Annotated in this window: 80 protein-coding genes, 1 tRNA gene and 2 pseudogenes (1 of these 83 running past the window's edge); 37 read left to right on the top strand and 46 right to left on the bottom strand. The window is 72.4% G+C overall.

Features of this window, described 5'->3' with window-relative positions; all coding sequences use genetic code 11:
- A protein-coding gene (locus ABTY15_RS16810) for an oleate hydratase (RefSeq protein ID WP_350588727.1) crosses the window boundary here: on the top strand, positions 1 to 1265 show its 3' portion. 325 nt of this gene lie to the left of the window's left edge; only the last 1265 of its 1590 coding nucleotides appear in the window; its start codon lies beyond the left edge, outside the window; it ends in the stop codon at positions 1263 to 1265.
- Between the two features lie 83 nt (positions 1266 to 1348).
- A complete protein-coding gene (locus tag ABTY15_RS16805) occupies positions 1349 to 2233 on the top strand; it encodes a universal stress protein (protein ID WP_350588708.1) in 885 nt (294 codons plus the stop codon).
- Positions 2234 to 2406: 173 nt separating this feature from the next.
- On the opposite strand, the gene ABTY15_RS16800 is transcribed toward ABTY15_RS16805, so the two are convergent.
- The 4 genes from ABTY15_RS16800 to ABTY15_RS16785 form a co-directional block, all read right to left on the bottom strand.
- The gene (locus tag ABTY15_RS16800) at positions 2407 to 3195 is read right to left on the bottom strand and encodes a ribosome hibernation promotion factor (protein ID WP_350588703.1); all 789 of its coding nucleotides are present in this window, start codon (positions 3193 to 3195) and stop codon (positions 2407 to 2409) included.
- A gap of 61 nt (positions 3196 to 3256) precedes the next feature.
- Positions 3257 to 4261, bottom strand: a complete 1005-nt coding sequence (argF, locus tag ABTY15_RS16795) for an ornithine carbamoyltransferase (protein WP_350588702.1) — start codon at positions 4259 to 4261, stop codon at positions 3257 to 3259.
- Positions 4262 to 4286: 25 nt separating this feature from the next.
- A complete protein-coding gene (locus tag ABTY15_RS16790) occupies positions 4287 to 5510 on the bottom strand; it encodes an arginine deiminase (protein ID WP_350588701.1) in 1224 nt (407 codons plus the stop codon).
- A gap of 25 nt (positions 5511 to 5535) precedes the next feature.
- On the bottom strand, positions 5536 to 7059 hold the full coding sequence (locus tag ABTY15_RS16785) for an amino acid permease (protein WP_350588700.1): 1524 nt from the start codon (positions 7057 to 7059) through the stop codon (positions 5536 to 5538).
- 334 nt (positions 7060 to 7393) lie between these two features.
- Between ABTY15_RS16785 and ABTY15_RS16780 the strand changes: the two genes are divergently transcribed.
- On the top strand, positions 7394 to 8272 hold the full coding sequence (locus ABTY15_RS16780; protein WP_350588699.1) for a universal stress protein: 879 nt from the start codon (positions 7394 to 7396) through the stop codon (positions 8270 to 8272).
- A 125-nt stretch (positions 8273 to 8397) separates the two neighbouring features.
- Here ABTY15_RS16780 and ABTY15_RS16775 read toward each other — a convergent pair whose 3' ends face one another.
- From ABTY15_RS16775 to ABTY15_RS16760, 4 genes are all read right to left on the bottom strand, one after another.
- Complete coding sequence (locus tag ABTY15_RS16775) at positions 8398 to 9099, bottom strand: YoaK family protein (RefSeq protein ID WP_502893520.1); 702 nt, start codon at positions 9097 to 9099, stop codon at positions 8398 to 8400.
- A 105-nt stretch (positions 9100 to 9204) separates the two neighbouring features.
- Positions 9205 to 11085, bottom strand: a complete 1881-nt coding sequence (locus ABTY15_RS16770; RefSeq protein WP_350588741.1) for an amidohydrolase — start codon at positions 11083 to 11085, stop codon at positions 9205 to 9207.
- A 65-nt stretch (positions 11086 to 11150) separates the two neighbouring features.
- Positions 11151 to 11774, bottom strand: a complete 624-nt coding sequence (locus ABTY15_RS16765) for an FMN reductase (protein WP_350588698.1) — start codon at positions 11772 to 11774, stop codon at positions 11151 to 11153.
- A gap of 17 nt (positions 11775 to 11791) precedes the next feature.
- Entirely contained in the window at positions 11792 to 12874 is a 1083-nt protein-coding gene (locus ABTY15_RS16760; RefSeq protein ID WP_350588696.1) for an LLM class flavin-dependent oxidoreductase, read from the bottom strand.
- 298 nt (positions 12875 to 13172) lie between these two features.
- Here ABTY15_RS16760 and ABTY15_RS16755 point away from each other — a divergent pair, with 298 nt between their 5' ends.
- Positions 13173 to 13835, top strand: coding sequence for a hydrolase (locus ABTY15_RS16755; protein ID WP_350588695.1), 663 nt, complete (start codon positions 13173 to 13175; stop codon positions 13833 to 13835).
- Between the two features lie 123 nt (positions 13836 to 13958).
- On the opposite strand, the pseudogene ABTY15_RS16750 reads toward ABTY15_RS16755, so the two are convergent.
- Positions 13959 to 14626: pseudogene (locus ABTY15_RS16750) on the bottom strand (RNA-guided endonuclease InsQ/TnpB family protein); the annotation flags it as partial.
- 172 nt (positions 14627 to 14798) lie between these two features.
- On the opposite strand from ABTY15_RS16750, the gene ABTY15_RS16745 reads away from it, so the two are divergent.
- From ABTY15_RS16745 to ABTY15_RS16735, 3 genes are all read left to right on the top strand, one after another.
- The gene (locus ABTY15_RS16745; RefSeq protein WP_350588694.1) at positions 14799 to 15281 is read left to right on the top strand and encodes a DoxX family protein; all 483 of its coding nucleotides are present in this window, start codon (positions 14799 to 14801) and stop codon (positions 15279 to 15281) included.
- 147 nt (positions 15282 to 15428) lie between these two features.
- Positions 15429 to 16853 carry a dihydrolipoyl dehydrogenase family protein gene (locus ABTY15_RS16740; protein WP_350588693.1) on the top strand — a complete coding sequence of 475 codons (1425 nt, stop codon included), beginning with the start codon at positions 15429 to 15431 and terminating at the stop codon, positions 16851 to 16853.
- A 177-nt stretch (positions 16854 to 17030) separates the two neighbouring features.
- Positions 17031 to 17672 (top strand): GPR1/FUN34/YaaH family transporter, encoded by a 642-nt coding sequence (locus ABTY15_RS16735; RefSeq protein WP_350588692.1) that lies wholly within the window; start codon positions 17031 to 17033, stop codon positions 17670 to 17672.
- Between the two features lie 220 nt (positions 17673 to 17892).
- Here ABTY15_RS16735 and ABTY15_RS16730 read toward each other — a convergent pair whose 3' ends face one another.
- The gene (locus tag ABTY15_RS16730; RefSeq protein WP_350588691.1) at positions 17893 to 18447 is read right to left on the bottom strand and encodes a Dps family protein; all 555 of its coding nucleotides are present in this window, start codon (positions 18445 to 18447) and stop codon (positions 17893 to 17895) included.
- A gap of 249 nt (positions 18448 to 18696) precedes the next feature.
- Here ABTY15_RS16730 and ABTY15_RS16725 point away from each other — a divergent pair, with 249 nt between their 5' ends.
- Positions 18697 to 19533 (top strand): alpha/beta fold hydrolase, encoded by an 837-nt coding sequence (locus ABTY15_RS16725; RefSeq protein WP_350588690.1) that lies wholly within the window; start codon positions 18697 to 18699, stop codon positions 19531 to 19533.
- Positions 19534 to 19768: 235 nt separating this feature from the next.
- On the opposite strand, the gene ABTY15_RS16720 is transcribed toward ABTY15_RS16725, so the two are convergent.
- Positions 19769 to 20656 (bottom strand): helix-turn-helix domain-containing protein, encoded by an 888-nt coding sequence (locus ABTY15_RS16720; RefSeq protein ID WP_350588689.1) that lies wholly within the window; start codon positions 20654 to 20656, stop codon positions 19769 to 19771.
- A gap of 608 nt (positions 20657 to 21264) precedes the next feature.
- Here ABTY15_RS16720 and ABTY15_RS16715 point away from each other — a divergent pair.
- The 8 genes from ABTY15_RS16715 (at position 21265) to ABTY15_RS16680 (ending at position 32355) form a co-directional block, all read left to right on the top strand.
- Positions 21265 to 21723 carry an SsgA family sporulation/cell division regulator gene (locus ABTY15_RS16715; RefSeq protein WP_350588688.1) on the top strand — a complete coding sequence of 153 codons (459 nt, stop codon included), beginning with the start codon at positions 21265 to 21267 and terminating at the stop codon, positions 21721 to 21723.
- 137 nt (positions 21724 to 21860) lie between these two features.
- Positions 21861 to 24608, top strand: a complete 2748-nt coding sequence (locus ABTY15_RS16710; RefSeq protein WP_350588687.1) for a helix-turn-helix transcriptional regulator — start codon at positions 21861 to 21863, stop codon at positions 24606 to 24608.
- Between the two features lie 99 nt (positions 24609 to 24707).
- Positions 24708 to 25445 carry an alpha/beta fold hydrolase gene (locus ABTY15_RS16705; protein ID WP_350588686.1) on the top strand — a complete coding sequence of 246 codons (738 nt, stop codon included), beginning with the start codon at positions 24708 to 24710 and terminating at the stop codon, positions 25443 to 25445.
- Positions 25446 to 25516: 71 nt separating this feature from the next.
- A complete protein-coding gene (locus tag ABTY15_RS16700) occupies positions 25517 to 26770 on the top strand; it encodes a sugar ABC transporter substrate-binding protein (RefSeq protein WP_350588685.1) in 1254 nt (417 codons plus the stop codon).
- A complete protein-coding gene (locus ABTY15_RS16695) occupies positions 26742 to 27665 on the top strand; it encodes a carbohydrate ABC transporter permease (protein WP_502893519.1) in 924 nt (307 codons plus the stop codon). The genes ABTY15_RS16700 and ABTY15_RS16695 overlap by 29 nt, the downstream gene beginning before the upstream one ends.
- An 11-nt stretch (positions 27666 to 27676) precedes the next feature.
- Positions 27677 to 28495, top strand: a complete 819-nt coding sequence (locus ABTY15_RS16690) for a carbohydrate ABC transporter permease (RefSeq protein ID WP_350588684.1) — start codon at positions 27677 to 27679, stop codon at positions 28493 to 28495.
- 120 nt (positions 28496 to 28615) lie between these two features.
- Positions 28616 to 29572 carry an AraC-like ligand-binding domain-containing protein gene (locus tag ABTY15_RS16685; protein WP_350588683.1) on the top strand — a complete coding sequence of 319 codons (957 nt, stop codon included), beginning with the start codon at positions 28616 to 28618 and terminating at the stop codon, positions 29570 to 29572.
- A gap of 23 nt (positions 29573 to 29595) precedes the next feature.
- Positions 29596 to 32355: a helix-turn-helix transcriptional regulator gene (locus ABTY15_RS16680; RefSeq protein WP_350588682.1), complete on the top strand. Its 2760-nt coding sequence runs from the start codon at positions 29596 to 29598 to the stop codon at positions 32353 to 32355.
- A 59-nt stretch (positions 32356 to 32414) separates the two neighbouring features.
- On the opposite strand, the gene ABTY15_RS16675 is transcribed toward ABTY15_RS16680, so the two are convergent.
- A complete protein-coding gene (locus tag ABTY15_RS16675) occupies positions 32415 to 33194 on the bottom strand; it encodes a helix-turn-helix transcriptional regulator (protein WP_350588678.1) in 780 nt (259 codons plus the stop codon).
- A gap of 615 nt (positions 33195 to 33809) precedes the next feature.
- Between ABTY15_RS16675 and ABTY15_RS16670 the strand changes: the two genes are divergently transcribed.
- The 9 genes and pseudogenes from ABTY15_RS16670 to ABTY15_RS16630 all read left to right on the top strand — a co-directional run bounded on the left by ABTY15_RS16670 (position 33810) and on the right by ABTY15_RS16630 (position 53631).
- Positions 33810 to 34292, top strand: coding sequence for a type 1 periplasmic-binding domain-containing protein (locus tag ABTY15_RS16670; protein ID WP_350588676.1), 483 nt, complete (start codon positions 33810 to 33812; stop codon positions 34290 to 34292).
- Positions 34293 to 34615: 323 nt separating this feature from the next.
- Positions 34616 to 45529, top strand: coding sequence for a LamG-like jellyroll fold domain-containing protein (locus ABTY15_RS16665; protein ID WP_350588674.1), 10914 nt, complete (start codon positions 34616 to 34618; stop codon positions 45527 to 45529).
- Positions 45526 to 46044 carry an Imm1 family immunity protein gene (locus ABTY15_RS16660; protein WP_350588673.1) on the top strand — a complete coding sequence of 173 codons (519 nt, stop codon included), beginning with the start codon at positions 45526 to 45528 and terminating at the stop codon, positions 46042 to 46044. Before ABTY15_RS16665 ends, ABTY15_RS16660 begins: the two co-directional genes overlap by 4 nt.
- A 397-nt stretch (positions 46045 to 46441) precedes the next feature.
- Positions 46442 to 46867, top strand: a complete 426-nt coding sequence (locus tag ABTY15_RS16655) for an Imm1 family immunity protein (protein ID WP_350588670.1) — start codon at positions 46442 to 46444, stop codon at positions 46865 to 46867.
- Between the two features lie 195 nt (positions 46868 to 47062).
- On the top strand, positions 47063 to 47269 hold the full coding sequence (locus tag ABTY15_RS16650) for a hypothetical protein (protein ID WP_350588668.1): 207 nt from the start codon (positions 47063 to 47065) through the stop codon (positions 47267 to 47269).
- 879 nt (positions 47270 to 48148) lie between these two features.
- The gene (locus tag ABTY15_RS16645; RefSeq protein WP_350588666.1) at positions 48149 to 48727 is read left to right on the top strand and encodes a sigma-70 family RNA polymerase sigma factor; all 579 of its coding nucleotides are present in this window, start codon (positions 48149 to 48151) and stop codon (positions 48725 to 48727) included.
- A gap of 112 nt (positions 48728 to 48839) precedes the next feature.
- Complete coding sequence (locus ABTY15_RS16640) at positions 48840 to 51050, top strand: MMPL family transporter (protein ID WP_350588665.1); 2211 nt, start codon at positions 48840 to 48842, stop codon at positions 51048 to 51050.
- Positions 51051 to 51453: 403 nt separating this feature from the next.
- Positions 51454 to 51624: pseudogene (locus ABTY15_RS16635) on the top strand (helix-turn-helix domain-containing protein); the annotation flags it as partial.
- Positions 51625 to 51711: 87 nt separating this feature from the next.
- Entirely contained in the window at positions 51712 to 53631 is a 1920-nt protein-coding gene (locus tag ABTY15_RS16630) for an aminotransferase class V-fold PLP-dependent enzyme (protein WP_350588740.1), read from the top strand.
- Positions 53632 to 53707: 76 nt separating this feature from the next.
- Here ABTY15_RS16630 and ABTY15_RS16625 read toward each other — a convergent pair whose 3' ends face one another.
- Positions 53708 to 56554 carry a helix-turn-helix transcriptional regulator gene (locus ABTY15_RS16625; RefSeq protein ID WP_350588664.1) on the bottom strand — a complete coding sequence of 949 codons (2847 nt, stop codon included), beginning with the start codon at positions 56552 to 56554 and terminating at the stop codon, positions 53708 to 53710.
- 161 nt (positions 56555 to 56715) lie between these two features.
- Here ABTY15_RS16625 and ABTY15_RS16620 point away from each other — a divergent pair, with 161 nt between their 5' ends.
- Together ABTY15_RS16620 and ABTY15_RS16615 are read left to right on the top strand one after the other, a co-directional pair.
- Entirely contained in the window at positions 56716 to 59556 is a 2841-nt protein-coding gene (locus ABTY15_RS16620; protein ID WP_350588662.1) for an ATP-binding protein, read from the top strand.
- A gap of 204 nt (positions 59557 to 59760) precedes the next feature.
- Entirely contained in the window at positions 59761 to 61071 is a 1311-nt protein-coding gene (locus tag ABTY15_RS16615; protein WP_350588661.1) for a threonine/serine exporter family protein, read from the top strand.
- Positions 61072 to 61130: 59 nt separating this feature from the next.
- Here the strand turns inward: ABTY15_RS16615 and ABTY15_RS16610 are convergent, their stop codons facing one another.
- Positions 61131 to 62072 (bottom strand): IS3 family transposase, encoded by a 942-nt coding sequence (locus tag ABTY15_RS16610; protein ID WP_350588660.1) that lies wholly within the window; start codon positions 62070 to 62072, stop codon positions 61131 to 61133.
- Positions 62060 to 62347 (bottom strand): transposase, encoded by a 288-nt coding sequence (locus tag ABTY15_RS16605; protein WP_350588659.1) that lies wholly within the window; start codon positions 62345 to 62347, stop codon positions 62060 to 62062. The genes ABTY15_RS16610 and ABTY15_RS16605 overlap by 13 nt, the downstream gene beginning before the upstream one ends.
- Positions 62348 to 62831: 484 nt before the next feature.
- On the opposite strand from ABTY15_RS16605, the gene ABTY15_RS16600 reads away from it, so the two are divergent.
- Positions 62832 to 66620 (top strand): DEAD/DEAH box helicase, encoded by a 3789-nt coding sequence (locus ABTY15_RS16600; RefSeq protein ID WP_350588658.1) that lies wholly within the window; start codon positions 62832 to 62834, stop codon positions 66618 to 66620.
- Between the two features lie 707 nt (positions 66621 to 67327).
- Here ABTY15_RS16600 and ABTY15_RS16595 read toward each other — a convergent pair.
- The 7 genes from ABTY15_RS16595 to ABTY15_RS16565 all read right to left on the bottom strand — a co-directional run bounded on the left by ABTY15_RS16595 (position 67328) and on the right by ABTY15_RS16565 (position 73332).
- A tRNA-Pro gene (locus ABTY15_RS16595) sits at positions 67328 to 67401 on the bottom strand.
- Positions 67402 to 67539: 138 nt separating this feature from the next.
- Positions 67540 to 68817, bottom strand: a complete 1278-nt coding sequence (locus ABTY15_RS16590; RefSeq protein ID WP_350588739.1) for an MFS transporter — start codon at positions 68815 to 68817, stop codon at positions 67540 to 67542.
- A 128-nt stretch (positions 68818 to 68945) separates the two neighbouring features.
- Complete coding sequence (locus ABTY15_RS16585) at positions 68946 to 69818, bottom strand: DUF1684 domain-containing protein (RefSeq protein ID WP_350588321.1); 873 nt, start codon at positions 69816 to 69818, stop codon at positions 68946 to 68948.
- A gap of 214 nt (positions 69819 to 70032) precedes the next feature.
- Positions 70033 to 70893: an acyl-CoA thioesterase gene (locus ABTY15_RS16580; RefSeq protein ID WP_350588176.1), complete on the bottom strand. Its 861-nt coding sequence runs from the start codon at positions 70891 to 70893 to the stop codon at positions 70033 to 70035.
- 206 nt (positions 70894 to 71099) lie between these two features.
- Positions 71100 to 71792 (bottom strand): alpha-ketoglutarate-dependent dioxygenase AlkB family protein, encoded by a 693-nt coding sequence (locus tag ABTY15_RS16575; protein WP_502893522.1) that lies wholly within the window; start codon positions 71790 to 71792, stop codon positions 71100 to 71102.
- A gap of 90 nt (positions 71793 to 71882) precedes the next feature.
- Entirely contained in the window at positions 71883 to 72251 is a 369-nt protein-coding gene (locus tag ABTY15_RS16570) for a transglycosylase family protein (RefSeq protein WP_350587759.1), read from the bottom strand.
- 286 nt (positions 72252 to 72537) lie between these two features.
- Complete coding sequence (locus tag ABTY15_RS16565) at positions 72538 to 73332, bottom strand: transglycosylase family protein (RefSeq protein WP_350587724.1); 795 nt, start codon at positions 73330 to 73332, stop codon at positions 72538 to 72540.
- Between the two features lie 592 nt (positions 73333 to 73924).
- On the opposite strand from ABTY15_RS16565, the gene ABTY15_RS16560 reads away from it, so the two are divergent.
- Both ABTY15_RS16560 and ABTY15_RS16555 read left to right on the top strand, forming a co-directional pair.
- Positions 73925 to 74884 carry a DUF8842 C-terminal domain-containing protein gene (locus ABTY15_RS16560; protein ID WP_350587719.1) on the top strand — a complete coding sequence of 320 codons (960 nt, stop codon included), beginning with the start codon at positions 73925 to 73927 and terminating at the stop codon, positions 74882 to 74884.
- A 269-nt stretch (positions 74885 to 75153) separates the two neighbouring features.
- Positions 75154 to 75891, top strand: coding sequence for a hypothetical protein (locus ABTY15_RS16555; RefSeq protein WP_350588743.1), 738 nt, complete (start codon positions 75154 to 75156; stop codon positions 75889 to 75891).
- Between the two features lie 136 nt (positions 75892 to 76027).
- Here ABTY15_RS16555 and der read toward each other — a convergent pair whose 3' ends face one another.
- The 4 genes from der to ABTY15_RS16535 form a co-directional block, all read right to left on the bottom strand.
- On the bottom strand, positions 76028 to 77482 hold the full coding sequence (gene der / locus ABTY15_RS16550; protein ID WP_350587718.1) for a ribosome biogenesis GTPase Der: 1455 nt from the start codon (positions 77480 to 77482) through the stop codon (positions 76028 to 76030).
- A 179-nt stretch (positions 77483 to 77661) separates the two neighbouring features.
- Positions 77662 to 78399, bottom strand: coding sequence for a (d)CMP kinase (cmk, locus tag ABTY15_RS16545; RefSeq protein ID WP_502893518.1), 738 nt, complete (start codon positions 78397 to 78399; stop codon positions 77662 to 77664).
- A 176-nt stretch (positions 78400 to 78575) separates the two neighbouring features.
- On the bottom strand, positions 78576 to 79958 hold the full coding sequence (locus ABTY15_RS16540) for a DUF4419 domain-containing protein (RefSeq protein WP_350587707.1): 1383 nt from the start codon (positions 79956 to 79958) through the stop codon (positions 78576 to 78578).
- 83 nt (positions 79959 to 80041) lie between these two features.
- Entirely contained in the window at positions 80042 to 81127 is a 1086-nt protein-coding gene (locus ABTY15_RS16535; protein ID WP_350587701.1) for a prephenate dehydrogenase, read from the bottom strand.
- Between the two features lie 410 nt (positions 81128 to 81537).
- Between ABTY15_RS16535 and ABTY15_RS16530 the strand changes: the two genes are divergently transcribed.
- The 3 genes from ABTY15_RS16530 (at position 81538) to ABTY15_RS16520 (ending at position 85802) form a co-directional block, all read left to right on the top strand.
- Positions 81538 to 83781, top strand: a complete 2244-nt coding sequence (locus tag ABTY15_RS16530; RefSeq protein WP_350587699.1) for a DUF4139 domain-containing protein — start codon at positions 81538 to 81540, stop codon at positions 83779 to 83781.
- A 3-nt stretch (positions 83782 to 83784) separates the two neighbouring features.
- Entirely contained in the window at positions 83785 to 85332 is a 1548-nt protein-coding gene (locus ABTY15_RS16525; RefSeq protein WP_350587697.1) for a mucoidy inhibitor MuiA family protein, read from the top strand.
- A gap of 107 nt (positions 85333 to 85439) precedes the next feature.
- A complete protein-coding gene (locus tag ABTY15_RS16520; protein ID WP_350587683.1) occupies positions 85440 to 85802 on the top strand; it encodes a DUF952 domain-containing protein in 363 nt (120 codons plus the stop codon).
- Positions 85803 to 85852: 50 nt separating this feature from the next.
- Here the strand turns inward: ABTY15_RS16520 and ABTY15_RS16515 are convergent, their stop codons facing one another.
- The 10 genes from ABTY15_RS16515 to pyrG all read right to left on the bottom strand — a co-directional run bounded on the left by ABTY15_RS16515 (position 85853) and on the right by pyrG (position 98904).
- Positions 85853 to 86836, bottom strand: a complete 984-nt coding sequence (locus ABTY15_RS16515; RefSeq protein WP_350587677.1) for a helix-turn-helix domain-containing protein — start codon at positions 86834 to 86836, stop codon at positions 85853 to 85855.
- A gap of 349 nt (positions 86837 to 87185) precedes the next feature.
- Positions 87186 to 88433 carry a pseudouridine synthase gene (locus tag ABTY15_RS16510; RefSeq protein WP_350587670.1) on the bottom strand — a complete coding sequence of 416 codons (1248 nt, stop codon included), beginning with the start codon at positions 88431 to 88433 and terminating at the stop codon, positions 87186 to 87188.
- Positions 88434 to 88495: 62 nt separating this feature from the next.
- Positions 88496 to 89089 (bottom strand): SMC-Scp complex subunit ScpB, encoded by a 594-nt coding sequence (gene scpB, locus ABTY15_RS16505; protein WP_350588738.1) that lies wholly within the window; start codon positions 89087 to 89089, stop codon positions 88496 to 88498.
- 320 nt (positions 89090 to 89409) lie between these two features.
- Positions 89410 to 90390 carry a segregation and condensation protein A gene (locus ABTY15_RS16500; RefSeq protein ID WP_350587669.1) on the bottom strand — a complete coding sequence of 327 codons (981 nt, stop codon included), beginning with the start codon at positions 90388 to 90390 and terminating at the stop codon, positions 89410 to 89412.
- 260 nt (positions 90391 to 90650) lie between these two features.
- Entirely contained in the window at positions 90651 to 91361 is a 711-nt protein-coding gene (locus ABTY15_RS16495) for a hypothetical protein (RefSeq protein WP_350587660.1), read from the bottom strand.
- The gene (locus tag ABTY15_RS16490) at positions 91358 to 92425 is read right to left on the bottom strand and encodes a ParA family protein (RefSeq protein WP_502893521.1); all 1068 of its coding nucleotides are present in this window, start codon (positions 92423 to 92425) and stop codon (positions 91358 to 91360) included. Before ABTY15_RS16490 ends, ABTY15_RS16495 begins: the two co-directional genes overlap by 4 nt.
- 442 nt (positions 92426 to 92867) lie before the next feature.
- The gene (ald, locus tag ABTY15_RS16485; RefSeq protein ID WP_350587636.1) at positions 92868 to 93983 is read right to left on the bottom strand and encodes an alanine dehydrogenase; all 1116 of its coding nucleotides are present in this window, start codon (positions 93981 to 93983) and stop codon (positions 92868 to 92870) included.
- Between the two features lie 261 nt (positions 93984 to 94244).
- On the bottom strand, positions 94245 to 96323 hold the full coding sequence (locus ABTY15_RS16480) for a tetratricopeptide repeat protein (protein ID WP_350587628.1): 2079 nt from the start codon (positions 96321 to 96323) through the stop codon (positions 94245 to 94247).
- 161 nt (positions 96324 to 96484) lie between these two features.
- The gene (locus tag ABTY15_RS16475; protein ID WP_350587623.1) at positions 96485 to 97132 is read right to left on the bottom strand and encodes an NUDIX domain-containing protein; all 648 of its coding nucleotides are present in this window, start codon (positions 97130 to 97132) and stop codon (positions 96485 to 96487) included.
- Positions 97133 to 97224: 92 nt separating this feature from the next.
- Complete coding sequence (gene pyrG, locus ABTY15_RS16470; RefSeq protein ID WP_502893517.1) at positions 97225 to 98904, bottom strand: CTP synthase; 1680 nt, start codon at positions 98902 to 98904, stop codon at positions 97225 to 97227.
- A 724-nt stretch (positions 98905 to 99628) separates the two neighbouring features.
- On the opposite strand from pyrG, the gene ABTY15_RS16465 reads away from it, so the two are divergent.
- Entirely contained in the window at positions 99629 to 101641 is a 2013-nt protein-coding gene (locus tag ABTY15_RS16465; RefSeq protein ID WP_502893516.1) for a glycoside hydrolase family 15 protein, read from the top strand.
- 14 nt (positions 101642 to 101655) lie between these two features.
- On the opposite strand, the gene ABTY15_RS16460 is transcribed toward ABTY15_RS16465, so the two are convergent.
- The 3 genes from ABTY15_RS16460 to yczE all read right to left on the bottom strand — a co-directional run bounded on the left by ABTY15_RS16460 (position 101656) and on the right by yczE (position 105456).
- Positions 101656 to 102834 (bottom strand): glycosyltransferase family 4 protein, encoded by a 1179-nt coding sequence (locus tag ABTY15_RS16460; RefSeq protein WP_350587620.1) that lies wholly within the window; start codon positions 102832 to 102834, stop codon positions 101656 to 101658.
- Positions 102835 to 103001: 167 nt separating this feature from the next.
- Positions 103002 to 104735: a DNA repair protein RecN gene (gene recN, locus ABTY15_RS16455; protein WP_350588736.1), complete on the bottom strand. Its 1734-nt coding sequence runs from the start codon at positions 104733 to 104735 to the stop codon at positions 103002 to 103004.
- Positions 104736 to 104823: 88 nt separating this feature from the next.
- Positions 104824 to 105456, bottom strand: a complete 633-nt coding sequence (yczE, locus tag ABTY15_RS16450) for a membrane protein YczE (RefSeq protein WP_350588735.1) — start codon at positions 105454 to 105456, stop codon at positions 104824 to 104826.
- Positions 105457 to 105645: 189 nt separating this feature from the next.
- Between yczE and yczR the strand changes: the two genes are divergently transcribed.
- Positions 105646 to 107139, top strand: a complete 1494-nt coding sequence (yczR, locus tag ABTY15_RS16445) for a MocR-like transcription factor YczR (RefSeq protein ID WP_350587616.1) — start codon at positions 105646 to 105648, stop codon at positions 107137 to 107139.
- A 44-nt stretch (positions 107140 to 107183) separates the two neighbouring features.
- On the opposite strand, the gene ABTY15_RS16440 is transcribed toward yczR, so the two are convergent.
- From ABTY15_RS16440 to ABTY15_RS16425, 4 genes are all read right to left on the bottom strand, one after another.
- The gene (locus ABTY15_RS16440; protein ID WP_350587613.1) at positions 107184 to 108089 is read right to left on the bottom strand and encodes an NAD kinase; all 906 of its coding nucleotides are present in this window, start codon (positions 108087 to 108089) and stop codon (positions 107184 to 107186) included.
- A 91-nt stretch (positions 108090 to 108180) separates the two neighbouring features.
- Complete coding sequence (locus ABTY15_RS16435; RefSeq protein ID WP_350588734.1) at positions 108181 to 108987, bottom strand: TlyA family RNA methyltransferase; 807 nt, start codon at positions 108985 to 108987, stop codon at positions 108181 to 108183.
- 48 nt (positions 108988 to 109035) lie between these two features.
- Positions 109036 to 109236, bottom strand: a complete 201-nt coding sequence (locus tag ABTY15_RS16430) for a hypothetical protein (protein ID WP_350587610.1) — start codon at positions 109234 to 109236, stop codon at positions 109036 to 109038.
- Positions 109220 to 110065: a hypothetical protein gene (locus ABTY15_RS16425; RefSeq protein ID WP_350587608.1), complete on the bottom strand. Its 846-nt coding sequence runs from the start codon at positions 110063 to 110065 to the stop codon at positions 109220 to 109222. The genes ABTY15_RS16430 and ABTY15_RS16425 overlap by 17 nt, the downstream gene beginning before the upstream one ends.
- Before the next feature lie 176 nt (positions 110066 to 110241).
- On the opposite strand from ABTY15_RS16425, the gene ABTY15_RS16420 reads away from it, so the two are divergent.
- A complete protein-coding gene (locus tag ABTY15_RS16420) occupies positions 110242 to 110589 on the top strand; it encodes an SCP2 sterol-binding domain-containing protein (protein WP_350587607.1) in 348 nt (115 codons plus the stop codon).
- A gap of 49 nt (positions 110590 to 110638) precedes the next feature.
- Here the strand turns inward: ABTY15_RS16420 and ABTY15_RS16415 are convergent, their stop codons facing one another.
- Together ABTY15_RS16415 and ABTY15_RS16410 are read right to left on the bottom strand one after the other, a co-directional pair.
- Entirely contained in the window at positions 110639 to 111679 is a 1041-nt protein-coding gene (locus ABTY15_RS16415) for an HAD-IIA family hydrolase (protein ID WP_350587606.1), read from the bottom strand.
- Positions 111680 to 111749: 70 nt separating this feature from the next.
- The gene (locus ABTY15_RS16410) at positions 111750 to 112346 is read right to left on the bottom strand and encodes a tetratricopeptide repeat protein (protein ID WP_350587603.1); all 597 of its coding nucleotides are present in this window, start codon (positions 112344 to 112346) and stop codon (positions 111750 to 111752) included.
- 92 nt (positions 112347 to 112438) lie between these two features.
- On the opposite strand from ABTY15_RS16410, the gene ABTY15_RS16405 reads away from it, so the two are divergent.
- Complete coding sequence (locus tag ABTY15_RS16405) at positions 112439 to 113809, top strand: DUF1015 family protein (protein ID WP_350587602.1); 1371 nt, start codon at positions 112439 to 112441, stop codon at positions 113807 to 113809.
- A gap of 82 nt (positions 113810 to 113891) precedes the next feature.
- Here the strand turns inward: ABTY15_RS16405 and ABTY15_RS16400 are convergent, their stop codons facing one another.
- Positions 113892 to 114779, bottom strand: coding sequence for a tetratricopeptide repeat protein (locus tag ABTY15_RS16400; protein ID WP_350587600.1), 888 nt, complete (start codon positions 114777 to 114779; stop codon positions 113892 to 113894).
- Between the last annotated feature and the right edge of the window lie 564 nt (positions 114780 to 115343).

The raw sequence follows: 115343 nt of genomic DNA, 5'->3' as shown, positions 1-115343 counted from the left end.
AGGCCCGGCTGATCGACCGGGACCACCGCGTCCTCGACGCCTCCCAGCTCGGCCTGAACACCCATGACCGGATCGAACTGGCCCGGCTGCTGGCGCTGCCGGAGTCCGTGATCGGCGCCCGCCGGATCGACGACTTCTTCTCCGAGCACTTCTTCGCCACGAACTTCTGGGCGATGTGGCGCACCACCTTCGCGTTCCAGAACTGGCACAGCGCGATCGAGCTCAAGCGCTACTTCCTGCGCTTCGTCCAGGAGTTCCCGCGCATCCACACCCTCTCCGGGGTCCGCCGCACGCGGCTCAACCAGTACGACTCGATCGTGCGCCCGCTCACCCGGTGGCTGGTCGAGCGCGGCGTACGGTTCGAGCACGGCGTCCGGGTCACCGACGTCGACTTCACCGAGACCGACGGGATCCGCCGCGCCCGGCGCCTCCACCTGGTCCGCGACGGCCGTCCGGAGAGCGTCGAACTCGCGACGTCCGACCTGGCCCTGATCACGCTCGGCTCGATGACCGCGGACGCCGCCTACGGCGGTGACGACACCGTGCCCGAGCTGGTCCGGGACAAGCGCGACGGCGGCTGGGCCCTGTGGGAGACGCTCTCCCGCAAGGCCCCCGACCTCGGCCGGCCCGCCGTCTTCAACGGCAACATCGCCGAAGCCGCCTGGGAGTCCTTCACCCTGACGATGCGCAGCCCCGCCCTGCTCAAGCGCATCGAGGAGTTCAGCGGCAACGCCCCCGGCACCGGCGCCCTGATGACCTTCAAGGACTCGCCGTGGCTGATGTCGATCGTCGTGCCCCGCCCGCCGCACTTCGACGGCCAGCCCGAGGGCGTGTTCACCCTGTGGGGCTACGGGCTGTTCATCGACACCCCGGGCGAGCACACCGGCAAGGCCATGGCGGAGTCGACCGGCCGGGAGATCCTGGACGAGCTGCTCGGCCAGCTCGGCTTCGACGACATCGCCGACGAGGTCCGCGCGACCACCACCGTGACCACGGTGATGATGCCCTACATCACCAGCCAGTTCGCCCAGCGCGACGTCGGCGACCGTCCGCTGGTGATCCCGCACGGCGCCCGCAACTTCGCCTTCCTCGGGCAGTACGTGGAGATCCCCGAGGACGTGGTGTTCACCGTCGAGTACTCGGTGCGCGGCGCCATGCACGCCGTCTACCGACTGCTCGGCCTCGACGAACCCGTCCCGCCGGTCCACCACGCCCTGCTCGATCCGAAGACGGCCTTCCAGGCGCTGAAGACCGCCTTCGGCTGAGCCCCGTCCCATACCCCGGTGGCGGGGGAGTGCCGGCCCGCCCGGCACTCCCCCGCCGCCGCACGAGAAACCGGAGCATTCCCATGAGCACCTACGTACTGGCCGGCATCGACGGCTCGCCCGAAAGCACCGCCGCGGCCCGCTGGGCTGCCGCCGAGGCCGTCCGACACGGTCTCACCCTGCGCCTGGTCCACGCCCGGACCTGGCTGGACGACATCCACGCCGACCCCGCTCAGCCGGCCGACGTCCGCGCGCTGACCACCCGGATGCTCTCGGACGCCGAGCGGGCGGTCCTGGACGCCCACCCCGGTCTGGAGGTCCGGACGGAGCTGATCGAGGGCGGAGAGCCGGTCGTGGCGCTGGCCGAGGCGCTGAACGAGGCGGCCTCCGGAGCGGAACTGCTGGTCCTCGGTTCGCGGGGACTCGGGGGCTTCGCGGGCCTGCTGGTCGGGTCGGTCGGCCTCGCCGTCGCCGGCCGGTGCGAGGTACCGGCGGTCTTCGTCCGCGCCGGGGAGTCCGAGCGGCCCGGCGGCCCCGACCGGCCCGAGGTGGTCGTCGGCGTCGACACCCGGGCCACCTCCCCGGAGGTCGTCGAGTTCGCCTTCCACCAGGCCGCCCGGCGCGGAGCCGTCCTGCGCGCCGTCCACGGCTGGGAGCCGCCGCCGGTCTGGGGCTACGCCGGCTGGGTGCCCCCGCTGGCCGAGGCGGAGCAGTTCCGGGCGATCGAGGGCGAACTGCTCACCGGGGCGCTGATCGGCTGGCGGGAGAAGTTCCCGGAGGTCGAGGTGGTCGAGGACGTCCGGATCGGCACCGGTGCCTCGGCGCTGGTGGACGCCTCCACCGACGCCTCCGTCGTGGTGGTCGGCCGCCGACGGCGCCCGCACCACGCCGGCCTGCGGCTCGGCCCGGTCGCCCACGCCGTCCTGCACCACGCGCAGGCACCCGTCGCGGTCGTACCGCACGACTGACCGGACACCCGCAGGCGGTGGGCCCCACGAAGACGTGGGGCCCACCGCCTTTTCGCGCTGCCCCGAACGGTCCCGGCAGGGTGCCCGAGGGGGTCCCTGGTCCCGGAACGGCGCGAACCGGGGACGGTGTCACCCGTCCCCGGTTCCGCGTCGCAGCTGTCCCGTACCCCCCGCTACTGCGCGGGCGTGATGAGGCCGTAGTGGCCGTCGTAGCGGTGGTAGAGCACGTTGCCCCGCCCGGTGGCGGTGTCGGTGAAGAAGACGAACGGCAAGCCGGTGAGGTCGAGCCTCGACACCGCCTCGGCCACCGCCAGTTCCGGCACCCCGGCGGTGCTCACGCTGAGCCCCGGTTCCGGCTCGCCGGCCGGCCCGGCGGTGGCCAGGCGGTGCCCGCCGGCGGGCTCGTCGCGGTAGACGACGCTGTCGCGGCCGGTGGTGGCGTCGGTGAACAGGTGGAAGTCGTAGTCCATGGCCTCCATCTCGAACACGGCGGCCCGGGCGCTCTGGCTGGGCAGGCTGTACGCCTTGTGCCGCACGATCCGCCGCTCCTCCGGCGCGAGGCCGCGCCGGTGCGGGCGGTGCTCGTGCCCCTCCTCCTCGTGCCACGCGCCGAGGCCCGCCGTGGCGTGGTGGCGGTGGGAGTCGCGGTGCTGCCGCACCCGGGCGAGCCGGCGGGTCAGCCGGTCCTGGAGCAGGTCGACGGCCTCCTGCATGGTCGCGGCCGCCACGTGGGCCCGGACCGGGCGGCCGTTGAGGTCCACCACGGCCTGGGCGACGGCGGGCTTGACGACGGCGTGGTTCCGCTCCTGGGTGAGCCTCACCCGGGTCGCGAGCACCGGCTCGTGCTGCCGCTCGACGACGGCCAGCAGCTTCGCCTTGGCGTAGTCCGGCGCGGCGAGGGACACCTCACCCCGGGTCTCGACCTGGATGTCGTGGGCCATCGGTGTGTGCAGACGGTTCATCAGGAGTCCTGCCTTTCGGATGTGGTTTCGGACTGCCGGGCGCCGGCGACGACGCGCACGGTCAGTCCCTCCGCAGGGTGGCGACCAGGATCGCCTTGATGGTGTGCATGCGGTTCTCGGCCTGGTCGAACACCAGCGAGGCGGGCGACTCGAAGACCTCGTCGGTGACTTCGAGTCCCTCCAGCCCGTGTCGGGCGGCGAGTTCGGCGCCGAGGTCGGTGCGGGTGTCGTGCAGGGCCGGCAGACAGTGCAGGAAGGCCGTGCCCGGCTTGCCGGTCGCGGCGAGGGTCTTGGCGTTGACCTGGTACGGCAGCAACTGCGCGATGCGGTCGGGCCAGTGGTCGTGGTCCTCGCCCATCGAGACCCACACGTCGGTGTAGAGGTAGTCGGCTCCGCGCACGGCCTCGGTCACGTCCTCGGTGACGGTCAGGCGGGCCCCGCTGTCCAGCGCGAGCGCCCGGCACGCGGCGACCCGCTCCGCCTCGGGCCACAGTGCGCGCGGCGCGGCGATCCGGACATCCATGCCCAGCAGGCTCCCCATCGCCATCAGCGAGTTGGCGGTGTTGTTGCGGGCGTCACCGAGGTAGCAGAAGGAGATCTCCTCCAACGGCCGACCGCTGTGCTCGCGCATCGTGAACACGTCGCACAGGCTCTGGGTGGGGTGGCAGGCGTCGGTGAGGCCGTTGTAGACCGGCACTCCGGCGTGGCGGGCGAGTTCGGTGACGGTGTCCTGGCTGAAGCCGCGGTACTGGATGGCGTCGTACATCCGGCCGAGGACGCGGGCGGTGTCGGCGACGCTCTCCTTGTGGCCGATGTGGGAGCTGTCCGGGCCGAGGTAGGTGGTGGTGGCGCCCTGGTCGGCGGCGGCGACCTCGAAGGCGCAGCGGGTGCGGGTGGAGTTCTTCTCGAAGATCAGCGCGAGGCGGCGGCCGGTGAGCCGGGGCGTCTCGGTGCCGGCCCGCTTCGCGGCCTTCAGCTCGGCGGCGAGGTCGAGCAGGTGGTGGATCTCGGCGGCGGTGAAGTCGAACTCGTCCAGGTAGTGGCGGCCGTGCAGGTCGGTGGTCATGGCGGCTTCTCCTCTGCGGGGGTGGTCAGTTGGCGGGGTCGCGCTGGATCGGGCAGCTCATGCAGCGCGGGCCGCCGCGGCCGCGGCCGAGCTCGGATCCGGCGATGGTGACGATCTCGACGCCCTGCTTGCGCAGGTAGGTGTTGGTGGTGGTGTTGCGCTCGTAGCCGACGACGACGCCGGGTTCGAGCGCGAGGAAGTTGCTGCCGTCGTCCCACTGTTCGCGCTCGGCGGCACGCACGTCCTGCTCGGCCGAGAGGAAGCGCACCTTGTCCAGGCCGAGGGCCTCGGCGAGCGAGGAGGCGAGGTCGGCGTCGGGGCGGACGTCGAACCCGGCCGGCCGTTCCGGGGCGGGCGTCAGGGTCCAGGAGCGCAGCCGGTCGGCGAGGCCCGGGTACACGACGAAGGTGTCCCGGTCGATCATCGTCAGGACGGTGTCCAGGTGCATGAAGGCGCGGCTCTCGGGCAGCCGGACGGCGATCACCCGCCGCGCGGCGCCGTACTGGAACAGCTTCTGGGTGAGCTGCTCGACGGCCTGGGGGGATGTCCGCTCGCCCATGCCGATCATGACGACCCCCTCACCGACGACGTGGACGTCGCCGCCCTCCAGGGTGGTGCCCGGGGTCTGGACGGTGCCGTCCAGCAGCGGGGGCGCGGTTTCGGCGAACAGCGGGTGGAAGCGGTAGATCGCCGCGGTGTGCAGGGTCTCCCGGCGACGGGCCGGCTTCGCCATCGGGTTGAGGCTGTAACGCCCGCCGATCCAGCAGGAGTTGTCGCGGGGGAAGAGGTGGTTGGGCAGCGGCGGCAGGGCGAAGTCCTGCTCCCCCAGCGCGCTCCAGACCAGGCTGTGCGGGCTCTTCAGCGGCAGGTCGTCCTTGAGGACGCCGCCGATCAGGTACTCGGCGAGGGTCGGGCCGTCGAGGTCCTCGCACAGCGCCCGGACCGGGTCGACCAGGGCGGGCCCGACGGTGGCCTCGGTGATGATCTGTCCGAGCAGCCAGGCCCGGGCCGGCGGCAGGGCGAGGGTCTCGCCGAGCAGGTCGGCGTAGTGGTGGACGCGGACGCCGTGGTCGCGCAGCACCTGGGCGAAGGCGTCGTGCTCCTCGCGGGCCCGCTTGGCCCACAGGATGTCGTCGAACAGCAGGTCGTCGACGTTGCGGGGGGTGAGCCGGGCGAGTTCGAGGCCGGGGCGGTGCAGGATGACCTGGCGCAGGCGGCCGGCTTCGGAGTCGACACGCAGGGTGTTCATCGGTGGGTCTCCTCGTTCTCGGTTCTCAGTGCTGGTGCCGCGGGCGCAGCGCGCGGAGGATGATCGTCGGCAGGCCGACGGGGTGGGGGGTGCGGGCCGCGCGGGCCACCGGCACGGGGGCGGCCGGGCGGGCCGGCGGCACGGGGTCGGCCGTACCGGGGCCGGCGGGCGCCGCCGTGGCCGTGGCGTTCCCGCTCCGCTCCCGCTTGAGCCAGATGTAGACCGGGATGCCGAGCAGGATGGTGAACAGGCCGTAGTAGACGGTCTGGTAGCCGCTGCCCTGGATCGACCAGTAGGAGAACACCAGGGCGAGGACGGTGACGGTGACGTCCCGGGCCAGGCGCCGCCGGTCGAGCTCGGCACGGCCGTGCTGCACCAGCCAGAGCAACTGGGCGGCCGCGGACACCAGGTAGGGGATGACGGCGGTCAGGACGCTCAGCAGCACGATCTCGGTGAAGACCTTGGTGAACTGGGTGTAGCTGACCACGGTGAGCAGCGAGGCGAGCAGGGTGGCCGAGACGATGCCGAAGACCGGTACCTGGCCCTGTCCCCGGGCCTTGGCGAAGACGGAGGGGAACAGTCCGTCCCGGGCCGCGGCGAGCGGCATCTCGGCGCAGATCAGCGTCCAGCCGTTGAGTGCGCCGAGGCCGGAGATGATCGCGGCGGCGGCGACCAGGTTCCCGGCCCAGGTGCCGCCGGCGATGGTGTTGAACGCGTCGGTGAACGGTGCCGTGGAGCCCGTGAGTTGGGCGTGCGGGACGGTACCGAAGACGGCCAGGGTGCCGAGCAGGTAGATCGCCGCGCAGGCCAGCGTGCCGTACACGGTCGCCCGGGGCACGTTGCGCTTCGGGTCCCGGACCCGGCCGGCGGCGACCGAGGCGGTCTCCAGGCCGATGTAGCTGAACAGGGCGATGGCGCCCGCCGCCGAGACGGCTCCGAGGGCCGACCCCCCGCTCGCGTTGAAGGCCCCGAAGTTACCGGACTTCACGAACAGCAGGCCCGCCGTCCCCATGAACGCCAGCGGGAGGAACTTCAGCACGGTGGTCACCACCTGGAAGGCCCCGATGCTGCGCACGCCCGCGAGGTTGACGGCCGCGGGCAGCCAGAGCCCGGCCAGCGCGATCGTGATCGACGCCCAGGTGTGGTGGCCCTTGTTGACGAACACCTCGACGTAGCCGACCCAGGCCACCGCGATGGCCGCGTTGCCCGCCCAGGCCGTGATCCAGTAGGACCAGGCGGTCAGGAAGCCGGCGAACTCGCCGAACGCCTCCCGGGCGTAGACGTACGGACCGCCGCTGCCCGGCACCCGCTCGGACAGCCGCCCGAACACCACCGCCAGCGCGAGGGCGCCGACGGTCACGGCGACGAACGCCACCAGGGCGATCGGCCCGTAGGGGGCGAGCGCGGACGGCAGGGCGAACACCCCCGTCCCGATGATGCTGCCGACGACCAGCGCGGTCGCGGCGGGCAGCCCGAAGCGGGTGTCGGTTCTCGGTTGCCCCGGGGCCGCTGCGGCGGCCCGTCGATCCGGTCGGTCGGGTGCGGACATGAGGGTGCTCCTCGGTCAGAGTGGAAGTCCGGGGCGAGGGTCTTGCCCATCGCTCGCCGAGGAAGATCCTCGATCCGCCGAGCCGCTCCGTCCCAGGGGCCGACAGTCCCTGTCCCCCGTGCCTGCGGTCCCGGTCCGCCCGCCGGTGGTCCCGGCCCGGCCCGGGACCACCGCCGTCGTGACCGGGACCACCGCCGTCGCGACCGGGACCACCGGCCCAACGGCCGGTCCCTTCGGTCCCTTCTCCCGCCCGGCCCCCGGGCGGGAGATTCGATGGCATGCCGGGCGGCGGCCGTCCGGGCCCGATGCCCTGATCTCACGAGGGGGAACCACCATGACGCGCTATGTCCTGACCGGAATCGACGGATCGCCACAGAGCGAGGCCGCGGCGCTGTGGGCGGCCGCGGAGGCCCGCCGCCGGGGCTGCGCGCTCCGGCTCCTGCACGCCTGGCCGTGGCTCGACGCCGGGGACGAGAACGTCTCGCGGCCCGGCGACCTGCGGCCGAGAGCGTTGGACGCGCTTCGCGGGATCGGCGACCGGATCCGGCACGACCACCCGGACCTGCCGGTGGAGGTCGCGGTGCTCTCGGACGATCCGGTCGACGGGCTGATCGCCGCGGCGAAGGGGCAGGAGCTGCTGGTGCTCGGCTCCCGCGGGCTCGGCGGGTTCGCCGGCCTCCTGGTCGGCTCGGTCGGGCTCGCGGTGGCGGCGGGCACGCCCATCCCGACGGTGCTGGTCCGCTTCGGCCAGGCACCCACCGAACGGCCCGCGGCCGTCGAGGCCACCCGGGAGGTGCTGGTCGGTCTCGACGGCCGTGAACCCGGCGACGCCGTCGTCGAGTTCGCCGCCGCCGAGGCGGAGCTGCGCGGCTGCCGGCTGCGTGTCGTGCACGGGTGGGACCTGCTACCCGCCTGGGCCTACGGGGGCCTGATGCCACCCCTGGTGGACCCGGTGGAGCAGGAGGCCGTCCAAGCGGCCCTGATCTCCCCGGTCCTCACCGGCCTGCGGGCGAAGCACCCCGGTGTCGACATCGTCGAGGACATCCGCCTCGGCGGCGGAGCCCGGGCCCTGCTGGAGGCCGCCACCCACGCCGACCTGGTCGTCGTCGGCCGGCGGGAACACCACCACCGCCTGGGACCGCGCCTCGGCCCGGTGGCCCACGCCGTCCTGCACCACTGCGCCGCCCCGGTCGCCGTAGTCCCCCACCCGTGAGCCGCGCCCACCCCTCACCACCGCCCACCCGAGCAGCGACAGGGCGCACCACCGTGGCCGGTACCCACCGCCCCGGACGGGTGTTTGCCCTTCGCCGCACCCCTCTGACCTGTCCGTGCAGGACGTCAGTCGCGGTGGACCAGCAGGGTGCCGCCGGCCAGGACGGCGCTGGCGACCAGCGCCCAGGCGGTCTGTCCGTGCAGGACGAGGGCGGCTCCGGGCGCGGCTCCGGCGAGCATGGTGACGACGGAGAGGATCTTCCTGCGCTGGCGGGCGGCGGCGCCCCCGGCGAGGCGGGAGTCGGCAGCCAGACCGGTCAGGGTGAGGGTGAGCACGGTGGTGGTGAGGTCCGGCACGCCGAGGCTGCGGACGGTGCCGTTGCGGATGCCCATCGCCAGGGCGAGCAGGGCGATCACGACGTACTGCGCGGGCCCGTCCGTGCCCTGGACGAAGACGACGGCGGCGGCGACCCCGTACAGCGCGGCCTCCAGGGCGAAGACCGTGCCCAGCCGGGCAGGGCGCCGGGGTCCGGGGTCCCGGGTGGCCAGCCGACCGGCCAGGAGTGCGCCGAGGAGGAAGGCGGCGAGGGAGGTCAGTGAACCGGTCACGGAGAAGCCGGGTGCTCCGGCGAGGGCGAAGGCGATGACGACGACGTTGCCGGTCATGTTCGCCGTGAAGACGTGGCCGAGACCGAGGTAGCTGACCGCGTCGATGAGGCCGCTGACCAGGGTCAGGCCGAACAGGGCCAGGGCGAGCGGGTGGCGGTCGTGGATCTGTGGTCCGGGTGGTGGGGAGGTGGTGCGGGAATCGGCTGCGGGCGTGGTCACGACGGCTCCTCGGTCCGGCGGGGGAGAGAGATGGTGGGCGGGGTACGTGCGCCCGGGGGGCACCGCCGCGCTCCGGCGGTGCCCCCGAGCAGAGTCGGCTCCCGCTCAGAAGAAGCAGGGGTCCAGTGGCACCTGCGCCTGTCCGGGCAGCGCGAGACCACGCGCCGCGCGCCAGGCGTGCTGCTCGCCGGAGGCGGCCACGGCCTCCAGCACGCCTTCGGCCTGGCGGACGCCGGCGGCCAGGCTGGGGGCGGGGGTGGCGTGGTAGCCGCCGAAGCGGGTGACCGGGCTCCAGGGGGGCGTCACCGCAGGCAGGTCCGGGGCCAGGCCCTGGTGTTCCGCGGTGGCGTGGACGATCCGCCCGCCGACGACGGTGAGGACGGACTCGATGTGCGGGATGTCAGCCTCGGGCACGGTGAAGTAGTCGGCGCTGAGCAGCGCGAAGTCGGCGTAACTCCCCACCACCAGACGGCCCTTGACTTCTTCCTCGCCGGTGAGGCGGGCCCCGCCGAGGGTGTAGAGCTCCAGGGCCTGTTCGCGGCTGAGCCGGTTGTGCTCGGCCGCGAGGCGCCGCCCGGAGACGGCCCGGCCGGAGACCAGCCAGTGCAGGGCGACCCAGGGGTTGTAGGAGGAGACCCGGGTGGCGTCGGTGCCCGCGGCGACGGTGAGGCCGCGGTCCAGCATGGCGCGCAGTGGCGGCGCTTCGGCGGCGGCGGGGGCGCCGTAGCGGGAGACGAAGGCCTCGCCCTGGAAGGAGAGGCGGTTCTGCACCGAGATCGCGCCGCCCAGGGCCGCGATCCGGTCGAGGCTGTCCGGGCTGACGGTCTCCGCGTGGTCGAAGAGCCAGCGGCCGCCCTGCGGGAAGAGTCCCTCGGCGGCGAGCTTCTCGAACACCGCGAGGTCGCGGCGGATGGTCTCGTCGTAGGTGGCGTGCAGCCGGAAGCCCCAGCCGTGCTCGGTCAGCAGCCGGACGGCCTTCTCGAACTCCGTCTCGTAGGAGCCGAGTTGTGGCCTCGGCTCGGTGAAGTTCTCGAAGTCGGCGGCGGCCCAGGTGAGGTTCTCCCCCGCACCGTTGAGGCGCAGCCAGGCGTCGCCCTCCCCTGGGCGCACGGTGTTGACCCAGCGGGTGAGGTCGTCCAGTTCCTGCCCGGCGGTCTGCGGGAAGAGGTGGTAGGCGATGCGCAGGGTCAGCTCGCCCCGGCGGGCGAGTTCCATGACGGTGCCGTAGTTCTCGGGGAAGCTCTGGAAGCCGCCGGCGGCGTCGATCGCGGAGGTCAGGCCGAAGCGGTTCAGCTCGCGCAGGAAGTGCCGGGTGGAGCCGATCCGGTCGGCCTCGTCCAGAGTCGGCGCCTTGGCCAGGGTGGAGTAGAGCAGCAGCGCGCCCGGGGCGGCGATCAGCAGACCGGTGGGCTCGCCGTCGTGGCCGCGCACGATCTGGCCGCCCGCCGGGTCGGGGGTGTCCCGGGTGAAACCCGCGGCGCACAGCGCGGCCCGGTTGAGCAGCGCCGACTGGTAGAGGTGCAGCACGAAGACGGGGGTGTCGGGTGCCGCCGCGTTGAGCTCCTCCAGGGTGGGCAGCCGACGCTCGGCGAACTGGTCGGCGGACCAGCCGCCGACCACCCGCACCCACTGGCCGGGCGGGGTGCGCTCGGCCTGGAGCCGGAGCATCGCCAGCGCCTCGCGCAGCGTCGGGACGCCGTCCCAGCGCAGCTCCAGCACGTAGTTGAGGCCGCCGCGGATGACGTGCAGGTGTGCGTCGTTGAGTCCGGGGACGGCCCGGCGGCCGAGCGCGTCGACCACCCGGGTGCCGGGGCCGACCAGCGGAGCGACGTCCGCGTCGTCGCCGACCGCCTGGATCAGCCCGTCCCGGACGGCCACCGCGGTGGCCCGGGGGCGGCGCGGATCATTGGTGTGCACCTTGGCGTTGCGCACGACGAGGTCGGCGGGCTGCTCGGGAGCACCGGGGCGGATTCCGGCGACGGGCATGGTGGACAAGGGAGGTCCCTTCGTTCGGTGGTGTTCGGCGGTGGGGGTCGCGGGTGTGCGCAGGGTCAGTGGAAGCCGAGTGCGGAGGGAGTCACCGCCGGGCCGCCGGCCGGCCGCGGATTCGCCAGGGCCGCGAGGACCAGCGCCGCGAGCTCTCCCCCGGCCCGTTCGATCCGCACCGGCAGGCTGTCGGTGTGCGTGTCGCCCGTGCCGCCCCAGTCCTCGGACGCCGCGAAGACCGCGGTCGGCGCGATGAGCGCACGCTGGTAGGCGAACAGCGGACGCATCGCGTGTTCCAGGGCCAGGGAGTGGCGCGCGGTGCCGCCCGTCGCGCCGATCAGCACCGGCTTGCCCGCCAGGGCGCCGGGTTCGAGCAGGTCGAAGAACGACTTGAACAGGCCGCTGTAGGAGGCCGAGAAGATCGGGGACACGGCGATCAGCGCGTCCGCCGTGCTCACCTCCTCCAGCGCGGCGCCCAGTGCCTGGGTGGGAAAGCCGGAGAGCAGGTGGTGCGAGATGGGGGTGGCCAGTGGGCGCAACTCGTGCAGGCGCACCCGGACTTCACCGCCGGCACGGGCCAGGTGGCCGCTGGTGGCCTCGGTGAGGCGGTCCGCGAGCAGGCGAGTGGACGAGGGCTGGCTGAGCCCGCCCGAGATCACGGCGAGCGTGATCGGCGAGTTCGGTTCCATGGGGGACTCCGTCCTGGTCAGGAGGCGGCGGGGACGTTGTCCCGGCGCGTGGCGTGGGTGGGGGCGTCCGGAACGGTCGCGGGCCGGCCCTTGGCGAACTCCTCGCGGAGGACGGGCACGACCTCCTCGCCGAGGATGTCGAGCTGCTCCAGCACCGTCTTGAGCGGCAGACCGGCGTGGTCCATCAGGAACAGCTGGCGCTGGTAGTCACCGACGGCCTCGCGGAAGCCGAGGGTGCGCTCGATGACCTCCTGCGGGCTGCCGACGGTCAGCGGGGTCTGCTCGGTGAACTCCTCCAGCGAGGGCCCGTGCCCGTACACCGGCGCGTTGTCGAAGTACGGGCGGAACTCGCGCACCGCGTCCTGGGAGTTCTTGCGCATGAACACCTGCCCGCCGAGGCCGACGATCGCCTGCTCGGGCGTGCCGTGGCCGTGGTGGGCGAAACGCCTGCGGTAGAGCGCGACCATCCGCCGGGTGTGCTCCTGGGGCCAGAAGATGTTGTTGTGGAAGAAGCCGTCGCCGTAGTACGCGGCCTGTTCGGCGATCTCGGGGCTGCGGATCGAGCCGTGCCAGACGAACGGCGGCACGCCGTCCAGCGGCCTGGGCGTGGCGGTGAAGGCCTGCAGCGGGGTGCGGAAGCGGCCTTCCCAGTCGACCACGTCCTCGCGCCAGAGCCGGTGCAGCAGCGCGTAGTTCTCCGCCGCGAGCGGGATGCCCTGGCGGATGTCCTGGCCGAACCACGGGTAGACCGGGCCGGTGTTCCCGCGCCCGAGCATCAGGTCGACACGGCCGTCGGCCACGTGCTGCAGCATCGCGTAGTCCTCGGCGATCTTCACCGGGTCGTTGGTGGTGATCAGCGTGGTCGCGGTGGACAGGATGATCCGCTCGGTCCTCGCGGCGATCCAGCCCAGCATGGTCGTCGGCGAGGACGGGACGAACGGCGGGTTGTGGTGCTCGCCCGTGGCGAAGACGTCCAGGCCGACCTCCTCGGCCTTGAGCGCGATGGCCAGGATCGCCTTGATGCGCTCGCGCTCGGTCGGCGCCCGTCCCGTGGTCGGGTCGACGGTCACGTCGCCGACGCTGAATATCCCGAACTGCATGGGTTGCCACCTTTCCGCTGACTGATCGCGGCCCGACGGGGCCGCCCGGCGAAACCTAGGCAGCCGGCGACGCGCGAAGGACGTCCGCAGCGCATGACCAATGGCCCCGCAGCGCACTGAACCGCTCAGCCGGCTCGGCCCCGGCCTGTCGTGCGTTGTCAGGACAATCCCGGGCGCACAGCGAGCAGAACACCCGGGGCGGCCCGCACTAGCGTCGCTGGACGAGGCGCCCCGGCGATCCGGAACGGTCGCCTGATGTCACGCCAATTCACGGCATTCCCAAGGAAAGAGAAGACCAATGGTCGACTTCGCCAACGTCCACGCCGCTCCGAGCCCCGACCTGCTGACCCCCGACAACGCGATGATGCTGTTCGTCGACCACCAGCCGCAGATGTTCTTCGGCACCGGCAGCGGCGACCGCACCGCGATCATCAACGCCACCGTCGGCCTGGCGAAGGCCGCGAAGATCTTCGACGTACCGACCGTGCTGACCACCGTCGCCGCCGAGTCCTTCTCCGGCCCGCTCCTCCCGCAGCTGAGGGCCGTCTTCCCCGACCAGGACGTCATCGACCGCACCACGATGAACGCCTGGGAGGACGAAGCCCTGGTCGAGGCGGTCAAGGCGACCGGCCGCAAGAAGATCATCCTCTCCGGCCTGTGGACCGAGGTCTGCCTCGTCCTGCCGGCCCTCTCCGCGCTGGACCAGGGCTACGAGGTCTACGTCGTCGCCGACGCCTCCGGCGGCGTCAGCCCGCTGGCCCACGAGCACGCCCTGCAGCGGATGACCGCCGCCGGCGCCGTGCCCGTCACCTGGATCCAGGTCCTGCTGGAGCTCCAGCGCGACTGGGCCCGCGCCGAGACCTACGTCCCGGTGACCGAGCTGGTCAAGGAGCACGGCGGCGCCTACGGCCTGGGCCTGGTCTACGCCCACTCCATGATCGACCCGCACGCCGCCGGCTGACGGACCGCACCGAACCGACGGAGTCCGACTTGACATTCTCCCCCTCCTGAAGGAGGGGGATTCCATTCCCCTCAGCCTCGCGGCTGAGACACCCCGCGTGTGCGGGGTGCTGGGACGACTTCCTGCTTCACCGACGACTGCCCGCCCGGAGTGTTCGTGCTTCGGGTTGGTGATCTTCTCTCCGGTGGAGAGCGTCACCAGCGCGGTGACACCCGCGTCGATGCCGACCGCCGAACCGGTGGGGGCATCAGGCATCACGGGCCGGTCGTCGCACAGCATGGAGACGAACCAGCGGCCCGCGCTGTCCTGCGACACCGTCACCGTGGACGGCGACGCGCCTTCCGGAATCGGCCGGGACCACACGCTGTCCAGCGGCTCGGCCATCTTCGCCAAGGTCAGCTTGCCGTCCCGGTACCGGAAACCACTGGTGGTGTACTCGGCGGACTTCCGGGACTTCTTCCGGGACTTGAACGTCGGGTACTTCGCCCGCTTCGCCCAGAAGTTCCCGAACGCCCCTGCAAGTGCCGAAGCGTCTGCTGCAACGGGACGCTGGAGACCTCGGACAGGTAGGCCAGTTCCTCGGTCTTCTTCCACCCGGTCAGCATGGCCGAGGTGGCGTTGTAGTTGACCCGCTCCTGACGCATCGTCCACGCCTCAGTGCGGGCCGCCAACGCCAGGTTGTAGACCTTGCGAACGCATCCGAACGTGCGCGACAGCTCAGCCGCCTGCGCGTCGGTCGGGTAGAAGCGGTACTTGAACGCCCGCTTCACGTAGTTCGTGGTCACGCTCACAAACTGGCGGGTTCTACAGGTTAAGGATCATCTGCGGGTCAGAGCACTGCGGTCCGCCTTGACGGCGAATCGCAGCTCCTTGCCCTGCTCCGCAGGAGTTTCGTTTCTCCCCCGCAAGCGGGAGGTACCCCCACCCCCGGCTGAAGCCGGGGGTATCCACGAAAGGACCCCGATGAACACCGGCCTTCTCCTGCTGCGCCTGGTCGCCGGCCTGCTGATCGCGGGCCACGGCGTCCAGAAGATCAGCTTCCACCTCGGTGGCGGCGGCCTGGAGGGCGGCAGCGCCGAGTTCCGGGGCGACGGCTTCCGCGGCGGCAGGCTCACCGCGCTGGCCGCCGGCGGCACCCAGATCGGCGCCGGACTGATGCTGGCCGCCGGCCTGCTCACCCCACTGGCCGGCGCGGGCCTCATGGGCGTGATGACGGTCGCCCTGACGGTCAAGTGGCCGCACGGGCTGTGGGTGCAGCACGACGGGTACGAGTTCCCGTTCGTCCTGATCGTCATCGGCGCGGCGCTGACCGCCACCGGCCCCGGCCAGTGGTCGGCCGACGGCGCCCTCGGCCTGGCGCACTGGCCGCTGTGGTGGCTGCCCGCGGCCGTGGTCGCCGGGGTGGGCGGCGGCCTGGCCACCCGGCTCGCCCTGCACCGCACCTGAGGCGGCTGCGACCGAACGGTCCCGGGCCCCTGGCAGCGCGCCGTCCAGGGACCCGGGGCCGCCGGAACGCGGGAACGCCGACGGCCGACCCATTCGATTCGTGAACGATCGCCATCCCCAGGGGGGTGACGAGGAGACGGCAGACAGATGAGTGGAACCGAAGAGTTCGACGTCGTGGTGCTCGGCGCCGGTCCGACCGGGGAGAACCTCGCCGATCGCGCGCGAGCAGGCGGGCTGAGTGTGGCGATCGTGGAGCGGGAGCTCGTCGGAGGCGAGTGCTCGTACTGGGCCTGCATGCCGAGCAAGGCGATGCTCCGCCCACCGGCCGCCCTGCGGGACGCCCGGCGGCTGCGCGGCGCCCGGGAGGCCGTCACGGGCGCTCCGGACGCCACGGCGGTACTGCGTCGGCGCGACGGCTTCGCCTCGCACTGGCAGGACCACGGCCAGGTGGCCTGGCTGGACTCCGCCGGGATCACACTGGTCCGCGGGAACGGCCGGCTGGACGGCCCGCGGCGCGTGCTGGTGGACGGCGCCGACGGAGCTCGCCGCGTCCTGACCGCGCGCCACGCCGTGGCGGTCTGCACCGGCACCCGCGCCGCCCTGCCCGACCTTCCGGGCCTCGAGCGCACGGGTGCTTGGACGAGCCGGGAGGCGACCAGTTCCGCCGACGTCCCCGCCCGACTGGCCGTCGTCGGCGGCGGCGTCGTCGCCGCGGAGATGGCCACGGCCTGGAGCGCACTGGGCAGCCGGGTGACCCTGCTCGTCCGCGGGTCCGGGCTGCTGCCCCGGATGGAACCCTTCGCGGGCGACCTCGTCGCCGCCGCCCTTCGGGAGTCCGGTGTTGACGTACGGACCGGGGTGTCGGTCCGCGGCCTGACCCGCGACCGCGAGGTGGTCCTGGACCTCGGGGAACACGGTGAACTGCGGGCCGACGAGGTGCTGTTCGCCACCGGGCGAAGGGCCGCCACCGAAGACCTGGGGCTGGAGACGGTCGGCCTGGAACCCAGCGGGTGGATAGAGGTGGACGACACCGGGCTGGCCGTCGGCGTGGACGGCGGCTGGCTGTACGCCGCCGGCGACGTGAACGGCCGCGCGCTGCTGACCCACCAGGGCAAGTACCAGGCCCGGGTGTTCGGCACGGCGATCGCCGACCGGGCGGTCGGCCGGGAACTGGACGTCGCCCCTTGGGGGCGCAGCGTCGCAACCGCCGACCGGGCCGGCGCGCCCCAGGCGGTCTTCACCGACCCGGAGGCGGCCTCGGTCGGTCTCACCCTCGCCGACGCGACCGCACGGGGCCTGCGGGTGCGGGCCGTCGACTACAACATCGGCGACGTGGCGGGGGCCTCGCTTCACGCCGACGGATACCGAGGCCGGGCACGGGCCGTCATCGACCTGGACCGGGAAACCCTGGTGGGGGCCACCTTCGTCGGTCCCGGGGTCGCGGAGCTGCTGCACTCGGCGACCGTCGCCGTCACCGCCGAGGTGCCGCTCAGCCGGCTCTGGCACGCGGTACCCGCCTACCCGACCATCAGCGAGGTCTGGCTGCGCCTCCTGGAGACCTATCGCGGCTGAAGTCGCAGCCGACGTCGAAGAGCAAGCGAGCGGCCGCCCTGTCGGCGGTCGCCCCGAGGACACGAAGTACCGAGAGCAAGGAGCGAATTGATGGTGGCGGCAACGAGAGAAGACGAGCGGGTACGCGAACCGGACCCGACGGTGGCCGGTACCGGAGCCGAGCCGAACCTGCACGCCATGACACGGATCACCCTGCGGCCCATCGCCTCGCCGATGCCCCTGGGCTTCTTCACGGTGGCCATCTCCTCCGTCGTGACCAGCAGCCTCCAGCTCGGCCTGATCGACGGTGCGAACCGGCAGGCCGTGGCGCTCACGGTCTTCTCCGCCTTCGTGCTCCAACTCCTGGTCAGCATCCTCGCGTTCGGCGCCCGTGACGTCATCGCGGCGACGCTGATGGGCGGATTCGCCGGCGCCTGGCTGGCCAACGGCCTGGTCACGGCGGCGGACGCCCACGGCGGGGCGCAGGTGCTCGGCGTGCTGAACCTGGCGTTCACGGTCTTCGCCGCGCTGATGGCATCGGTGGCCAAGCCGAAGAAGGTGCTGTGGCTGCTCCTGCTGACCGCCGTACCGCGCTACTTCGTGGCCGGCGTCTACGGCCTCTCGGGCGCGGCCTGGCTGGGCCACGCCGCCGGAGCACTCGGCATGCTCCTCGCGGCGGTCGCGATGTACGCCGCCTACGCCCTGATGCTGGAGGAGCTCCGCGGCAGGGAGGCCCTGTGGATCGGACGCAGCGGTCCGGTACGGGACGCCATGCACGCGGGACTGGCCGACCAGCTGCACCGGCTGGAACAGCAGGCGGGTGTGCGCCGGACCCTGTAGTCGGTGGCCCCTCCAACCGCCCGGCTCCGACGGCGGGACGCGATTCGGCTGTGCCCGTACCCGAGGACCGGGTACGAGCACAGCCGAATCGCGTTTCTTCCACGGCCTGCGGAGTCCGCGCCCCGGAGTCGGTGGACGGCACGGAAAGTGCCGGGCCCGCCGACGAACGGACCCGGCACTGAGCGGGCCGGGCCCGCCGACGAACGGTCCCGGCCCGCGGTCACGCCCCGGTCTCGGGGGTGACGACCAGGTGCTCGGCGAGGAACCAGACCTGGGTCTCGCCGGTGCGGATGATCTGGGAGACCAGGAGGTCCTGGGTGCCGTCGTCGCCGAGCTCCGCCGTGCGGGTGGCGGCGTCGCGGACGTCGGCGAGGATGGTCTCGTGGGCGTCGAGCAGGCGCGAGAGCATCGAGTGCACGTCCTCCACGCCGTCCGGCGGGCGCGGCACCCCGGTGATCAGCGCGGCGTGCCGGGGGTCGCCCACGGCGACGCCACCGAGCGTCTGCACCCGTTCGGCGAGCGCGTCGACCAGCTCCAGCTGCTCCTGGGCGTGCTTGTCGAAGAGCAGGTGCAGCTGGTAGGCGGTCGGCCCGCGCATGCCCCAGTGGCACTTCTTGTACAGCGAGTACAGGAACTGGGTGTCCGCGAGGACGCGGTTGAGCCGCTGGCACGAGTACTGCCGGGCGTCGTGGGAGAGCGCGATCGGCAACTGGGTGACGGTGCCGAACTCCTGGATCTCCGCGCCGTGTTGGTGGAGGTGTGGCTGGCTGTTCATGGTACTCCTGGGAAATGGCCGGGCTGTTCGGGGATCAGGCTAGGAACGCGCGGGCCCCGGACTGTTCCGACGGCGCACCGCCTGCGTTCCTTCCGTGCACCCGCTCGGGAGTTGGGCCCGGGCGGGTCGCCGGGCAACCGGAGCACTCTCGGGCGACACCGGGTGCTCTCCGAGGCAACAAGCCGGCGACGGCCGCCCCTAGCGTGAGTCCCATCGCAGCCACCCGCTGACCGAGAGACAGGAAGAACCATGCCGTTCATCACCGTTGGCCAGGAGAACTCCACCTCCATCGACCTCTACTACGAGGACCACGGCACCGGGCAGCCGGTCGTCCTGATCCACGGATTCCCGCTGAGCGGACACTCCTGGGAGCGGCAGAGCGCCGAGCTGCTGGCCGCCGGCTACCGGGTCATCACCTACGACCGGCGCGGCTTCGGCCAGTCCTCGCAGCCGACCACCGGCTACGACTACGACACCTTCGCCGCGGACCTCAACACCGTGCTGGAGACCCTCGACCTGCGGGACGCCGTGCTGGTCGGCTTCTCGATGGGCACCGGCGAGGTCGCCCGGTACGTTTCCACCTACGGTTCGGCCCGGATCGCCAAGGTCGCCTTCCTGGCCTCCCTGGAGCCCTGCCTGCTCAAGACCGACGACAACCCGGACGGCGTCGCCCCGAAGGACTTCTTCGACGGCATCGTCGCCGCCGTGAAGGCCGACCGGTACGCCTACTACACCGCCTTCTACCAGGACTTCTACAACCTGGACGAGAACCTCGGCAGCCGGATCAGCGAGGAGGCCGTCCGCAACAGCTGGGACGTCGCCGCGAGCGGCGGTTCCTTCGCCGCCTCGGCCGCCCCGACCACCTGGTACACGGACTTCCGCGCGGACATCCCGCGCATCGACGTCCCCGCCCTGATCCTGCACGGCACCGGCGACCGGATCCTGCCGGTGGAGAACACGGGCCGGCCGTTCCACCGGGCGCTGCCGTCCGCCGAGTACGTGGAGATCGAGGGCGCGCCGCACGGCCTGCTCTGGACCCACGCCGAGGAGGTCAACGCCGCGCTGCTCGCCTTCCTCGCGAAGTGACCCGGGCGACCGCGCTACCGACGGCGGCCGTCCGCCCCGCCGTCGGTAGCGCGGTCGCCGGCCCCGGGCCCGGCCGGCGACCGCGGTACCGACCACTGACCCGCGCCCGGCGCCCGTTCCCCACGGGCGCCGGGCGCGCACCGTGACGCTGCACCGCACACCGGGACCGGCGGTGCAGCCAGGTGCACGGCGTCGACGCCCTGCACCGGCGTTCGGACGGCACCGGGTGGAGGGATCAGGAGGCAGGGTCGTGGCCCTCGGTCCGGGCGGCGTAGGCCTGCCACTCACGGGGCGAGACGCCGAAGGCGTCGCGGAACGCCCGGCTGAAGTGGGAGTGGCTGACGAAGCCCCAGCGGTGCGCGACGGCGGACACACTGGCCTGCCGACGGGACGGGCGCCCCAGCTCCCGACGGCAGGCGTCCAGCCGACGCCGCCGCACCCACTGGCCCACGGTCATCCCGTCCTGCTGGAAGAGCTTGTGGAGGTAGCGCACCGAGATGTGCTGCGAGCGGGCGATCGATCTGGGCGAGAGGTTCGGGTCGGCGAGGTTCTGCTCGATGTGGACGCGGATCCGGGACAGCAACTCGCTCGCGCCGTTGGGGTGTTCCGGGTCCTCCCGGTCGAGCAGCTCGGTCACCAGGATGGCGACGATGTCGGAGGCGCTGAGCGCGAGGTGGTGGCCCGGCCCGGCCCGGTGAGCCCGCGGCTGGGTGGCCAGGGTGCGGAGGAACTGGGAGGCGAGCGAGCCGATCCCCTCGTTCCCCCGCGCCATCAGCCCGCCCGCACGCCGGACATCGCCCTGCCGGACGCCCAGGTAGAAGCAGGGGACGCGGAAGCGGACCATCCGGCACTCGGAGTCCTGCAACAGGCCCGCCGGGTACGGGGTGGCGCTGATCAGCAGGTCCCCCGGGGCCAGCACGGTGCTGGCACCTCCGCGTCGAACGGAGGCCGCACCCTCGACGTGCAGGGCGACGTAGAGGCAGTCCTCGGGATCGGTTCCGGGCGGCGGGGAGAGGATGTCGATGCAGCCGTTGCCCCCGCCGCGGGCGGCCTGGTCGAGCAGGTGGGTTTCGGCTTCGGGCGCGGGGGTTTCGAGCGTGGGCGAGGGACCCGACTGGTTCACGGGGGACTCCGACCGGTTGGAAGTGGTGCTGTGCGCAGGCTGGCGAGGGCGGCTCGCCGCACGGCGGGGCGGCGGCGCCGGCAATGGGGCGCTCAGGAGGGGAAGTTCTTCTGGCGCCATTCATACAAGGAGTGGAACGGCCGGACAAACAGCCGACGAACGGCGGTTCCGGCGGCTCCGCCCGACCCGGACGGCGCTCATCCCGAGGGGCGTCCACTCCGCGGAGAACGCCTTGACGGCACCTCAGGCTGAAGACCAAAGCGCTGGCAGGGCAGCGGAGTTCGGCCACCGGCACCGGAGCGACGACGGTCGGTGAGACCGCCCGACCGCACCGCTCCCCGACCACGTGAACGGCCCCGACGAACCCGTTTCCCGGCCGGTCCGGCGGCCGGGAAGGTGCACGGGCCGTCACGTCGCCGTGCACCACCGGAACATCCCGCGCCGACCCCCGTTCCTAGCCTGAACGGCGGGTCCGCCGCCCCTGTGTCCACGGCAGTTCCCGGGGCCGAGGCTGGACCACCGCACCGCCCCGCTCAGCCCCACCCCTCGCGTACCCGGCGCCGGCACCCGCCCCGACGACCACCCCGACACCGCCCCAGGAGAAATCCATGCCTGCCCACCAGTCGCTGCCCAGCTCCCCCAAGCCCCGCCCGGAGGCCGCCTGCACCGAGATCCTCCTCGACGCCCGACTCGTCCTGGGCGAGCACGAGTCCCTCGACGTCCCCGTGCGCCTGGGCTACCGCAGCGACGACCCGATCGCCGTCGCGCTCGAGTTCCTCGGGCCCGCCGCCGAGGCGGGCGTCTGGCAGTTCTCCCGCGACCTCCTCTGGGAGGGACTGCAGCGGCCGGCCGGCCACGGCGACGTCCGGATCTGGCCCCCCTGCACCTGCCACGGCCGGGCGGCCCTGCGCGTCATGCTCCGCAACCGCGACGAGGTCGTCCTGATCGACCTCCCGTCCCGTCAGGTGCGTCGCTGGCTCCGCCGGGAGACCTTCGCCCTCGTCCCCCCGGGTACCGAAGCCGACGCGATCGACTGGGACGCCGTGCTGCCCGGCCACACCGGCTGAGGGTCCCGCTGCCGCCACCTGCGGTGCAACGGCCGACCACCACCGCGTACCCTCTGGAAGCGACAACGGCACGGCCGGGACAACGGCACGGCCGGGACCCGACTCCGGTCGGCGGGGGTGGACGGGAAGAAGCTCGAATGGCAGGGTCAGGCGGTCCGCTGTCCCATCGCGGTCTGCGCGGCCGGGAGGCCGAACTCGCACAGCTCCAGGCGCTGATCACCTCGGTGGCCGGCACCGGGAGTGGCGGACTGGCCCTGATCCAGGGGGAACCGGGCATCGGCAAGACCACCCTGCTCGCCGAGGCCGTCTCCCGGGCCGCCGCGGCGGGGTTCTCCGTGGGCCTCGGCAAGGCCGATGAACTGCACCACATCGTGCCGCTCTCGTCGTTGGCGGCCAGCATCCTGCACGGCGACCGGCCGCTGCTGTCCGGCGACGACCTCGCCGACCTCGCCCGCAACCACGACCAGCGGATCTGGCTCGTGGAGCGCCTGGCCGAGGCGATCGAGGCCCGGGCCACCGACGCGCCGGTGCTGATCGGCCTGGACGACGTGCAGTGGGCCGACGCGCTGAGCCGGTTCGCCCTCCAGCAGTTGCCGACCCGCCTGCGGACCTCGCCGGTCCTGTGGATGCTGACCGGGCGCCGCGAGCCCGCGGGCCCGGCGGAGGAGATCGTGGCGGGCGCCGCCGGCAACCTTCCGACCGTCACGGTGTCGCTGGGCCCGCTGTCCGGCGCGGCCATCGGTCAACTGGCGGACGACACGCTCGGGCCGGCGGTCGACACGTGGGTGCGGGACCTGCTCGACGGCGCCGGCGGGAACCCGTTCCTGGCGGTCGAGATGCTGGCCGGGCTGCGGGCCGCCGACGCCTCGCAGGACGTCATGCCCTCCCGGCTCGTGGTCGGCGTGCGCGGTCGGCTCCGGTCCCTCCAGCCCGGCACGCTGCGCTTCCTCCAGATGGGCGCGGTGCTGGGCCGCCGGTTCGGCTTCGACGACGCCGCCGCGCTCTGCGACCGCCCGGCCGCCGCCCTGCTCCCGGCGCTCGAGGAAGCGGTGCGCGCCGGGCTCCTGGACGACGACGGCGACCAGCTGGTCTTCCGGCACGACCTGCTGCGCCAGGCGGTCTACGCCGACATCCCGCCGTCGGCCCGGAAGGCCCTGCACCGCGAGGCCGCCCGCCGCCTGGTCACCGCGGGCCGGCAGCCCGCCGACGCCGTGCCGCACATCCTCCGGGGCGCCGTGCCCGGGGACGAGGAGGCCGTGGCACTGCTGCGGCGAGCGGCCGACGACGTGCTGGCGGTCACCCCCGGCCCGGCGGCCGACCTGATGCTACGAGCCCTCGAACTGTCCCCGCCGACAGGGCAGTTGACGTTCGACGTGGGCGAGCAGACGATCCTCTGCCTGACCCGGGCCGGCCGCAACCGCGAGGCGCTGGAGATCGGCGACCGGCTGTTGGCCACCCGGCCGCCGCTGGAGACCTTCGGCCGGCTGCAGTCCGCCCTGGGCGGGGCGCTGTGGACCATGGACCTCGCCGACGAACTGCGCCGCCGGGCCGAAGCCGCACTCGCCGCCGGCGGCTCCGCCCCGGAGGTCTGTGCCCGGCTGGCCGCCCTGCGCGCCCTGGCCCTGTCCCGGGGCCCTGACCTGGCCGCGGCACGGGAGGCCGGCGAGACCGCGCTGCGGACCGCCACCGCGATCGGCGACCGGGAGGCCCACGTACTGGCCCTGTCCGGGCTGGGCGAGATCGCGCTGAACGCGGGGGAGAACGCGGTCGCGCTGGAACGCTTCGCCGCGCTCAGCGCCATCGACTCCGCCTTCCTCCCCGAGGAGGTCGTCGCGCACGTGCACGTGGACGACTTCACCTCCGGTGAGCGCCTGCTCCTCCGGTCGGCGGACCGGGGCGGTGCGGTGCGTCAGGCCATGCTGCTGTGGGCCCAGGGCCAGCACGACCTGGGGCTCGGCCGGCTCGACGACGCCGAGGCCGACTTCGTGACCATGGAGCGCCTGGAGGACGAGGTACGGGTGCCCGTCCAACAGCTGAACGGTCGGGTGATCCGCTCCCGGATCGCCCTGCTGCGCGGCGACCGCGAGGCGGCCCGGGAGCACCTGCTCGCCGCCCGGGAGCAACTGGCCGTCAAACCGAACCCGGGCAACACGGCCGCGGTGCGCTTCCTGGAGGCCGTCCACGCCGAGGCCGACGGGGACGTCGCACTCGCCGTCGACCGGATCCGCCGGGTACAGCAGCAAGGTCCGTTCATGCGGTGGCGGCTGCTGCGCGACTGGGTCGACGCCGCGGTCCGGATGTCCCTGCGCGGCGGGGAGCAGCAGCTCGCCGAGGACCTGGCCGCGCAGGCCGAGGCCCACGCCGGACGCAACCCGTCCGTGCCGACCGCCGCCGGCATCGCGGCGCAGGCCCGCGGGCTCGTACGGAACGACCCCGCCGAGCTCGAACACGCCGTGGACCTGCTCGGGGCGAGCCCCCGCCCGCTGACCCGGGCCGCCGCCCACGCCGATCTCGGCCGGGCCCTCCTGGGCGCGGGGCGACGACGCCGGGCGGTGGCCGCGCTGGCGCACGCACGGGACACGTTCGCCGAGTCGGGCGCCCACGCCGCGGCGGCACAGGTCCAACGCGTCCTGGCGGACGCCGGCACCGACACCCGCCGGACGACGACCGTGCAGCGCCCCGTCCAGGGCTGGGGTGCCCTCACGGCCTCGGAGGAGAAGGTCGCCCGCCTCATCGCCCAGGGCCACACCAACAGGTCGGCCGCCGACGTACTGGTGGTGTCCCCGCACACCGTCAACACCCATCTGTCGTCCGTGTTCCGCAAGCTGTCGATCGGCTCCCGGGTCCAGCTCGCCAACCTGGTCGCCGCCCTCCCCGAGGCCTGAGCGGGCTCGTTGGTACGTTCACGCGATGCCCGCCACGGCCGGACCGGCTTGGCTGGGACTTCCCTGTCCCGCTCCGCCGCCCAGTCGAAGGCCATCGGCATGCACACACCCACCCCCGTTCCACCGACCGTCGTGCTGGTGCACGGGGCATTCACCGACGCCTCGTCCTGGTCCGAGGTCATCGGCCCGCTGCGCGCCGCCGGCCTGACGGTGCACGCCCCCGCGAACCCGCTGCGCGGCCTGGCGCATGACGCCGCGTGCGTCCGGAGCCTGCTGCGCGGGCTCGACACCCCCGCCGTCCTGGTCGGCCACGGCTACGGCGGCGCGGTCATCACCCAGCCGACCGACGACACCGACCAGGTGGTGGCCCTGTGCTACGTCGCCGCGTTCGGCCTCGACGCCGGTGAGTGCCTGCTGGACATCACCAACCGCTTCGCCCCCTCCGCCCTGGCCGACGCCACCGTCGCCACCGCCCTCCCCTTCGGCCCCGACAGCGAGGTGTACATCCGCGCGGAGCGGTTCCGGCAGCTGTACGCCGACGACCTGTCGCCCGCGGCCGGGCAGGCGCTGGCCGCAGCCCAACGCCCGGTGGCCTGCGGCGCGCTGACCGACCGATCGGGCTCGCCGGCCTGGGCGGACAAGCCGTCCTGGTACGCCATCGCGACCGCCGACCGGATGCTCAACCCCGCCGCCCAGCGCTTCATGGCCCAACGCATGGCGGCCACCGAGTACGTGCTGGACGCCTCGCACGCCGTCCCGCTGTCGCGGCCCGAAGCCGTGGTGGCGATGATCCGGGAGGCCACCGGGCACGCCATGGGTACTCCGGGGGGTGTTTAATGTGCGTTCGAACGGAAGAGTCCGATTGGACCCCGCCCCCCGACCCCGAGACACCCGGCAAAGGCACCAGCATGATCTCACCGGCCAGATCGTCGGCTCGGCGGATCGCCGCCCTCCTGACCGGGCTCCTCCTCCTGGTGCCGGCCGCCACCGGGTGCGGTCACCGCACCGGTTCCGGGCCGGCCGGGGGAGAGGTCACCGCCATCACCGCACTCGACTACTACACCGACCAGGCCGAACACGCCCAGTGGGGCGACCTGCTCACCGCGTGCGGCCGGACGGTCGGGGTGCGGGTCGAGCAGACGAGCGTCCCGGGGGCGTCCCTGGTCCCCAAGGTCCTCCAGCAGGCGTCCTCACGGACCCTCCCCGACCTGCTGATGCTCGACAACCCCGACCTACAGCAGATCGCCCGGACCGGCGCGCTGACCCCGCTGGACGGCTACGGCATCGACGCCGACGGCTTCGCCCCGGGCATCGTGTCGGCGGGCACCTACCAGGACAAGCTGTACGGGCTGGCCCCCAACGTCAGCACCGTCGCCCTGATCTACAACAAGGACATGCTCGCCGAGGCCGGCGTCGCCGTCCCGCGGACCTGGGACGAACTGAAGGCGGCCGCGGCCGAGTTGACCCGTCCCGGGCGCTACGGCATGGCGGTCGACGCGAACGCCACCTTCGAGGGCACCTGGCAGTTCCTGCCCTTCCTCTGGTCCAACGGCGGCGACGAACGGCAGTTGGACACCCCTCAGGCCGCGCAGGCGCTCCAGCTCTGGGTCGACCTGGTGAACGGCGGCTCCATGTCGAAGTCGGTGCTGAACTGGACCCAGGCCGACGTCCACGACCAGTTCGTCGCCGGGCGGACGGCCATGATGATCAACGGCCCCTGGCGCATCCCGGCCCTGGAGCAGGACGCGAACCTGCACTGGGGAGTTGCCCCCGTTCCCGTCCCCCGGCCGGGGCAGCCCCCGGTCACCCCGCTCGGCGGCGAGGTGTGGACCGTCCCGCAGAGCCCTTCCAAAGCCCGGCAGCAGAAGGCCGCCCAGGTCCTCGCCTGCCTGAACTCCCCCTCGAACATGCTCACCCTGGCCCAGGAGCACCGCACCGTGCCCTCCCGCACCGCGGTGGCCGCCCAGCACGCCGAGGCGAACCCGTCGACGGCCGCCTTCGCCCGGAGCGTGACGGTGGCGCGCGCCCGTACCAGCGAGCTCGGCGTCGAGTGGCCCAGGGCGGCGACGGGGATCTACACCGCGATCCAGTCCGCGCTGACGGGTGAACAGACGCCGGAGGAAGCCCTCAGCCATGCGCAGCAGATCGCCACGGGCCACTGACCCGTCGCCGGTCCGGCGCGGGCAGCGATGGACCCGGTGGCTGTTCGTCGCGCCCGCCGCGGCGTACCTGCTGCTGTTCTTCGGCTACCCGGTCGTCGACAACGTCGTGATGAGCTTCCAGCAGTACACCGTCACGAGCTTCTACACCGGTGACGCCCCGTTCACGGGCCTGCGGAACTACGCGGCGGTCCTCTCCTCCACCGCCTTCCCCCGGACCCTGCTGACCACGGCAGTGTTCACGGCCGGCTCGGTCCTGGGGCAGTTCGTCCTCGGCCTGGCCTTCGCCCTGTTCTTCCGGCGCCGGTTCCCGCTCGGCGGCGTGCTGCGGTCACTCCTGCTGGTGCCGTGGCTGCTGCCGCTGGTCGCCTCCGGAACCACCTGGAAGTGGATGCTCGACCCCGACACCGGAGTCGTCAACGCGGTGCTGCGCGGCCTCCACCTCACGTCGTCCGGCGTTCCCTGGCTCACCGGCACCTCCCAGGCGCTGCTGTCGGTGGTCCTGGTCAACATCTGGGTCGGCGTCCCCTTCAACACCGCGATCCTGTACGGCGGTCTGCAGGACATCCCCCCGCACCTGTACGAGGCGGCGAAGCTGGACGGCGCCGGCCCCCTGGCCTCGTTCCGCCACATCACCTGGCCACTGCTGCGGCCGGTGGTCGGCGTGGTGCTCGTGCTGGGCACGGTCTACACCGTCAAGGTGCTGGACGTCATCCTGGTGGTCACGGGCGGAGGACCGGCCGGGGCCACCGAGACCATCGCCACCCGGTCCTACGAACTGTCCTTCCGGCAGTTCGACTTCGGGCGCGGCGCCGCGATGAGCAACCTGCTCGTCGTCCTCTCGCTGGTGTTCGCGGTCCTCCACCTGCGCGCCGACCGACGCGCCCGGTCCGTCTGAGAGGCGCTCCCGTGAAACGCCCACCCGGCCGCGGCGGTCCGCTGTCCACCCTCGTCGGGATCGTCCTGCTCGCGCTGATGCTGTTCCCCGTCTACTGGATGGTGAACGCCTCCCTCCAGCCGGCCGGCAACACCCTGCGCGGAGGATGGTTCCCGCTCCACCCGGACCTCAGCGGATACGCCACCGCGCTGCGCGACCAGGGGCGCAACCTCCTCACCAGCCTCGTGGTGGCCCTCGGCAGCGCGCTGCTCAGCCTGACTCTCGCCGCACCGGCGGCCCACGCGCTGGCCCGGTTCCGCCTGCGCGGCAGCAAGGTCGCACTCCTCGGCGTCCTGGCCACCCAGGCGGTGCCGAGCGTCGTGGTGGCCAACGCGCTCTACGGTGCCTACAACGACCTGGGGCTCCTGAACTCCCACCTCGGGCTGGTCCTCGCCGACTCCACCGCTGGCGTCCCCTTCGCGATCGTCGTCCTGCACTCGTTCATGCGGAGCATCCCCGAGGAGGTCATCGAGGCCGCGCGGATGGACGGCGCCGGCCGACTGCGCGTCTTCCGTTCCGTGGTGCTCCCGTTGAGCCGGAACGCACTGATCACAGCTGGCGTCTTCACCTTCCTCCTCGCCTGGAGCGACTTCCTCTTCGCCCTCACCCTGACCACCACGGACACCGTGCGGCCGATCACCCTGGGCGTCTACCAGTACCTCGGCGCCCACACCAACCACTGGAACGCCGTCATGGCCACCGCCGTCCTGGCGTCCGTACCCGCCGCCGTCCTGCTCGTCGTCGCCCAGCGCCACGTCACCGGCGCCGCCACCGGTGCGGCCGTCAAGTGAGGGTCACCCCCGATCTAGTAGGTTCACGCGATGTCCCGCCCCGGGCCCGCTGGCATGGTGGTCCGGAAGGCACAGCGGTGGACGGGGCCACCGGTGGCCGACCGACCCGAGAGGAACCCGGTGCCCGCATCTCTCTCCACCGCGCGACTGTCCGCCTCCGACCGGGCGGAGAGCTGGCACGAGGCGGTGTCCCACGCCTTCGTGCCGATGGCCGTGGACCTCCTGGAGGAGGTGCCGTCACCCGGGACGATCGTCGGCCACCGACTCGGCCCGGTCCGGATACTGCGGGTCCAGGCGGGACCGCAGGTGGTGACGCGCACCCGACGCATGATCGCCGACGACGGCCCCCCGTCGCTGATCCTCAGCCTCCAGGAGCGCGGCACCGCGCTCAAGGAGCAGGACGGCAGGGAGTCGGTCATCCGACCGGGCGAGTTCTCCATCACCGACACCTCCCGGGTCTTCCGGAAGAAGATCGAAGAGGGTTTCGTCTTCACCTCCTTCCACTTCCCCCGCGCGGAGCTGGACGTCTCGGAACGGGATCTCCGAGCACTGACCGCCACCGCCTTCAGCGGCACCGAGGGCAGCGCCGCCCTGGTCGCCACCTACCTCTCCCGGATGGCGCGCGAGGCACAGGTCCTGGACGAGGCCGTCGGCCGCCGGGCTGCGGGCACCGCACTCGACCTGCTGGCCCTCCTGGTCGACGACCGCTCCGGCCGATCCCGCCAACAGGCCCCACGGAACGCGGCCTCCCTGGAACGGGTCAAGGACCACATCCTGCGCAACCTCCGCGACCCGGACCTCCGCCCGTCCACGATCGCGGAGGCCAACTTCATATCGGTCCGATTCCTCCACAAGCTCTTCCACCTCGAGAACACCACGGTCAGCAGCTGGATCCGCGCCCAACGCCTGGAACGCTGCAGCCGCGACCTCCTCCGCCCGGTCGCCGCGGAACTCGGCGTAGCAGGCATCGCCCGCCGCTGGGGCTTCGCCAACTCCAGCCACTTCAGCCGCGCTTTCCGCGCCGCCTACGGCATGCCCCCCAGGGACTGGCAGATCGGCAGCAACCAGGCACAATGACCGGGCGAGCCGACGCTCTCGCGGTGGTGACTTCGGACGGGGACGTGTTGTACGGGCGTGATGGCGAACTGCGGTTCCTGTCCGACTTCCTCTCCCGCTGCTTCGACGGCGCCGGCGACGCCCTGCTGCTGCGTGGTGAGGCCGGCATCGGGAAGACCGTCCTCCTCGGCGCAGCCCGGGAAGCCGCCCTCGCACAGGGCGGCCGGGTCCTGTCGGCGCTCGGCGTGCAGTCCGAAGCGTCCGTTCCCTATGCCGGGCTGCACCAGCTGCTCGCTCCGATCCTGCCCGACCACGCTCCGTCCCTCCTGGAGCCCCAGCGGCAGGCCCTGTACGCGGCTTTCGGCATGAACGACAGGGCTGCTCCGGGGATGTTCTCCGTCGGGCTGGCCGCACTGGAGCTGATCAGCAGCCTGGCCCACGAGGCCCCCGTCGCCCTGCTGATCGACGACGTGCAGTGGATCGACCGGGCGAGCGGCGAGGTGCTCGCCTTCGTCGCCCGACGCCTCGAAGGTGACCGGGTCGCCCTGCTCACGGCCGTCCGCGAGGGCCACGAGAGCGTGCTGAACGACGCCGGCCTGGCCGAGATGCAGCTCCACCGGCTCGACGACGACGCGGCGGCGGCGCTCCTACAGGCCCGCACGCCCGGGCTCGACCCTTCCCTCGGTCAACGGATCCTGGCCGAGGCCGCCGGCAATCCGCTGGCACTGGTGGAACTGCCGACGGCGCTGCGCGGGGACGGAAACGGCCCGCCGTCCCTGCTGCCCCTGGTGCCGACCACCCGCCGCCTGGAGCGGTCCTTCCTCGCCCGCGCCTCGGACCTGCCCGAGCTCACCCGGACCGTCCTGCTGGTCGCCGCCGCCGACGACGGCGGCGACCTCGCGGAGATCATCGAGGCCGCGAAGGTCCTGGTCGACGGCGACCTCCCGGTCGCCGCCCTGGAGCCCGCCGTCGACGCGGGGCTGCTCGAGATCCGCGGGCACGAGGTGCACTTCCGCCATCCCCTGGTCCGCTCGGCCGTCTACCATGCCGCCGGCCCGTCCCAACGGTTGGGCACGCACGCGGCACTGGCGAGGGCACTGGCCGGACAGCCCGAACGCAGGGCCTGGCACCGTGCGGCCGCGACCCTCGGGGCGGACGACGACGTGGCGCTCGACCTCGAACAGGCCGCCCTCAGGGCACTGACCCGAGGTGCCCCGCGAGCCGCGGCCGAGGCGCTGCGACAGGCGGCCCTCTTCAGCCTCCCCCACACGCACCGGGGCCGGCTCCTCCTGCGCACGGCAGAGATCAACTTCGATCTCGGCGAGGCCGCCACGGCACGCCGGCAGCTCGCCGAGGCACGGTCCGCGGAACTCCGGACCGAGGAGAGGCTGCGCCTCACCCTGTGGAGCGAGGTGCTGAACCACGAGAGCTGGCTCGGCCCCGAGCGGGTGAGGGCGTTCGCCGACGTGGCGGACCAGCTGGCCGGTGCCGACAGTGCGGGTGCCGCACTCGCGCTCCACGCGCTGTGGCCCCTGTCCATCAGGTGCTGGCACGACAACCCGACGCAGGAGACCCGCGACCTGTTCGTCCAGGCGGCACGGCGCCTCCAGCGGCACGACAGCGACCCGATGGCCCTGTCCGTCGCCGCCCTGGGCGACCCCGTCGGCCAAGCGGCCCGGATCATCGACACGACCACCCGGATCGCTCCGGGGACCGTGGCCGACCCGGCCGAACAGCACGCCCTGGGCTCCTCGCTCACCGGGATCTGGGCACTCGACCTGGCCTGGCCCTACCACGGTGCCGCCGTGGACGGCCTGCGCCGGCAGGGACGCCTGGGACTGCTCGGCGAAGCCCTCGTGTGCCAGGCGTGGGCCGCGCTCCACCTCGGCAAACACCGGCTGGCGCACGCCGCGGCGGACGAGTCCCGCAGGCTCTCCCGCGACACCGGCCGACCCCTGTGGGCATGCGCCGCCGACCTGGTCCTGGCCACCCTGGCGAGCGAACGCGGAGAGTCCGGCACCGCGGACGAACTCATCCGGACGGCCGAGGCGGAACTGCTCTCCGCCGGAGCGCACTCGATGCTCGGCTTCGCCCAGTTCGCCAAGGGGCGTCATGCCATGGTCAACAAGCAGTACAACGACGCCTACGAGCAGCTGACGCGGGTGCTGGATCCGGCCGACATCACCCACCACCCGGTCCTGGGCGTCTTCGGCGCCGCGGACCTCATCGAGGCCGCGGTCCGCACCGACCGCGCCGACGACGCGGCGCGCCATCACGCCCGGCTCACTGCGCTGGCCGAGAAGACGACCGCCCCGCTCCTGAAGGCCATGGCCACCCGCACCCGCCCCCTGATCGTCGCCACCGACCGGACGGAGGCCTCCTACCTGCAAGCCCTTGACGACAGGCTGCTGGTCAACTGGCCTTTCCACCGAGCGCAGTTGCAGCTGTCCTACGGTCGATGGCTGCGCCGCCGGCGCCGCATCCTGGAGGCCCGCCGACCCCTGCGGGCGGCCGTGGAGAGCTTCGACGCGCTGGGCGCCACCGTCTTCGCCCAGGACGCGCGGTCCGAACTGCGCGCGGCGGGCGAAGCCGTCCGCAGGGCCACCCCGTCCACCGCGGACACCCTGACCCCGCAGGAACTCCAGATCGCCAGGATGGCGGCGACCGGGATAACCAACCGCGAGATCGGAACCCGCCTGTTCATCTCCCACCGCACGGTGGGCCAGCACCTGCGCCGCATCTTCCAGAAGCTCGACATCACCTCCCGCGGCCAGCTGCACCTGGCCGACCTCGGCGGCGAATAGCCCTGCTCCTCCCCGCTCGCCGACACCCCCGATGCGCCTCTCGACCACGTGCCGGGTGATCACGACAGGGCCTGCCATTCGCTGGGGCTCATGCCGTATTCTTCCCGGAAAATGCGGCTGAAGTGCGACGCACTGACAAAGCCCCAACGATTCGCCACCGCCGAGACGGCGATCCTGCGGTTCGGTGTGCGCCTCAGGTCGCGCCGGCAGGATTCCAGCCGGCGCTGCCGCAGCCACTGACCCACCGTGATGCCCTCCTGCTGGAATATCTTGTGGAGGTAACGGACCGATATGTGGTTGGCACGGGCGATCGAATACGGCGACAGGTCCGGATCCGTCAGGTGATCCTCGATGTAGTTCTGGATCTGCGTGATCAGTTCACCATGGGCAACCGTCGAAGGGTCTTCTCGCTCCGCCTGGAGAAGTTCCATGACGAGGACGACGAGCAGATCCACGGTGGTGCGGGTGAGCCGGTGGGCGGTCTCCGGACTGTGATCCTGCACCCCGGTGGTGAGCTCGGCCAGACAACTCGACACCAGTGCACCCAAGCCACCACCGCCTCCCGAGATCATTCCCGTGAGGCGATCGCAGTCCGTTTCCGACAGCTCCAGAAGGCGACGGGGCAGACGAAGGACAGTAACCCGGCCGTCATCGGCGAACCTCGGGGTGCGAGACCGGCCCGGATCAAAGAAAACGAGATCGCCCGCTTTCAAGGGGATCTCGTCACCATCGCTGGTGGTCATCATCGAATCGTCGGCCGTCAGTGCCAGATGGAAAAACCCCTCGTCCCTCAGAGGCATCGGGGAGACGGCCTGGATGTGCCAGGACATCGTCGTCATCGATCTTCTCCCGTCGAATCGCGACCCGGAAAGCAGCAGGACCCGCACACCCATCGCGCGGTCGAGGCCGACACCCGCCTCGACGGCTCGGTAGCGAGCAGCTGCGACGGCGGGCAACGCCTGCGGGCCGTCCCCAGCGTCAGGACACGCCGCCGGCCTCATGCACCTCACTGTGGCAGGGAGCCTCACGCACAGGCATGCGTCACATGACCGTCGACACGACTACGCACCCGGCACGACGCCGTCGCGGCCCTTCGCGAACTCACCGGCCCGCACCACCGCGAGAAGGTCCGGCCAGCGCGGCGAGCAGGTCCTGTTGGGTCACTTCCGGCGTGGTGTCGTCGTGCCACATCAGGGCGCACAGCGCGGCCTGCTGGACGAGGGCGGCCGGATCCGTGCCGGAGCGGTTGCCGCCGGCCTCCGCCAGCGCGCCCAGTCCGCTCCCCCGCTCCCCCGCTCACGTCCGCCGCGGGGCCGCGCTGCGGCTTGTCGCGCACGTTGCGCCTATGCTGCCACGGCTGATGACCGGCGCACCTTGGCGCCGGCGTGACGGGTGGCTGAAGGGAACGAGGCATGCGCCGAGGTGGACGAGGTCTGTGGTGGGGCGGGGCAGCGGTGCTGCTCGCAGTGGCGGTGACCGGAACCGTGGCGCTGTGGCCGCAGGATGACAAGCAGGCCCCACAGCCCGTGCGGGCTCGGGAGTACAAGCCCACGCAGGCCTGCCTGCTCACCCCGTCGAACGGGCTCGCTGATCCGCAGTCGGCCCAGGCATGGGCCGGACTTCAGGACGCGTCGACCCAGACCCACATTCAGGTCCGCTACCTCGCGGCGGCCGGCGAGGACACCGCGGGCAACGCCGCCCCGTACCTGGCGTCGTTGGCGGTGGGCGGCTGCCAGGCCGTGGTGGTGACCGGAGACGCCGAGGTCCAGGCCGCGGTGCAGGGGGCACACACGTTTCCGAAGGTCCAGTTCCTGCTCCTCCAGGGTGGCCAGGGCATCGCGCCTGCCGACGGCAATGCCAAGAGCCTGACCGTGGCGAACCCGTCCGATGCGCGCACGCAGGTGTCCGCCGAAGTGGCGCGTCTTGTGAAGAACTGACGGCCGTTCAATGTGGGCGGATTCCCGGCTCTCGGACAGCGGCTTCGGTCGTTCACGAAGGCCTTTCGACAGCATCGATCCGTGCTTGACCATAAGTCGACAATCATGATCAACTCCGCGTGATTTTTCTTCTGAGTCGGTCACTGACCGAGACTTGGGGTTTCCTCATGCGTGCGTGGAGACCGGTACGCCGGTTCACCGTGTTCCGGAAGCGGCACCGCTTCCGACCTCTGATCAGACTGTTGACGGTCACGCTGGTCGTGACTGTCGCCCTCACGGGAGGCATATCCACGGCCGGGGCCGCAGAACGCGGATTCCCGGCCTTGAGCCTTCCCACCTGGGCCGAGATGACCGGCTGGTTCTCGGACAAGCCGGGCTTCGGCCCGACGCCCAAGCAGGCCATGGGCACCGCCGCCGGGCACAGCCACAAGGCCACGGCCGAAGAGACCCGCGCCAAGGGCGGTGCGGGCCACGCTCCGGGCAAGGCGCCCGGCGAACTCGACGACTACGCCCCCCACGAACGCAAGCCCGCCCAGGGGGCGAGCGCCACCCACACCGGGTTCGACGCTCGCAGCAGCAAGCGCAACGCGGCCAAGTCCTCCAAGACCACGGACGCGTTCGACAACGCCGACGGTTCCGTCACCCGGAACATCTCCCAGAGCCCGATCAACTACCAGGACGCCCAGGGCAACTGGCAGAAGGTCGACACCCGTCTGCACAACGCCACGGGCGACGGCCGTTGGCACGAGACGGCCAACTCCCTCGCGGTGGACTTCGCGCCGAAGGCCGCCGACGCCTCCCTCGCGACCCTGCGGACCGACGGCGGCCACGCGCTGAGCTACGCGCTCGAAGGCGCGGCCCCGGTCACCGGTACGGCCAACGGGTCGGACGTCAGCTACCCGGGCGTCCTGCCCGACACCGACCTGGTGCTGACCACCACGCCGAACGGTCTGAAGGAATCGATCGTCCTGCACTCGGCGAAGGCGGGCAACACCTGGACCTTCCCGCTGAACCTGGACGGCCTGACGCCGCACCAGCAGCAGGACGGTTCGATCTCCCTCACCGACGCCGCGGGCAAGACGGTCGAGCAGATCCCGCCGGCCTACGCCTACGACTCCAAGGTCGACCCGCGCTCGGGCGACGCGGCGAGCACCAACGCCGTGCGCTACCAGCTGGTCAGGACCGCGAGCGGCGGCACCGCCCTCCAGGTGACCCTGGACGCGTCCTGGCTGCACAGCCAGGACCGCCAGTTCCCGATCACCGTCGACCCGACCGTGACCGACGGTTGGACGACCGCCTACGCCCAGAGCGGCAACACCAGCGACCACTCCTACGAGCAGTTCATCAAGATCGGCTCGTACGACAGCGGGACCAACAAGGCCAACAGCTTCATCAACCACTGGTACCAGAGCTGGGACGGCTCCGGCGTCACGGTCACCTCGGCCTCGCTGCACCTGTTCGACACCTGGGCCTCGACCTGTGCGTCCCCCCAGCGGTTCGACGTGGCGCTGGTGACCCAGGCCTGGACGCCGAGCCAGGTCTCCGCCTACCCCGGCCCCAGCTTCGGCTCGTCGATCGGCAACCTCTCGCCGACGCTGACCAACGCCTGCACCAACACCACGGCGAACCCGGCGGTCGGTGACTGGGTGTCGGTGCCGCTGTCCACCTCGGCCCTGCAGGGCTGGATGAACGGCACCACCCCGGACTTCGGTCTGGCCGTCTACGCCGCCACCAACGACAACCTGCACTGGAAGAAGTTCGGCTCCTTCATGGACCCGAACAAGGGCCCGTACATGCAGGTCACCTACACCGGCAACGCCGGCCCGCAGGTGTACTCGCAGTACCCCAGCAACAACGCCGTCGCCTACACCACCACCCCGGAGCTGACCGCCTGGTCGGCGGGGGCGAACTCGACCGGCGCCAGCAGCACGCTCAAGTACGACTTCAGCGTCTACGACAACACCAACACCAAGATCGCCGACTCCGGCCTGATCTCCGCCGGTGACTGGGTGGTGCCCGCGGGCAAGCTGTCCTGGGGCAAGACCTACTACTGGCAGGTGCAGTCCTACGACGCCTCGATCTGGTCGCCGTCCAACGGCCTGTACGCGCTGAACATCCAGGTGCCGCAGCCGCTGATCACCTCGGGGCTGTCGCAGAACAGCAGCGAGCACGGCTTCGACGCGTCGATCGGCAACTACACCACCTCCGACACCGACGCCGACGTCTCCACGGCCGGTCCGCCGCTGTCGGTGGTCCGTGACTACAACTCCCGGGACCCGCGCTACACCGGCGCGTTCGGCACCGGGTGGTCGAGCGTCTTCGACTCCCGCGCCACCGAGCAGTACAACGCCTCGGGCGCGGTGACCGGCGTGGTCGTCACCTACCCCAACGGCGCGCAGGTCGGCTTCGGGAAGAACGGCGACGGCAGCTTCAGCCCGCCGTCGGGGCGCTTCGCCACCTTCACGTCGGTCACCGGCGGGTACACGCTCACCGACAAGAACAGCAACGTCTACACCTTCACCCAGTCGCTGGGCTCGGGCGGCTACGGCGTCACGGCCATCACCGACGCCAACAACCGCGCCATCAACTACACCTGGTCGGGCGGCCGGATCACCGACATGACCTCCCAGGTCTCCGGGCGCGCCCTGCACCTGACCTGGGCCACCCCGTCGGGGGCGAACGCCGCTCACGTGGCCACGGTCTCCACCGACTCGCTCGGCACCCCGGGCCCGCTGACGTGGACCTACAACTACACCGGTGACCAGCTCACCTCGATGTGCCGGCCCACCGACGCGGTGCACTGCGCCAGCTACGGCTACACCTCCGGATCGCAGTACCAGAACGCGGTCATGGACCTCGGCCCGCAGAACTACTGGCCGATGTCGGAGGCCGCCGGTGCCACCACGGCCGCCGACGCGGTCCTGGCCAACCAGGCCAACGGCAACGGCACGTACACCAACGTGACCCTCGGCCAGGCCGGCGGTCCGCTGGCCGGTTCCACCGCGACGGTGGCCGGCTTCAACGGCACGTCCTCCTACATGACGCTGCCCCAGAACACCGGCAACGCGGCGAACTCCGGCGCGCTGTCGCTGTGGTTCAAGACCTCGACCGGTCCAGGCGTGCTGTACTCCTACGCCTCGACCCCGATCACCGCCGGAAGCGCGGCGGGCTACTACACGCCGTCGATCTACGTCGGCTCGGACGGCAAGCTGAACGCCGAGTTCTGGTACAGCGGCGGCGCCGCCCCGCTGACCAGCAGCACGGCGGTCACGGACGGCAAGTGGCACCACGTCGTCCTGTCGGCGGCCGGCAACTCGCAGTCGCTGTTCCTGGACAACACCCAGGTCGGCACCCTGTCGGGCACCGTGTCCATCCAGAGCGCGGTGGCGTTCGGCGCGAACCAGCCCTACGACTACATCGGCGCCGGCTTCCTCGGCGGCAGCTGGCCGGACCAGCCCAACACGGGCAAGGGCACGGTCAACTACTTCAACGGCCAGATCGCGGACGTGGGCTGGTACAACCGCCCGCTGGTGTCGGCCGACGTCAACGCGCTCTACCAGTACGGCACCCACACCGCCAGCCTGCTGAGCAGCATCACCCGCCCCTCCGGCAAGGCGTTCACCGGTGTCGCCTACGACCCCGCCACCACCGCGGTCACCCAGGTGACCGACGAGAACGGCGGCGTCTGGAAGATCGGCGCCCCGACGGTGACCGGTTCCTCCCAGACCTACCGCGGTTCCGTGCTGGGCAGCGCCCCGGCCGGGTACTGGCGTCTGGGCGACGCGGCCGGATCGGCTGCGGCCACGGACGAGGTCCGCGGCGGAACCGCCACCTACAACGGCGTCACCCTGGGGGCCGCCGGCCCGTTCTCGGACAACACCGCGGCGGCCTTCAACGGCACCTCGTCCTACATCCAGCTGCCCAACACGGAGCACCTGGACAACGGGCCCAACTCCGTCGAGATGTGGTTCAACATGCCGGCCGGCAACACCGCCGGTGGCACCCTGTTCGACTACGCGACCAACCCCCTCGGCGGATCGCAGAGTTCCTGGGTCCCGTCCCTGTACGTGGGCACCGACGGCAAGCTGCGCGGCGCGTTCTGGGGCCTGCCCCAGATCACCAGCAGCGCCTCGGTGAACGACGGCAAGTGGCACCACGTGCTGCTCAGCGGCAGCCCGACCACGCTGAACCTGTACCTGGACGGCCAGTCGGCCGGCAGCTCGACCGGCACCTTCCAGCCGAGCCCGTCGAACTACGTCTACGTCGGCGCGGGCTACTCGGCGCAGTGGTACAACGCGCCGAGCAACGTGAACGGCTACTTCCCCGGCTCGATCGCCGAGGTCGCGTTCTACAACTCCGCGCTGTCCGCCCAGGAGGACGCGAACCACTTCGCGGCGGGCAAGAACTCGACCGGTCTGCTGCCGGTGAAGTCCGTCCAGGTCACCGACCCGGTGAACGCGACGGAGACCACCCGGTACGACGTGGTCAACGGCAACCGCACCCTGTCCCACACCGACGGCGTGGGCAGCACGGTCAGCTACGGCTACGACACCAGCGGGTTCCAGAGCACGACCGTCGACCCGAACGGCGTCATGAGCCGCACCGGCCACGACCCGCGCGGCAACACGGTCTCCGTCACCAACTGCCAGAACCAGCAGGCCAACACGTGCTCGACGCAGTACTTCACGTACTTCCCGGACGACACGAGTGCCCAGCTGACCACGGCGGACGCCCGCAACGACGTCATGCTCACCTCGCGTGACGGCCGTTCGGCCTCGGCCACCGACAACACCTACCTGACCTCCTACAACCTCGACGCCGCCGGCAACCGCACGGGCGTCACCACCGCGGCGGTGCCGGGCTTCCCGAACGGGCGCACCACCACCACGGTGTACGCGGACGGGACCGCCACCTACCCGGCGGCGGACAGCGGCAACGTGCCCAAGGGGCTGGCGGTGTCCACGACCTCGCCCGGTGGCGCGGTCAACCAGGTCTCGTACTTCCACAACGGCGACGTGGCCTCCACCACCGACCCGACCGGCCTGGTCACCAGGTACACCTACGATCCGCTGGGCCGGGTCCTGACCAAGACCGTGGTCTCGGACACCTACCCGAACGGTCTGCAGACCTCGTACGTCTACGACGGCGACGGCCAGGTGACGCAGGAGACCAACCCCGCGCTCACCGACCGGGTCACCGGGGCCGTCCACACGGCGCAGGTCAGCACCGTCTTCGACGTCGACGGCAACGTCACCTCGCAGACGGTCGCCGACACCACCGGCGGCGACTCCCCGCGTACGCAGACCACCGTGTACGACGCGTACAACCACGTGCAGTCGCGCACCGACGCCAACGGCAACGTGTCCGGCGCCACCAACGGCGGCACGACGACGTACAGCTTCGACGCCATGGGCGAGATGGTGAAGGAGGTCGGCCCGACCGGCACCACGACCACCTTCCAGTACGACGCCAACGGCCACCTGCTGACGAAGACCCTCAACGGCTACACGGGCGACCCGGTCGCGCCGTCCGCCGCGACCAACCTGGTGGAGTCCTCGCGCGCCTACGACCCGGCCGGCCGGCTGGCGTCGATCACGGACTCGATGGGCAACACCACCGCGTACACCTACACCGACAACGGCCTGCCGGCCACCGTCACCAGAAAGGACTCGACCGGGCAGAGCTCCTTCCAGCTGGAGTCCAACACCTACGACGCCGCCGGCAACCTGACCCAGAAGACCACGGGCAACGGCGCCACCGTCACGCAGTACCAGGTCGACGCCGCCTCCCGGGTGGCGAGCACGACCGTGGACCCGACCGGCGTCAACCGCGTCACCCAGGTCTCCTACACGCCGGACGACCTGGTGGCCACCACGCGCCAGACCGACTCCTCCGGCGCGGACCGCACCATCAGCAAGACCTACGACCCGATGGGCCGTCCGCTGACGGAGACCCTGCACGGGGACGCCTCCGGCCACCCGGCCGGCTGGTGGCAGCTGAACCAGACCTCGGGCACGACGGTCACCGACCAGTCGGGCAACGGGAACACCGCGTCGGTCTCGGGCAACGTCGCCTGGTCGGGCGGGGCCGCCGGCTTCGACGGCTCCGGTGGAACGATCTCCACCAACGGCCCGGTGCTCAACACCACGTCGTCGTACAGCGTCTCGGCGTGGGTGAACCTGACCGACAACACGGCCTACCACTCCTTCGTCACCCAGGGCGGCACCAACGTCCCGTCCTTCTACCTCCAGTACTCCAAGGCGTTCGGCGGCTGGACGTTCATCGCGAACAGCTCGGACGCGACGAGCCCCTCCGCCTACTACTCGGCCCACACGTCCTCGGCCGCGCTGAACACGTGGACCCACCTCGTCGGCACCTTCGACGCGTCGACCGGCGCGATGAGCCTCTACGTCAACGGCGCCCTGGCGGCGACCGGGAACAACCCGAGCCCGTGGACCGGCACCGGTGGGCTGACCATCGGCGCCTCCAAGACGCCCAACAACGGCACGTACGACAAGGACACGGGCCAGGTCGCGAACGTCCAGGTCTACCAGCGGGCGGTCAGCGCCGCCGAGGCCCAGACGCTCTACACCAACGGCCAGAACGGCGGTTCCGTCGGCTCGTCCAACACGCAGACCACGAAGTGGACATACGACAAGCGCGGTCTGCCGGCCTCCGTCACCGACCCCAACTCCAACACCACGCAGTTCTCGTACGACGAGGCGGGCAACCTCGCGGTGACCACGGCCCCGGCCGTGGCGGTGGAGGCGGTCGGCGGCACCTCGGTGACGGCCCGCCCGGTGACCACCAGCGGGTTCAACACCTTCGGTGAGGCCGTGGAGGAGCTCGACCCGAACGGGAACGAGACCTTCCTCGGCTACGACGCCAACGGGCAGAAGGTCTCCCAGACGCTGCCCGTGTACACGGCCCCCGGCTCCAGCAGCCCGGTCAACGGCCAGAGCACCTGGACGTACGACGCCGACGGCAACGTGCTGTCCACGACCCGCCCCGGCGGAGAGAGCACGCAGTACACGTACACGCAGCTCGGTGACGTGGCCCAGATCACCTCGCCGGACAACACCACCGTCCACACGACCTACGACACCAACGGCGAGAAGCTGTCGGTGACGGACACCAACGGCGCGGTCAACCAGGCCACGTACGACTGGATGGGCCGGCCCGTCACCACGACGAAGCTCGAGCGCTACCCGACCAACCAGACGCTCACCGGCACCAGGTCCTACGCGGTCACGCCCGGGAACCCCTACGGCGCGTTCGTCTCCTCCGAGACCAGCGCGACCAACGTGACCACGACCTACGGCTACAACCGGGTCGGCGAGCAGACCCAGGTCACGGACGGGGCGAACAACACCACCACGGTCGCCTACGACTTCGTGGGTCGTCCCTACAAGACGACGGCGGCCGACGGCACGTACAGCCAGGTCGACTACACGGCCTCCAACCTGCCGGCGTCGCGCAAGCAGTTCGACGCCAACAACAACCTGCTCCTCCAGACCTCCTCGGTCTACGACGGCAACGGCAACGCGACCTCGCTCACCGATGCCAACGGCCACACCACGCAACTGACGTACGACGCCAGCAACATGGTGACGCAGGAGGTCCAGCCGGTCTCGGCGACCTCCTCGATCACCACGTCCTTCGGCTACAACGCGGCGGGCCAGCGCACCCGGTACACCGACGGCCGCAACAACTCCTGGTACTACACGTACACCTCCCGCGGCCAGATGGCCACGGCGCAGGAGCCGTCCACGGGGACGTACACCTCGGCCGACAACACCACGACGACCTACGTGTACGACGCCAATGGCCGCATGACCTCCAAGTCCCTGCCGGGCGGAGTGTCGGTGTCCTTCGGCTACGACAGGGTCGACAACCTGCTCACGGCCTCGGGCACGGGCGCCGAGGCGGCGACCGCGACCCGCTCGTTCACCTACGACAACGCGGGTCAGGTCCTGACCGCCGCCACAGCCAGTGCCGGCACCCTGGGCAGCCCGGACTACCAGGCGGCCACCAGTGAGACGTTCACCTACAACGACCGCGGGGCGCTGCTGACGGCCTCGGGCTCGGGCGGCTCGTCCTCCTTCGCCTACAACGGCGCGGGGCAGCTGACCTCCCGCACCGACGCGGCCGGCACCACCGGCTACGGCTACGACACGGCCGGACGTCTGCAGTCGACGAACGATCCCGCGACAGGTGCCCAGCTCACCTACGGCTACAACAAACTCAACCAGATCTCGTCGATCACCTACGGCTCGCTCGGCAACGTGCGGACCTACGGCTACGACGCCCTGCACCGCCTGACCTCGGACACCCTGGCCAAGGGGACGACGATCCTCGCCTCCATCGCCTACGGCTACGACAACAACAGCAACCTGACCAGCAAGAACACCACCGGAGTCACGGGAGCGGCCAACAACACCTACGGCTACGACTGGGCCAACCGCCTCACGTCGTGGAACAACGGCACCACCAACACCGCCTACGCGTACGACGCCTCGGGCAACCGCATCCAGGCCGGTTCCAACGTGTTCACCTACGACGCACGTGACCAGCTGACCTCGGACGGCGTGCACACGTACACGTACTCGGCACGCGGCACGATGACGCACGACATCACCTCCGCGGGCAGCACCACGCTGGCCTCGGACGCCTACGGGCAGCAGGTGGTGGCCGGTACGCAGGCGTACACCCACGACGCGGCCGGACGGAACATCACCGACACCACCAGCGGCGCCACGACGCGCACGTTCTCGTACTCCGGTGCGGGCAACACCATCGCCTCCGACGGCGACTACACCTACACCTACGACCCGGGCAACTCGCTCGTCGGACTGAACACCGCCGGGGCCACGTCGACCGCGACCGGCCAGCTGGCCGTACTCGACCAGCACAACGACGTGGTGGGCACCTTCGCGCCGACCGGCACCGCCCTGGCGACCTCCGCCACCTACGACCCGCTGGGCGCCGTCACGGCCAACAGCGGCCTGCCCGGACACCTGGGCTTCCAGTCCGGCTGGACAGAGAGCTCCACCAACCTGGTGGGCACGGCCTCACGCTGGTACAACCCGCGGACGGGCGTGTTCCTCAACAAGGACACCGTCTCGATCAACCCGGTGCCGAACTCGGCGGCGGCGAACCCGTTCGCCTACGTCGGCGACAACCCGCTCTCCGCGGGTGACCCCTCCGGTCACTGCCCCTGGTACCTGCCGGACTCCGCCTGCAAGATCGCCAACAAGGTCGTCGACACGGTCGAGAGCGGCGCCCACTGGGTGGCCGACAAGGTCGAGACCGGCGCCGCCTGGGTGGCCGACAAGGTCGAGGCCGGCGCCACCTGGGTCGCCAACAAGGTCGAGGCCGCGGCAACGTACGTGGAGCAGGCCGTGGTCAGCACGGCCCGGTCGGCCTACAACCACGTCAAGGACGCCTACCACCGCGCGTACCACTACGCGCAACGCGTCCACCACTGGGCCGTACGGACCGTCAGACGCGTCTACCATGCGACGGTCCGGGTCGTGCAACACGCCTGGCACGCCGCCAAACAGGCCGCCAAGCGCGTCGTCCACGCCGCCCACAAGGCCGTGGGCGTGGCCTACAAGGCCGCGCGCACCGCGTACAAGGCGACGGTCCACGCGGCGAAGACCGCGGCGACCTTCGTCAAGCACCACGCCGCCGCGATCACCTCGTTCGTGGTCTCGACCGCCGTGTTCGCGGGCTGCGAGGCCCTGACCGGCGGTGTCGGCTCCATCGGCTGCGCGGCGGCCGCAGGAGCCGCGGGAAGCCTGGTCACCCAGGGCTTCAAGTGCGCGCAGAAGGGCGGCTCCGCCTGCAGTGCGGGCGCCTTCGGCAAGTCGGCGCTCGAGGGCGCCGCTGAAGGTGCCGTCGGCGGGGCTCTCGGCAAGCTCGGCGGCGCGATCATCGGCAAGGTCGCTCCCAAGGCGATGGAGGCCGTGGGCGGTCTGTTCGGCAAGGGCGCCACCGAGGCCGCGGACGTCGCGGCCGAGGACGCCACCCAGGCGGCGGCCCGGCAGACCGGGGCCAAGGGAGCCAGGTCCGCATCGGAGCCGTCTCCCGGCTGCCCGACGCCGCACAGCTTCACCGGTGCCACGCCGGTGCTGATGGGCGACGGCAGCGCCAAGCGGATCGACCAGATCAAGGTCGGCGACCAGGTCACCAACGCGGTCCCCGGTCAGAACGGAACGCAGACCAACACCGTCACGAAGGTCATCGTCACCACCACCGACCACGACTTCGTCGACGTCACGGTCGCCCCGACCCGCGCCAAGGCCAACCAGGAGCACACCAGCCAGACCCGCACCACCGAGGCAGCCCCGGCCAAGCAGGCCGAGATCCCACTGGCCAAGAGGATCTGGCACCGCGCCGGCCTCGCTCTGGCCGCGTCCGTCGCCGCCGGCCTGATCAGCCTCAGCCACCAGCCGGCCGAGACGACCGCCCCGGTCGCCTACGCCGCCTCAACCACCAGCACCACCACCGGCGAGAGCGCCACCACCGACACCACCGACCCGGCCGTCAGCGCCGACGGTGGAACCATCCACACCACCTTCCACCACCCCTTCTACGACCAGACCCAGGCCGCCTTCGTCGACGCCAAGGACCTCCGGGCCGGCGACGTCCTCCAGACGCCCACCGGCACCGCCCAGGTCACCGACGTCCAGCTCTTCCACGCCGACACCACCACCTACGACCTCACCATCGGCGACCTCCACACCTACTTCGTGGAGGCCGGCAGCACGCCGGTCCTGGTCCACAACTGCGTCCAGGACGTCCTGAACACGCTGCCCTCCAGGGGCAAGAACTCTCCCACCACCGGGCAGCGGTTCGAGATCGGCGAGGACGGAACAACCACTCTGCACGGCCCGCAGCACGTATCCGGAAGGAAGGACTACTCGGGCGCCATCAGCGACTTCCTCAAGGAATCGCCGCATATCGAGAACCCGTCGACCAACCCGAGGTTCACTTTCGCGGTGGCCGACCACGTCGAAACCCAGATGGCCTGGCTGCAACGGGCAGGGGAGCTGCCGAAGCATGTGGACGTGGCTGTAAACTACCCGGGTGGGCCTTGCGCAGGCGCTGGAATCACCTGTAGAGACGCTGTCGAGGCGATATTGCCGGAAGGCCACACGATGACCGTATGGCATGCTGATCCGGAAACGGGCATGCTGCAATTGCCTGCTGTTTTGCTGAGGGGTAGAGGTTGAGCAACACGGAAGCGCCGCGCGAGATGGTACTGAGCGTCGCGATCGGTGACGACATCAGCTATCCCCAAAGCCACGGTGAGATCGATGCCGCCATCGAGCAGCTCGTGTCGGCCCCCTACTGGCGACAGCCGGTGAGGTTCGCCTATTCGTTCGGCCCGGCCGAATCGTTCTCCGACGTCTGTTCGTTCGTCCTGGCCTCGGTCGACACCGACACCGGGTACGGCGGATTGATCTGGAGTGTGACCGGTCGGTACCCCACCCATGAGTGGCCGTTCGACAACATGTGGGTGTCCGACAACAAGATGCCGCCCGAGGTCGACCCTCAGGTACTGAGCGACCCTCACACGCCGGCATTCTTCGACCGTTGCAGCGCACTGCCGATCGCACAACTGAAGGATGCGCTGCGGGAGTTCTGCCGGTCCGGCAACGGAACGCGTCCCACGTCGATCGACTGGGTCGTCGCGCTGTCGGACAACGGGATGCGATTGGACCGCGAGCCCGAAGAACAACCGTGAGCCGACGAAGGAACGCAGTCATGAGAACTCTGATTGACCTGCACCCTTCGGAAACTCGAAAATTGGCCGCATGAGCCAATAGAAAGGGGCCTCGCCGATTTCCTCGGCGAGGCCCCTTTTGACATCGGTCAAGAATCTTGAATTCCGGAGGAAAAGTTCCCACACGCAGGGTGGACGAGGGGAAGGCCGGGTTCGTATCTGACTCCACCGTGAAGTGGATCGCCCGCCCCTCTCTGGACGGCCCGCAGTGGCTGCGACTCAAGGTGACGGAGTTGTCAGGGCCCTTCTGGCGGCGGGATGGCGACCTTGGAGGGCCTGGCCGCCGTGGAGCATGACTCCCACGTGGAGGGCGTCCTGAACTGCATAGAATACGGACTGATCAACGGAGGCAGTAACTGTGCGGGGCGCTGAGGCAATTTTCAAGGAGGAGCACCGCGAAAAGCCCCTCGTGCTCGATTCGGAGGACGCCGTCGATCAGCTGATCGAAGCGCTCATCGCCGGACACCCCAGCCACAACATGGCCCGGTTGTTCTCCCTGGATCGAACGCCTGTCCCCTCGGAGTTCCCGGAGCACGAGTTCCTGGTCGGGATCAACCCCGATGAACAGGTCGGCATCGTCGCCTTCGCGGACGAAAACGACTGGTTCATTCCGAGCGGTACCGCCGAAAAGGAATACGTGACCTACACGCGGGTCACGTACCCGAGGGAATTCTGGAAGTCACCGGAGATTCCCATCGACCTGGTTCGTCAGGTCGTGAAGGAGTTCGTGCTCTCCGGCGGCCTCCGACCGACGTGCATCGAGTGGCAGGAAGAGCCGCAGTAGCACGGAAATGCGCCTAGCCATCGGCGCACGCTAGTGTCGGAATTCTTCCGACCGAGCCAGAGCCCCCGCCGAAGCAGTCTTTCGGCGGGGGCTCCGGCTTTCCCAGGGTGGCAGCATGGTCTCGTGATCACTCGTGGTGAGGAAGGCTGAGCCGTGGTTCAAGGAGACGGGGTCGTCAGGGCCCTTCTGGCGGCGATGGCGACCCTGGAGGACCTCGTCGCCGTGGGACACGACTCCCATGTGGCACTGAGCGCCCTGGAGGAGATCGCCCATGAGCTGAGCGGCATGGATTCGAGGGAGCGCCGGCAGTTCATCGCGGGGCTGGAGCGCGTTGCCCTGGAGGAGCCGGATCGAGCCGCCTGGATCAGGGGCCTTCCTGATGCTCTGGGCCTTGACCACTGAGGCCATCTGGGTCGAGGAGATCACTTCGAACTTCTTCGAACAGCGGTGGGCCGAGGTGAGGGAGAATCCCTCTCGGCCGTGCCTCCCACTCCCCCACCGGAGCTCGATTCGCCTCACCCCGGGACGGTTCCGCTCCGCGCTCACCCCAAGGCGCAGGCGTCCACCCTGACCCGCAGAGTCTCAAGGCGGGGTCGGACAAGCTCGGACAGCTGCTGACCTGATCCACAAACGACCGTGACAAGATGTGACACGCTATCTGGCCGCAACAGCAGAAGCCCTGGCTCAGCGAAGTGAACCAGGGCTTCCGACCTGCGACTGTGGAGTTGAACTCCAGGCGGGACGACAGGATTTGAACCTGCGACCCCTTGACCCCCAGCGGCCGAAAGGGCGTGACGGTCCGTCCACTCAGTCCAGAACCTGGCTGACTGAACGCCCTCTTCGTTTCGCCGAGTCCGTTGACAGTCCTACGCCCGAGTCCCCTTGTCCTCCATCGAGGAAAGCCAGGGCGAGGTGGCCACCCGGTCCACCGCGGCCCGGTTCGGCTCTGACGGGTCCAGGCCCACCACGACCCATCGGATCACCGCCGACACTTCCGCACCGCGTCGTCCGGCGCCGCGCCCGACTCGGCCTGAGTGCGCAGATGCGCCAGCTATCCGCCAGTCGGCACAAAAGCACAGGTCAGACGGCTTGTGCCGGGGAGTCGCCGGGTGCCGCCGGCGTAGCCGATGTCAAGCCGGACCGCCCCGGCCGTGTCCCTGCTTGCCAACAGACCGACTGCCCAGGCGTGCCTGGCTGGCGGATGTTTCCCTCTTTCCCGCCATGCAAACCTCGATCGTCGGCACGACCGGCACGACTCCCTGATCGACGCGCGAGGACCTCATGAGAACGCTCACCCACAACAGGCCCACGCGGGTGAACGGTTCCCCGGCAGTCCGGGCCCGGATGCCCGAGGCCGCATTCCGCCGACTGAGCGCCATGCACCGCCCCGCGGTCCTCTCCTACCTCGCCAAGCGCACCTTCGGGGATCCGCAGCTGGCCGAGGACCTCACGCAGGAGACCTTCCTCCGAGCGTTGCACCATCCCGAGGTGCTGTCGTCCGACCACCAGAGCGCGCTGCCGTGGCTCTACCGGGTGGCCGGGAACCTGCTCATCGACCACCTGCGCTCGCGCCGGTGCCGGCCCGTCGAGGTCGGCTTCGACGCCCCCGACACGCTCTTCGACGAGAGCGCGGCCACGAACGAGATCGACCTGCTCCTGACGACCTGGTCGGTTCGCTCGGCGTTGGCGTCCCTGAGCGATCAGCACCGCGCCGTGGTCACGCAGGTCTTCTTCGAGGACCGCTCCATCAACGCCACCGCCGAGATCCTCGGCGTACCTCCCGGCACGGTCAAGTCCCGCTGCCATTACGCGCTCCGCTCGCTTCGGACGACCCTGCGAGAGCACCGGTCGGTCGCATAGCCGACCCGACGCGATGCGTGCGACCGTCCGGCGGACATCGGGGACGCGCACCACCACGACGAGAACCACGCCTGCCCACACCCGCTTTCGGCTGCCCCCACGGAGGCCCCGCATGACCACGACCGACCACCCGCACGCCCCGAACCACGACCCGGTGCGCCACCCTCCCCGCCCGACGGAGGGCGGGCGTGAGCGCCTTCATCCCGAGCGGGGCGGACCATCAGGCCTCCTGGGCCGTCTCGGTCTCTGGGCTGCCGACCGCCTGCGGCTGGTCGCCGTACTCTGGCTCGTCGTGGTCGCCGGGCTCGGCGCCTTCGCCCCGCAGGTGACCTCCGCACTGGCCGGCGCGGGCTGGCAGGCCAACGGCTCGGAGTCGGTCCGCGTCCGCGAGCTCGCTCAGCAGCACTTCGACGGCAATGCCTCCTCGGCCCTTCAGATCGTCATCGCCGCTGACCGGCCGGTGACCGACCCCGCCGTTCAGCAGGTCGTCGATCGGGCGACAGCGCTTCTGAAGACCGACCCGCGCATCGGCGAGGTGGTGTCGCCCCAACCCGGCGCCACGATCAGCCCCGACGGGCGTACCGCGGTCGTGTTGGCCGGTGCGAAGGCAGACACCAACGCCATGGTCCGTGCGGCTGACGACCTCAAGGGTCCGCTCAGGGCGCTGTCCGGAGGTGGTGTCCAGGTGAGCGCCACGGGTGCCTCCGTCCTGTGGAGCGACTTCAACGCCGCCAACCACGACGCGATGATGCAGTCGGAGATGTTGTCGTGGCCGGTGACCCTCGCGATCCTGGTGCTGGCTTTCGGCTCGCTGGTCGCCGCCGGGCTCCCGCTGCTGCTGACCATGGCGGGACTGGCGGCCTCCGCGGGTGCGCTGGTGCTGCTCAACCATCTGACACCGACGTCCATCTGGGCGATGAACTTCGCGATGATGTTCGCCCTCGCCCTGGGCATCGACTACGCCCTGTTCATCGTCGTGCGGTTCCGTGGGGCGCTCGCCCGACACGGCGCCGCCCGGCACGCCGTCGGCGAGACCATGGACACCGCCGGCAAGGCCGTCGCACTGTCCGGCGCCACCGTCCTGGTCAGCCTTTCCGCGGTTCTGCTCGTCCCGTCACCCGCGTTCCGGTCCATGGCGCTGGGCATCATGATCGCGGTCGCGTTCGTCCTGGCCGCGACCCTGACGCTGTTGCCGGCGGTCCTCGGAAGCCTCGGCCTCCGGGTCAACGCCGCGCCCCTGCCGTTCACCCGTCCCGCGGACCCCGCAGGCTCGCCCCGCTTCTCCCGCTGGGCCGAACGTCTGTGGGCACACCCCCTGCGGTACGGCGTCCCCGCCCTGATCGCCCTGCTGGCACTCGCCCTGCCGGTGATCGGGCTGCGGACCGCCATGCCGTCCGTCACCGTCATCCCTGCGGACTCCTCCGCGCGGACGGGCTACGTCGCGGTTCAGAAGGCGTTCGGCCCCGGTGCTCCCGGCGCCCTCCAGATCGTGACGCCGATCTCCCAGGCCGAGACCGCCGCCGCGGTCCTCAGGAGCAACCCGGGAATCGCGGCCGTGATGCCGGCGACGAACGCGGCCGACCGTACCGACCTCGCGCTCATCCAGGCCGTCCCGGCCGCCAACCCCGCGGACCCCACCCTGAGGACGACCGTCGCCGACCTGCGCGGGCACCTGCCCCAGCAGACGCTGGTCGGCGGCGCCGCGGTCGAGAACCTCGACCTGCAGGACGTCCTGAACGCCAAGACCCCCCTGGTCGTCGGAGTCATCCTGACGCTCGGATTCGTCCTGCTCCTGCTCGCCCTGCAAGCGCCACTGATCGCGCTGATCGGCACCGTCACCAACCTGCTCGCCACCGCGGCCGCCTTCGGCGCCGCCCGTCTCGTCTTCCAGGACGGGCACGGGGCAGGACTGATCGGCTTCACCCCGCAGGGCTTCCTCGACGGGTGGGCACCGGTCTTCTTCTTCGCCATGATCTTCGCGATCGCGATGGACTACACCGTCTTCCTCCTCGCCTCGGCCAAGGAACACTACGAGCGCAGCGGCGACCCCCGCACGGCCATGGTCGCCTCGCTGACCCACTCGGGCCGGGTCGTCTTCGCGGCCGCCGCCGTCATGGTCGCCGTGTTCTTCACCTTCGCCCTCTCCGGCCCGCTGCCCCCGAAGGAAATGGGCATCGTCCTGGGCCTGGCCGTCCTGCTCGACGCCGCCCTCGTCCGGCTGGTCCTGCTGCCCGTCCTGCTCCGGCTGACCGGCCGTGCCGCATGGTGGACCCCAGCCTGGCTCGGCAGGATCCTGCCGACCCTCCGGTTCTCCCACGACTGACGCGGATCAGGTCCACAGCCGATACCCGGCGGGACCGGCAGCGGGACAGGAAGACGATCCCGCCGGCCTTGCACGGTGCGCGCCGATCCGTCCCCCGAAAGGGACGGATCGGCGCGCACCGTGCTGCTCACCGGGGCTGTCGCGACGTCGCCGCCACGGCAGGCCCCACCCGCCAGCACCGCTTCGTTCTCGCGGGCGAATGCCGCGAGCAGCGGGCGCCCCGCCGTGTCATACGCCGTGGCGGATTCAGCGAGCAACGAACCGTCCGCGTCGGCCCGCCCCCGGCAGAGCGCGGCGGTGCCGAGCTCGCTCGGGGACGGCTGGAAGTCGGCCATCTCCGAGGCGGCGGCCGTCTAGACCGGACCCGGCGCCATCTAGGGGGCTCCGGCGCGCGCAGGCCCGGCTGCGGGCCGCCTCCGGCTGGCAGGGCCTGACACCGACGGAGCTGCGCGTCGCCCAGGGGATCGCCGACTGCGGCTCCAATCCGGAGATCGCCGCCGAGGTGATGCTCCCCACCCGGACGGTCCAGACGCATGTCTCCCACATCCTCGCCAAGCTCTCCCTCCGGTCGCGGGTCGAGATCGCCCCCGGGGCCGCCCCGCAGAGCCGTGTCGGCCAGGAGGCCTCACGAGCGCGGGGAACCACGCCGTGCGCGGCGCCCGTGACCAGCGTCACGTTGAACCTTCAGCCGAACACCGTCGTAAGGCTTTGCGTGGAAAAGAGCACCGTCATCACGGCCTTCAGGAACCCGTTCGGGCTAATCGGCCGGTCCCGCCGAAACAAGCCGGGCCTGCGTCAGGACGTCTCGGGCGGGAGCAAGACGACCCGACGCGCGGCTGCCGACCGGTCGGACGCAGCGGCACCGTCGCGCGCTGCCACGGCGCGGCTGGCCCGGATCCGCCGCGGCCTCATCGGTGACGGCGACGTGCTGCCGGGCCCCTACGGGCCGCGGCGCATCACCTACGCCGACTACACGGCCTCCGGGCGTTCGCTGGACTTCATCGAGGACTGGCTCCGCGCGACGGTCCTCCCCCAGTACGCCAACACCCATACGGAGAGCTCCGCCACCGGGCTGCAGACATCCAGCCTGCGCGAGGAAGCTCGCCAGCTCATCCACCGCGCGGTCGGCGGCACCGACGATCACGTCGTGCTCTTCTGCGGTTCGGGGACCACAGCCGCCGTGAACAAGCTCGTCGGCCTTCTGGAGCTGCAGAGCCCGGTCGGGCTGGCCGAACAGCACGGTCCGGCGCACGCCATCGCAGCGCATCAGCGGCCGGTCGTCTTCGTCGGTCCCTACGAACATCACTCGAACGAACTGCCCTGGCGGGAATCGATCGCCGATGTCGTGGTCATCAAGATGGATGCGAACGGTCAGATCGACGAGGACGATCTGCGCACCCAACTCGGCCGCTACGCGGACCGGCCACTACGCATCGGCAGCTTCTCGGCAGCCTCCAATGTGACCGGCATCCTCACCGACACCGACCGCATCGCCTCCCTGTTGCACGCTCACGGAGCCCTGTCCTTCTGGGACTTCGCCACGGCGGGGCCGTACGTGCCGATCCGTGTCACCGAGTCGGCACCGGGCCGCATCGATCACAAGGACGCCGTCTTCCTGTCGCCCCACAAGTTCGTCGGAGGCCCGCAGTCTCCGGGAGTGCTCATCGTTCGGCGGAGCCTCGTCCGCAACCGGGTACCCACCATGCCGGGCGGCGGCACCGTGGCCTTCGTGGACCCTCAACATCAGTACTACCTCGACGACGTGGTCGCCCGGGAAGAAGGCGGCACGCCGGCCATCGTCGAGTCGATCCGCGCCGGCCTCGCCTTCGGGGTCAAGGAGATGGTCGGTACCGAGCTGATCCACGCCAGGGAGGAGCGATCCTGGAACGCGGTCCTGGCCCGCTGGCAGAGCAACCCGAACATCGTCATCCTCGGCGCCACCCACGTGCCACGCCTGCCGGTCGTCTCGTTCCTGATCCGACACGGCGACCGCTATCTCCACCACAACTTCGTGGTCGCACTGCTCAACGACCTGTTCGGCATCCAGGCCCGCGGCGGCTGCTCCTGCGCCGGCCCGTACGGGCACCGTCTGCTGAGGATCGACGACGACCATTCGGCGGCACTGCGCGACGAGATCGTCACACACGGCCACGAAGGCATCAAGCCCGGCTGGACGCGGGTCAGCTTTCCGTACTTCATCTCCGACACGGTCCGGGACTTCATCATCGACGCGGTCGATTTCATAGCCACGGACGGTCATCGCCTGCTTCCCGACTACCGCTTCACTCCGAGCGCCGGCCTCTGGCGCCACCAGGGCGGCCCGGTGGAAGCCCCGTTGAGCCTCGCCGACTTCCGCTTCTACACCCTCGACGGCCCCGACTGGCACCGCGCCGACAGACCGGTCCGCCACGGCGAGAAGTCCCTGGCGGGCTACCTCGCCCACGCACGTCGCCTCGTCGCCGAACGTCCGAGCGCTGTTGCCGAAGGCCACCTCGACCTGCCTGAAGGCTTCGAGGCCCTCCGTCACTTCGCCATTGCCGAGGCATGCTTGCAGCCACACCCCGATAGCACGGATTCGTGAGCCGATATCCGGCTCATCCGCACCATCCAGCTGACTCGGCACCAGGGACGACTCACCCGCGCTCGGAGGCTCCGAGTCATCCGCCCCCTTCGGTGAGCCCTCGCCTCGCGGCCTCGCCGGCGATCTCCACCCTTGATCTGAACGAGAGCTTGGCCAGGATGTGCGAGACATGGCTCTGGACGGTGCGGGCGGAAAGCAGCAGTTCGGCGGCAATCTCCGGATTGGATCGGCCGACCGCGACCAGGTGGGCGACCCGCAGCTCGGTCGATGTCAGGCTGGCCCAGCCGGAGGTTGCCCTCACCCGGGGGCCACGGGCCCCTTGCCGAATCCCACGGGCGCGCAGCCTTGCTCGGGCACGCCGGACGTCCCAGAGCGCACCAAGAGCCGTGTACGCGGCCACGGCATCCTCCAGCCGGCGCTTGGCTTCGATCGGCGATCCTTGGGAGGCCAGCAGCTCCGCCGCATCCTCCAGCGCGTTGGCCTGCCGCAGCGGGCGGGAGCTCGACGCGTAGTAGTCCGCGGCGGCGACGAGTGCGGCAGAGTCACCTGCCAGAAGGCCGGCGCAGTGCAGGGCCGTGTGGTGCCGGTAAGCGGTGCTCGGCTCGGTCGGGCCTGGCGGCCGGACCGCCGCGGCAGCTTCGGCCGTAGCGCGATCACCGGTTGCCAGGGCCAGCCGCACAATGATCGGAAGCCAGTCGCAGGGGTCCTCCAGGACGGCCGCGATCTTCGGGTCGAGGACGGGACGCAGCGCCGCGAGCGCCTGTCCCGCGAGCCCGGATCGTTCGGCGGCGACGGAGCGTGCCATCAGCAACCACTGTGCGGCCGCATGGCCGGCCGGGGCTTCCGGACGGTGATCGCGCATCAGGTGCAACTGCGCCTCGCAGGTTGCTCTGTCGTCGCGATGGGCAGCCACCAGCGCGGTCAGACCGCGCGACAGGACAGCCGCATGTTCGTGCACGTTCTCATTCAGGCGATCGAGCTCGAAGAGTGCGTCATCCCACTGCCCCGTCCTGAAGCGGTGGGCGGCGATGGCTGCGGTCGCCCCCGGGTCCGGGGCCGCCAGCCGGTCGCCGACCCGACGGATCTCCGCGATTTCCTGTTCGGCTTCAACGAGCCGGTCCAGGGCGCCCGTGATCACGACCCGTTGGGTCCGGATCAACCGCTCGATCCGTGGATGGGTACCGTCTACGCAAAGCGCCAGTCCCCGTGTGCTGAGCTCCAGTGCAGCAGCAAGGTTGCCGTCGTGGACCCGAGCCATCACCACCTGCATCCAGCGTGCGTAGGCCAGGGCGAAGCTCTCCCCGGAGCGTTCGCCGCTGATCACAGCCTGAGCGGCTGCTTCGATCGCCTCGACGGGCCGGTCCGACCAGAACAGATGGAAAGCGCTCTCGGCGAGCAGTCGAGCCGAGCAGCGCTCGCTCATGCCATCGATCCTGGTAGCGGCGGTGACGACTTCGGCCGCGTCATGCAACCCGCCACTGCTCAGGGCCTGCGAGTGGAGTGCACGAGCGAGCAGCCACGACGCTTCGGCTGCGTCGTCAGGCTCGATGGAGCCCTCGGTCAGAACCCCTCGCGCGAGCGCCTCAGCCTCTTCGGACCTGGCCGATGCGATGAGCGCCTCGACCGTGCGCAGTTGCAGGGCCGTGAGGTCCACCGCCGGCGATCTCACGGCGACGGCACGCGCCAGCAACCCCACTGCGACCGTGGGCGAACGATCGACCAGCTCCCGGGCGTGGTCTGCTGTCCAACCGACCGCCCACGCATCGCTGCCCGCATCGTCGGCTTGGAGCAGTTGCGACGCCACCTGCTCAAGTGGCGCGCCGGTCCGGGCCAGCGCCTCGGCCACCTGCCTGTGCAGAACCCCGCGTAGCGCGGCTGGGATGCCGTCTGCGAATGCCTGCCAGATCAGATGGTGCCGAAAGCTCAGGCGCTCGCTCGTCGGAACGAGCACTGCCGCAGCCAGGGCTTCGTCCACGATGGGCAGAAGAGCGATCAGCGGCCGGCCTGACACGATCGAAAGGTCCGCGAGCTGGAACTCGGGCCCCAGCACGGCCGCGACTCCGAGTATCTCGCGAAGCTCTGCGGAGAGGTGCTGGATGCGATCGGTGATCGTCGCTCCCAGTGACAGGTCATGGCGCCCCGGGCCGACCTCAAGCCCGTGCGGGCCCGTTGCCAGAGCGCCGTTCTCACGGAGCAGCGCCAGCAACTCGGTGAGGTGAAGGGGATTGCCACCAGCCCGGCTCAGCTCCCGCAGCAGGGACGGGGCAGCAGGACCGGTCAGCTGGTTGTCGGCGAGCGCCATCACCGCTTGGTCGGACAGCGGACCAAGACGGATGGTCAGGCCGCTGCCGCGCTCCAGTCCGCGAAGGACGGCGCTCACCTCACCCTCGCCCGCACCGGAGCGCACAGCCGCTGCCATGACCAGCGGCAACTGCTTCGCTTGGCGCGCCAGTCGTGTCCAGAGCGCCGCTGACATCTCGTCCGCCCACTGGAGGTCGTCCAGGACCAGGAGCACCGGACCGTCGGCGCATTGGCGCTCCACTGCCTGGAACAGCCGTTCTGCCACGGCCGGTACCGGATCCGCCATCGCGCCGGCGCTGTGCTGGCGCAGCGCTGCGACGGCCGCTCGGTACTCCTGGCGCAACCGGCCGACGGATGAGTTGCCGGTCCGGAGCAGTTCCAGGAACGGCCACAGCGGGAACTGCTGCTCAATTTCACTTGCCGAGCCCCGGAGCACCGTGAAACCCGCCCGCTCGGCTTGATCAGCGCATGCTGTCAGAAGCGCGGACTTCCCGATCCCGGCCTCCCCGCACACCACCACTGCTCGGCCGGAACCAGTCAGGGCTGTTGACAGCACCGCACCGAGCTGAGCTGACTCGGCCGCCCGGCCGACCAGAGTTGCTGCCGACCTGCTGATTCCCATCCCGAGAAGGTACCTCACCGGCTGTAGCGGGGGTGCATGGTGTCGGCGACGGACGGGAGGAGTACCATGACGCGTTCTGACCCGATTTGTCGTCCCGGTGACTGGACGCCGACCGGGTGCCGTATTCGGGCCGCTGCAGGGATCGCCTGCCGGGGCGGCTCATGGCGAGCTCCGTGATGGTCGGATGGCAGGAAGACAACGGAGACTTGATGGCGACTACTCTGCGTGGCCGTGACGACGAGCAGGCCCGGCTGGATCTGCTGGTTCAACAGGTGGCGGCAGGGCAGGGCCGGGCGATGGTGCTCCGGGGTGAGCCCGGGATCGGGAAGTCCGCCATGCTCGACGTGGCCGAGGCCTTCTGCCGCAGGGCCGGGATCTCCGTGCTGCGAGGGCAGGCCAGTGAGATGGATCACTGGCTGCCGTTCGCCGCGCTGAGTGATTGCCTCGGTACGGACACAGCGGAGCGTCCGGGTCTTGCACGGATCCGGAGTCTGCTGCGAGGTGACGAGCGGGCAGGCGCGCTGGCCGGAGCCGCCGGCCAGGAGTTCTTGATTGCCGAGGCCATCCTCTCTTCGCTGGACGACTGGTGCTCGGCGGGGCCGGTCGCGCTGTTGGTGGACGACGTGCACTGGGCGGACACGGCGAGTCTGGCCGTCATCCACCGCCTCGTCAGGGCGCTGGATCAGCTGCCGCTTCTCGTGCTGCTGACCAGTCGTCCGGTTCCGGAACCCAGTCCAGGCAGTCGGCTCCTGGTGAGCCTGGAGGAGCAGAAGGTTCCGACCGTCACGCTCGGGCCCCTGGACGAGGACAAGGTTGCCGAGCTGGTCGCGGAGCTCACGGGCGCTTGCCCGGGGGACCGTCTCCGGGACCTGGTGGCGGGCGCGGCAGGCAATCCGCTCTACGTGATCGAGCTGATCTCGGCACTGTCCGGTACCGACCGCCTCGATGCCGGGGGTCCGATCGAGGAGGTCGACGGCGGGGACTCATTGGTGCCGGGCTCGCTCAACGCGGCCATCTTCCAGCGGCTCGGGTCCCTCAGCGCCGGCACCCGCGAGATGCTGAGAATCGTTGCACTGCTCGGCCGCGCCTTCAGCGCGGCAGAGATGACCGCTGTCCTCCAGCGCCCGGTGACCGAGTTGCTGGCACCGGTGGCGGAGGCGATCACGGCGGGCGTGTTGGAGGAACGCGGCGGTCTGCTGGCGTTCCGGCACGACCTGATCCGCCGAGCTGTCGTGCAGAGCTACTCACAAGCCGTCCGTACGGCTCTGCACCAGCAGATCGGTGTCGCACTGGCTGCGATGAACGCTCCCGTCGAGCGTGTCGCCGAGCACCTCCTGGAAGCGTCGCAGCTCAGCGAGAGGGACGTGGAGTGGCTGCGCGGCGCGCTGGATTCGCTTGTGGTCCGCGCGCCGCGACTCGCTGTTGAGCTGTTGCACCGTGCACAGGACTGCTCGCCGTCGGACGAACTGGACTTCGAGCTCGTCCGCGCCCTGCTGTGGGCCGGACGACTTCCCGAGGCAGAGCGGGCCGCTCAACTACTCCTCACCCGGCCGCTGGCCGTCGAACAGGAGGGAGTGGTGCGATGGTGGCTCGCCCAGGCGGTGCTACAGCAGGGGCGGGTGCCGGAAGCCGTGTCAGTCGCACGCAAGGCAGCGAGCCTCGCGGGCATTCCGCAGGCGCAGGCCGCCCGGTTCCACGCACTTGAGGCACAGGCGCTCCAGCTCGTGGTGCGGCTGGACGAGGCCGAGCGCGCTGCCGACCTCGCGGTGAGCGGCGGACGGCAGAGCGGTGACGCCTACACGACCGCGTACGGCCTCACCACGCACGCGGCCGTCCTCCTGGTCACCAGGCGCGTCGAAGAGGCCCTCGCCCTCATCGACGAGGCGTTCGTCGCGCTGGGCGGCCGTGAAATTCAGCCCGATGTCCAGATCGCCCCGCACCTGGCACGCGGATACTGCTTGGCCGACCTCGACCGGGTGGCCGAGGCGTACGAGGACTTCCGTGAAGGTGTGCGCCAGAGCGAAAGGGCCGGTGGCGCCTTCCTCACCTGGCATCAGTCGGCCATCGCCAGTCTCGAGTTCCTGCGCGGGAACTGGGACGATGCGCTGACTGCGGTCCAGACCGGTCTGGATGCACGGGATCCCCTCGATGTCGGGCCCGACCTTCGGGCGTGGGCGGCGATGATCAACATCCGCAGGGGTCAACGGACGGAGCACACGGAATTCGTCAGGACCGCGCCGCCGGACCTGCGGGCGTACTCGTACATGGAGTACCTCCACTGGTGGGCACGCGCCATGGCGCTGGATGCGGGCGGTGACTCGGAGGGCGCCTTCCGGCTGCTGGAGTCGTTCCTCTGGGAATCGGACCGGCTCACGAACGTGGCCATGCTCGACCAGCTCTTCCCGGACGCCGCGCGCCTGGCCTTCTGCTTGGGACGCGCGGACCGCCTCGCGGCGCTGGGAGCGTCCACGCGCGAGATCGCCGCCTTCCAGCCCAGCCCGAACAAGCGCGGGACCGCGGCTCTTTGCCGAGGGCTCGCCGAATCGGACCATTCGCTGCTGGCTGAGTCCGCCGACGCCTATCAAACCGCGGGGCGCCCGCTGTTCGTGGCGTTTGCTCAGGAGAACGAAGCTGTGCTTCGAGCCCGTGCGGGCCATCTGAGCCAAGCCGGCACCCTCCTGTCCCAAGCCGTGCGGACATATCTCACGCTCGGTGCCGACTGGGACGCCCGCAGGGCGGAGGACCGTCTTTCGCTCGAAGGGCTCAAGCTCGAAAGTCGAAGAGCGCCGACCAAGGCGGCGACCGGTTGGGACGCTCTGACAACGACGGAGCGACTCGTCCTGTCGATGGTCGCCGAAGGCTGTTCGAATCCACAAATAGCCGAGCGACTGTACGTTTCCCGCCGGACAGCGCAGACCCACGTGTCGCGTGTGATGGCCAAACTCGGCAAGTCCTCGCGCGCCGAACTCGCCGTGGCGGCAATGTTGCGAACGGAGGCGTGAGGCAATCGAGCACCGGGAAAATCCGCGCGTGATCGTTCGCCGAGAGGCACATCACGTTGAACCTTTTGCCGGAACTGCTCGTAAGGCCTCCCGTGAGCTCGCTGAACCAGTGGGTCGATTTGTGACCAGGGACCGGCAGAGCGCCGAAAACGTATTCCAGCTGCTCCAGCGGCTGCTCGACGAGAACACGATCCGATGACCACCATGCACGAGCCCCTGACCGTCCGCGGGTTCGCCCGCCGTACCACCCCGGCACACGAGGACGCCGGCGAACTTCTGCTACTCGCCCTGCGCACCGGCGAACTGCTGCTGGCCGGCGGCGCGCCGGCGGCCGACGTCGTGGCGACGACGACCGCGATGGCGGCAGCCCTGGGACTGCACGGCTGCGCGGCGGACGTCACCGCCGGCTCCCTCACGCTGTCCTACCGCAGCGGGCCGCGAGCGCTACCCCTGACCGAGATCCGGGTTGTGCGCACCGCTGCCCTTGACTACTCGCGCATCGATGCCGTCCACCACCTCGTCGAACTGGTCGGGCGGGGCGCCCTGGACGTCCACGGCGCGCGGTCCCGCCTGGCGCAGATCGAGGCTGCCCGACCGGCCCACCCCGCCTGGCAGGTCACCTTGGCCTGGGCGGCCCTGGGCGGCTTCTTCACCGTGATGCTGGGCGGTGGGCCGACGGCGTTCGCCGCCGCCGCCGTAGTGGCCGCCTTCATCGATCGCGCCAACCAGCACCTCTCGCACCGCGGCATACCCGGCTTCCATCAGGTGGTCCTGGGGGGAGCCGTGGCCACCGCCACCGCGACGGCGCTCTTCCTCACCGACGCGACCACCCAGGCACCGCTCGTCGTCGCGGGCGGAATCGCGATGCTGCTGCCGGGTCTGGCTTTCGTCAGCGGAGTGCAGGACGCCATAGCCGGCTATCTGGTCACCGCCGCGGCACGCGCCCTGGAAGTGGCGATGACCGTCGCCGCGATCGTCGCTGGAGTGGGAGCGGTCCTCTACACGGCGGTGCGCTCCGGGCTGCGGGCCCCACAGGTCCAGCCGGGCGACTTCGCCCTGCACGGCTGGGCCGCGCTCCTCCTGGAGATCCCGGCCGCGATGATGGTCTGCGTCTGCCTGGCCTTCTGCCTCCAGGCGACCCGGTGGAACCTGCTCACCGCCGGCCTGGCCGGTGCCCTGGCCTGGACCGTCTACCTGGTGCTCTGGCAGGAGTGCCGCTTCCCGCCGCCACTGGCCGCGGCGGTCGCGGCCACCCTCGTCGGCCTCGGCACCCAGGCCCTCGCACACCGCACCGATACCCCGGCACTGCTGCTCACCGTCGCGGGCATCGCACCGCTCGCCCCCGGTTACACCATCTACCAGGGCATGCTCTGCCTCAGCCACGGTCAACTCGCCCCCGGCCTGCTGACCATCGGCCAAGCCGCGGCCATCGGCCTGGCCATCGCGGGTGGCCTCACACTCGGTTACACCACCGCCGACCAGCTCGCCCCCAGGCCCACACACCGGCACTCGTGAACACCCACAAGCCGTGATCCGAGTGGAAGTGTCAATCCCCTGGTTTCGTAGAGACCTTCCTATGCAGCCGGGCGCTCGTGTAGGCGGCTGGCTCGTGCCTCGCTGATGATCCGTTCGAACTCCGTCGGGGGTAGTCCACTCGCCGCGCTGTGCCTGCGGCGTGTGTTGTAGAAGTCGGTGATCCAGGTTGCGATCTTCAGTCGGGCCTCGGCCCTGGTGGCGAAGTGGTGCCGGTGGATGTACTCGACCTTGATCAGCGAGTTGAACGACTCAGCGGCGGCGTTGTCCAGTGCGGACCCCACACGCCCCATGGACTGCACCACGCCCAGCCGGTCGCACAGGTTGTTGTACGCCTCGCTGGTGTACTCGCTGCCGCGATCGCCGTGGAAGATCACGCCGTCCACTGCCCCGCCGCGCGTCGCGGCGGCCATCTGCAACGACGCCGCCACCAGGGCGGCGTCGTGGCGGGCGCCCATCGCGTAGCCGAGCAGACGGCGTGAGAAGAGATCGATGACGGTGGCGAGGTAGAGCTTGCCCTCGCCGGTCTCGATCTCGGTCATATCGCCGACCCACAACACGTTGGGTGCGACCGCGTCGAAGATGCGCCGCACCAGGTCAGGAGCGGCTCTGCGCTTGCCCTGTCGGGTCAGCGAGCGGCGCCGGCGCAGCGGCTTGCGGCCCTGCAGCCCCAGCGCGGCCATGATCTCGGCGACGGTGTTCACCGACACGTGCCAGCCCTCGGCCCACAGGTCCAGCGTGATCCGCGGCGAGCCGTAGGTGTCGCCCGAACGGTGGAAGAAGTACGTGATCCTCTCCTCCAGTCTCGCCCGTCGCACCTCCCGGTTCGTCGGCGCGGCCGGACGCCGCCGCCACTTGTAGAACCACGCCTGGGACACGCCGAGCGCCCGGCAGGTGACGGTGTGCGGGATTCCGTACTCGGTCCTCTGGTCGCTGATCACCCCGACCAGCTCCGCCGGGTCCGCCACAGCTACTTCACCCACAGGACCATGCAGCGTTTGAGAACATCACGCTCCATCGCCAACTCTTTGTTGTCCCGCTTCAGTTGAGCGTTCTCCCGGCGCAGTCGCGCCAGTTCCTCGCCCTCCCCGGCCCCGCGGCCGCCGGCTTGCCGGGCCCGCGAGACCCAGGTCGCCAGCGTCGTCTCGTTGATCCCCAGATCCCTCGCCACCTCGGCCAGCGTCTTGCCGGTCTCGGCGACGATCCGCACAGCCCCCTCACGGAACTCCGCGTCGAACTTCCGCCTCTTGTCCGCCATGACTCCCAACTTCCCCTGCAGCCACGGTCTCTACGCTACGAGGGGAAGGTCACAACCCCCCAGAGAACGCGCCGGCTACTGGAGTCGCTCGGGTTCATCGAGGCCGGCCGACTGACGGAGCACGGCGCCCCACAGGTCCTCTACACCGCATTCGCTCACCCCGACGGCTCCCGGCGGTAGCGGAGGCGCCGGTAGGGCGGTGACCTGGGCACTCGGCAGGGCGGCCTTGGTCCGGTAGATTCTGCGGGCAGCTGATCGGCACACGAAGCGGCCGCACGCCGCGCGTTCGACACGGGGGCAGTGGGTGCGGAGCGGACAGGCGCGGGACCGGCGCCGGGAGGCACTGCTGGAGTGCTGGCGAGCGATCGAGCTGTTCAGCCCCCCGGGCATCCCGTCGCTGCCGCGCCGACGCCAAACCACGCGCTTCGGGCCCGCGGATGACTACGTCCTCGATGTGACCCCGCAACCGGGCCGAGCGCTTCCGATGCTGCCATGGGATCCGGACCACCCGACCACCGCGAAGCGCCGGGCCCCGTACGGGAAGATGTGGCGCCACGAGGTCTACGGCGGGGTCTTCGACCTGGAGATGCTACGCCAGGCGATGATCGCGGTGCTGCCCGAGGGGACCGATCCCGATCCCGGGGTCCCGCAGTCGGAGCTGGTGCTCTCGGGGCAGAGCGCAATGTTCGCGCTAGTCCTGGACGACGAGGGTCGGCCGATCGAGGACACGTCGGTCATCTCCGCGTGCGCGTGGGCCACGGGCCGGCTGTTCGATCCCGGGCCCACCGCCACGGGGTGGCTGGACGGCTTCGAGGAGCTGAACGAGGCCTTCGGCACCGCGATCGACGAGCTGACCGCGACCACCATCCCCTACAGTCCGGGCCCCGGACCGGTGCCCGATCAGCCGCCGCACCTGTCCGTGCCGGCGGATCCTGCGGCAACGCCGAGGGCGCCCGGGTGGCAGCAGCTGCTGGCCGAGATCCTGGGCGGTGCGGCCGTGGGCGCGGTCGGGGCGCTGTTCGGCGAGGTCGCTGGCGCCGCGCTGCAGGGCGCCGCGGAGCCGCTCATGCGGCGCGCCGCCGACTGGGCGGCTGCCCGCCGTCCCACCCCGGTGCACACGGAGGACGGCGGCCAGGCCGACACCGCACACCTTCCCATCGCGGAGCCTGCGGCACCGGCGGAGGCTCCGCGATGGGAGGGTGACGGTCCTCGAGCGGTGAGCCTTGCCGACCTGGTGGCATTGACCGCGCAGATCGCGGATCTGTGCGGGGTGGAGGCGCGTCTGCAGCCACGGGTGATCCGCGTGCGCAGCCGGTTGGTGCACCGTCCTCGTGATCCGCGGACGAAGGTCGCCGCCGCAGCGCCGTTCCTGAACAGCCTTCTTCCGCCGGATCTGGCCCGGGTGCGCGCTGAGGCCCGGAAGGGGCTCGGGCCCGTGCTGGACGCCTACCTGACCGAGCGGGACTCGGCGGACATCGGCGCACGCACCGATGTCCGGCAGAAGCGCGAGGTGGTCCTGGCCGGGGTGGCCCCTGCTCTGGTGCCCGCCGGGCGGTGGCCCTCGTCGGCAAAGTTCCCGCTCGCGTTGAGCCAGCAGTTCGCTGTCGACCGCATGCTCGCCGCCCGCGACGGCAGCGAGGGCGGGATGTTCTCGGTGAACGGCCCGCCGGGCACGGGCAAGACCACGATGCTGCGCGACCTGGTGGCCGCCCTGGTGGTCGAGCGAGCGGCGGTCATGGCCACGTTCGACCGGCCTGGGCAGGCGTTCACCGGCCGCGCGTGGCAGGGGCTGGACCGGCAAGGCAAGCATCGGCGATATGTCGCCCGGCTCGACCCGCGGTTGACCGGGTTCGAGATCGTGGCCACCTCCTCCAACAACGGCGCCGTGGAGAACATCACCGCCGAACTGCCGGGCCTGGACGCGCTCGGCGAGCACTGGCGGGGCGGCCCGGACCACTTCTCCGAGCTCGCCTCCGCGCTCCTCGGTGGCGCGCCAGCGTGGGGCCTGGTCGCGGCCGTGCTCGGCAACAAGACCAACCGCAAGGAGTTCAGCGAGCGGTTCTGGTGGGGCCGCCTCCCAAAGGAGGAGGACGACGCCCGCACCGCCGCCGGGCTGCCACCGTTGCGCGGCATGAAGGCGATCCTCAGCGACTGGACCCCGCCGAACACCCCTCCCCGCGGGCGTCACCATGCCGGCACCGTCCCAACACCGGCCCCGGCTCAGCCCGTACCGTCGTGGCACGAGGCCGTCGCCGCGTTCCGCGCGGCCGAAGCCGAGGTCGAGCGCCTGCGCGCGCACCGCGTCCGGCTGGCCGTCGCGCTCGAGGCCGTCGAGTCCCCGCAGGCCGGGTGGCGGATCGCGGATCTAGAGGCCGCGGTGGAGCAGGCTGACGAGCGGGTGGTCGCGTGCGTGGCCCGCCTGGAGGCGGCCAACGCTGCCGTCGCCGACGCCCACGGCGCCTCAGTGGCGGCCGAGGCCTTTCACCGTACGGCCGGCGAGCGTGTGCCCAGAGCACGTCAGGAGCTGGCGGCCGCCCGCGCGCAGCTGTCCGGCGCACGGGAGCGGGCCGCGCACCACCGCGAGTACGTGGACGCGCTGACCGTCCGCCACGACGCGCCGCCGGCCGTCGATCGCGGTCTGCGCGGCGGTCTGCGCCGGCTGCTGCAGAGCACCGCCGACCGGCAGGCCGCCGAGCAGCATCGCGAACGCACCCAGGCCGAGATCCTGCACCTGCTCGTCCAGCAGCGGCGCGCCCTCGACGATGCCGTGGAGCAGGTTGCCGACGCCGTCCGCGCCGAGGCCCTGGCCGTCGACCTCCACACCGACGCCGACGCCGCTGTCACCGAAACGGCCAGCGCGCTCGCGACCGCCCGGGCCGGAGTGCAGGCCGCTCTCGATCGGGAGAACGCGGCGGCTGGCGATCTCTCGGGTGCCCGCACCGCCGCCACGGCGGCGCGGCGCGAGTTGGACGCCGCCGTCGCCGATCTCGACGCCCGCCACCGCCGGCTACGGGAGGCCACCAGGACGCTTCCCTCGCTGCCGCTCGGCTGGCTCCACCTCGATGAGCGCGACCAGGAACTCGGCTCGCCGTGGTCCGACGAGGCCTGGTCGACCGCCCGCAGCGACCTATTCCTGCGCGCCCTCGACCTGCACCGCGCCCTCGTCTCCGGGGCCGCCAAGAAGGTTCACGGCAACCTGCAGGTCCTCATGGAGCTGATGACGAACACCAACGGGCCGATCCCCGACGAGGAGGTCGAACGCGCCTGGCAGACCCTCTTCCTCCTCGTCCCGGTCGTCTCCACCACCTTCTCCTCCGTGGGCAGCATGTTCGCCCGCCTCGGGCAGGGCACCATCGGCTGGGTCCTCGTCGACGAAGCCGGCCAGGCCACCCCGCAGGCCGCCATCGGCGCCCTGTGGCGGGCCCGCCGCGCAGTCCTCGTCGGCGACCCCCTCCAGCTCGAACCCGTCGTCACCATGCCCACCACCCTCCAGCGCCGACTGCTGCGCGCTTACAACGTCGACGAGCAGTGGCTTCCCTCGGCCACCTCCGCCCAGGCCGTCGCCGACCAGACCAACCGCTACGGCACCTACCTACCCGCCCCTCACGGCGACGACGACCACGTCTGGGTCGGCTCGCCCCTGCGCGTCCACCGCCGCTGCGAAGAACCGATGTTCACCATCAGCAACGACGTCGCCTACGGCGGTCTCATGGTTTACGGCACCCCGCCCAAGCACTTCCCCGACGAGGAACGCGACGGCCTGCTGCCCAGCCGCTGGCTCAACACCGACGACCCCACCCGCGCGCCCGACGCCCCGTGGGGTGAGCGCGACCGCCGTGCCTTCATGTTCGTCCTCAACCGCCTCGACCAGCACGGCATCGGAATCGAGCAGCTGCGGATCATCGCCCCCTTCCGCGCCCTCGTCGCCGAGTGCAAGAAAATCTGCGGCGACCGCCCCGGCTGGACCTTCGAAGTCCTCGACGAACGCTGCGCCACCGTCCACCGGGCCCAGGGCAAGGAGGCCGACGTCGTCATCCTTGTCCTCGGCGGCGGCCGGCCCGGCGCCCGCGACTGGGCCGCCCGCACCCCGCACCTGCTCAACGTCGCCGCCAGCCGCGCCAAACGCCGTCTGTACGTCATCGGAGAACGGAGCCTGTGGGCACCGCTCCCCCACTTCGACGTCCTCGCCGCCGAGGTCGAGGTGTTCGACCACGTCCGCGACCGCGATGCGTGGCGCCCGGGTGAGGAGCCGCCGGCTGCCGAGGATGGTTAGGCCGAGAGATCCGCGGCGCGGTTCTCCCCCGTCGGCTGTCCTGGCAGCTGGATCACGAGGCCCTCCGGGTCGCCTCCGAAGAACGCGCGGTACTTGTCCACCGTGCCGATCGTGTTCCCTGCCCCGGGAACCACTCCCCACCCCTGGCCACGTGCAGCGCGGGCAACAGGTCCTCGGGGGTCATCCCGAGCCTTGGGTAAGTGAGGACCGAACCTCCGCGCAGCCACCTCAGCCACGCGGTCGTGGTCGTGGTCGTGGTCGCCGGCCGATTCTCCAACCCGCACCGGATCGGCGATGGTCACTGCGCGCAGATGATCCGGGGCCCCAGCCAGACCCCTGACCCGACCTGCGAAAGCGTCCAGGAGGCACCGCCGGGCGCCTCCGACGGGAGGTCACGAAATCGGCTGACGCCTTGGCAGATTCGAGGAGGGTCGTTCAACTCCCCTAAAACATGGCCAGATTGCGCCATCAGGAGTCGGAGAATCGTTGGTCACGATTCAGCATCGGTCACCGTGGGTAGTCAATTCCCGAGCCGGAGACGCCCGTCGAGAGGCCCCCCGGTCCCCGAATGTGACCGCTCTGGGGCCACTTGGTCCCCAAGTGGTCCCCAACAGCATGCGAACAACTGTTTGTTGAATCTGATACGGCGTCATGCAAAAGGCCGCTGACCTGGGATTTCTCCCGGCCAACGGCCTTTCCGACTCACGTCGGGACGACAGGATTTGAACCTGCGACCCCTTGACCCCCAGTCAAGTGCGCTACCAAGCTGCGCCACGTCCCGTGGTCTCGGTGCCGGGCAGCGGGGCCTGGGGGGCTCTGCTGTTCGGCTTCTCGACCTTGTCTCCGGTTGTCCCGGCGACGTGGAAAACAATACAGCACGTGGAGGGGTGCTCGCTGCCGGGTTTCGAGGTGGGGCGGGTCAGGGGGTGGGGTGGCGGGCGTCGTAGGTGAGGAAGGCGGGGCGGCGGGCGGCGAGGAGGAGGACGGCGGCAACGCAGGCGAGGCCGCCGGTGATCACGGAGGTGGCGGGGCTGGTGAGGGAGGCGACGGCGCCGGACTCGAAGTCGCCGAGGCGGGGGCCGCCCGCGACGACGACGATGAAGATGCCCTGGAGGCGGCCGCGCATCTCGTCGGGGGCGGCGACCTGCATCATCGTGTTGCGGAAGATCATGCTGACGGTGTCGGCGCAGCCGGCGACGGCGAGCAGGAGGAGGCCGAGCCAGAGGTTGTGGACCAGTCCGAAGACGGCGATGGCGAGGCCCCAGGCGGCGACGGCGATGAGGACGGCAACGCCCTGGCGGTGGATGCGGCCGACCCAGCCGGAGAAGAGGGCGCCGACGAGGGCGCCGACGGCGGGGGCGGAGACCAGCAGGCCGACGGTGCGGGCGTCGCCGGCGTAGAGGGTGACCGCGAGGGCCGGGAAGAGGGCGCGCGGCAGGCCGAAGATCATCGCGGCGAGGTCGGCCAGGAAGCTGGTGCGCAGGTTGGGCTGCTCGCGCAGGAAGCGGAGGCCGTCGAGGACGGAGGCGCGGCCCTTGCGTTCGCCGAGCGGGCGCATGGCGGGCAGGCGCCACATCGCGTAGAGGGTGCCGGCGAAGGCGACGGTGTCGACCAGGTAGGCGGCCTGGGCCCCGTACGCGCCGATGAGGACGCCGCCGAGCATCGGGCCGATGGTGAGGCCGAGGTTCATGCTGACGGTGTTCAGGGCGTTCGCCGCCGGGAGCTGGTGGCCGGGGACCAGGCGCGGGATCATCGCGGAACGGGCGGGCGAGCTCAGGGCGAAGAAGCCGGCCTGGAGGGCGACTGCGGCGTAGAGGACGGCGACCAGGCCGAGGTCGGTCAGGGCCTGTGCGGCGAGGACGGCGGAGACGGCGGCCAGACCGGCCGAGCCGATGAGGCCGAGCTTGCGCCGGTCGGCGGTGTCGGCGATCGCGCCGCCGTAGAGGCCGAAGGCGATGAGCGGGAAGAGCGAGAAGAGGCCGACCAGGCCGGTGGCGAAGGCGGACCCGGTCAGGTCGTAGACCTGGACGGAGACGGCGACGGCCGTCATCTGCTGGCCTATGGAGGACACCGCCTGGCCGAGCCAGACTCGCCGGTAGTCGGGGTGGTCGCGCAGCGGGCTGAGGTCGGCGAAGGCCCGTCGATACCAGCGTCCGGCGGCAGCGGGATCGGAGACGACGGGAGCGGCAGCGGGCATGGCGGCAGGGGCGGCGGAGGGCGGGGCGTCCGCCTGGGAAGGATGATCGGTCGACACGCCTCCCATGCTCCGCCCCGCCGCCCGCACCGCCCGCACCGGGGCCGGGCCGAGACCGGACCGCCGCCGTCCTACCTGGTCAGGACCTGCTTCTCCCCTGCCTCCACCGCGAAGTCGAGCCGGTTGCCCGGCGGCGGGAACGGGCAGATGAAGTGGTCCGCGAAGGCGCACGGCGGCAGGTAGGCCCGGTTGAAGTCGAGGACGGTACGGCCGTCCGGGTCCGGCGCGGGCAGGGTGATGAAGCGGAAGCGATAGGTGTCGATGCCGCTGGTCGCGTCCGCGATGACGCCGCTGAGGCGGTTGCCGGAGCCGCTGACGGTCAGCGTGCGGTGCTCGCCGGCGACGGTGAACTCGATCCGGCCGTTGACGGCCAGCGGGCGCTCCTTGCCGTCGGCGTTCGGGACGAGGACGGAGCGGGTGTCGTCCTCGAACGGGGTGAAGACCGCGGGGACGGCCCACTCGGGCGAGTAGGGGTAGGCGGAGATGCCCGCGAACGAGGCCCGACGGGGCGCCGCCGGGTCGAAGACCCGCAGGGCGAGCTCGCCCTCCCGCTCGATCGGGACGAGCAGCAGCTCGCCCAGGGTGGCCGTGTCGGCCGCCGGGTCGGTGTCCGGACGGAGCAGCACCTCCCCGTCGACCGAGCCCGAGGTACCCGAGCCGGCGGCGCCCGAGCCCGAGGCACCCGAGCCGGCGGCACCCGAGCCCAAGACGCCCGAACCCGAGCCCGCAGGGGAGCCGGCGACCGTGAGGCCGTCGGCCGCCGCCGCGCGGACCCGGACACCCTCGGCGTCGGCCCACCAGCGCCCGGGCAGGCCGGGGATCTCGACGGGCTCCGCCCCCAGCCAGTGCGTGCCGGTGAGTGCGAGCTGGCCGTGCATCGCGCTCACCGACGCAGCCCGGTTGTCACTCCAGTGCTTCCAGTCCTCAGCGGCTGTCGCCGTCATCGGTCCACCCTCCCACTCCGGTCCGTGGACGGCCTCGATCCTGGCCGTCCATCTCGGTCAACCACCACAACACCGCCCACCGGGACGGCTCATTCCCACCTGTCGCCAACTGCAACGGGACGGCAACGCGCGGACGCGAGCGGCAACACGCGGACGCCGCACGCAATACCCGGACGCCACCGCACGCAACACGCTGCAACCCGCCGCACACCGCTCAGCCCTTCAGCGGCCGGAACAGCCCCTCCTGCACGACGGACACCACCAGCTGCCCGTTCCGGTCGAATATCTGCCCGCGCGCGAGGCCGCGCGCACCGTGGGCTATCGGGGACTCCTGCTGGTACAGCAGCCAGTCGTCCGCACGGAACGGGCGGTGGAACCACATCGCGTGGTCGAGCGAAGCCATGTCGAAGTGCCGGGTGCCCCAGAGCGGCTCGACGGGCGCGCGGACGGCGTCCAGCAGCGTCATGTCGCTCGCGTAGGTGAGGGCGCAGACGTGGATCAGCGGGTTGTCGGGCAGCGACCCGTTGGTGCGCAGCCAGACACCGCTGCGCGCCTCGACGCCGGCCAGCTCCTCCTTGGTCCAGCGCAGCCGGTCGACGTAGCGGATGTCGAAGGGCTGGCGGCGGCTGATGAACGGGGGCAGTTCGCCGAGCCGGGAGCCGACCTCCTCCAGTGCGCTGGGCAGCTCTTCGGGGGCGGGGACGTCCGGCATCGGGTACTGGTGCTCGATGCCGCCCTCCTCGGAGAGGTGGAAGTCGGCGGTGAGGGCGAAGATCGACCGGCCGCCCTGGATGGCGAGCACCCGGCGGGTGGTGAACGAACGGCCGTCCCGGATCCGGTCGACCTGGTAGACGATCGGCACGCCGGGCACCCCGGGGCGCAGGAAGTAGGCGTGCAGCGAGTGGACCGGGCGGTCGCCGTCGACCGTGCGCCCCGCCGCGACCAGCGCCTGACCGGCGACCTGACCGCCGAAGGTCCGCTGCAGCGCCTCCTCGGGGCTACGCCCGCGGAAGATGTTCAGTTCGATCTGCTCCAGGTCGAGCAGATCGACAAGGTCGTCGACGGGGGTACCCATGCGTGCACTTCCTCTCCGGGCCCACGGCCCGGGCGGAGGTCTTCCGTCCGGCTGCCGGCGCCCGTCCTATCGAATTCTCCAGCCCACTCGAATTCTCCAGCGACCCGGGTAATTCCCGCTCACCGGGCCCGCGGCGCCGATTCACCCGAACGAGAGCTCGAGCCGGCGCCCCGACCGCTCCCCTCGGGCGGACGCGCACCGCGCCCCTACCCCACCACCAGCCCCGACTGCCGCACCGTGATGTTGAGCCGCCCGACCAGCCCCAGCGCCGGAGCCGCCGTCCCGGGCAGCGTCCGAACCACCCCGTGGTACGCGAACCGGGCCGGGCCGCCGAACACCAGCAGGTCTCCGCTGCGCAGCGACAGGTCTGTCCACGGGCGGGTCCGGGTCTCGGTGTTCCCGAGCCGGAAGACGCAGTCGTCGCCGAGCGAGAGCGAGACCACGGGGGCGTCCGTCCGCTCGTCGCGGTCCTGGTGGAGGCCCATCTTCGCGCCGTGCGGGTAGTGGTTGACGATCGCGATGTCGGGCTCGTACCCGGCGGCGCCCGCGATCTGCCCGACGCCCGTCCCGTACGCGTCCGCGACGGCGCGGCGGGCGAGCCGGCCGAGCTCGGGCGGGAACGGTTTGACGGGCGCGCCGTCCTCGGCGACCCGCGCGTAGCCGTACGGGTACCAGTGCCAGCCGAGGCTGACCATCCGGACGGACATCACCCCGCCGGTGGGCATCCGCACGGTGTGCAGGCCGGCCGGCGGGCGGGCCCACGCGCGGCAGGCGGCGATCAGGCGCAGCTGGGCGTCGAGGTCCAGCCAGCCGGGGAGCAGGACGGCGCCGGGAGCGGGCTCGGAGCGCTCGCGGTCGGCGGACGCTTCCGAGGGGTCGCCGAACAGCTCGCCCTGGATCACGCCACCATCCTCCCGCACCACCTGCGCGCGGCCCAGCCGGTCCCGGTAGAGAGCCGGAGACGCCCCGTACCCGAACACCCCGGACACCTACCCGCCCGCCCCCGCAGTCGGCGAACCGCCCCCGTCCGTGGGCGGCCCGTCGACGATCAGCCCCAGCTCGCGCGCACAGCCCGGCCAGGCCTCCCAGCCCTGCCGCCGCAGGATCTCCTCGGCGACGGTGGTCTGCTCGCGCCGGCTCGCGTGGTCCGGCCGGTCGGCGAAGCGCAGGCCGCCGGCCTCCTCCCAGGTGGGTACCCAGATCTGCAGACCGCCGTAGTAGCCGTTGCCGGTGTCGGCCTGCCAGTCGCCGCCGCTCTCGCACTCGGCGAGTTCGTCCCACACGAGGTCCGCGACCCGGACGGCCGCACCGGCCCGCCCACCCGACAGCAGCGGCGGCAGCAGCACGAACAGGAACACGAACAAGAGCAGGGACAGGAGCAGGAGTCGGAACCGGAACAACAGGGCCGCCACCGGCCCCCGCCGGTCAGATGAACGCCCGTCACACGAATGCGGCACAGCGCCCGACCCTAGGCACGCCCCTCCCTCGCCCTCCCCGACACGCCGGACACGCCGACGGCCGCTCCCCCGCACAGCGGAGAAGCGGCCGTGAGCTGTCCGGGCCTCGAAGACCGGAACCCCGATCTCGGGCCCGGACTCAGTCCCGCAAGCAAGCCCGAAAGCAAGCCCAGAGTCAGGCTCAGACTCAGACGGTCAGCGTCTGGCCCGGGAAGATCAGGTCGGGGTTGCCACCGACGACCTTGGCGTTGTTCTTGTACAGCTCGTGCCAGTCCAGGCCCTTCGCGGCGGCGATCGAGCTCAGGGTGTCACCGGACTTGACGGTGTAGCTGTCGCCCTTGGCCGGCTTGGCGTCGTTCGACGCGGTCCAGGACTGGGCGCCCTTGGCGGCGTCGTTCTTCGGCGCGGCGGCCTTGGGGGCCACGTCGGCCTTCGGCGCGGCGGCGGCCTTGGGGGTGGCGGCCTTCGCGGCCGGGGCCGGGGTCTGCGCCGGCTTGGCGGCCGGAGCAGCCGGCTTGGCGGCGGTCGAACCGGCGGTCGAACCGGCGGTCGCACCAGCGGTGGTGTCGACGGCGGCCGGGGCGCCGCCCTTGGTCAGGCCGGCCTTGACGGAGCAGACGGGCCAGGCGCCCGGGCCCTGCGAGGCGAGGACCTTCTCGGCGACGGCGATCTGCTGCGCCTTGGTGGCCAGGTTGGCCTGCGAGGCGTAGGCGGTGCCACCGTAGGCGGCCCAGGTGCTGGAGGTGAACTGCAGCCCACCGTAGAAACCGTTGCCGGTGTTGATGGCCCAGTTGCCACCGCTCTCGCACTGGGCGACGGCGTCCCAGGTGGCGACGGAGGCGGCGGAGGCCGAGGTGGCCGTGACGAGGCCGGCCACCGGCAGGGCCGCGACAGCGGCGCCCGCCACGACAGCCATCCGGACGCGGTTGCGCTTGGTGGCGGTGGAGGTGGTGGCAGCGGCGGTCTCGTGACGGAAGGTCATGGGGTTCCTCTCGACAGCCCCGGGCGGGCATGCGGAACCAGGCCCTGGAGAGGGCCGCGATCGCTTGCCGCGTCCATCGGGCGGCCGTGCACGTGTCGGACGTGCCCCTGCCGCCCCGGCCACCCAGCCACTCGCCGGCGACCTGTTCGAGCGATCGCGTCGGCGGGCACGTGCCGCGCCCGGCGGGAGCCGGGGGGCTGTGCGTCGGGGGTGAACCCGGGTGGCGCTCGTTGCGCCGCCAATGAAGCTACGAGCCGGTCGGCTCGGAAACCAAAACTCCACCGGTCTGCCCAGCTCAGCCAAGGGTTACCGGCGGTAAGACCCTCACAATCCTGCCCGGAATGTCCGTTTTAACCCTCGATTCCTAGATCAAACATCGCAGTCCCGTGACCCACCTCACGGTTTCATTCCGGCAGACGCACCACCGACATCGACACATTGCGACCACGAGAACACGTGCCGCGGTCGGATCCGGGGCAATTCCCGTCAGCCTCGGCGAGCACCCGTGACGCCTGACACAGGGGTCCGTTGGTCATGGCGCCCTCTCCGTATCCACCCCCGCAACCCCAGCCAACCGACCCGAGGAGACCCTGTGCCGCGCATGCTCGACGTCAGCGACGACGTCCGGTCCGAGATCGGCGACGACGAGGCCGACCGCCTCCTCGGCGGCGACCGCGCACCCGACAGCTACGAGTGCACCTCCTGCCGGACGCCCGGCGACACGCACGCGGAGCGCACCAGCACGGTGCTGTTCGTCGGCGAGGAGACCGCGGTACTCGCCTTCGCGCACGCCCGCTGCATCCCGTCCCAGGTGGTGCCGGTGTCCGAGGAGCAGCTGGCCGGCGCGGTCCGCAGCATCAGCCAGGCCCAGACCACCGGCCCCGCGCTCGCCACCCCCGCCGCCGCACTCAGCACCAGCCCGCTCGCCACCAGCCCGCTCGCCACCAGCCCGCTCGCCGCCGGCCCGCTCGGCATCGGGACGGACCCCCTCACCGACTCCCCGCTCACCGACTCCCCGCTCACCGCGTCCCCGCTCGGGACCGGCCCGGCGAGCCCCGCCGCCCAGCCGAGCGCCCCGGGCCAGGCCGCCATCCTCGGCATCACCTGCGGACTGGTGCTGCACGGCAAGGTCGGCCACGCCTCCCTCGTCGTCGAGCCGACCGGCCCGGTCGGACGACCCGGCAGCACCTCCGGCGAGGACGAGTTCCTCGACCTGCTCCAGGACGCCGGCTTCCAGCCCGTCGCCGACCTCAACGACACCCCGGACCAACTGCCCGGCTGGTCCGTCCTGGTGGCAATGGGCAAGCTGCACGCGATCCTCCAGCCCGCGGCGGCCGGCGGCAGCACCGGCTGGTGGCAGGCGCACCAGCCGCTCCAGGTCACCGACGCCTGGCGGATGGCCGCGAGCCAGCTCTCCGAGGTGACGATGTACGCCGTGCCGGCCGGCACGGTGGGCCGCCAGCCGCGCGAGGACCTGCTCCGCCAGGCGCTGGAACGGGCCGTGGCCCTGGGCCAGGTGGTCGCGGCCTCCCTCCCGCTCGCCGGCACCTGAGCCCCGCCGACGCGCCGGTCACACCGACCGCGCGGGTCGTACCGGGCCATACGGGTCATACCGTTCACACCCGTCACACCCGTCACACCGGCGCACGACACCCGGAAGGTGGCCTCCCCGGCCTCCCCCTCTCGGCATAGGCCACCTTCCGGCCGGACCCCCGCACCCCGCATCCCCCCGCCCCCTCACTCGTTGGCCCTCGTGTGTACAGCTACGACGTCTCCGCATCCCCCGGCCGGTCCGCCACCGCCCCCCGCTCGATCCCGGGCATGCGCCCGTCGTACGACGCCGAGCACCCGCACTCGACGACGCCGATCTACGACGAGCTGTACTCCGAGTACCGTCGGCTGTTCCGCGCCCTGCCGGGCGACCGCTCCGGCGAGGAGAACATGAAGTTCACCGGCTTCGCGGTCCGCGACGGCTACCCGCTGCTGGGCGAGCCCCGCCCGTACCCGCCGTCCCCGCAGCAGTCGTTCCACACCTACGCGGGCCAGGCGGCCGGCATCCCGCAGTTCGTACCGGTCCAGCAGGGCGGCCCGACCGCGACCCACGGCACCGCCCACAGCACCGCCACCGCCGCCCACCCGCCGAGCCACACCACCGGCCACCTCGGCGCCCAGCCCCACCTGCACGCCCCCTCCCACACCCACACGCCGGCGCACACCCCAACCCACGCCCAGACCCACCCCCACCCGCACGAGCACACCCACCGCCACCCCGAACCCGCCAACCCCACCAGCGACGGCTTCGGTCAGGCCCCCGCCCAGCACGGCTCCACCCCCGCCCCCCACTTCGCCAACGGCCAGGGCTGGGTGGCCGCCGGCTACCTCGGCCCGCTCCCGCCCGCGACCCCGACGGCCTCGCACTCGATGCCCGCACCACCCCCGGCCCCCTCGCCGATGATGGGCACCGCCACCGGGGTCGCCACCGCCCCCGCGCCCGCCACCGGCGGCCGCCACCGCCAGATGCTCTCGCTCCCCCCGGGCCGCAACGGCAACCACCACTGACATCCGCAGCGACCCAGCTGCTGCCACCCCGCCCCGGCCGCCCCGGGCACGCGCGAGGGCCCCGTCACCACCGTGACGGGGCCCTCGCGCTCACCCACCCCCACGCCCACCGAAGCGGCGTCGGCGCGGGCGTGGACTACTTCTTCTTCCGCTTCTCCCGAACACGCACCGAGATCGAGATCGGCGTCCCGACGAAGCCGAACTCCTCCCGCAGCCGACGCTCGATGAAGCGCCGGTACCCGGCCTCCAGGAAGCCCGAGGCGAACAGCACGAACCGCGGCGGACGGGTGCCCGCCTGGGTGCCGAAGAGGATGCGCGGCTGCTTGCCACCACGGATCGGGTGCGGGTGGGCGGCCACCAGCTCGCCCAGGAAGGCGTTCAGCCGGGCGGTCGGGATGCGGGTCTCCCAGCCCTCCAGCGCGGTCTCGATCGCCGGGACCAGCTTCTCCATGTGCCGGCCGGTCTTCGCCGAGACGTTGACCCGCGGGGCCCACTGCACCTGGACGAGGTCGCGCTCGATCTCGCGCTCCAGGTAGTACCGGCGCTCCTCGTCCAGCTGGTCCCACTTGTTGTAGGCGATGACGACGGCGCGCCCGGCCTCGACGGCCATCGAGATGATCCGGGTGTCCTGCTCGGCGAGGGTCTCGCTGGCGTCGATCAGGACGACCGCGACCTCGGCCTTCTCCAGCGCCGAGGAGGTGCGCAGCGAGGCGTAGAAGTCGGCACCGGCGGTCAGGTGGACCCGGCGGCGGATACCAGCGGTGTCGACGAACTTCCAGGTCTTGCCGCCGAGTTCGATCATCTCGTCGACCGGGTCACGGGTGGTGCCGGCCAGCTCGTTGACGACCACCCGCTCCTCGCCGGCGACCTTGTTCAGCAGGCTGGACTTGCCGACGTTCGGCCGGCCGATCAGCGCGACCCGGCGCGGGCCGCCGGGGGCGACGTCGCCGAAGGTCAGCGGCGGGGCCTCGGGCAGCGCCTTCATCACGGCGTCGAGCAGGTCGCCGGAGCCGCGGCCGTGCAGACCGGAGACGGGGTACGGCTCACCGAGGCCCAGCGACCACAGGTACGCGGCCTCGGCCTCGGTGGACGGGCCGTCGACCTTGTTGGCGCACAGCACGGTGGGCTTGCCCGCCCGCCGGATGATCTTGATCAGGGCCTCGTCGGTGTCGGTCGCGCCGACGGTGGCGTCGACGACGAACAGGACCGCGTCGGCCTGCTCGATGCCCAGCTCGGCCTGCGCGGCGACCATGGCGTCGATGCCGAGGACGTCGATCTCCCAGCCGCCGGTGTCGACGACCTTGAAGCGGCGGCCGTTCCAGCTGGCCTCGTAGGTGACCCGGTCGCGGGTCACGCCCGGCTTGTCCTCGACGACGGCCTCGCGGCGGCCGATGATGCGGTTCACCAGGGTCGACTTGCCGACGTTCGGCCGGCCGACGACGGCCAGCACGGGCAGCCGGACGTGCTCGACGCCGTCGAGGCCGTCCACGTCATCGAGGTCGAAGCCCTCTTCGGCGGCGAGCGCCATGAACTCGGCGTACTCGGCGGCGTCCAGCTCACCGTGGCCGGTGGCGGAGTGCTCTGCGGTCATGTTCGTCTGTTCCGTTTCCCGGCCCGGCCCTTCCCAGGGGCGTGCCGTGCGTACCTGCCCCGCTCGGGGCAGCGCGATGGTTTTCTCCGCGGCGCCTCGTCGGCGCCGTCGTTCAGTCGTTCAGTCGTTCAGGCGTTCAGGCGTTCAGGCGTTCAGGCCTTCAGGTGCCCAGTCGGTGGTCAGACCGACGACAGTCCGGCCCGCTCCTCCACCAGGGCGACGATCCGCTCGATCACCTGCTCCAGGGTGAGGTCGCTGGTGTCCACCAGGACCGCGTCCGCGGCCTGGGTCAGCGGGGCCGTCTTCCGGGAGGAGTCGGCGGCGTCCCGGCGGGCGAGGTCGGCGGCCATCTCGGTGATGGTCGCCTCGTCGACGCCCTTCGCCCGCAGCTCGGCCGCCCGTCGCTCGGCTCGGGCCGCCTCGGAAGCGGTCAGGAAGACCTTGACGGTGGCGTTCGGGAACACCACCGTCCCCATGTCCCGGCCCTCGGCGACGATGCCGCGCTCGGCGACCTCGGCGCAGCCGCGCTGGAGCTCGACCAGCCGGGCCCGCACCGCCGGCACCGCGGACACGGCACTGACCTGCGCCGTCACCTCGGGGCCGCGGATCGGGCCGGAGACGTCCTGGCCGTCCACCGTGATGGTGGGGCCGTCGGCGTCGGTGCCCGACACGATCACCGGCTTGCCGCAGGCGATGGTCACCGCCTCCGGGTCGGTCACGTCGACGTCGTTGGTCAGCATCCACCAGGTCATCGCCCGGTACATGGCGCCGGTGTCCAGGAAGCTCAGGCCCAGCCGGGCGGCCACCGCCCGCGAGACGGTCGACTTGCCGGAGCCGGAGGGTCCGTCGATGGCGACGACGACCGGGGCGTGCGCTCGGTCGGCAGTGTCCACGGGGGCGAACCTCTCTCTGAGCATGGGAGCCGGAGCCTGGAGCAGGCATGCGGCCGGGGATTGTCTCCCTCAAGGTTAATGGACCGCCGCCGGACCCCGATCCGCCCTGATCATCGCTGCGGCCACCACGGGGTCACCACGAGGTCACCGCGCTGCCCACACGGGGTCACCGCGACGTCCACACGGGGTCGCCGCGAGGGTCACCAGTTCCACATCTTCGGCAGGACGCTCGCCAGGTCCGTCCCGAGCGCATTCCCCCGGGAGACCACACCGGTCCGCGGATCCAGCAGCCCGAAGTACCAGTTCTCGTCCCCCTCGAGCCGGAACAGGGAGCCCATCACGAACCGGATGAGGGCGACCGCCCGGCCTGGCTCCGTACCGGTCCGCAGGTCCTCCACCACGATCCCGTCCGTACCGAGCAGCACGGCGCTCTCCACACCGCTGACCTCGCGCACCCGCTCGACGGTCCACCCCTCCGGCAGCTGGACCGCGGCCAGCCGCGCCTGCTCGGCGGCCGGGTCGGGAGCCGCCCGCAGGATCCGCAGCACGGCGTTCCCGAGCCGGGGCCGGACGAACCCGCCGTCCCGCTCGATGCCGAGCACCCCGCCGACGAAGGCCATGTCGAAGGTGTCGCCCAGCCGCTGCCACCGGAACGGAACCTTCGACACGTGCGACGGGAAGGCGTTCTCCGTGAACCGCGCGTGCGACTCCCGCCAACCGAACGCGGTCCGCGGCTTCGGCCCCGCGACTGTCTGGGTGTGGGCGAAGAAGGCGGTGATCCAGCCGGACACATAGGGCCCGCCGGACTCGGAGTCCCACTTGTACAGCGAGCGCCAGAACATCTCGTCCACCGGCCCGCCCGCCGCCGTCGCCGCGATCTCGTCCAGCACCGGCCGCAGCTCGGCGAACCACGGCGCCAGCGCCTCGAACCGCCCCGCGAGCCCGCCGACCCGCTCCGCCAGCAGCGCCCAGTCCTGCGCCGTGCCCTCCAGTCGGATCCTCGGGATGCCGCACAGCGTGGTCCACCGGAAGTCGTAGTACGGGCTGACCACGTCCATCAGCGCCACCAGCACCGTGGAGACGTCATCCGGCGTCGTGGTCGAGAACGTCGGCTGGAACAGCTCCACCAGCTCCGCCCCGACGGCCTCCGCCAGCGGTTCCCGCACCAACCGGATCGACCGCGACCAGTCCGGCTCCGGGCCCGCCAGGCTGTCGTCCGGGACCGTGATCCGCCCACCGCCACCGGGGGCGAACAGCCCCTCGTACCGCTGCGCGTCCAGCCGGACGTGCACCGCCACCTCGTGCACCACCGCGTACCAGAGCACGTCCGGCGACAGGCTCAGCGGCAGGTGGGCGCAGAACGCCTGGTGGACGGCGCGCAGCAGCAGGCTCCAGGTCGGCTCCGGCTCACCGTCCGGCCGCTCCCCCTCCCCCGGCGCCGCGAGCAGCGTCGTCGTGCTGCGGTGCTGCACGGTGAACTCCCCGCCGACCACCGCCGCCAGGAAGGCCTCGTTCCCGAGGACCTCCAACTCGCCGACGTCGCCCGGCTCTTCACCGTCGCCGAGCGGTATGTCGATGATCATCCTTCGCCCCCTCCCCTGGCAGTCCCGGCCCGGTTCAATCCCTCAGTCCCGGCCCGGTTCGGCCCTCACCGAACTGCGTCGCCTCAGTCCCGGACGCTCCAGCCGCTCGCCCGCAGGGCCACCGTGAGCGGCTTGACCGCCCCCGGTGCGACCGACAGCTGGACGAAGCCGACCTGCTGCCCGGTCGAGTGCTCGATGACGACGTCCTCGATGTTGACCCCGGCCGCACCGACCTCCCCGAACAGCCGGCCCAGCTCGCCGGGCTGGTCGCCGAGGACGACCGCCACCGTCTCGTAGCGGGTCGGCGGGGCGCCGTGCTTGCCGGGGATACGGGCCTGGCCGGTGTTGCCGCGCCGCATGACCGCCGCGATGCCGGCCGCACCGGCCCGGCGCTCGCCCTCCTCGGCGGCGTCCAGGGCGCGCAGCGCGGTGACGGTGTCGCCCAGGTCCGCGGCGACCTCCTCCAGGATGTCGGCGACCGCGCCCGCGTTGGCGGAGAGGATGTCGACCCACATGGCGGGGTTGGAGGCGGCGATCCGGGTGACGTCCCGGACGCCCTGGCCGGAGAGCCTTATGGCGGTCTCGTCGGCGTGCTCCAGCCGGGCGGCGACCAGCGAGGACACCAGCTGCGGGGCGTGCGAGACCAGGGCCACCGCACGGTCGTGCGCGGCCGCGTCCATCACGATCGGCATGGCACCGCAGAGCGCGACCAGCTCCAGGGCCGCGTTGAGGGTCTCGGTGTCGGTGTCCGCGGTGGGGGTGAGCACCCAGGGGCGGCCCTCGAAGAGGTCGGCCCGGGCGGCCAGCGGGCCCGAGCGCTCGCGGCCGGCCATCGGGTGGCTGCCGATGTAGTGGGCGGTGTCGCAGCCGAGCGCGGCGACCTCGCTGCGCGGACCGGCCTTGACGCTGGCGACGTCGGTGTACCAGCGGGCCAGGTTCCGGCGCTGGCAGTCCGCGAGCACCTTGCCGACCAGGGCGGGCGGGACGGCGATGATCGCCAGGTCGACCGGGCCGTCGGCCGGTTCGATGGTGCCCGCGCCGAGCGAGGCGGCGGTCCGGGCGGCGTCCGGGTCGGCGTCCTCCAGATGGACGGTCAGCCCGCGGCCGGCCAGGGCGAGCGCGGCGGAGGTGCCGATCAGGCCGGTACCGACGACGACGGCAGTGCGCATGGCGGGTGGCGCTCCTTCTCGGGTTGCGGGACCGGTCGGCACGCCCCCGGAACGGCTGGGAACGCACGGGCCCCATCCTCTCGCATCCGTCCCACCGCCGGGGGCACCGCCCACCCCTCGGTCGGTCGGCCGTCCGGACCGCCCCGACCACCACCCCGACGGCAACCGCAGCGCCCCCGCGCCCGTCCCACAGAAGGCGTACCCGCCGCGCCCGGGGAAATCCGGAGACGCCCGCCCCGAAGCCCGGCAGACTGGCCGCCCAAGGAGGACGGGCGTACCCGTCGGCAGCGCGGCACCACGGGACGCAGCACGGCAGCGGAGCACCACAGCCACCACAGCGGCAGAGCGGCAGCGCAGCAGGGACGTGACGCCGCAGACGCCGCACGCAGACGCGAACAAAGGGGTTGCGCATGGACGATCAGCACAGCAACGGGGCCGGGCAGCCGAAACCACCGGCCGTACCGGCCCACCCGTCGGTCCTCGACTCCGTCGTCGTCTACGCCGAGGGCGCGGTCTGCCGCCGCCGGGCCACCGTCCCCCTCCCGCCCGACGGCCGACTGCGGCTGACCGGCCTGCCGTCCTCGCTCGACGGCCGCTCGCTGCGCGCCCGGGTGCTCGCCGGCCCCGCCGGCACGGCGGTCACCGAGGCGCGGCTGGAGTTCGTCGCCGAGTTCCACGACCCGACCGAGCTCTCCCGGCTCCGCCGTGAGCTGGACGAGTCCGGGGAACGCCTGGGCGCCCTCAACGAACGCCACCGGCTGGTGCTCGCCGCGATCACCGAGACCAGCGCCCTGCGCGCCGTCCCGCCGCAGCGGCGGCGCGACGAACCGCTGCGCCGGACGCCCGCCGACGCCTGGCTGGAGCTCGCCGACTTCGTCGACGAGCGTCTGGCCGGGCTTCAGCAGCGCGCCGAGGAGCTCACCCGGGAGATCGAACTCGTCGAACACGAACGGGATGTGGTCTTCGAGCAGCTGGAGCGCGAATCCACCGCGGGCCCGTCCCGGCCGGTGGAGACCGCCGCCACCGTCCGGCTCACCCTGAGCACCCCCACGGCCACCGACGAGGCGCCCGCACCCGAGGCCCCCACCGACGGGACCCCCGCCCCCGGGACCACCACCCACCTCGACATCGAGCTGGAGTACGGCGTCCCCGCCGCCCGCTGGGTGCCCGCCTACCGGCTGTCCTACCGGCAGGGCTCCGACACCGGCCGACTCGTCCTGCGCGCCAGCGTCGCCCAACAGACCGGCGAGGACTGGACCGGCGTCCGCCTCGCCCTCTCCACCGCCGACCTCGACCGCCGCACCGACCTGCCCCGGCTGCGCTCGCTGCGGATCGGCCGCAGTCAGCCCGCCCCGCCGCCGTCCGGCTGGCGCGAGCCCCCGGCCGGCCTGACCGACCTCTTCGCCGGCTACGACGCGGCCGGCCCCCGCCCCGAGCCGCCCGTACGCGCCTGGGGTGCGGTCGCCGGCGCCGTCCGGGCCCCGGGCGGCGCGGCCCCGGCAGCGGCGCCGAAGCCCCTGGTCGGCCCCGCCGGTTCCGCCCCTCGCACCCGCGTCAGCGGGGTCGGGGGCGCCCGCCCCGCCGGCCCGCGCGGCGGCACCCTGGACGTCCACGAGGTCGACGACGAGTTCCCGGCCCCGCTCCCGGCACCCCCGCCGGCCGCTCCGGTGGCCCCCGGCTTCGCCGGCTACGGCGCCCCGCAAGCCGCGCCGGCCGCGTACGGCGCTCCGCCGCCCGCCCCCACCCCCAAGGCGGCCTTCGCATCCCGCCACCGCCGCGGCGCGCACGCAGCCGGCACCCCCGAGGAGCGGCTCGCCGGCTTCGCCCCCGACGCCGCCCTGCTCGACTACCCCGACCTCGTCCTGGCCGGCCCCGACGAACCCGCCGCCCGCCGTGGCATCCTGCGCCAGGCCGCCCTCGACGCGTCCCCTTTCGCTACCCGGACCCCGGCCCCGGCCGGCGAGCGCCTCCACCGCCTCCAGCTCCCCCGCCACGCCGTCCCGCCGCGCGAGTCGGCCGGCTCCTTCGACCACCGCTTCGACGCCACCGCCCCCGCCGACATCCCGTCCGACGGCGTCTGGCACACCGTCACGATCGACGAGATCCCGGTCTCCGTCCGCCCGGAGTACGTCACCGTCCCCTCCGTCGAGGAGAAGGTGTACGCCACCCTGGTGCTCGCCAACCGCACCGACCGCGCCGTCCTGGCCGGACCGGTCGAGGTCACCGTCGACGACGAGTTCCTGCTCACCGCCGCCCTGCCGACCCTCGCGCCCGGCGGAATGCGGCGCCTGGGCATCGGTGTGACCGAGAGCATCGAGGTGGCGCGCCGCACCGAGCTGCACGAGTCCACCGCGGGCATCCTGAACGGCAGCACCGTGCTCGACCACCGGGTGCACGTCCAGCTGGCGAACCGGCTGGGCCGCGCCGTCACCGTGGAGGTCCGCGAACGCGTGCCGGTCACCTCCGACGCCGAGATCCGGATCGAGGAACGTGCCGACTGGCACGCCCCGACCGTCTCGACGCCGGACTGCCCGCCCAGCACCCGGCTCTGGCGGGTCGAACTGCCACCGGGCGGCCGCACCGAACTGGCCGGCGGCTACCAGATCAAGATCCCGGCCGATAAGGCCATCGTCGGCGGAAACCGGAGGAACTGAACGATGACCGGAGTCACCACGCCCCTCCCCGTCACCGCCGTCACCTGCCTGGAGGACCGGAGCCAGGTCGAGCGGACCGCGACCGTCGACCTGGCCGCCGGCGTCCAGCGGCTGCGCCTGGGCCCACTCACCGCGCTCGCCGTCGACCGCACCCTGCGTGCCGAGAGCGGCACCCCCGGCGTCCGCGTCCTGGACGCCCGGATCGTCCGCAGCTGGACCCCGCGCACCCCGCTGCCGCCCGGCCCGGACGACTCCGCGCTGCGCCACCGGCTGCACGAGCTGGAGACCGAGACCCGCCTCGCCGAACAGACCCGCGCCCGGCTGGACGCCCGGCTGGCCCTGCTCGCCCAGCTCTCCGCCGACCTGCTGCGCGAGGTCGGCGAGGGCGCCGGGATCGGCGAGATCGAACGCACCCGCTGGGCCCGCGAACTCGACCGGGTGGACGCCGAACGCGAACGCCACGGCGAGGAACTGCGCGCCACCCGCTCCCGGCTGCGCCGCCTGGAGGAGGAACGCTCCCAGGCCCTGATCGCCCGCGACCAGGCCGAGGAGGAGCCGGTCGAGCTGGTCGCCCACCTGGAACTCACCGTCGAGGCGGCGCAGCCGGGGCCGGCCGGGCTGACCGTCACCCACCTGGTGCCGTGCGCGCTCTGGCGCCCGTCCTACCGGGCGACCCTGGACGGCGACGGCCTGCGGCTGGAGTCCGAGGCGGTGGTCTGGCAGCGCACCGGCGAGGACTGGGCGAGCGTCCGGCTCACCTTCTCCACCGCCCGCTCGGCCCTCGCCACCGACCCGCCCGCGGTCGCCGAGGACGTGCTGATGCTGCGCGCCCGCACCACGGAGGAGCGCCGCACGGTCGAGGTCGAGCTGCGCGAGGAGGCGATCAGCGAACTCGGCCCGGCGGCCGGGGTGCCGGGGGTGGACGACGGCGGCGAGGTCCGGGTGCTGCCCGCGCCCGCGCCGGCGACCGTGCCCTCCGACGGCCGGGCGCACCGGGTGCCGCTCGGCGGCTTCACCGGACCGGCGGGCAGCGAGTACGCCTGCGCACCCGAGCTGTCCCCGCTGGTCACCCAGGTGGTCCGGTTCCGCAACGCGGCCGGGCACCCGCTGCTGGCCGGACCGGTCGAGCTGGTCCGCGGCAGCGGCTTCACCGGCCGGGGCGAGCTGCGCTTCACGGCGGCCGGTGCCGAGGCCGAACTGGCCTTCGGCAGTTCGGACGGCTACCGGGTGGTCCGCGAGACCGAGGAGCGGCAGGCCACCGGCGGCCTCACCGGCCGCCAGACCACCACCCGCACGGTGCGGCTGCACCTGTCCCGGTTCTCCGGCCCGGAGGAGCGGGACGAGCAGGTCGTCACGGTCCGCGAGCGGGTGCCGGTCTCCGAGGTGGCGGCGGTCGAGGTGCGGCTGCGCAAGGAGGAGTGCTCCCCCGCCCCGGACGCCTTCGACGCCGAGGGCATCGTCCGCTGGGACGTGCCGCTCGGCCCGGGCGCCCGTCGGACGGTCACCCTGGTGTACGAGATCTCGGCCTCCGCCAAGGTGGCCGGGCTCTGACGCCGCCTCGCACCGGCTCCGGACTCCCGATGCCTCAGCTACCCGACGCTTCGGACACCGGCCCGCTCGTGACGACCGCTCAGGACCAAACCGGGTACAACAGGAACATGATCCTCCATCTCGCTCCCCTGGACGACTGGCTGGCCGACCCCGGTCGGCCGTACGCCGCCGCGTCGCTGCTCACCGACGGGTTCATCCACTGCTCGGCGGACGAACAGACGGCGCTCGCGGTGGCCAACGCCTTCTTCGCCGACGCTCACGACCCGCTGATGGTGCTGCTGATCGATGAGTCGTTGGTGGAGCCGATGGTCAAGTGGGAGGCCCCGCACGGCGCACCGCCGCCCGGGGCCACCCCCGGCGTGCTGTTCCCGCACATCTACGGGCGGCTCAACCGCTCCGCCGTGCGCGGCCTGCAGAAGGTCGAGCGCGGCCCGGACGGCCGCTGGGCGACGCTCCTCCCCTGGAGCTGAGCCCCCCGCATCCCCTTTCGGGCTACTGCCCGGGGATCACAGCCCAGGGGTCACAGCCAGCCCCGCTCCCGGGCCGCCATGCCGGCCTGGAAGCGGGTGGTGGCGCCCAGCGACCGCATCAGGCTCTGCAAGCGGCGCTGGGTGGTCCGGGCGCTCCAGCCCAGCGACCGGGCGATCGACTCGTCGGTGAGGCCGGCCGCCAGCAGCCCCAGCAACTTGCGGTGGTCGGCCTCCGGCTCCAGCCCGCCGTCCCCGGTACCGATCGCGGCCTGGAGCTGCACGGCCCGCTCCCACTCCGCCTCGAACAGGGTGTCCAGCGCCTGGAGCAGCGCGGAGGGGTGGATCACGTACGCGGCGTCGAGGACGCTGTCGCCCACGCTGATCGGGATGATGGCCATCCGGTCGTCCGACATGATCATCTTCATCGGCAGCACCGGCCGGACCCGGGCCTCCTCGCCGTCCGCGACGCCGACCAGGATGTTCTGCTCCAGCCGCCCGGGCCAGGCCACCGCCTCCCGGTCGTAGATGGTCCGCAGCCGCAGCCCCTCCTTCAGCCGACGCCGTTGCAGCGGGATGGGCGCCACCGGGTCCTGGATGTACGGCGGGCAGTCGAAGCCGCGCACCTGGTACTGGCTGGTCTCGGTGATGTGCTCCAGCCGCTGGGCTATCGCCTCACCGCCGGTCAGCACCTCCACCGAGTGCGCCGGGTCGGTGTAGCGGGAGGCCTCCCGGAAGGCGTCCATCAGCCGGTGCATCTCGGCCCGCGCGTGGCGCAGTTCGGACTCGCGGTGCCCGATCAGGGTGCCGATCGCGACATCGGGGGCGACCGGCAGGTAGCGGTGCCGGTCCACCGGCGCCCGGGTCGCCATGCCCTGCTGCGCCAGCCGGTCCAGCGCGCGCACGCTCTGCTGGGGCGTCAGGCCGCAGCTCGCGGCGAGCTCCTCGGCAGTGGACTGCGGGTTGGCCACCAGCGCCGCGTAGACCTGCCCGTCCGGCTCGGCCAGTCCCAGTGCGCTGAGTGGTGCATCGGACACGACGCCGTCTCCCCGTCCTTCCGCCCCAGCGCCCGTGCTGGCGCAGTCCCGCCACTCGGCAGGTGGTGGCCCGGTGGCCATCCTCGGCCACGGATCATGACGCTGACAAGGCCGTGACCAGCGGTGCGGCCGGATTCACAGCCCATCCCCGCCGAAATGCCGAGGGCCTCCCCGCCACTCGGCGGGGAGGCCCTCAACAGAAGCATCCGGGAGCGAATATGTAGACCGGTCCAGAGATGCCGTTTTATACCGACCGGTCTACAGAATCCATCGGATCCGACGGAAATAGACCGACCGGTCTACAGATTGCTCCCGAGCAGCCGGCGAATATACCGACCGGTCTACAGACCTACAGGCCGACCTCGCGCATCAGCTGCCCCACCTCGGGGTTGGTCAGCCGACGCAGCCAGCCCGACTTCTGGTCGCCCAGCGCGATCGGGCCGAAGTGCGTGCGCACCAGCTTCTCGACCGGGAAGCCCACCTCGGCCAGCATCCGGCGGACGATGTGCTTGCGACCCTCGTGCAGGGTCACCTCGACCAGGTAGTTCTTGCCGACGTTGGAGATCACCTTGAAGCTGTCGGCCCGGGCGTACCCGTCCTCCAGCTCCACGCCCTGCGCCAGCTGCTTGCCCAGGTCGCGCGGGATCGGCCCCTGGATGGCGGCCAGGTAGGTCTTGGTCACGCCGTACCGGGGGTGGGTGAGACGGTGGGCCAGCTCGCCGTGGTTGGTGAGCAGGATGATGCCCTCGGTCTCGGTGTCCAGGCGGCCGACGTGGAACAGCCGGGTCTCCCGGTTGGTCACGTAGTCGCCGAGGCACTGGCGGCCGTCCGGGTCCTCCATGGTGGAGACCACGCCCGCCGGCTTGTTGAGCGCGAAGAACAGGTACGACTGGGTGGCGACGGTCAGCCCGTCCACCTTGATCTCGTCCTTCTGCGGGTCGACCCGCTTGCCCTGCTCGGTCACGCGCTTGCCGTTGACCTCGACCCGGCCCTGCTCGATCAGCTCCTCGCAGGCGCGACGGCTGCCGACGCCGGCCCGGGCCAGCACCTTCTGCAGGCGCTCGCCCTCGGGCTCGCCGAAGGTCTTGGGCAGCTTGACGGCCGGCTTGTCGTGCCGAGCGAGGACGGCGTCCTCGATCTTCGCCTGGAGCTCGCGCGAGCGCTGCGGCTGACGGCGCGGGTCGCCCGGGGCGCCCTGGCCCTCACGGCGCGGCCGCGGAGCCGGTCCGGGGCGCCGACCGGCGTACCCGCCGCGGGCCGGGGTGGCGTTGGGGCCGCCGCCGTACTCGGGGCGGTCGTACTTGCGCTCCTCGGGCCGCAGCGGACGGTCCGGGTACCGGCGGTCGTCGCGCCGGTCGTCGCGGCGGTCGTCCCGCCCGTACGAGCCGGAGCCGCCGCGCGAACCCGAGCCACCGCCGTACGAACCCGAGCCACCGCGCGACCCGGAGCCACCACCGTACGAACCTCCGCGCGAGCCCGAGCCCGAGCCGCCGCGGCCGCTGCCGCCGCCGTAGGAGCCGCCGCCCCGGCCCCCGCCCTGTCCGCCGCGGCCGCTTCCGCCGCCGCTGCTGTTCCTGCCGTTGCCACTGCTACGCATCAAAGTGTCCGTACGTCGTTCCGTCTGGGATGTGCGGTCGTTTCGGCCGACCTCACCGCCCCCTACCGATCGGGCGCAGCCCGACCGGCCTCGCCACTGCCGTCCGCGGCCTGCACGGCAGCGGCGGCGACCGCCTCCGCGATCATCGTGCCCTCCAGGGACTCCGCTTCCACGTCGTCGACCTCGGGCAGGAAGGGAGCGAGCTCCGGCAGCTCGTCCAGGCCGCGGAGCCCCATCCGTTCCAGGAAGTAGTTCGTCGTCCGATACAGGATCGCACCTGTTTCGGGCTCGGATCCGGCCTCTTCCACCAGTCCTCGCTGTACCAGGGTACGCATCACGCCGTCACAGTTCACACCACGGACGGCGGAAACCCGGGATCTGGACACCGGCTGCCGGTAGGCGACGACCGCCAGGGTCTCCAGCGCGGCCTGGGTCAGCCGGGCCTGCTGGCCGTCCAGGAGGAAGCGGTCGACGGCCGTCGCGCAGGTGTCCCGGCTGTACATCCGCCACCCGCCGGCGACCAGCCGCAGGTCGAACCCCCGTCCCTGGGCGGTGTATTCGGCGGACAGCTCGCGCAGCGCGGCGGCCACCACCGCACGGGGACGCTCCAGCACCGCGGCCAGCCGTTCCTCCCCGGCGGGCTCGTCGACGACCATCAGGATCGCCTCCAGCTCCGCCTTCAGCCCGGGTCCGGCCGGCCCGGCCACCTCCGAAGCCGGCTCCGCACCGGAAGTCGACGGAGCCGACTTCTGGTGCACCACCCGCGCCTCGGCCTCCACCGACACGGCCGCCGATCCAGCCACCGCCCCGGCCGCCGACTCCGCCACCGGCCCCGCCACCGACCCCGCCGCGGGCCCCACCGGCTCCGGCAGCAGCTCGAAGGCCGGCTCCAGCCACTCCTCGGCCCGCGGCTGCCCCGGCAGCCCGAGCGGGCGCCGCACCGGCCGTCCGCCGCCCTCGTTCCCGCCGGCACCCATCAGCGCCCGCCCTCCTCCGCCACTCGAACCGCCACTCGAACCGCCGCCCCGCCCACAGAGCCCGCCGAACCCACAGAGCCCTCGGATCCCGCAGAGCCCACGGAGCCCGCCGAACCCGCAGCCCCCTCCGCCTCCTCAGCCCCCACCGCCCGATCGAACTCGTCCGTGACCTCGACCACGCCCCGGTCCGGCTCCGCCACCCACCGCACCAGCAGCTCCCCCAGTGCCTCCGGCTGCTCGAACGCGAGCACCCGCTCCCGGTACAGCTCCAGCAGCGCCAGGAACCGTGCCACGACCACCAGCGTGTCCGACGCGTCCGCGACCAGCCGCTGGAACGACGCCTCGCCCAGCCCGGTGAGCAGCCCGACCACCAGCCCGGCCTGCTCCCGCACGCTGACCGGCGGGCTGTGGATGTGGTCCACGTACACGACCGGCTTCGGCTTGGGCTCCATGGCCTTGGCCGCGAGCTGGGCGAGCCGCTCCGGGCCGATGGTGATGACCACCTCGGGCAGCAGCTCGGCGTGCCGGGGCTCCAGCCCGACGGTGCGCGGCCGTCGCAGCAGCTCGGCGGCCCAGCGCTCGCCGAACAGGGCCGCCGCCCGCTTGTACGCCCGGTACTGCAACAGCCGGGCGAACAGCAGGTCGCGCGCCTCCAGCAGGGCGAGGTCCTCCTCGTCCTCGACCTCGGCCGCGGGCAGCAGCCGGGCGGCCTTGAGGTCGAGCAGGGTGGCGGCGACGACCAGGAACTCGGTCGCCGCGTCCAGGTCCCAGTCCGGGCCCATGGCGCGGATGTGCGCCATGAACTCGTCCGTGACGGTGGCCAGCGCCACCTCGGTGACGTCCAGCTTGTGCTTGGCGATCAGGCCGAGCAGCAGGTCGAAGGGGCCTTCGAAGTTGTCCAGCCGCACCCGGAAACCGCCCCGCGACGGGGGTTCGGTCGCGTTCGCGACGGTGGCGGGCGGTTCGGCGGTGCTCGGCATGACGGTCCATCTTCACCCGCCGCCGCCGACCGCCCCTCCCCGGGGGCCGCCGACACGCCGCGCCCAGGACGTCCACGCCCCGCCGCAGGAGCTCTCCGAAGCCCAGGGCCTCACCGAGGACCCACCAAGGCCTCCAGGAGGCCGCCCACGGCCCCACGACCCCACAGCCCCGCGAAGGCTCCACGGCCCTACGAAGGCCCCACGGCCCCACGTGAACCCCACCCGGCCTCCCACGAGCCCCCGGCCCCCAGGAGCACCGCTCAGCGGCCGCGCAGCCGCCGGACCAGGATGGAGGCCTCGCCCCGCTGCTCCAGGTCCGCCAGGACGACCGCGATGGCCTCCCGGACGATCCGCCCGCGGTCCACGGCCAAGCCGTGCTCGCCGCGCAGCACCAGCCGGGTGTGTTCGAGGTCCATGAGCTCCTCGGCGGAGACGTACACGGTGATCTTCTCGTCGTGCCGCTCGCGCCCGCTGGGGCGGCGCGGCGCGCGGCCGCGCGGGCGGGGGCGCCCGGCTGCGCCCGGCTGCTCCTCGGCGGCGCCGGCGTGCTGGCGGGCGCCCGGCGCGGTGGCGGCGCCACGACCGCCCGCGGCGGCCTTCCCGACCGCCGCAGCGGCCGATGCGGCGGCCTGCGCGACCCCCTGGGCCCCGGCCCCGGAACCGGCTCCGGCGGCGGGCCGCTGGACGGCCGGCTGCGCGGGCACCGGCACGGTGCCCGACTGCTGTTCCTGGGACGCCTGGTGCCCGGCCTCGCCGGCCCGTCGGCCCTCCTGCACCCGCCGACCGTCCTGCACGCCCTGCGTGCCCTGGACGCCCGACGCGCCGTCGACGCCCTCGGCGCCGTCCGTGCCGTTGACGGTCCGCGCGGTCTCCGGTCTGGATGCCTCGGCGGCCGGACGCGGCGCGAGGGACGGCGACAGCGCCATCCCGCCGGTGGTCCGGAACAGCTCGTCGGCACCCGGGAGACTCACTCGGCGGGGCGGCACCGGTCGAGCACCTCCCTGGCGAGCTGGCGGTAGGCGGCGGCGCCGACCGAGTTGGTGGCGTACGTGGTGATGGGCTCGCCGGCGACGGTGGTCTCCGGGAAGCGCACGGTCCGCCCGATGACGGTGTGGAAGACGTGCTCGCCGAACGCCTCGACGACCCGCGCCAGCACCTCACGGCTGTGCACGGTGCGCGAGTCGTACATGGTGGCGAGGATGCCGTCGAGGCGCAGCTCGGGGTTGAGCCGCTCGCACACCTTCTCGATGGTCTCGATGAGCAGGGCGACGCCGCGCAGCGCGAAGAACTCGCACTCCAGCGGGACGATGACGCTGTGAGCGGCCGTCAGCGCATTGACCGTCAGCAGGCCCAACGAGGGCTGGCAGTCGATGATGACGTAGTCGTAGTCGGGCAGCAGCGGCTTCAGGGCGCGCGCCAGCGCGGACTCCCGGGCCACCTCGCTGACCAGCTGCACCTCGGCGGCGGAGAGGTCGATGTTGGACGGCAGCAGGTCCATGCCCGGCACGGCCGTCTTGAGCAGCACCTCATCGGCCGTCAGGCCCCGCTCCATGAGCAGGTTGTAGACGGTGACGTCGAGTTCCATCGGGTTCACCCCGAGGCCGACGGAGAGCGCGCCCTGCGGGTCGAAGTCGACGAGCAGCACGCGGCGGCCGTACTCGGCGAGCGCCGCGCCCAGGTTGATGGTCGACGTGGTCTTGCCGACGCCGCCCTTCTGGTTGCACATGGCGATGATCTGCGCGGGGCCGTGCTCGGCCACCGGCGCGGGGATCGGGAAGTACGGCAGCGGGCGGCCGGTCGGGCCGACCCGCTCGCGGCGCTGGCGCGCGGCGTCGGGGGCCAGCGTGGCGGCGTACTCCGGGTCCGGCTCGTACTCGGCGTCCGGGTCGTCGTAGGCGCCGTAGGCGAACTCGCCGTAGGCCAGGCCGTAGGCCGCCAAGTCGGCGTCGTGATCGGTCACCGTGGTCACCTGTGCTGTGTTCTGGCGTGCTTCGAAGGTACGGAGTGCGACCGAGCCGACCTCGGCCGAGCCCACGGAGGGCTGCCGGGCCCCGGGCTCCTCACTCGGCTGGCCGGCGGTGCGCTCCGCCAGTCCTGGCTGACCACCCCCGGGAGCAAATGTCGACTCATTCACAAGTCGTCTTACCTCCTTGGGCATCCAGGACTCTATGTCGATTCGTCAGCGTGGCAGCATGCCGACGGTTTGCGACTCTAGGCCGTTCAAGGCGTTCGCAGCAACACAATCCACGGTAGTGGGCAGGATGTGTCGACTATCGGGCGGGCCGATGTCAAGGGATGGTGGGCCGTTGGCCCTAACGTTTCTGCGCTGGGGTGACACGACCGACGGAAATTGACGACAGAGCGACCTGTCCGGGTCACCCGCCGTTCACCGACCCGCGATTGGGCATGGCGAAGCCCCCGGCCCGAGGGGAGCGGGCCGGGGGCGAAACGCCAGGTTAGACCGGGATCACCCGCACTCAGGCGAGCACGCTCTCCAGCGTCACCGACTCCAGGCCGAAGGCCTCGGCGACGGCCGGGAAGGTGATCTGGCCCTCGTGCACGTTCAGGCCCTTGGCGAGCGCCGGGTCACGACGCAGCGCCTCCTTCCAGCCACGGTTGGCCAGCTCGACGACGTACGGCAGCGTCGCGTTGGTCAGCGCGTAGGTGGAGGTGTTCGGGACGGCGCCCGGCATGTTGGCCACGCAGTAGAAGACCGAGTTGTGGACCTGGAAGGTCGGCTCGGCGTGCGTGGTCGGACGGGAGTCCTCGAAGCAGCCGCCCTGGTCGATGGCGATGTCGACGAGCACGGAGCCCGGCTTCATGCGGGAGACCAGTTCGTTGGTGACGAGCTTGGGGGCCTTGGCGCCCGGGATCAGCACGGCGCCGATGACCAGGTCGGCCTCGATGACGGCCTTCTCCAGCTCGAAGGCGTTGGACATGATGGCCTTGATCTTCGTGCCGAAGATGCGGTCGGCCTCACGCAGCTTGTTGATGTCGCGGTCGAGCAGGGTCACGTCGTAGCCCATGCCGATGGCGATGGTGGCCGCGTGCCAGCCGGAGACGCCACCGCCGATGACGACGGCCTTGGCCGGGTGGGTGCCGGGCACGCCACCGGGGAGCACGCCACGGCCGCCGGCCGGACGCATCAGGTGGTACGAGCCGACCTGCGGGGCGAGACGGCCCGCGACCTCGGACATCGGGGCCAGCAGCGGCAGGGCGCCGTTGGCGGTCTGCACGGTCTCGTACGCGATGGCGGTGGTGCCGGACGCGACCAGCGCGTCGGTGCCGGCGCGGTCGGCCGCCAGGTGGAGGTACGTGAAGAGGGTCTGGCCCTTGCGCAGACGGTGGTACTCCTGGGCGATGGGCTCCTTGACCTTGAGCAGCAGGTCGGCGGTGGCCCACACCTCGTCGGCGGTGGGGAGGATGGTGGCACCGGCGGCCACGTACTCCTCGTTGGGGATCGAGGAGCCGACACCGGCGTTGTCCTCGATGTAGACCTCGTGTCCGTTGCGGACCAGCTCATGCACGCCGGCGGGCGTGATGGCCACGCGGTACTCGTGGTTCTTGACCTCGCGGGGGATGCCGACCTTCACGGCTAAACACGTCCTCTTGCCATGGGGGTCCCTACCGGAGAAGACCGGCGGGCGACGCGCACGGGGGGAAGCCTCCGGAACACACCGGGGCATGGATCGCTGCGCGACTGAGTTCGAGTGTAATGAAGCCCAGTCGGCGTGTCAGCCTTCCAAAGTGAATAATTTTGCCGGACGCATTGGCAGGTTCGTAGGCTTCCCTAGCGATCTTCCCGCCAAAGGCGCCTGAACCGGGCATCTTCGACAATACCCCCGAAACACCCCTCACCACCCGGCGTCGACGCGTTCCCGCAGGTCCGCGAGGGCGGCCCCGACGGCCTCCCGGCCGTGCTCGTCACCGAGCCTGCGCAGCACCGCCAGGGCGGCCCGGTACTCGCGTTCGGCCTCGTCGAAACGGCGCTGCGCGGTGTGCGCCTCGGCCACCCGCGCGAGCAGCCGCGCCTCGGCGGCGTGGTCGCCCAGCGACTGGCGCAGGCCGAGCGCCCGCCCGTACCAGTCGGCGGCGCGCACCGCGTCGCCGAGCGCCCGGTGACAGCCGGCCGCGCCCTCCAGGGCGCGTGCGCAGAGCGGTTCGTCGTCGGCCGTCCGGGCGTGTTCCAGGGCGGCCCGGTAGTGCGCGGCGGCCTGTTCCCAGCGGCCCGCGCCGACCTGGAGGTCGCCCAGGTTGAGCAGCGCGGCCGAGGCCCGGCGGGGCTTGCCGTGCCGCTCGGCGACGGTCAGCACCAGCTCGTGCAGCCGGTAGAGGTCGGCCGGGGCGGCGGCGCCGGTCAACGGCAGCGCCCGCAGCAGTGCGGTGACCAGCCGCCCGGCCGAACCGTCCAGGTCGCCCTGGCCGATCGCGTCGGCCACCGCACCCAGCAGCAGGTCCCGTTCGCCGAGCAGCCACTGCCGGGCGTGTGCGGCCGAGGTCAGCCGCAGCGCGGCGGGCAGCGGCTCCGGGCCCGGACCGCCCGCCGGGTCGAGCAGGGCGCGGGCCGAGTCGGTGAGCCGGACCAGGCGCTCCAGCAGCCGGGCCCGGGCCAGCTCGGTCTCGGCCGGCCGGTCCTCCTGCTCGCGCAGCCGGACGAGCCGCGGGTAGAGCCGGCCGGGCACCCGGTAGCGCGGGGTGCCGTCGGCGGCCGGCGCCTCCGCGCCGAGCAGCTCGCGTTCGGCCAGTGCGGCCAGGGTGGCGGCCGCCTCCGGCGCCGGGCAGCCCACCAGGGCGGAGGCGGTGCGCGGGTCGGCGGTCTGGGCCGGGGCCAGGGTGAGCATCCGCAGCATCCGCGCCTGGGCGGGCGTCAGCGTGGCGTACAGCAGGGTGAACGCGCCGACCAGCGGGTCGCTGTCCGGCACGGGCACCGGCTCGGCGGGCTCCGGGCCGGGCTTCACCCAGGCCGCCGGGTCACCGGCCGGAGCCGCGGCGACCGGCTCCGCGCCGTCCGCCTTCGTCCCCTTCCCCTTCTCCTTGTCCTTGTCCTTCTCCTTCTTCTTCTCGGCACCCGAACCCGGACCCGCGCCCGCCCCGCCCCGCCCCGCCGGCCCGGACGCCCCCGCGGTCCCCGACGGCTTCCCGCCCCCGGCCGACTCCTCCCCCACCACCCGGGCGAGCTCGCGCGCCGCGTCCGTGACGGCCCGCTTCGGGTCGCCGCGCAGCCAGCCGGCCATCAGCCGCAGCGCCGCGGGCCGGGCGGCGCAGGCCTCGGCGAGGTCGGCACCGCCGACCGGGTCGCAGGAGATCCGGGTGCCGCCGACCAGGTCCGCGAGCAGTTCGGCGGAGGCCGTCCGGTCCAGGCCGCCGAGGATCACCGGGTCGATGTCCTCGATCCCGGTGAGCGGCCCGGCGGTGGTGGCCAGCACCAGGCAGCCCGGCTCGTCGGCGAGCAACGGCCACAGCTGCCCGGCGTCGCGGACGTCGTCCAGCACCAGCAGGACCTTGCGCCCGGTCAGGGCCGCACGCAGCGCGACGCAGGCCGGTTCGTCCCGGCCGTCCTCGGTGGTGCCGGGCAGTGGCACCGGCGCCTCGGGGTCGAGTTGTTCCAGCAGCAGTCGGGCGGCCCGGGCGGGCGGCACCCGGCCGCCGTCCGGGGCGGACAGGCGCGCGAAGAGCACGCCGTCCGGGTGGTCGGCGGCGGCGGTGCGGGCGAAGCGCGCGGCGAGCGCGGTGCGGCCGGAGCCGGGGCGCCCGGCCAGCACGAGCACCGGGCTGCGGCCGGTGGCCGGACGGGCGGCGGCGGCCCGCAGCGCGGCCAGTTCGGTGCGCCGCCCGACGAAGAGGGTGGGGCCGGCCGGCAGCCGCTCCAGGCCGGGAACGGCCCCGGCGGGCGCGCCGGGGCCGGGGTCCATCGTCGCCGTCTTCCTCGCCACCCGTGCCACTCCCGACGTCATCCGGCTCAGCGGAGGCGGCCCGGGACGGGCGCCCTGTCTGCGAAGCGTAGTTCGACCGTCCGGCTCCGCAGAGGTGACATCCGGTCGTACGAACCGGTAAATCACCCCCGCGGATCAAACGCGGGACGCCAACAGTCCGGTCAGGCCTCGAACGGCCGGGCCGGCCACGGCGAGTCCGCCGGGCGCAGCGCGTCCAGCCCGTCCGGGCCGGTGAGGGCGGCGTGCACGGCGAGGGTGCCGGTGACCAGGGTCGGGTTGTGCAGCTGCCCGGCCTGGATGAGCCGGATCAGCTCGGGCACCGGCACCCGGGCGACCTCGATCTCCAGCTCCTCGCCGTGCGCCGCGTAGCGGTCGCCCTCGGCCTCCGAGAGGTCGGTGGCGAGGAACATCCGCAGCGCCTCGTCGGTGCCGCCCGGGGAGGTGTAGTAGTCGGCGAGGATCCGCCAGGTGTCGGCCTTGCAGTGGGCCTCCTCGTACAGCTCGCGCTGGGCGGCGTGCCAGGGGTTCTCGCCGGGCACGTCGAGCAGGCCGGCCGGCAGCTCCCACAGGCGCTGGCGGACGGGGTGGCGGTACTGGCGCAGGATCAGCACCCGCTGCTTGTCGTCCAGGGCGAGGACGGACACGGAGCCCGGGTGGGTCTGGTAGTCGCGGCGGGACCAGCTGCCGTCGGGCATCCGGACCTCCTCGCTGCGCACTCCGGTGACCCTGCCCTGGAACGGCGTCCGGCTCTCCCGGACCTCCCACTCCTCGGCCACGTCGGCGATCACCAGGTCGCTCTGCTCGTCCATCGCTCTCCCCTTTTCGTCAGTACGACACAATCTAACGCCGAACGGCGGCCCCGCGGGAATCGCGGGGCCGCCGTCCGGTGAACGACCGACGATTACTCGGCAGTGGCGGTCTTGATCTCGATCGCGGCCTTGACCAGGCCCGCGAACAGCGGGTGCGGGCGGGTCGGGCGGGACTTCAGCTCCGGGTGGGCCTGGGTGGCCACCAGGTACGGGTGCACCTCGCGCGGGTACTCGACGTACTCGACCAGGTCGCCCTTGGGCGATAGGCCGGAGAACTGCAGGCCGGTCTTCTCCAGGTCCGCGCGGTAGGCGTTGTTGACCTCGTAGCGGTGGCGGTGGCGCTCCTCGACGTACTGCTCGCCGCCGTAGACCTCGCGGACGATCGAGCCCTCGGCGAGCTTGGCCGGGTAGAGGCCCAGGCGCATGGTGCCGCCCAGGTCGCCCTTGCCGTCGACGATGGCCAGCTGCTCGGCCATGGTGGAGACGACCGGGTGCTTGGCCGCCGGGTCGAACTCGGTGGAGTTGGCCTCGGGCAGGCCGGCCAGGTTGCGGGCCGCCTCGATGACGACGCACTGCAGGCCCAGGCACAGGCCCAGCAGCGGGACCTTGTTCTCGCGGGCGTAGGTGATCGCGCCGACCTTGCCGGTCACGCCGCGGTCGCCGAAGCCGCCGGGGATGCAGATCGCGTCGACGTCGCCCAGCTGCTCCTGCGCGCCCTCGGGGGTCTCGCAGTCGTCCGAGGTGACCCACTTGATCTCGACCCGGGCGTTGTTGGCGAAGCCGCCGGCGCGCAGCGCCTCGGTCACCGACAGGTAGGCGTCCGGCAGGTCGATGTACTTGCCGACGAGCGCCACCTTGACGATGTGCTGCGGCTCGTGCACGCGGCGCAGCAGGTCGTCCCAGGTGGTCCAGTCCACGTCGCGGAACGGCAGGTCGAGCCGGCGCACCACGTAGGCGTCCAGGCCCTCGCCGTGCAGGACCTTGGGGATGTCGTAGATCGACTTGGCGTCGATGGCCGCGACCACGGCCTCCTCGTCCACGTCGCACATCAGCGAGATCTTGCGCTTGATGGCCTGCGGGACCTCGCGGTCGGCGCGCAGCACGACGGCGTCGGGCTGGATGCCGATGTTGCGCAGCGCCGCGACGGAGTGCTGGGTGGGCTTGGTCTTGAGCTCGCCCGAGGGGCCGATGTACGGCAGCAGGGAGACGTGCACGAAGAACACGTTGTCCCGGCCGACCTCGTGGCGGACCTGGCGGACGGCCTCCAGGAACGGCAGCGACTCGATGTCGCCGACGGTGCCGCCGACCTCGGTGATCACCACGTCGACGTCCTCGGTCGCCATCCGGCGGATCCGGGACTTGATCTCGTTGGTGATGTGCGGGATGACCTGGACGGTGTCGCCCAGGTACTCGCCGCGGCGCTCCTTGGCGATGACGGTGGAGTAGACCTGGCCGGTGGTGACGTTCGCCGAGCCGTGCAGGTTGGTGTCCAGGAACCGCTCGTAGTGGCCGATGTCCAGGTCCGTCTCGGCGCCGTCGTCGGTGACGAAGACCTCACCGTGCTGGAACGGGTTCATGGTGCCCGGGTCCACGTTGAGGTACGGGTCGAGCTTCTGCATCGTGACGCGCAGGCCACGGGCCTTGAGCAGGGCACCGAGGCTGGAGGCGGTGAGGCCCTTGCCGAGCGAAGAGGCGACACCCCCGGTGACGAAGAGGTGCTTGGTCGTCACGGCGCGGCCGTTCGCTGCCTTGCCGGAATGGGGCTGTGCCAAGAGGGGGCTCCCGTGGGTCGCGTGTCGAAGGTGACGTGGGCGGGATGCTCTCCGGCTCGCCGTGCGACGGGAGTGTGGTGTGGTGCACGGCACTCGGAGGGTCGTCGATTCGGCTGGTCCGGGGCGTTTGATCCCACCGGTCCACGGGATACCAGGGTATCAGTGACCCGGGCGGGACGCCTTCCGGCCCGCTCGTGCCGGCTCCGGCGCGTGCGCCGGGCGCACCACCGGCGCACCATCCGGCCCATCCGCCCCACCGGTCGCACCCCGGCCGGACCGGGCCAGGTCCGGGCGCCCCGTCCGGGCCATGGTGGCCCCTCCGAGCGGACCAGCCGGAACTGATCCGTCCGGACCATCCTCACCGACGACCCTGCGATGCACGGCATTTCCGCCGAATTGTGGCGCCACACGGAGCTGCGCCCGCGTGCTTCGCCCCTTTCGTCCGTCGTAAGCTGCTCGGACGCATCGCCGACAGCACGAGCACGCGGAGGGCGTGGGAGCGTCAGGACACTCCCGGTCCCCGATGCGCGACCGGACCTCCCCGTAATCCAGCTCCTCCCCACCCACTCCAGGGGTTCCACCGAGCCCCGCGCGGACACTCCAGCAAGGCCCGCCACCACCCCCCGGCGGGCCGGACGTCCCGGGGTGGACCTCCGGCCCCGCAGACCGCTCGCTCCCCCGGATCGCCGATGCGTCGTGACCACATTGCGAACTGGAGATCCACGTGGCCGGCCGTATCGAGGACTACGCACTCATCGGGGACATGCAGACCGCTGCCCTGGTCAGCAGGGACGGGGCGGTGGACTGGCTCTGCCTGCCCCGCTTCGACTCGCCGGCCGTGTTCGCCGGCCTGCTCGGCACCGATGAACACGGCTTCTGGCGGATCGGCCCCGCCGAAGCCGTCGTGACCGCGGTCCCCGTCCCCGCGACCGCCCCCGCGCCGCCCGCCCCGATCACGGCCGGCGGCCGGATCCGGATCGCCGACTCCGCCGACCTGCGGGTCCCGCCGCCCACCGCCGCCGCCCCGGCCGTCCCCGCCGACCGCCGCCGCTACCGGGGCGACTCGCTGATCCTGGAGCAGGAGTGGGACGCCCAGGGCGGCACCGTCCGGGTGATCGACTTCATGCCGCCGCGCCCGCTGGCCGGCAAGGACGCCGTCCCGCAGATCATCCGGATCGTCGAGGGGGTGGCCGGCACCGTCCGGATGCGCTCGGCGCTGCGGATGCGCTTCTCCTACGGCCGCATCGTGCCCTGGGTGCACCGGGTCGAGCAGCCCGACGGCGGCCACCGCACCGTCGCCGTCGCCGGGCCCGACTCGGTCTGGCTGGACGGCGTCTCCGAGACCTACGGCCGCAACCTCACCACCTATGCCGACTTCACCGTCACCGCCGGCGAGCGGATCGCCTTCGCGCTCACCTGGCAGGCCTCCCACCTGGAGCCCCCGGCCGTCCCGGACGCCGAGGCGATGCTCGACGCCACCGCCGACTTCTGGCACGAGTGGGCCGACCAGTGCACCTACCAGGGCCCCTACCGCGAGGCGGTGATCCGCTCCCTGATCACCCTCAAGGGCCTCACCTACGCCCCCACCGGCGGCATCGTCGCCGCCCCCACCACCTCGCTGCCCGAGGACATCGGCGGCGAACGGAACTGGGACTACCGCTACACCTGGCTGCGCGACGCCGCGATCACCCTCTCCTCGCTGCTGCGCACCGGCTACCGCGACGAGGCCAAGGCCTGGCGCGAGTGGCTGCTGCGGGCGGTCGCCGGTGACCCGGAGAACCTCCAGATCATGTACGGCATCGCGGGCGAGCGCGAGCTCACCGAGTCCTCGCTGGACTGGCTGCCCGGCTACGAGGGCTCGCAGCCCGTCCGGATCGGCAACGGCGCGGCCGGCCAGCTCCAGCTGGACGTCTACGGCGAGGTCGTCGAGGCGCTGCACCTGGCCCACATGACCGGCCTGGTCCGCAACGACCACGCCCACCACCTCCAGCTGCGCCTGATCGAGTACCTGGAGGACCACTGGCAGAACCCGGACGAGGGCATCTGGGAGGTCCGCGGACCGCGCCGGCACTTCGTCCACTCCAAGGTGATGGCCTGGGTCGCCGTCGACCGCACCATCAAGCTGCTGGAGCAGACCCCCGAGGACGCGCCCTCCGACAGCCACCTGGAGCGCTGGCGCGAGCTGCGCGACACCATCCACCGGGACGTCTGCGAGAAGGGGTACGACCCCGAGCGCAACACCTTCACCCAGTACTACGGCGGCCGGGAGCTGGACGCCTCGCTGCTGCTGATCCCCCAGGTCGGCTTCCTGCCGCCGGACGACAAGCGGGTGATCGGCACCATCGAGGCGATCCAGCGCGAACTGTCCACCGAGGACGGCTTCGTGCTGCGCTACCCGACCCACGACGAGTCCGGCAACAACGTGGACGGGCTCTCCGGCCACGAGGGCGCCTTCCTGGCCTGCTCGTTCTGGCTGGCCGACGACCTCGCCATGATCGGCCGGGTGCAGGAGGCCCGCGAGCTGTTCGACCGGCTGCTCGCGCTGCGCAACGACCTCGGCCTGCTCGCCGAGGAGTGGGACCCGCGGCTCAAGCGGCAGGTCGGCAACTTCCCGCAGGCCTTCAGCCACGTCCCGCTGATCGACACCGCGCTGCGGCTGACCGCCTGCGGCGGCGCCTACCTGTCCGCGCAGCCGGACGGCCTGGCCGCCGACCGGGTCGAGCAGGCCACCGTCTAGCCCGGCTGGGACGGCTAGCTGCGCTGGACCAGCTCGTCGTAGGTGCTGAGCACCTGGGCGACGGTGGCGGCCTCGTCCGGCCAGGTCTCGGCCTGCTGCCGGCCGGCCGCCGCCAGCTGCTCGCGGCGTGCCGGGTCGGCCAGCAGGTCGCGCACCGCCCGGCCGATCGCGGCCGCGTCGCCGGAGGGCACCAGCACGGCCGCGTCGCCGACCAGCTCGGGGATCCCGCCGACGGCGGTGGCGACCACCGGCACGCCGGCCCGCATCGCCTCCTGCACCACCAGCGAGCGGGCCTCCCAGCGGCTGGAGACCACCACCACGTCGGCGGCGGCCAGCAGGTCGGGGACGTCGGTGCGGTAGCCGAGCAGCCGCACCGGCAGCTTCTCGGCGGCCGCCCGCTCGCGCAGCCCGGCCGCCTCCGGGCCGTCCCCGGCGAGCAGCAGCAGCGGCTCCGGGGTCGGGGCGGACAGCTCGGCGGCGGCGTCCAGCAGCAGTCCGAAGGCCTTCTGCGGGACGAGCCGGCCGATCGCCAGCACCAGCGGCCGGTCCGGGCCGTCGCCGAGCAGCGCGGCCCGCGCCCCGGCACGGCCGAGCCGGCCCTCGGGCATCGGCGGGGCGGCCACCGGGCCGAGCCGGGCGTCGGTGGCGCCCAGCTCGCGGGCCCGGGCCACCAGGTCGGAGGAGGCGCCGAGGACGAGGTCGGCGGCGCGCGCCACCCGGCGTTCCATCAGCCGTTGCAGGCGCCGCTCCATGCCGGTGGCCAGCAGCGCGTGGTGCGAGGTGACCACCAGCGGGGTCTCCGGGCGCAGGCCCGGGAAGCGGCCGGCGGTGCGCAGCGCGAGGTCGGAGAGCAGCCCGGCGCGCAGGCCGTGGGCGTGCACCACGTCGGCGCCGGTGAAGGCGCGACGCAGCTCGCCGATCGCGGTGGCGTCGCTGCGGGCGCCCGCGGTGGGGGTGATGTCGACGGTGTGGAACCGCGCGCCGGTGCGGGAGAAGCCGAACAGCGCGTCCGTGCCGGCCGGCGCGCAGACCGTGACGATCACGCCGTGCGCGACCAGGCCCTGCGCCAGCGAGCGCACGTGCGCTCCGATGCCGCCGGTGCTGGCGGCCAGGACGAGCACCACGTGCAGCTGACCCCGTTCGGGGGCGGCCGCGGTGGCCCGGGCGGCGGAATGGTCCACGTCGTCTCGCATCCGACTCGATCAGGTTCGCGCGCCGCTGTCGCGAGGATTGCCCGCCGACGGCGCTCGGGACTGGAAAGCCAGTGTCCAGCCGCCCACGATGCCAGGTCGGCGGCCCTCTTGGACAGTCGGCACGTCGCCGTCGGTCCGCACGGGCCGCCGTCACCCGGCGTGGTCGGCTAGCTCCGGCGCGGGGCCCGGGCGGCGGCCAGCAGCTCCTCCGCGTGGGCGCGGCCCAGCTCGGAGTCCTCCAGGCCGGCCAGCATCCGGGAGAGTTCGCGCACTCGTTCCTCGTCGTTCAGCACCTTGACGCCACTGCGGGTCACGGTGCCGTCGTTGGTCTTCTCCACCACCAGGTGCCGGTCCGCGAAGGCGGCGACCTGCGGGAGGTGGGTGACCACCACGACCTGGGCGGATTCGGCGAGTTTGGCCAGCCGGCGGCCGATCTCGACCGCGGCCTTGCCGCCGACGCCCGCGTCCACCTCGTCGAACAGGTAGGTGGGGACGGGGTCGGCGCCCGCGAAGACCACCTCGACGGCGAGCATCACGCGGGACAGCTCACCGCCGGAGGCGCCCTTGGCGATCGGGCGGGGCTGGGCGCCCGGGTGCGGGGCCAGCAGCACCTCGACCTCGTCCACGCCGTGCGGGCCGTAGGCGACGGTGCGGCCGTCGACCTCGATCCCGGACAGGTCGTCGACCTGGGTGATCGAGAAGGTCACCCGGGCGTGCGGCATGGCGAGTTCGGCGAGCTCGGCGGAGACGGCGGCGGCGAAGCGGCCGGCCGCGGCCTGCCGGGCGGCCGACACCTCGGCCGCGAGCTCGGCCAACTCGGCGCGCAGCGCGGTCTCCTGGGCGCCGAGCTGGTCGATCCGGTCGTCGTCGCCGTCGAGTTCGGCGAGCCGGGCGGCGCCGGCGTCGGCCCAGGCGATCACCTCGGCGAGGGTGTTCTCCGCGCCGCCGTACTTGCGCAGCAGCTGGGCCAGGACGGCCCGGCGGTCCTCGACGGCGGCCAGGCGCACCGGGTCGGCGTCCAGGTCGTCCGCGTAGCCGGCCAGGTCGCCGGCGACGTCGGCGAGCAGGTAGCCGACCTCGTTGAGCCGGTCGGCCAGGGCGGCCAGCCGCTCGTCGTGGTGGCGCACGGCGTCCAGGGCGCGGCGGGACTGGGCGAGCAGGGTGCCCGCGTCCAGCGCCTCCGGGTCGGCCGGGTCGCCGGCCAGGGCGGCGTGCGCGAGGGTGGCGGCGGAGGACAGCGCGTCGGCGTGGCCGAGCCGCTCGGCCTCGGCGGCCAGCTCGACGTCCTCGCCGGCCACCGGTTCGGCGGCGGCGATCTCGTCCAGGCCGAAGCGGAGCAGGTCGGCCTCCTGGGCGCGCTCGCGGGCCCGGGTGGTCAGCTCCTCCAGGGTGGCCGAGACCTCGCGCAGCGCGCGGTAGGTCTCCCGGTAGCGGGCCAGCGGCTCGGCCACCGCCTCGCCGGCGTACCGGTCCAGCGCTCCGCGCTGGCGGGCCGGGCGCAGCAGGCGCTGCTGGTCGGTCTGGCCGTGGACGGCGATCAGGTCCTCGCCGAGTTCGGCGAGCAGCCCGACCGGCACGGCGCGCCCGCCGACGTACGCCCGGGAGCGGCCCTCGGCGGAGACGGTCCGGCTGATCAGCAGGGCGCCGTCGTCCAGTTCGGCCCCGGCCTCGACGGCGCGGGCCGCCACCGGGGAGCCTGCGGGCAGCTCAAGCCGGCCCTCGACGACGGCCCGGCCGGTGCCGTTGCGCACCAGGCCCGGGTCGGCGCGGCCGCCCAGCAGCAGGCCGAGGCTGGTCACGACCATGGTCTTGCCGGCTCCGGTCTCACCGGTCACGGCGGTGAAGCCGGGGGCGAGTTCGACCACCGCGTCGTCGATGACCCCAAGATCCCGTATCCGCATCTCGTCCAACACGGTGAAGACCTTACGAGGTTCCACCCCCGGCGCGCGACGAGCGGCAACGAAGCGCGGCAACTCCGTGCCCGGAAGTTCATCCGTTCCGGGAGGTTTGCCCCGCGGTGGGCACGGTGCACCAGGGCAGGAAGAACTGCACCAGCGGACCGATGGCCAGGGCGTACGCGACGGTGCCGACCCCGGCGGTGCCGCCGAGCAGGAAACCGGCCGCCAGCACGGTCAGCTCGATGCCGGTGCGGATCAGGCGCAGCGAGCGGCCGGTGCGCCGGTGCAGGCCGGTCATCAGGCCGTCGCGCGGGCCGGGGCCGAAGCGGGCGCCGATGTAGAGACCGGTGGCCAGGCCGTTGAGCACGATCGAGCCGGCCATCAGGGCGATCCGGGCCGGCAGCCCGTCCGGGGCGTCCACCAGCCGCAGGGTGAGGTCCATCGCCGCGCCCAGCACCAGGACGTTGGCGACGGTGCCCAGGCCCGGGCGCTGGCGGATCGGGATCCACAGCAGCAGGACGAGGGCGCCGCAGATGGTCACCCAGGCGCCCACCGAGAGGCCGAGGGTGCGCTGGAGTCCCTGGTGGAGAACGTCCCAGGGGTCGAGACCGAGGCCGGAGCGGAGCATCAGCGCCATGCTCGCGCCGTACAGGCCGAGGCCGAGGGCGAGCTGCGGGATCCGGCGGCCCAGCGCGTGGGTGTCGCCGAGCAGCCGGGCGGCCAGCGGGGCCCGGGCGGGGGTCGGGGCGGGGACGGGGACGGGTGTGGTCGTGGTGGCCAACGGATGCTCCTGCGGGCGGTGCGGCACCCCGGGGTGGCCCCGGCGGTGGCGGTCTCTACGGCCGCCCTGCCATGATGTGGGAGCCAAAACGACCCGCTCCAGGGCCAATTCCAAGCAAGTGGACTGATCAGCATGGCCGACTGGCACACCACCGTCACCCCGCCCGCGCTGGCCCGGCTGCTCACCACCGCCCGGCTGCCCGAACCCGCCACCGCCCGCCGGCCCGCCTACCGGACCCTCGCCGGGCAGATCCGGCTGCTGGTCACCGAGGGCCGGCTGCCGGTCGGCGCCCGGCTGCCCGCCGAACGCGAGCTCGCCACCGCCCTGGAACTGAGCCGCACCACCGTCGCCACCGCCTACGAGACGCTGCGCACCGAGGGCTACCTGCACAGCCGGCGCGGCTCCGGCAGCTGGACCGCCCTGCCCGAGGGCGCCCTGCCGCCCGGCGACGCCCTGCACCCCATCCCGCCGGACGAGCACGGCCACACCCTGGACCTCGGCGTCGCCGCCCTGCCCGCCCCGCAGCCCTTCCTCGGCGCGGCCGCCGCCCGGGCCGTCGAGCAGCTGCCCCACTACGCCGCCGGGCACGGCCACTACCCCACCGGCGTCCCGGTGCTCCGCGAGGCGGTCGCCCGCCGCTACACCGAGCGCGGCCTGCCCACCACCCCCGACCAGATCCTCGTCACCACCGGCGCGATGGGCGGGCTGCACCTCGTCCAGCGGACGCTGATCGGCCGCGGCGACCGGGTCGCCGTCGAGGCGCCCAGCTACGCCCACACCTTGCAGGCGCTGCGCCTGGCCGACGCGCGGCTGGTGCCCGTCCCGTACGCGGACCGGCCCCGCTGGGACCTCGACGAGTGGCGGCGGGTGCTGCGCGGCGCCGCGCCCAAGGCCGCCTACGTCATCCCGGACTTCCACAACCCGACCGGCACGCTGATCGACGAGGAGCAGCGCCGCGAGCTGCTGGCCGCCGCCCGGGCCGCCGGGAGCATCGTGCTGGTCGACGAGACCACCGCCGAACTCGGCTGGGGCGTACCGGAGTCGGTGCCGCTGCCGCGCCCGATGGCAGCGCTGGACCGGGCCGCCCAGGTGGTCACCGTCGGCTCGGCCGGCAAGCTGCTCTGGGGCGGCCTGCGGATCGGCTGGGTCCGGGCCGCGCCCGCGCTGGTGCGCCGGCTGGCCGGCGAACGGGTCTACAGCGACGTCGGCACCCCGGTGCTGGACCAGCTGATCGCCGCCGAGCTGCTGGGCGAGCCGCTGCCGGCCGTCCGGGCGCACCAGCTGGACCGGCTGCGCTCCACCGCGGCCGCCTTCGCCGCCGCACTGCCCGTCCACCTGCCGACCTGGACGTACCAGCCGCCGCCCGGCGGCCTCTCGCTCTGGCTGTCCACTGACGGGCTCTCCGGCGCGGCGCTCGCCCTGGCCGGGGAGCGCGCCGGGGTGCGGATCGCCGCGGGCAACCGGTTCGGCTCGGACGGCGCGTTCGAGCACCACCTGCGGATCCCGCTCACCGTGCCGGCCGCGGCCGTTCCCGCCGCCGTCGAACGGCTCGCCGCGGTGGCCGCCCGGGCGGCGGCCGGCGGGCGCCTCGGCCCGGCCGAGGACACCCAGCCGCTCGCCGTCTGACCGCATGGCCCGACCAGGCCGACTTACCGTCAATTCCGGTACGGTCAGTGGGTGTTCGACCGGCCGCGCCAACCCGTCACCGGCAGCGCGAACTTGGCGACCAGCCGGTCGGTGAACGGCGCCCGGTGCAGCCGGGCCAGCCGCACCGGCGTCTGCCCCCGGCGCACCTCCACCCGTGCACCGGCGGGCAGTTCGACCGAGCGCCGCCCGTCGCACCAGAGCACCCCGTGCGGCGTCTTCGGCTGCACCTCCACCGCCAGCACCGAGTGCGGCGAGGTCACCAGCGGCCGCGCGAACAGCGCGTGCGCGGAGATCGGCACCATCAGCAGCGCCTCCACCTCCGGCCACACCACCGGGCCGCCACCGGAGAACGCGTACGCGGTCGACCCGGTGGGCGTCGCGCACACCACCCCGTCGCAGCCGAAGTTGGAGACCGGGCGGCCGTCCACCTCGGTCACCACCTCCAGCATCCGCTCCCGGGACGCCTTCTCGATCGACGCCTCGTTCAACGCCCAGTCCTGGTGCACCACATCGCCGTTGGTGCGGACGATCACGTCGATCGTCATCCGCTCCTCGACCTCGTAGTCGGCGTCCACCACCCGCTCGACCACCACGGCGAGGTCGTCCCGCTCGGCCTCCGCGAGGAAGCCCACCCGGCCCAGGTTGATCCCGAGCATCGGCAGCCCGTGCTCGCGCGCCAGCTCGGCCCCGCGCAGCAGCGTCCCGTCCCCGCCGGCGACCAGGATCAGCTCGCAGCCGTCCGCCGCACCCGGCCCCCCGGCCACCCGCTCGACGCCGTCCGGCAGGTCCAGACCCACCGCCTCGAAGGCCAGCAGTCTGATCCGGATGCCCGCCTTCAGCAGCCCGTGCACCAGGCCCTCGACGCTGCGCAGCGCCGCCTCCCGGCCGGTGTGCGCGATCAGGAAGACCGTACGCTCTTCATCGCTCATGCCGCTGCCCTCTCCCTACGCCTACCGGGGCTCCCTCGGCCCGGTGCGGCCGCGTCACACAGCATGACCGACCGGACGTCCGCAGAGCACCCTATCGGGGCCCCTCCGCGACGGCCCGGTCCGCCTCCGCCGGGTCCAGCGGCGGCGCGTCCCGGCGCAGCCAGAGGAAGTACTCGACGTTCCCGGACGGGCCCGGCAGCGGGCTCGCGGTCACCGCGCGCACGCCCAGCCCCAGCTCCCAGGCCTGCCCGGCGACCTGGCGCACCATCTCGGCGCGCAGCTGCGGGCTGCGCACCACCCCGCCGCTGCCCAGGCGCTCCTTGCCGATCTCGAACTGCGGCTTGACCATCAGCACCAGGTCGGCGTCCGCGGCCGCGCACCCGGCCAGCGCGGGCAGCACCAGGCCCAGCGAGATGAACGACAGGTCGCCGACCACCAGGTCGACCAGGGTCCCGCCGATCAGCTCCGGGGTCAGCTCGCGCACGTTGGTGCGGTCCATCACGGTCACCCGCTCGTCGCTCTGCAACGACCAGGCGAGCTGCCCGTAGCCGACGTCCACCGCCAGCACGTGCGCCGCGCCGGAGCGCAGCAGGACGTCGGTGAAGCCGCCGGTGGAGGCGCCCGCGTCCAGCGCCCGGCGGCCCTCGACCACCAGGCCCTGCGGCACGAACGCCGCGAACGCCCCGGCGAGCTTGTGGCCGCCGCGCGAGACATAGTCGGGATCGTTCTCGTCCTTGGCCACCACGACCGCCGCCGAGGTCTCCACCTGGGTGGCCGGCTTGGTCGCGGTGGTGCCGCCGACGGTCACCCGGCCGGCCGCGATCAGCTCGGACGCGTGCTCGCGCGACCGGGCCAGCTTGCGGCGGACCAGCTCCGCGTCGAGACGGCGTCGTGCCACTGCCACTGGTGCTTCAGCTCCTACGGGTCCTACGGGGTCGGTCCAGGGTCATTCCTGGTCGAGCGCGGCCAGCGTGTCGGCCAGCCGCTGGTGAACATCTTCGTACACCTCGACGTGTGCCTCCGCCGGGACCCCGTCCAGGGCCTCCAGCCGGGCCAGCCCGGCGTCCACCGCCGGGTGGCCGGTCGGGGCCAGCTCCACCCCGAGCGGGCCGGTCGCCAAGGCGGCCGGGTCACTCGTTCCGGTCATCGGGCTTCCTGGTGCTGGTCGCCTTGCGGACGGTGGTCTTCTTCGTCGCCGTGCGCTTGGCCGGCGCCTTGGGCTGTGCCTTCGACGGTCCGGCCGGCTCGGCATCGGACTTCTTGGCGGTGGCGGTCCTGCGGACGGCGGTCTTCTTCGCCGTGGTCTTCTTCGCCGTGGTCTTGCGGGCCGCCGCGCCCTCGGCCGCCGGCTGCTTCGCCGGGGACTTCTTCGCGGGGGACTTCTTGGCCGCGGCCTTCCCCACGGTCGGCTCCGCCGCGGCCGCTTCGGCCGGGGGAACCACGCCGGGCGTCGGCGGCACCGGCGGATCGACCTCCACCGGCTCGTCCACCTCCACCCGCTCGGCCGCTATCGGCTCCCCCACCGCCCGGCCCGCCGGCCGCTCCTGCGCGCTCTCCCAGCCGCGCCCGAACAGGCCGTCCGCCCGGGGCGCGGGCGCCTCCTCCTCCTCCTCCTCCGACCCGGCCGGAACGGGCTCCTCCTCGACCTCGCGCAGCTTGCTCTCCAGGTACGCCAGCACCACGCCGACCTTCGTCACCTGGTCGCCGACCCGCTCGAAGGCCTTCTCCACCTCGCTGCGCGCCACCCCGACCGCCAGGTCCACCCCGGCCCGGCCCGCGGTGACCGCCTCCCCGACCAGCGTCTGCAGGGTCTGCGCCGACGGCGGGAACTGCCCGCCCAGCCGACGCTCCACCTCGGCGACGTCGACCCCGGTCCGCTCCAGGATCACCGCGGCCGTGCCGACCACCCGCTTGCCGACCTCGTCCACCACCACGGCGGCGGCCTCCACCACTCCCCGCACCGTCTTCGGCAGCATCCGGGTGCCTCCTTAGCGCCTCGCGCATCGCCTTGTCGCCGTCGGGGTGCCCGGACCGTTCCGGGCGCCCCACTGACGACGCTACCGCCAAAACCCCGCTGCGGTACCGTGGCCCGGCAGTGACCACCGCCGTTCACGGCCACTGCCCGGGCAGACCGAGGAGGAGAACCACCGCCATGGCCAACGCCGAGGAGTGCCGCGAGGCACTGGAACAGCTCAGCCGGAACATGGCGCAGTCCACCGGCGACGTCCACAAGGCCGCCGCCCTCGACCGCTCGCTCAGCTGCCGGATCACCGACCTCGACCTGACCTTCACCGGGCAGCTGCGGGACGGCCGGATCCAGGACCTCGTCTCCGCGCCCGGCGCCCCCACCCAGCGGGCGGACATCCGGCTCACCATGGGCAGCGACGACCTGGTCGACCTGGTCGGCGGCCGGCTCAACTTCGCGTCCGCCTGGGCGGGCGGCCGGGTCCGGCTGGAGGCGGGCTTCCGCGACCTGCTGCGGCTGCGCACCCTGCTCTGACCCGGCGGCCCCACCCCTCAGCCGCTCAGCGGCCAAACGGCCCGGCGGCTCAGAAGCCCAGCTCCGCCAGCGCCTTGCGCCCGTCGGCCGGCTCGCCGTCCCCGTCCAGCGCCGTCCACGCCGCCGCGCACAGCGCCCGCAGACCGTCCCAGCGGTCCGCCCCGGCACCCGCCAGCCGCAGCACGCCGCCCTCGGCCGTCGCCGCCCAACCGCCGCAGCCGAAACCCTCCGCCGACGCGGTGACCGCCGGGTGCGGCACCAGCAGCCCGCGCAGGTCCGCCGCCAGGTACGTCGGCCGGTGCTCGACCGGCGCCGCCAGCAGCTGGGCGGGCGTGGTCACCCCGGTGAACACCAGCAGGCTGTCCACCCCGCCGTTGAACGCGCCCTCGATGTCGGTGTCCAGCCGGTCGCCGACCACCAGCGGCCGCCGCGCGCCGGTGCGCAGCACGGTCTCCCGGTGCATCGGCGGCAGCGGCTTGCCCGCCACCTCCGGCTCCACCCCGGCGGCCGCCCGGACGGCCGCCACCAGCGTCCCGTTGCCGGGCGCGATGCCGCGCGCGGTCGGCACCGTCAGGTCGGTGTTGGACGCCACCCACGGCAGCCCGCCGCGCACCGCGTACGCGGCCTCCGCCAGCTGGGCCCAGCCGACCGAGGGGTCGAAGCCCTGGACCACCGCGAGCGGCTCCTCGGCCAGCGTGCGGACGGCCACCAGGCCGCGCTCGGCCAGCGCCTCCTCCAGCCCCAGCCCGCCCACCACCAGGACCTTCGCCCCGGCCGGCACCTTCTCGGCCACCACTCGGGCGGCCGCCTGCGCCGAGTTGATCACGTCGGCCGGCTCGGCGGGCACACCCAGCTCGGTCAGGTGCTCGGCCACCACCCGCGGCGGGCGGGAGGCATTGTTGGTCACGTAAGCGAGCCGCATCCCGACCGCGCGGGCGGCGTCCAGCGCGTCCACCGCGTGCTCGATCGCGTACGGGCCCGCGTAGACCACGCCGTCCAGGTCCAGCAGCGCCGTGTCGTACGCCTCGGTGAGCGGCTGCTCGCTGCCCCCGGGAGTGGTCCGTCGCACGGTGGTGGCCGTCTCGGTCATGCCTGCGCTACCTCATTCACTGCGTCGTTCACTGCGTTCACTGCCACGGTGGCGTGGCACTTCGCGCCGGTCAGACCTCGTCGTCCGTCCCGGCGCCGCCCGCCCCCCGGCCGTCGGCCGGCGGGGGTTCCAGGTACCCGGGCGCCCCCGGCAGCAACGGGCCGAACGCCCCGGCGCGGGCCGCCAGGGTCGCCCGGGTCTGCCGCAGCGCCGCCCGGTAGTGGTCGGTGTCCGGCCGCATCGCCACGGCCAGCGCCAGGTGCTCGGCGGACGTCTCGAAGTCGCCCAGCCGGGCCGCCGCGACGCCCCACCCGAACTGAGCGTAGTCGTCGGACGGATCGGCCAGCGCGACGGCCCGGAAGTTCTCCAGCGCAGCCGCGTACGAACCGGCGTCGAACTGGGCGCGCGCCAGCGTCTCCCGGATGCTGCGCGAGTGCGGTTCGGCCGCCGCCGCCCGCGCCAGCAACTGCTCGGCGGCGGCCGGGTGCCCCTGGGCCAGCAGTCTGCCGCCCCGGCGGAACCACTCGTACACGTCCCCCTCCGGCTCCCCCGAGCGCGCCTGCGCCGGCACGCCGCCGCCCGCCGGACCGCCCCCGTCGGTGACGCCGGCCGACCCGCCCGGCTCGACCGGGCCGCCGCCGTCCACCCGTTCCTGCCCGTCGCTCATGCCGTACCTCGCCCTCGGTCGCACACCCGCCCCACAGGTCGGCACGGGTATTCCGATCTCTCAACAACGCGTACCCGGTTACGATGCCCAGAATGAGCACACCCAGTGCAGAAGACGGAGTCGAGACTCCCGAGGGCGGCCCCGGCGATCCCGGGCACGTCGCCACCGCAGGCCTGTCCTTGTCCCCCTTCCGCGGCCTGCGCTACGTCCCCGACCGGGTCGGCGCCCTCGCCGCGGTCATGTCACCGCCGTACGACGTCGTCGACCCCGGGCGCCGGCTCGACCTGGAGACCGCCGACCCGCACAACGTGGTCCGGCTGATCCTGCCCCGGCCCGAACCCGAGGACGCCGGCGACCGCCCCGACCGCGACACCAGGTACCGGCACGCCGCCAGGCTGCTGGCCGACTGGCAGCGCGAGGGCGTGCTCGCCGCCGACCCGGAGCCCGCGCTCTACGTCTACGAGCAGCGCGTGCCCGCCACCGGCGACTCCCCCGAAGTGCTCCAGCGCGGCCTGATCGGCGCCCTCGCCGTCAGCGGCCGCGAGGCCGGAGTGGTCCTCCCCCACGAGGACGTCATGCCGCGGCCGGTCGCCGACCGGGTCGGCCTGATGCGCACCACCCGGGCCAACCTGGAACCGCTGCTGCTCACCTACCGCGGCAACGGCGGCGCCTCCGGGGTCATCGAGCGGACCGTCGAGAACCCGCCGCTGCTCTCCACCGCCACCAGCGACGGCACCCACCACCGCCTCTGGGCCGTCACCGGCGCCGCCGACATCGCCGAGATCGGCCGCGACCTCGCCACCTGCCGGGCGCTCATCGCCGACGGCCACCACCGGTGGGAGATGTACCTGCGGCTCCAGCGCGAGCACCGCCACCTGCCGCGCAGCCCCTGGGACCGCGGCATGGTCCTGCTGGTGGACACCGCCCGCTACCCGCTGCGGGTCCGGGCCATCCACCGCGTGCTGTACCGGCTGCCGGTCAGCGAGGCGCTGGAGAAGCTCGGCGACCAGTGGACGGTCAAGGAGATCCCCGGCCCGCTGACCGCCGCGCTCCAGGCGCTCGCCGAGCAGAAGCGGCACGGCGGCAACGGCTTCGTGCTGACCGGCGGGGACGGCGTCTACTGGCTGCTCGGCGAACCCGAGGAGTCCCTGCTCGACGCCACCGTGCCGCAGGACCGCCCCGAGGAGTGGCGCCACCTGGACGCCACCGTCCTGCACGCCACCCTGCTCGACCACACCTGGCACGTCCCGGACGGCCCGGACGACATCGGCTACCTGCACACCGCCGCGGCCGCCGAACGGGAGGCCGCCCGCACCGGCGGCACCGCCGTCCTGCTGCACCCGGTCCGGGAGAGCGTGGTGCGAAGGCTCGCCGAACAGGGCGTCACCATGCCGCGCAAGTCGACCTCCTTCGGGCCGAAGCCGGCCACCGGGCTGGTGCTGCGCAGCCTCGAACTGGGCTAGCCGCCCGGCCGGAACGACGCGAGGCCCTGCCGGCCCCCCGGATGTCCGGGGGAGCGGCAGGGCCTCGGTCGTCGTGCGGGGCTCAGCTCTGGGCGTCGGCCTGCTCGGCCTTCTCCTCGGCCTTGTCCGCAGCCTTCGGCTTGTCCTCGGCCGTGGCGTCGAGGGAGCGCTCGGGCACCTCGCCGTCGAAGTCCTCGTCGATTTCGAGGTCGTCCTCGTCGTAGTACTCCTCGACGTCCTCCTCGTCCTCGAAGATCACGCGGTCGTCGGCGATCTCGCCGCCGCGCTTCTTCGCCGGGGCGTCGCCCTGCTCGGCCTCCTCGTCGGCCAGCTCCGGGTCGAGGGCGTCCACGAACTCCACGCCGTCGATCTCGGCCAGCCGCTCCGCGGCGTTGGTGCTGCCGTCGGTGTCGGCCTCCACCGCCTTGGCGAACCAGTCACGGGCCTCGTCGCCACGGCCGGCCGCGATCAGCGCCTCGGCGTAGGCGTACCGCAGGCGGGCGGTCCACGGGTGCACCGTGCTGGAGGCCAGCTCGGGGCTCTGCAGCGTCACCACGGCCGCCTCGAACTGCTCCATGTCGGTGCGCGCACCGGCGGCGACCAGGCGCATCTCGACCTGGCCGGCCTTGTCCAGCTGCTTCACCTCGGGCTCGCCGGCCATCGCCAGCGCCCGCTCCGGACGGCCCAGACCGCGCTCGCAGTCGGCCATCACCGGCCACAGGTCCGCCCGGCCGGTCATCCGACGGGCGGCGCGGAACTCGGTCAGCGCCTCGGAGTAACGCTGCGTCATGTACGAGGCGAAACCGGCCGCCTCACGGACGGCGGCCACGCGGGAGGCCAGCCGGAGCGCGACGCGCGAGTACTGGTAGGCCTCCTCCGGCTCGCTGTCGAGCAGACGGGCCACCATCACCAGGTTGCGGGCGACATCGTCCGCAAGGGTCTTGGGCAGGCTCTTGAGCTCCTGGCGCACGTCCGCGTCGATCTCGAAGCCGGTGACGTCCTCCGGGATCGGCAGACGCTTGACGGGCTCGTAGTTGCCCCGACGGTCGTCGTAGTCGCCACGGCCGCCGCGGTCGTCGCGCCGGTCGTCACGGCGGTAGCCACCGCCGCCCTGGCGGTCGTCACGACGGAAGCCGCCGCCGGAGGGGCGGTCGTCGCGACGGAAGCCGCCACGGTCGCCACCGCGGTCACGGTTGTAGCCACCGGACGGGCGGTCATCGCGACGGAAGCCACCGCCGCCCTGGCGGTCGTCACGGTCACGGTAGGACGGGCGGTCGTCACGACGCGGACGGTCGTCCCGGTCATCACGACGGAAGCCGGACGGACGGTCGTCACGACGGAAGCCACCGCCGGACGGGCGGTCGTCACGACGGAAGCCACCGCGGTCGTCGCCACGGTCACGGTTGTAGCCGCCCGACGGGCGGTCGTCACGACGCGGATGAGGCCGAGGCTGTGGAGGAGACGCCGGTTCTCCTGGAGAAGCCCGTGGAGCCCGTCCTGGAGGCGGAGCCCGCTGGGGAGCCCGAGCTGGTGA

Origin of the sequence: Kitasatospora sp. NPDC097643 (genome assembly GCF_040302625.1) — a bacterium.
GTDB lineage: Bacteria > Actinomycetota > Actinomycetes > Streptomycetales > Streptomycetaceae > Kitasatospora.
The sequence above is the reverse complement of the archived record's forward strand: the minus strand, read 5'-3'. Positions and strand labels throughout refer to the sequence as shown.

Bases quoted from the DNA above. Each gene is read 5' to 3' on its own strand.
- ABTY15_RS16805 (WP_350588708.1), top strand. From the start codon at position 1,349: ATGAGCACCTACGTACTGGCCGGCATCGACGGCTCGCCCGAAAGCACC.
- ABTY15_RS16800 (WP_350588703.1), bottom strand. From the start codon at position 3,195: ATGAACCGTCTGCACACACCGATGGCCCACGACATCCAGGTCGAGACC.
- argF (WP_350588702.1), bottom strand. From the start codon at position 4,261: ATGACCACCGACCTGCACGGCCGCCACTACCTGGACGAGTTCGACTTC.
- ABTY15_RS16790 (WP_350588701.1), bottom strand. From the start codon at position 5,510: ATGAACACCCTGCGTGTCGACTCCGAAGCCGGCCGCCTGCGCCAGGTC.
- ABTY15_RS16785 (WP_350588700.1), bottom strand. From the start codon at position 7,059: ATGTCCGCACCCGACCGACCGGATCGACGGGCCGCCGCAGCGGCCCCG.
- ABTY15_RS16780 (WP_350588699.1), top strand. From the start codon at position 7,394: ATGACGCGCTATGTCCTGACCGGAATCGACGGATCGCCACAGAGCGAG.
- ABTY15_RS16770 (WP_350588741.1), bottom strand. From the start codon at position 11,085: ATGCCCGTCGCCGGAATCCGCCCCGGTGCTCCCGAGCAGCCCGCCGAC.
- ABTY15_RS16765 (WP_350588698.1), bottom strand. From the start codon at position 11,774: ATGGAACCGAACTCGCCGATCACGCTCGCCGTGATCTCGGGCGGGCTC.
- ABTY15_RS16760 (WP_350588696.1), bottom strand. From the start codon at position 12,874: ATGCAGTTCGGGATATTCAGCGTCGGCGACGTGACCGTCGACCCGACC.
- ABTY15_RS16755 (WP_350588695.1), top strand. From the start codon at position 13,173: ATGGTCGACTTCGCCAACGTCCACGCCGCTCCGAGCCCCGACCTGCTG.
- ABTY15_RS16745 (WP_350588694.1), top strand. From the start codon at position 14,799: ATGAACACCGGCCTTCTCCTGCTGCGCCTGGTCGCCGGCCTGCTGATC.
- ABTY15_RS16740 (WP_350588693.1), top strand. From the start codon at position 15,429: ATGAGTGGAACCGAAGAGTTCGACGTCGTGGTGCTCGGCGCCGGTCCG.
- ABTY15_RS16735 (WP_350588692.1), top strand. From the start codon at position 17,031: ATGACACGGATCACCCTGCGGCCCATCGCCTCGCCGATGCCCCTGGGC.
- ABTY15_RS16730 (WP_350588691.1), bottom strand. From the start codon at position 18,447: ATGAACAGCCAGCCACACCTCCACCAACACGGCGCGGAGATCCAGGAG.
- ABTY15_RS16725 (WP_350588690.1), top strand. From the start codon at position 18,697: ATGCCGTTCATCACCGTTGGCCAGGAGAACTCCACCTCCATCGACCTC.
- ABTY15_RS16715 (WP_350588688.1), top strand. From the start codon at position 21,265: ATGCCTGCCCACCAGTCGCTGCCCAGCTCCCCCAAGCCCCGCCCGGAG.
- ABTY15_RS16710 (WP_350588687.1), top strand. From the start codon at position 21,861: ATGGCAGGGTCAGGCGGTCCGCTGTCCCATCGCGGTCTGCGCGGCCGG.
- ABTY15_RS16705 (WP_350588686.1), top strand. From the start codon at position 24,708: ATGCACACACCCACCCCCGTTCCACCGACCGTCGTGCTGGTGCACGGG.
- ABTY15_RS16700 (WP_350588685.1), top strand. From the start codon at position 25,517: ATGATCTCACCGGCCAGATCGTCGGCTCGGCGGATCGCCGCCCTCCTG.
- ABTY15_RS16695 (WP_502893519.1), top strand. From the start codon at position 26,742: ATGCGCAGCAGATCGCCACGGGCCACTGACCCGTCGCCGGTCCGGCGC.
- ABTY15_RS16675 (WP_350588678.1), bottom strand. From the start codon at position 33,194: ATGACGACGATGTCCTGGCACATCCAGGCCGTCTCCCCGATGCCTCTG.
- ABTY15_RS16650 (WP_350588668.1), top strand. From the start codon at position 47,063: ATGGCGACCCTGGAGGACCTCGTCGCCGTGGGACACGACTCCCATGTG.
- ABTY15_RS16645 (WP_350588666.1), top strand. From the start codon at position 48,149: ATGAGAACGCTCACCCACAACAGGCCCACGCGGGTGAACGGTTCCCCG.
- ABTY15_RS16640 (WP_350588665.1), top strand. From the start codon at position 48,840: ATGACCACGACCGACCACCCGCACGCCCCGAACCACGACCCGGTGCGC.
- ABTY15_RS16625 (WP_350588664.1), bottom strand. From the start codon at position 56,554: ATGGGAATCAGCAGGTCGGCAGCAACTCTGGTCGGCCGGGCGGCCGAG.
- ABTY15_RS16620 (WP_350588662.1), top strand. From the start codon at position 56,716: ATGGCGAGCTCCGTGATGGTCGGATGGCAGGAAGACAACGGAGACTTG.
- ABTY15_RS16615 (WP_350588661.1), top strand. From the start codon at position 59,761: ATGCACGAGCCCCTGACCGTCCGCGGGTTCGCCCGCCGTACCACCCCG.
- ABTY15_RS16605 (WP_350588659.1), bottom strand. From the start codon at position 62,347: ATGGCGGACAAGAGGCGGAAGTTCGACGCGGAGTTCCGTGAGGGGGCT.
- ABTY15_RS16600 (WP_350588658.1), top strand. From the start codon at position 62,832: ATGCTGCCATGGGATCCGGACCACCCGACCACCGCGAAGCGCCGGGCC.
- ABTY15_RS16590 (WP_350588739.1), bottom strand. From the start codon at position 68,817: ATGCCCGCTGCCGCTCCCGTCGTCTCCGATCCCGCTGCCGCCGGACGC.
- ABTY15_RS16585 (WP_350588321.1), bottom strand. From the start codon at position 69,818: ATGACGGCGACAGCCGCTGAGGACTGGAAGCACTGGAGTGACAACCGG.
- ABTY15_RS16580 (WP_350588176.1), bottom strand. From the start codon at position 70,893: ATGGGTACCCCCGTCGACGACCTTGTCGATCTGCTCGACCTGGAGCAG.
- ABTY15_RS16565 (WP_350587724.1), bottom strand. From the start codon at position 73,332: ATGACCTTCCGTCACGAGACCGCCGCTGCCACCACCTCCACCGCCACC.
- ABTY15_RS16555 (WP_350588743.1), top strand. From the start codon at position 75,154: ATGCGCCCGTCGTACGACGCCGAGCACCCGCACTCGACGACGCCGATC.
- der (WP_350587718.1), bottom strand. From the start codon at position 77,482: ATGACCGCAGAGCACTCCGCCACCGGCCACGGTGAGCTGGACGCCGCC.
- cmk (WP_502893518.1), bottom strand. From the start codon at position 78,399: ATGCTCAGAGAGAGGTTCGCCCCCGTGGACACTGCCGACCGAGCGCAC.
- ABTY15_RS16540 (WP_350587707.1), bottom strand. From the start codon at position 79,958: ATGATCATCGACATACCGCTCGGCGACGGTGAAGAGCCGGGCGACGTC.
- ABTY15_RS16535 (WP_350587701.1), bottom strand. From the start codon at position 81,127: ATGCGCACTGCCGTCGTCGTCGGTACCGGCCTGATCGGCACCTCCGCC.
- ABTY15_RS16530 (WP_350587699.1), top strand. From the start codon at position 81,538: ATGGACGATCAGCACAGCAACGGGGCCGGGCAGCCGAAACCACCGGCC.
- ABTY15_RS16525 (WP_350587697.1), top strand. From the start codon at position 83,785: ATGACCGGAGTCACCACGCCCCTCCCCGTCACCGCCGTCACCTGCCTG.
- ABTY15_RS16520 (WP_350587683.1), top strand. From the start codon at position 85,440: ATGATCCTCCATCTCGCTCCCCTGGACGACTGGCTGGCCGACCCCGGT.
- ABTY15_RS16510 (WP_350587670.1), bottom strand. From the start codon at position 88,433: ATGCGTAGCAGTGGCAACGGCAGGAACAGCAGCGGCGGCGGAAGCGGC.
- scpB (WP_350588738.1), bottom strand. From the start codon at position 89,089: ATGGTCGTCGACGAGCCCGCCGGGGAGGAACGGCTGGCCGCGGTGCTG.
- ABTY15_RS16500 (WP_350587669.1), bottom strand. From the start codon at position 90,390: ATGCCGAGCACCGCCGAACCGCCCGCCACCGTCGCGAACGCGACCGAA.
- ABTY15_RS16475 (WP_350587623.1), bottom strand. From the start codon at position 97,132: ATGGACGAGCAGAGCGACCTGGTGATCGCCGACGTGGCCGAGGAGTGG.
- ABTY15_RS16460 (WP_350587620.1), bottom strand. From the start codon at position 102,834: ATGCGAGACGACGTGGACCATTCCGCCGCCCGGGCCACCGCGGCCGCC.
- recN (WP_350588736.1), bottom strand. From the start codon at position 104,735: ATGCGGATACGGGATCTTGGGGTCATCGACGACGCGGTGGTCGAACTC.
- yczR (WP_350587616.1), top strand. From the start codon at position 105,646: ATGGCCGACTGGCACACCACCGTCACCCCGCCCGCGCTGGCCCGGCTG.
- ABTY15_RS16440 (WP_350587613.1), bottom strand. From the start codon at position 108,089: ATGAGCGATGAAGAGCGTACGGTCTTCCTGATCGCGCACACCGGCCGG.
- ABTY15_RS16430 (WP_350587610.1), bottom strand. From the start codon at position 109,236: ATGACCGGAACGAGTGACCCGGCCGCCTTGGCGACCGGCCCGCTCGGG.
- ABTY15_RS16425 (WP_350587608.1), bottom strand. From the start codon at position 110,065: ATGCTGCCGAAGACGGTGCGGGGAGTGGTGGAGGCCGCCGCCGTGGTG.
- ABTY15_RS16420 (WP_350587607.1), top strand. From the start codon at position 110,242: ATGGCCAACGCCGAGGAGTGCCGCGAGGCACTGGAACAGCTCAGCCGG.
- ABTY15_RS16415 (WP_350587606.1), bottom strand. From the start codon at position 111,679: ATGACCGAGACGGCCACCACCGTGCGACGGACCACTCCCGGGGGCAGC.
- ABTY15_RS16410 (WP_350587603.1), bottom strand. From the start codon at position 112,346: ATGAGCGACGGGCAGGAACGGGTGGACGGCGGCGGCCCGGTCGAGCCG.
- ABTY15_RS16405 (WP_350587602.1), top strand. From the start codon at position 112,439: ATGAGCACACCCAGTGCAGAAGACGGAGTCGAGACTCCCGAGGGCGGC.